General features: G+C 73.5%; 77 protein-coding genes and 1 pseudogene (1 of these 78 cut by a window edge). 31 read left to right on the forward strand and 47 right to left on the reverse strand.

All coding sequences use genetic code 11. The features are described from left to right. On the reverse strand, positions 1–1,715 hold the 5' portion of the coding sequence (locus tag ACIBIW_RS09675) for a PLP-dependent transferase (RefSeq protein WP_399333841.1). 91 nt of this gene lie to the left of the window's left edge; the window shows 1,715 of its 1,806 coding nt (coding positions 1–1,715); it begins with the start codon at positions 1,713–1,715; its stop codon lies beyond the left edge, outside the window. A 478-nt stretch (positions 1,716–2,193) separates the two neighbouring features. On the opposite strand from ACIBIW_RS09675, the gene ACIBIW_RS09680 reads away from it, so the two are divergent. Together ACIBIW_RS09680 and ACIBIW_RS09685 are read left to right on the forward strand one after the other, a co-directional pair. Beyond that, positions 2,194–5,043: an AfsR/SARP family transcriptional regulator gene (locus ACIBIW_RS09680; protein ID WP_399333843.1), complete on the forward strand. Its 2,850-nt coding sequence runs from the start codon at positions 2,194–2,196 to the stop codon at positions 5,041–5,043. 336 nt (positions 5,044–5,379) lie between these two features. Further along, the gene (locus ACIBIW_RS09685) at positions 5,380–6,111 is read left to right on the forward strand and encodes a LuxR C-terminal-related transcriptional regulator (protein ID WP_399333845.1); all 732 of its coding nucleotides are present in this window, start codon (positions 5,380–5,382) and stop codon (positions 6,109–6,111) included. 56 nt (positions 6,112–6,167) lie between these two features. Here the strand turns inward: ACIBIW_RS09685 and ACIBIW_RS09690 are convergent, their stop codons facing one another. From ACIBIW_RS09690 to mtnB, 7 genes are all read right to left on the reverse strand, one after another. Then, positions 6,168–7,421 (reverse strand): ATP-grasp domain-containing protein, encoded by a 1,254-nt coding sequence (locus ACIBIW_RS09690; RefSeq protein ID WP_399333847.1) that lies wholly within the window; start codon positions 7,419–7,421, stop codon positions 6,168–6,170. 102 nt (positions 7,422–7,523) lie between these two features. Continuing rightward, complete coding sequence (locus tag ACIBIW_RS09695) at positions 7,524–8,780, reverse strand: MFS transporter (protein WP_399333849.1); 1,257 nt, start codon at positions 8,778–8,780, stop codon at positions 7,524–7,526. A gap of 48 nt (positions 8,781–8,828) precedes the next feature. Beyond that, the gene (locus ACIBIW_RS09700) at positions 8,829–9,653 is read right to left on the reverse strand and encodes an S-methyl-5'-thioadenosine phosphorylase (protein ID WP_399333851.1); all 825 of its coding nucleotides are present in this window, start codon (positions 9,651–9,653) and stop codon (positions 8,829–8,831) included. Beyond that, the gene (gene mtnC / locus ACIBIW_RS09705) at positions 9,650–10,471 is read right to left on the reverse strand and encodes an acireductone synthase (RefSeq protein ID WP_399333853.1); all 822 of its coding nucleotides are present in this window, start codon (positions 10,469–10,471) and stop codon (positions 9,650–9,652) included. Before mtnC ends, ACIBIW_RS09700 begins: the two co-directional genes overlap by 4 nt. Further along, positions 10,468–12,030, reverse strand: coding sequence for an S-methyl-5-thioribose-1-phosphate isomerase (mtnA, locus tag ACIBIW_RS09710; RefSeq protein ID WP_399333855.1), 1,563 nt, complete (start codon positions 12,028–12,030; stop codon positions 10,468–10,470). The genes mtnC and mtnA overlap by 4 nt, the downstream gene beginning before the upstream one ends. Beyond that, on the reverse strand, positions 12,027–12,605 hold the full coding sequence (locus ACIBIW_RS09715; RefSeq protein ID WP_399333857.1) for a 1,2-dihydroxy-3-keto-5-methylthiopentene dioxygenase: 579 nt from the start codon (positions 12,603–12,605) through the stop codon (positions 12,027–12,029). Before ACIBIW_RS09715 ends, mtnA begins: the two co-directional genes overlap by 4 nt. Continuing rightward, on the reverse strand, positions 12,602–13,312 hold the full coding sequence (gene mtnB / locus ACIBIW_RS09720; RefSeq protein ID WP_399333859.1) for a methylthioribulose 1-phosphate dehydratase: 711 nt from the start codon (positions 13,310–13,312) through the stop codon (positions 12,602–12,604). Before mtnB ends, ACIBIW_RS09715 begins: the two co-directional genes overlap by 4 nt. Before the next feature lie 428 nt (positions 13,313–13,740). Here mtnB and ACIBIW_RS09725 point away from each other — a divergent pair, with 428 nt between their 5' ends. From ACIBIW_RS09725 to folE, 6 genes are all read left to right on the forward strand, one after another. Next, positions 13,741–14,436: a 7-cyano-7-deazaguanine synthase gene (locus tag ACIBIW_RS09725; RefSeq protein ID WP_399334020.1), complete on the forward strand. Its 696-nt coding sequence runs from the start codon at positions 13,741–13,743 to the stop codon at positions 14,434–14,436. Further along, a complete protein-coding gene (gene ectB, locus ACIBIW_RS09730) occupies positions 14,433–15,689 on the forward strand; it encodes a diaminobutyrate--2-oxoglutarate transaminase (protein ID WP_399333861.1) in 1,257 nt (418 codons plus the stop codon). Before ACIBIW_RS09725 ends, ectB begins: the two co-directional genes overlap by 4 nt. A 118-nt stretch (positions 15,690–15,807) precedes the next feature. Then, complete coding sequence (locus tag ACIBIW_RS09735; protein WP_399333863.1) at positions 15,808–16,824, forward strand: isopenicillin N synthase family dioxygenase; 1,017 nt, start codon at positions 15,808–15,810, stop codon at positions 16,822–16,824. Positions 16,825–16,877: 53 nt separating this feature from the next. Further along, positions 16,878–17,240, forward strand: coding sequence for a 6-pyruvoyl trahydropterin synthase family protein (locus ACIBIW_RS09740; RefSeq protein ID WP_399333865.1), 363 nt, complete (start codon positions 16,878–16,880; stop codon positions 17,238–17,240). 225 nt (positions 17,241–17,465) lie between these two features. Next, the gene (locus ACIBIW_RS09745) at positions 17,466–18,074 is read left to right on the forward strand and encodes a radical SAM protein (protein WP_399334022.1); all 609 of its coding nucleotides are present in this window, start codon (positions 17,466–17,468) and stop codon (positions 18,072–18,074) included. After that, positions 18,075–18,704 (forward strand): GTP cyclohydrolase I, encoded by a 630-nt coding sequence (gene folE / locus ACIBIW_RS09750; RefSeq protein WP_399333867.1) that lies wholly within the window; start codon positions 18,075–18,077, stop codon positions 18,702–18,704. It begins immediately after the preceding gene. Positions 18,705–18,837: 133 nt separating this feature from the next. On the opposite strand, the gene ACIBIW_RS09755 is transcribed toward folE, so the two are convergent. From ACIBIW_RS09755 to paaI, 7 genes and pseudogenes are all read right to left on the reverse strand, one after another. Then, positions 18,838–19,617 carry a class I SAM-dependent methyltransferase gene (locus ACIBIW_RS09755; RefSeq protein ID WP_399333869.1) on the reverse strand — a complete coding sequence of 260 codons (780 nt, stop codon included), beginning with the start codon at positions 19,615–19,617 and terminating at the stop codon, positions 18,838–18,840. A 192-nt stretch (positions 19,618–19,809) separates the two neighbouring features. Further along, on the reverse strand, positions 19,810–21,078 hold the full coding sequence (locus ACIBIW_RS09760) for a glycoside hydrolase family 71/99-like protein (protein ID WP_399333871.1): 1,269 nt from the start codon (positions 21,076–21,078) through the stop codon (positions 19,810–19,812). Between the two features lie 444 nt (positions 21,079–21,522). Beyond that, positions 21,523–22,554 (reverse strand): annotated as a pseudogene (locus ACIBIW_RS09765) (chitinase); the annotation flags it as partial. Next, complete coding sequence (locus ACIBIW_RS09770) at positions 22,532–24,103, reverse strand: glycoside hydrolase family 30 beta sandwich domain-containing protein (RefSeq protein WP_399333873.1); 1,572 nt, start codon at positions 24,101–24,103, stop codon at positions 22,532–22,534. The gene ACIBIW_RS09770 and the pseudogene ACIBIW_RS09765, both read right to left, overlap by 23 nt. A gap of 295 nt (positions 24,104–24,398) precedes the next feature. After that, positions 24,399–25,145 (reverse strand): FadR/GntR family transcriptional regulator, encoded by a 747-nt coding sequence (locus tag ACIBIW_RS09775; protein WP_399333875.1) that lies wholly within the window; start codon positions 25,143–25,145, stop codon positions 24,399–24,401. 82 nt (positions 25,146–25,227) lie between these two features. Continuing rightward, positions 25,228–26,001: an SDR family NAD(P)-dependent oxidoreductase gene (locus tag ACIBIW_RS09780; RefSeq protein ID WP_399333877.1), complete on the reverse strand. Its 774-nt coding sequence runs from the start codon at positions 25,999–26,001 to the stop codon at positions 25,228–25,230. A gap of 85 nt (positions 26,002–26,086) precedes the next feature. Then, the gene (paaI, locus tag ACIBIW_RS09785) at positions 26,087–26,518 is read right to left on the reverse strand and encodes a hydroxyphenylacetyl-CoA thioesterase PaaI (RefSeq protein WP_399333879.1); all 432 of its coding nucleotides are present in this window, start codon (positions 26,516–26,518) and stop codon (positions 26,087–26,089) included. 356 nt (positions 26,519–26,874) lie between these two features. On the opposite strand from paaI, the gene ACIBIW_RS09790 reads away from it, so the two are divergent. The 5 genes from ACIBIW_RS09790 to ACIBIW_RS09810 all read left to right on the forward strand — a co-directional run bounded on the left by ACIBIW_RS09790 (position 26,875) and on the right by ACIBIW_RS09810 (position 32,231). Continuing rightward, a complete protein-coding gene (locus ACIBIW_RS09790) occupies positions 26,875–28,392 on the forward strand; it encodes an MFS transporter (protein ID WP_399333881.1) in 1,518 nt (505 codons plus the stop codon). A gap of 27 nt (positions 28,393–28,419) precedes the next feature. Next, positions 28,420–30,009, forward strand: coding sequence for a thiamine pyrophosphate-binding protein (locus ACIBIW_RS09795; protein WP_399333883.1), 1,590 nt, complete (start codon positions 28,420–28,422; stop codon positions 30,007–30,009). A 156-nt stretch (positions 30,010–30,165) separates the two neighbouring features. Then, entirely contained in the window at positions 30,166–30,366 is a 201-nt protein-coding gene (locus tag ACIBIW_RS09800) for a hypothetical protein (protein WP_399333884.1), read from the forward strand. A gap of 150 nt (positions 30,367–30,516) precedes the next feature. Then, entirely contained in the window at positions 30,517–31,602 is a 1,086-nt protein-coding gene (locus ACIBIW_RS09805; protein WP_399333886.1) for an S-(hydroxymethyl)mycothiol dehydrogenase, read from the forward strand. Next, positions 31,602–32,231 (forward strand): MBL fold metallo-hydrolase, encoded by a 630-nt coding sequence (locus ACIBIW_RS09810; protein ID WP_399333888.1) that lies wholly within the window; start codon positions 31,602–31,604, stop codon positions 32,229–32,231. The genes ACIBIW_RS09805 and ACIBIW_RS09810 overlap by 1 nt, the downstream gene beginning before the upstream one ends. Positions 32,232–32,359: 128 nt before the next feature. Here ACIBIW_RS09810 and ACIBIW_RS09815 read toward each other — a convergent pair whose 3' ends face one another. From ACIBIW_RS09815 to ACIBIW_RS09830, 4 genes are read right to left on the reverse strand one after another with little or no spacing between them, the layout of a single operon-like run. Beyond that, the gene (locus ACIBIW_RS09815; RefSeq protein ID WP_399333890.1) at positions 32,360–33,733 is read right to left on the reverse strand and encodes a GH1 family beta-glucosidase; all 1,374 of its coding nucleotides are present in this window, start codon (positions 33,731–33,733) and stop codon (positions 32,360–32,362) included. 20 nt (positions 33,734–33,753) lie between these two features. Next, positions 33,754–34,677 carry a carbohydrate ABC transporter permease gene (locus tag ACIBIW_RS09820; protein ID WP_399333892.1) on the reverse strand — a complete coding sequence of 308 codons (924 nt, stop codon included), beginning with the start codon at positions 34,675–34,677 and terminating at the stop codon, positions 33,754–33,756. Continuing rightward, positions 34,670–35,689, reverse strand: a complete 1,020-nt coding sequence (locus ACIBIW_RS09825) for a carbohydrate ABC transporter permease (protein WP_399333894.1) — start codon at positions 35,687–35,689, stop codon at positions 34,670–34,672. Before ACIBIW_RS09825 ends, ACIBIW_RS09820 begins: the two co-directional genes overlap by 8 nt. Before the next feature lie 4 nt (positions 35,690–35,693). Next, positions 35,694–37,010 carry an ABC transporter substrate-binding protein gene (locus ACIBIW_RS09830; protein WP_399333897.1) on the reverse strand — a complete coding sequence of 439 codons (1,317 nt, stop codon included), beginning with the start codon at positions 37,008–37,010 and terminating at the stop codon, positions 35,694–35,696. 152 nt (positions 37,011–37,162) lie between these two features. Here ACIBIW_RS09830 and ACIBIW_RS09835 point away from each other — a divergent pair, with 152 nt between their 5' ends. Next, a complete protein-coding gene (locus tag ACIBIW_RS09835) occupies positions 37,163–38,485 on the forward strand; it encodes an ROK family protein (RefSeq protein ID WP_399333899.1) in 1,323 nt (440 codons plus the stop codon). Positions 38,486–38,618: 133 nt separating this feature from the next. On the opposite strand, the gene ACIBIW_RS09840 is transcribed toward ACIBIW_RS09835, so the two are convergent. The 7 genes from ACIBIW_RS09840 to ACIBIW_RS09870 form a co-directional block, all read right to left on the reverse strand. Further along, complete coding sequence (locus ACIBIW_RS09840) at positions 38,619–40,508, reverse strand: DUF2264 domain-containing protein (RefSeq protein WP_399333901.1); 1,890 nt, start codon at positions 40,506–40,508, stop codon at positions 38,619–38,621. After that, positions 40,505–41,524 carry a hydroxyacid dehydrogenase gene (locus ACIBIW_RS09845; RefSeq protein ID WP_399333903.1) on the reverse strand — a complete coding sequence of 340 codons (1,020 nt, stop codon included), beginning with the start codon at positions 41,522–41,524 and terminating at the stop codon, positions 40,505–40,507. Before ACIBIW_RS09845 ends, ACIBIW_RS09840 begins: the two co-directional genes overlap by 4 nt. A gap of 134 nt (positions 41,525–41,658) precedes the next feature. Further along, entirely contained in the window at positions 41,659–42,540 is an 882-nt protein-coding gene (locus ACIBIW_RS09850; RefSeq protein ID WP_399333905.1) for a carbohydrate ABC transporter permease, read from the reverse strand. Beyond that, positions 42,537–43,517, reverse strand: coding sequence for a carbohydrate ABC transporter permease (locus ACIBIW_RS09855; protein WP_399333907.1), 981 nt, complete (start codon positions 43,515–43,517; stop codon positions 42,537–42,539). The genes ACIBIW_RS09850 and ACIBIW_RS09855 overlap by 4 nt, the downstream gene beginning before the upstream one ends. A 148-nt stretch (positions 43,518–43,665) precedes the next feature. After that, on the reverse strand, positions 43,666–45,039 hold the full coding sequence (locus ACIBIW_RS09860) for an ABC transporter substrate-binding protein (RefSeq protein WP_399333909.1): 1,374 nt from the start codon (positions 45,037–45,039) through the stop codon (positions 43,666–43,668). Positions 45,040–45,244: 205 nt separating this feature from the next. Further along, positions 45,245–46,357, reverse strand: coding sequence for a substrate-binding domain-containing protein (locus tag ACIBIW_RS09865; RefSeq protein ID WP_399333911.1), 1,113 nt, complete (start codon positions 46,355–46,357; stop codon positions 45,245–45,247). A 110-nt stretch (positions 46,358–46,467) separates the two neighbouring features. Continuing rightward, positions 46,468–47,481, reverse strand: a complete 1,014-nt coding sequence (locus tag ACIBIW_RS09870; protein ID WP_399333913.1) for a LacI family DNA-binding transcriptional regulator — start codon at positions 47,479–47,481, stop codon at positions 46,468–46,470. A 965-nt stretch (positions 47,482–48,446) separates the two neighbouring features. Between ACIBIW_RS09870 and ACIBIW_RS09875 the strand changes: the two genes are divergently transcribed. Both ACIBIW_RS09875 and ACIBIW_RS09880 read left to right on the forward strand, forming a co-directional pair. Continuing rightward, positions 48,447–49,910, forward strand: a complete 1,464-nt coding sequence (locus tag ACIBIW_RS09875; protein WP_399333915.1) for a GH1 family beta-glucosidase — start codon at positions 48,447–48,449, stop codon at positions 49,908–49,910. A 130-nt stretch (positions 49,911–50,040) separates the two neighbouring features. Continuing rightward, positions 50,041–51,294 (forward strand): SLC13 family permease, encoded by a 1,254-nt coding sequence (locus ACIBIW_RS09880; RefSeq protein ID WP_399333917.1) that lies wholly within the window; start codon positions 50,041–50,043, stop codon positions 51,292–51,294. Positions 51,295–51,482: 188 nt separating this feature from the next. Here the strand turns inward: ACIBIW_RS09880 and ACIBIW_RS09885 are convergent, their stop codons facing one another. Beyond that, the gene (locus ACIBIW_RS09885; RefSeq protein ID WP_399333919.1) at positions 51,483–52,361 is read right to left on the reverse strand and encodes a family 16 glycosylhydrolase; all 879 of its coding nucleotides are present in this window, start codon (positions 52,359–52,361) and stop codon (positions 51,483–51,485) included. A gap of 612 nt (positions 52,362–52,973) precedes the next feature. On the opposite strand from ACIBIW_RS09885, the gene ACIBIW_RS09890 reads away from it, so the two are divergent. After that, positions 52,974–54,773, forward strand: a complete 1,800-nt coding sequence (locus ACIBIW_RS09890) for a coagulation factor 5/8 type domain-containing protein (RefSeq protein WP_399333921.1) — start codon at positions 52,974–52,976, stop codon at positions 54,771–54,773. A 130-nt stretch (positions 54,774–54,903) separates the two neighbouring features. Here ACIBIW_RS09890 and ACIBIW_RS09895 read toward each other — a convergent pair whose 3' ends face one another. Further along, positions 54,904–55,515, reverse strand: coding sequence for a VanZ family protein (locus ACIBIW_RS09895; RefSeq protein WP_399333923.1), 612 nt, complete (start codon positions 55,513–55,515; stop codon positions 54,904–54,906). A 292-nt stretch (positions 55,516–55,807) separates the two neighbouring features. Here ACIBIW_RS09895 and ACIBIW_RS09900 point away from each other — a divergent pair, with 292 nt between their 5' ends. Beyond that, positions 55,808–57,106, forward strand: a complete 1,299-nt coding sequence (locus ACIBIW_RS09900) for a hypothetical protein (protein ID WP_399333925.1) — start codon at positions 55,808–55,810, stop codon at positions 57,104–57,106. 102 nt (positions 57,107–57,208) lie between these two features. Here ACIBIW_RS09900 and ACIBIW_RS09905 read toward each other — a convergent pair whose 3' ends face one another. The 11 genes from ACIBIW_RS09905 to ACIBIW_RS09955 all read right to left on the reverse strand — a co-directional run bounded on the left by ACIBIW_RS09905 (position 57,209) and on the right by ACIBIW_RS09955 (position 68,357). Continuing rightward, positions 57,209–57,970, reverse strand: a complete 762-nt coding sequence (locus ACIBIW_RS09905) for a hypothetical protein (RefSeq protein WP_399333927.1) — start codon at positions 57,968–57,970, stop codon at positions 57,209–57,211. A gap of 282 nt (positions 57,971–58,252) precedes the next feature. Next, positions 58,253–60,160, reverse strand: coding sequence for a discoidin domain-containing protein (locus tag ACIBIW_RS09910; protein WP_399333929.1), 1,908 nt, complete (start codon positions 60,158–60,160; stop codon positions 58,253–58,255). A gap of 208 nt (positions 60,161–60,368) precedes the next feature. Then, on the reverse strand, positions 60,369–61,166 hold the full coding sequence (locus ACIBIW_RS09915) for an arylamine N-acetyltransferase (protein WP_399333931.1): 798 nt from the start codon (positions 61,164–61,166) through the stop codon (positions 60,369–60,371). A 371-nt stretch (positions 61,167–61,537) separates the two neighbouring features. Then, positions 61,538–61,906: a DUF4267 domain-containing protein gene (locus ACIBIW_RS09920; protein ID WP_399333932.1), complete on the reverse strand. Its 369-nt coding sequence runs from the start codon at positions 61,904–61,906 to the stop codon at positions 61,538–61,540. 245 nt (positions 61,907–62,151) lie between these two features. Continuing rightward, positions 62,152–62,871 (reverse strand): chitinase, encoded by a 720-nt coding sequence (locus ACIBIW_RS09925; RefSeq protein WP_399334024.1) that lies wholly within the window; start codon positions 62,869–62,871, stop codon positions 62,152–62,154. Positions 62,872–63,018: 147 nt separating this feature from the next. After that, positions 63,019–63,534 (reverse strand): lytic polysaccharide monooxygenase auxiliary activity family 9 protein, encoded by a 516-nt coding sequence (locus ACIBIW_RS09930; protein WP_399333934.1) that lies wholly within the window; start codon positions 63,532–63,534, stop codon positions 63,019–63,021. Between the two features lie 372 nt (positions 63,535–63,906). Continuing rightward, complete coding sequence (locus ACIBIW_RS09935; protein ID WP_399333936.1) at positions 63,907–65,277, reverse strand: cryptochrome/photolyase family protein; 1,371 nt, start codon at positions 65,275–65,277, stop codon at positions 63,907–63,909. Between the two features lie 216 nt (positions 65,278–65,493). Then, entirely contained in the window at positions 65,494–65,952 is a 459-nt protein-coding gene (locus tag ACIBIW_RS09940; protein ID WP_399333938.1) for an SPW repeat protein, read from the reverse strand. A 122-nt stretch (positions 65,953–66,074) separates the two neighbouring features. Then, on the reverse strand, positions 66,075–66,932 hold the full coding sequence (locus ACIBIW_RS09945) for an ABC transporter permease (protein WP_399333940.1): 858 nt from the start codon (positions 66,930–66,932) through the stop codon (positions 66,075–66,077). Further along, on the reverse strand, positions 66,892–67,905 hold the full coding sequence (locus ACIBIW_RS09950) for an ABC transporter ATP-binding protein (RefSeq protein ID WP_399333942.1): 1,014 nt from the start codon (positions 67,903–67,905) through the stop codon (positions 66,892–66,894). The genes ACIBIW_RS09945 and ACIBIW_RS09950 overlap by 41 nt, the downstream gene beginning before the upstream one ends. Beyond that, positions 67,902–68,357: a MarR family winged helix-turn-helix transcriptional regulator gene (locus tag ACIBIW_RS09955; RefSeq protein WP_399333944.1), complete on the reverse strand. Its 456-nt coding sequence runs from the start codon at positions 68,355–68,357 to the stop codon at positions 67,902–67,904. Before ACIBIW_RS09955 ends, ACIBIW_RS09950 begins: the two co-directional genes overlap by 4 nt. Positions 68,358–68,477: 120 nt before the next feature. Here ACIBIW_RS09955 and ACIBIW_RS09960 point away from each other — a divergent pair, with 120 nt between their 5' ends. The 4 genes from ACIBIW_RS09960 to ACIBIW_RS09975 all read left to right on the forward strand — a co-directional run bounded on the left by ACIBIW_RS09960 (position 68,478) and on the right by ACIBIW_RS09975 (position 70,657). After that, entirely contained in the window at positions 68,478–69,377 is a 900-nt protein-coding gene (locus ACIBIW_RS09960) for a helix-turn-helix domain-containing protein (RefSeq protein ID WP_399333946.1), read from the forward strand. Beyond that, positions 69,374–69,820, forward strand: a complete 447-nt coding sequence (locus tag ACIBIW_RS09965; RefSeq protein WP_399333948.1) for a VOC family protein — start codon at positions 69,374–69,376, stop codon at positions 69,818–69,820. The genes ACIBIW_RS09960 and ACIBIW_RS09965 overlap by 4 nt, the downstream gene beginning before the upstream one ends. Before the next feature lie 229 nt (positions 69,821–70,049). After that, positions 70,050–70,283, forward strand: coding sequence for a hypothetical protein (locus tag ACIBIW_RS09970; protein WP_399333950.1), 234 nt, complete (start codon positions 70,050–70,052; stop codon positions 70,281–70,283). Then, positions 70,283–70,657, forward strand: a complete 375-nt coding sequence (locus ACIBIW_RS09975; RefSeq protein WP_399333952.1) for a toxin Doc — start codon at positions 70,283–70,285, stop codon at positions 70,655–70,657. Before ACIBIW_RS09970 ends, ACIBIW_RS09975 begins: the two co-directional genes overlap by 1 nt. A gap of 28 nt (positions 70,658–70,685) precedes the next feature. Here ACIBIW_RS09975 and ACIBIW_RS09980 read toward each other — a convergent pair whose 3' ends face one another. From ACIBIW_RS09980 to ACIBIW_RS09995, 4 genes are all read right to left on the reverse strand, one after another. Further along, positions 70,686–71,264: a hypothetical protein gene (locus tag ACIBIW_RS09980; protein WP_399333954.1), complete on the reverse strand. Its 579-nt coding sequence runs from the start codon at positions 71,262–71,264 to the stop codon at positions 70,686–70,688. 6 nt (positions 71,265–71,270) lie between these two features. Continuing rightward, positions 71,271–72,179 (reverse strand): zinc metalloprotease HtpX, encoded by a 909-nt coding sequence (gene htpX, locus ACIBIW_RS09985; protein WP_399334026.1) that lies wholly within the window; start codon positions 72,177–72,179, stop codon positions 71,271–71,273. 256 nt (positions 72,180–72,435) lie between these two features. Continuing rightward, a complete protein-coding gene (locus tag ACIBIW_RS09990) occupies positions 72,436–72,600 on the reverse strand; it encodes a hypothetical protein (protein ID WP_399333956.1) in 165 nt (54 codons plus the stop codon). A gap of 261 nt (positions 72,601–72,861) precedes the next feature. Further along, positions 72,862–73,278 (reverse strand): hypothetical protein, encoded by a 417-nt coding sequence (locus tag ACIBIW_RS09995; protein WP_399333958.1) that lies wholly within the window; start codon positions 73,276–73,278, stop codon positions 72,862–72,864. A 503-nt stretch (positions 73,279–73,781) separates the two neighbouring features. On the opposite strand from ACIBIW_RS09995, the gene ACIBIW_RS10000 reads away from it, so the two are divergent. The 4 genes from ACIBIW_RS10000 (at position 73,782) to ACIBIW_RS10015 (ending at position 78,188) form a co-directional block, all read left to right on the forward strand. Beyond that, positions 73,782–74,276, forward strand: a complete 495-nt coding sequence (locus ACIBIW_RS10000) for a DUF5709 domain-containing protein (RefSeq protein ID WP_399333960.1) — start codon at positions 73,782–73,784, stop codon at positions 74,274–74,276. Between the two features lie 96 nt (positions 74,277–74,372). Continuing rightward, positions 74,373–75,047: a (2Fe-2S)-binding protein gene (locus ACIBIW_RS10005; protein ID WP_399333962.1), complete on the forward strand. Its 675-nt coding sequence runs from the start codon at positions 74,373–74,375 to the stop codon at positions 75,045–75,047. Beyond that, positions 75,044–76,042: an FAD binding domain-containing protein gene (locus tag ACIBIW_RS10010; protein WP_399333964.1), complete on the forward strand. Its 999-nt coding sequence runs from the start codon at positions 75,044–75,046 to the stop codon at positions 76,040–76,042. Before ACIBIW_RS10005 ends, ACIBIW_RS10010 begins: the two co-directional genes overlap by 4 nt. 16 nt (positions 76,043–76,058) lie before the next feature. Continuing rightward, the gene (locus ACIBIW_RS10015) at positions 76,059–78,188 is read left to right on the forward strand and encodes a xanthine dehydrogenase family protein molybdopterin-binding subunit (protein WP_399333966.1); all 2,130 of its coding nucleotides are present in this window, start codon (positions 76,059–76,061) and stop codon (positions 78,186–78,188) included. An 83-nt stretch (positions 78,189–78,271) separates the two neighbouring features. On the opposite strand, the gene ACIBIW_RS10020 is transcribed toward ACIBIW_RS10015, so the two are convergent. Both ACIBIW_RS10020 and ACIBIW_RS10025 read right to left on the reverse strand, forming a co-directional pair. Continuing rightward, positions 78,272–78,718: a nitroreductase family deazaflavin-dependent oxidoreductase gene (locus ACIBIW_RS10020; protein ID WP_399333968.1), complete on the reverse strand. Its 447-nt coding sequence runs from the start codon at positions 78,716–78,718 to the stop codon at positions 78,272–78,274. A gap of 68 nt (positions 78,719–78,786) precedes the next feature. Continuing rightward, a complete protein-coding gene (locus ACIBIW_RS10025) occupies positions 78,787–79,797 on the reverse strand; it encodes a cation diffusion facilitator family transporter (RefSeq protein ID WP_399333970.1) in 1,011 nt (336 codons plus the stop codon). Between the two features lie 145 nt (positions 79,798–79,942). On the opposite strand from ACIBIW_RS10025, the gene ACIBIW_RS10030 reads away from it, so the two are divergent. Next, positions 79,943–81,187, forward strand: a complete 1,245-nt coding sequence (locus ACIBIW_RS10030) for an MFS transporter (protein ID WP_399333972.1) — start codon at positions 79,943–79,945, stop codon at positions 81,185–81,187. Positions 81,188–81,262: 75 nt separating this feature from the next. Further along, positions 81,263–82,006, forward strand: a complete 744-nt coding sequence (locus tag ACIBIW_RS10035) for an IclR family transcriptional regulator (RefSeq protein WP_399333974.1) — start codon at positions 81,263–81,265, stop codon at positions 82,004–82,006. Between the two features lie 21 nt (positions 82,007–82,027). On the opposite strand, the gene ACIBIW_RS10040 is transcribed toward ACIBIW_RS10035, so the two are convergent. Both ACIBIW_RS10040 and ACIBIW_RS10045 read right to left on the reverse strand, forming a co-directional pair. Next, complete coding sequence (locus tag ACIBIW_RS10040; RefSeq protein ID WP_399333976.1) at positions 82,028–82,837, reverse strand: enoyl-CoA hydratase; 810 nt, start codon at positions 82,835–82,837, stop codon at positions 82,028–82,030. Continuing rightward, on the reverse strand, positions 82,834–84,051 hold the full coding sequence (locus tag ACIBIW_RS10045) for a CaiB/BaiF CoA transferase family protein (RefSeq protein WP_399333977.1): 1,218 nt from the start codon (positions 84,049–84,051) through the stop codon (positions 82,834–82,836). Before ACIBIW_RS10045 ends, ACIBIW_RS10040 begins: the two co-directional genes overlap by 4 nt. Positions 84,052–84,380: 329 nt before the next feature. Here ACIBIW_RS10045 and oxlT point away from each other — a divergent pair, with 329 nt between their 5' ends. The 3 genes from oxlT (at position 84,381) to ACIBIW_RS10060 (ending at position 89,397) form a co-directional block, all read left to right on the forward strand. Continuing rightward, positions 84,381–85,631, forward strand: a complete 1,251-nt coding sequence (oxlT, locus tag ACIBIW_RS10050) for an oxalate/formate MFS antiporter (RefSeq protein WP_399333979.1) — start codon at positions 84,381–84,383, stop codon at positions 85,629–85,631. Next, positions 85,618–86,463, forward strand: coding sequence for a DUF6282 family protein (locus ACIBIW_RS10055; protein ID WP_399333981.1), 846 nt, complete (start codon positions 85,618–85,620; stop codon positions 86,461–86,463). Before oxlT ends, ACIBIW_RS10055 begins: the two co-directional genes overlap by 14 nt. 87 nt (positions 86,464–86,550) lie before the next feature. Further along, on the forward strand, positions 86,551–89,397 hold the full coding sequence (locus ACIBIW_RS10060) for an FAD-binding and (Fe-S)-binding domain-containing protein (RefSeq protein WP_399333983.1): 2,847 nt from the start codon (positions 86,551–86,553) through the stop codon (positions 89,395–89,397). Positions 89,398–89,485 lie beyond the last annotated feature (88 nt).

Consider the following 89,485-nt stretch of genomic DNA (forward strand, 5'->3'; position numbering starts at 1 on the left):
ACGCCGACCCGCACCATGTCGTCGGGGAGCAGCGCCTCAGCGAAGGCCCTCGGCGGCAGCCCGCTCAGGTGCCGCGCGTTCGACGCGAAATGCTCGAACGTGGTCATACAGCTCCCGTACGTGCAGGCGAGATGGAGCCCCGAGCGGGAGCGCAGCGCGTTGTGGCCCACCAGCCGCTCGGCGACGTGCGCGACGTCGGACGAGGCGGTGTGCACCACGATCTGGCCGCCGGTGAAGCCGCCGCTGCGCGCGCCGTCGGCGATCCGTACCGCCCGGACGCTGGTCAGACCGGTGAGGTGGGCGGCGATCCGCTCCGTCTTCGCGGACACGCTCGCCATACGGTCGCGGAGCGAGACGGCCTGCGCCCAGATCGCCATGGCGTTGTCGCCGGACAGCATGACGGTGCGGTCGACGGCGGCGCGGTGGACGGCGGTGTGCACCATCTCCCGGTCGGTCAGCACCATCCCGCCGAGCGCCATCCCGAGGCTCGGATACTTGCTGAGGGACACGATGACCGCGTCCGCACCCCGGCCGAGCAGATCCTGGAGGGGCTGCACCGAGGAGTCCACGGCGAGCAGGGCGCCGACGCTCCCGCCGATGCGCGCCAGGCCCTCGATGTCCAGTGACTCAAGCCACCAGTTGCGCGGCGAGTCGCAGAAGAGGAGGTCCACGCCGTGTCCCCGGCGCGCGAGTTCCGCGCATGTCTCCTCGACCGCGCGCAGGTCGGTGAAGTCGGCCTCCGCCAGGTGCCAGCCGAACACGTCGGCCATCGCGATCAGCGAACGCTCTATCTCGTAGTAGCAGTAGCGGTCGTAGACGACGGTGCCGCCCGGGGGGACGAGCGCCTGGAAGGCCGCGAGGCAGGCGGCCGAGCCGCTGGACGTCGCGGTGGCGTACCGCGCGGGGCAGCACACCGTGCGCATGTAGTCGTTCAGCGCGGCCACGGTGGGGTTGCTGAAGCGGGAGTACAGATGCCCCGGTGCGGCGTTCATCAGCGCCGCCGCCCGCTTCGCGGGGTCGCTGAAGACCTGCGTCACACTCATGTAGCCGACCGGCTGCCGCAGCGGGAGGGTGAAGGCGGACGTCGCCGTGTCCGAGACCCGGGGCTCGTCCAGCATGTCGCGCAGCAGGGCGGGCTCCCCGGTGTGGGCGGCCCAGCGGTCGGTGCCCCACTCGAAGTGCCACCACTCCTTGTCGAGGACGACGAATCCGGCGTCCTCCATCGCGGCCCGCAGTATCTCGCGGTTCTCCGCCGCCTCCCTGTCCTCCGCGGCGACGGGCGGATGCTCGCGGTACCAGTCGGCGGCGGCGCGGTCGACGAACGCGTCGAAGTCCGTTCCCATGCACGCCGGTTGGCCGTCGAGGAGGAGGGTGACGTCGACGGCGCCGCCCGTACCGTGCGGGTGGTCGCCGTCGGGAGGCGTGATGAAGGACCTGGCCTTCGCATACGCCTCGTCGTACGGAATGGCCTCGCTGTCCGACAGTTCGCGCGCGTAGCGGCCGTAGATCGCGTGCTGTGTCGGACGCGTCCGGTACGCGTCCCAGATCAGCAACTCGGTCCGGGGGCCCTCCCGTCGCCGCAGTGAGCGCGCGGCCTCCTCCAGGTGCGGAAGCATCTCCGCGGCGACAAAGGGGTGCCGCATCGCCCCGGAGAGGTCTTCCAGGCTGTAGATGAGGGCGCTCTTGACGCCCTCGACAGGTACCAACTGTGTCATGTCATCTCCCCGTCATCCGGGTCGTCAAGGCCAGTCGGGTCGTCCGGTTTCCCCACCCGCGCACGCCCGCTGTTTCCGCTCCGCAATTCCGCTGCCCGACCGCCCGGAATTCCGTTTCGGGGGAGAGAGAAACGGACCGGGGAATACGTGACATCGGGCAGGCTGCGGTCCGCTGTCACTATGCCGATGCGTGCGGAGCGGAAGAACGTCCATCAGTACGGACCGCGCGGGCAGCAGCACGGCGTCCGCTGGGGGCGCAGAGCCGAGGGGGCCGCGGCCCGGCGGCGACCGGGACCCCTTCGGCCGCTGCCGGGCGGCGACCGAGGTGGGCATCCGCATCCGTCCGGCGCGCCACTGGTTCCCCGTACCCGCCCGTGGGCGGCCCCGCGGCCGTCAGCGGTGGCGGCCCGGCCGCGTGACGCGCCCCAAAAGCCAAGAGACTGTGCCCTCTTGGCCGGCACGGCTAAGCTTCCGGAACATGCAGTTCAGCGTATTGGGGCCGCTCAGGGCCTGGCGAAACGGGCGGGAAGTCGAACTCGGCCCACCCCAGCGGCGCGCGATTCTCGCCCTTCTCCTCGTCCGCGCCGGTGCTCCCGTCGACCGCACACAGATGGTGGACGTCCTGTGGCCGACACAGCCGCCGAAGAGCGCCTTCAATGTGATCCACCGTCATATGGGGGCGCTGAGAAGGCTCCTGGGCAGCCCGCCGCAGCAGTCAGGGGCCGAGGTGATCAGCAGCGGGGTCGGCTCCTACCGGCTCCCCCTCGACACCGACGCCCTGGACCTGCTGCGCTTCCGCACACTGACGGAGCAGGGGCAGCGCGCGTACGACAACGGCACCCACGAGGTCGCGGTGGACCTGCTCACCAGGGCGCTCGGCATGCGCCAGGGCGAGACCGCCGGAGGCATCGCCCTGGAGGCCCGGTCGCACCCCGCGTTCACGGCAGTTGAGCGGGAGTACATGGACGTGCTCAAGAAGACCGCGGACATCGCCCTGGCACACGGGGCAGCCGACCTGGTACTCGCGGCCCTCCGGGAGAGCGCGGAGACGAACCCCCTCGAAGAGGGCGTACAGGCGCGGCTGATCACCGCACTCGCCCAGACCGGACAGCGGGCGGAGGGCCTGAGGACCTACCGGGACGTGGAGCACCGCCTCGCCGAACAGATGGACGTGGAACCGGGCCCCGAACTGCTCGCCGCGCGGGAGGTCCTGCGGGCCCCGGCCACGGCGGGCCGACAGCGCCACGAGCCCGCCGAGGCGCCGCACCGGCGCTTACCGCCGGAACGCGGCGGCGCACCCGCCAACCCCGCCATCGGCGGCACCCGCCCCTCCCAACTCCCCTTCTCCTCCGGTATCTTCACCGGACGCACGGAGGAGATGGCCAGCCTCACCGGGCTGGTGCCTGGGCCCGACGACGCGGTGTCGGGCATCGTCGTCAGCGGCATGGCAGGAGTCGGCAAGACCACGCTCGCCCTGCGCCTCGCCCGGCAGGCGGCGGACCGCTTCCCCGACGGCCAGCTCTACACCGACCTGCGCGGCTTCAGCGCCGACGGCGAGGCGGTGAGCCCCACCGAGGTGCTGCGCATCTTCCTGCACGCGCTCGGCATACCCCCGCGGTACGTCCCCTCCGCCCACGAGGAACGCGCCGGGCTCTACCGGAGCCTGCTGGCCGGACGCCGCGTGCTCATCCTCCTCGACAACGCCAGGGACGCCCAGCAGGTGCGCCCGCTGCTCCCGGCCGCGACCGGAAGCATGGTGGTGATCACCAGCCGCAACCGGCTCGACGGCCTGGTGGCCGTGGAGGGGATGCACCACCTCTCGCTGGGACCGTTCAGCATCCCGGAGGCACGGGAGGCCGTCATCCAGCGGATCGGCGCCGCCCGCGCCGCCCGCGAGCCCGAGGCGCTGGACACCATCATCAGGGAGTGCGGCCAACTGCCCCTCGCGCTCTCGGTGGTGGCCGCGCGCATTCTCACCGGACGCGATCTGAAGCTCTCCGCGGTCGCGAAGGACCTGGCCGAGGGCCGCAGGCTCAACGCGTTCTCGCTGGGCGACCCCGCCACCGACCTGCGTACCGTCTTCTCCTGGTCGGTCGACGCCCTGAGCCCGGCGGCACGCGGCCTGTTCTTCCTGCTCGCCGACTTCGCCCACCCCCACGTCACCCCCGAGGCCGCGGCCAGTGCCATGGCGCTGCCCCTGCACGCGACCGAGGTCCTGCTGGACGAGCTGACCCGCGCCCACCTCGTGGTCAGGGAACGGCACCACCACATCGCCCTGCACGACCTGATGCACGCCCTCGCCGTCGAGTGCACGGACCGGCACGGCGACGAGGCCGCCCGGCACGCGGCCCGGCACCGCGTGGTCTACCACCAGCTCCACACCGCCCGACGGGCGGCCACCCAGCTCGCGCCGCACAGCGTCGAGTCCCTCGGCATCCCGGCGCCGCCCCCGGGCACCACCGTGCGGGACCTGCCCGACCGTTCGCAGGCAGCGGCCTGGCTCGACGACGAACTGCCGGTGCTGCTCGCCCTGGTGGAGAAGGCCGACACCTGGGGCCTGCCCGAGCTGGCATGGCGGCTCGGCCAGACCGTGGCGCACCATCTCGACAGGCGCGGCCAGTGGCGAACCCAACTCACCGTGCAGCGGGCCGCCCTGACCGCCGCGGGACATGCCGACAGCGCACTGGGGCGGGCCCACGCCCTGCGCGCCCTCGGCTTCGCGCACGGCAGGCTCGGCGAGTCCGCGGCGGCACACAGCCTCCTCGGCGAGGCACTGGCGCTGTTCGAGGAGCTGGGCCTGCCGGACAACCAGGCACGCACCCACCGCCTCCTCGCCTTCTGCGCCAACAACGAGGGCTACCACACACGTGCGTTGCGCCACTACGAGCGGGCGTTCGCGCTCTACCACGCCACCGGGACCGTCAGCGGCCAGGCCAGCGTGCTCAACGAGCAGGGCTGGACCGAGATCCTGCTCGGCCACCACCAACAAGCCCTGACCCTCTGCCGGGAGGCCATCGAGCTGCATGAGGGCATCCGGGACGCGAACGGGGCCGCGGCGGCCTGGGACAGCCTCGGCTGCGCCCAACACGGCCTCGGCCGCTACGCCGAGGCCGCCGAGAGCTTCGAACGGAGCCTGGCCCTCTACCGCGCCATCAGCGACCGGACGCTGGAGGCCGACACGCTGATCCACCTCGGTGACACCCACGCCGCCAGGGGCGCACGCACCGAGGCCGAGGCCGCCTGGCGGGAGGCACTGGCCCTGCTCTCCCGGCTGAACCACCCGGACGAGGAGGGCGTCCTGCGCCGCCTCGGAGAGGAGGCGGGCTAGGCCCTGTCTGGCAATTCCCGCCGGGGTCGCGACGCCTGGCACCGCACCTCGCCGCGTTGTCGGGCACGCCCACGTACGTCCAGTACGCGGACGACCCTCCGCCTTGCGATGCACGGCACCAGACGCCGCGACCTGATCCGACGCGAATTACCAGACAGGACCTAGGGGGGCGCCCCGGTGCTGCGCGGGTGCGCGGTTCTGCCGGTGGGACCGGATGTCACCCCGCGTCCCCCGTGTCCGCGGCAGTCACACTTTCGGCACCTGGTTGGTCACTACGGCCGACCTAGGCTCGCGAACCGTGTACGGGGGCAAGGCCGGAAGCAACGAGGAACGATCATGATTGTGCACGAGGTCACGCCGTGTGACGACGGACAACAGGGGCCCGAGGCGGCCGGGGAGGCGGCCCACGGACACCGCCTCACCGGACTGCCCGTCTCCAGGACGAGGATCGCGATACACGAGGGCGACCCGCTCACCCGGGCCGGGGTGGCCCACCACATCGCCCAGGAGCGCGACATGACGGCGGTGCGCCAGCCCGCCGGAGTCCCGGGCGCCTCGGCGGCGGCCACGGTGGCCGTCGTACTGTTGGACCGGCTCGACGCCGCCGCCGCGGTCCGCCTGCGGAAGCTGGCGGCGGAGTGCGACCGCAGAGTCGTCCTCGTGGTCGACGAACTCGACGAACGGCAGGTCGAGTTGGTGCTGGAGGCCGGTATCCACACCATCGTCTGGCGCCACCAGGCCACTGCGGCACACCTGGTCAAGGCGATCCGCGCGGCCAGGCGGGACGAGAGCGACATCCCGGCCGACCTGCTGCGGCGGCTGATGGCCCAGTTGGGGCGCCGGGCGCACGGCACGGAACTGAGCACCCTGGCCCCCGGCCGCCCCACGGCGCGCGAGCTGAGCGTCCTCGAATACGTGGCACACGGCCTCGGCACCAAGGAGATTGCCGCCCGCCTCAGCTACTCGGAGCGGACCGTCAAGGGCATCCTCCACGACGTCATGATGCGCCTCAACCTGCGCAACCGCGCCCACGCCGTGGCCTACGCCATCCGGGAGGGCTACATCTGATCTCCCGGAGGGCCCTATCCGATCGGGGCCCGCCGCGCCGGGCCGCCGGGGACGGGTCAGCTCCGTGCGGCGGCCCGGTCGGGTTCGATGTCGAGGGTCACCAACGACCGGACGGCGGCCAGGGTGGAGAGCACCGCGCCCTCGTCGGGGCCGCTGACGAACACGCTGACCGGGATGTGGAGGCTGTCCCGGGTGAGCGGCAGACGGTCCCCGGGGGCGCATTCCACCATGACGCGGTCGATGCCGGGCAGCCCGGCCAGCTCCGCCACCCCGTGCACCGCCTTCAGCGTGCCGGGCGCCTCGTCGTTGCGGATGGCCACGGAACCGAACCGGGCCCTGAACCCCAGCGGTTCGTCCATGAGGGCCGGTCTGCGTCCCAGGTAGCACTCGATGGAGTCGTGGTAGGGGCGGATGACGTCGCTGTGCCTGCCCCACATCTCCGTGGCCGGGCCGCCCGGAGTCCGCGCGCCGAGTTCGATGAGGTACACGCCCTCCTCGTCGTTGCACTTCACCTCGGTGTGGCTCGGGCCGCGCCGGATGCCGAAGGCGTCGAGCGCATGGCGGCCGAACCGCAGCAGCCGCTCGAACCGGGGGTGGGTGTCGTCGAGTTGGAGCGTGTCCCACACCGGAAAGTCGTAGTCCCTGCCGTCGGGCTGACGGTACTCCCAGATGTCGACCAGCCGGTGTTCCCCGTCGGCGCTGTAGAAGTTGAGGGCGTACTCCGTGCCCCGGACATACCGCTCGACCAGCCATTCGGTGACGGGGGCGCCGAACGCGTCATGGGTGACCAGGTCGTCGAGGACACCGAGGTCCCCGGCGTCCGACAGCACCACCACACCCTGGGAGCAGGCGCCCATGGTCGGTTTGACAATCGCGGGAAAACCGGTCGCCTCGACCGCCCGCCCGATGTCCTGCCTCCGGTGCACGACGCGGAACTCCGGGACGCGCACACCGGCGGCCGCCGCCCGCTCGCGCATGGCGGCCTTGTTGCGCCGCGCCCAGGCGAGCGAGTGTTCGTTGCCTGGCAGCTCCAAGCGGTCCGCGATGACGTCCGACAGATGGACACCGGCCTCCATCGCCGGGACGACCGCCCTGATGTCGAGCCCCCGCGCGGCGATCCGGCGCGCCACCTCGTCGGGGTCCGTGCCGTGGAGGGACACGTCGTCGCCCGCTTCCCCGGCGGCCGCGTCCGGGTAGTCGAGGGTGTAGAGCGAGACGACGGAGAACCCCAGCTCGCGGGCCGCCGGCTTGTACCTCGCACCGCTCTGCACGGGGTCGACCAGCAGGACCGCGGGCTGTCCTGTCTTCATCCGGGGATGTCCTTCCGCAGGGCGGCACCGGCCAGTTCGCGTGCAGGAGCGGACTGTTCGAGGCCGGTATCGGCGAGCACGAACCAAGCAGCACACCGACCACTATGCCGAGGGCGTCGGCGCGTCAGAACGTCCGTCGGGACGGACCGGGAGGGCAGCGCCCCCGCGGGCGCCGAGGGCGCACAGGGCCGCGGCGGCGCCCGCGACGGGGGAGAAGAACAGGAAGGCGGGGGCACCGTGGGCTCCGGCGAGCGCCGCGCCCGCCGAGGAGCCGACGGCGAAACCGACGGTGGCCATGCTCGCCGCCCAGCCCTGGGCCTCGTTCTCGTCCCCCGGCGGGGTGCACACGGCGATGACGGTGTAGAGGCGGGAGAACGTCGAGCCGACCGCAAGCCCCGTCACCGGGCACACGAGGAGCACGGCGAGCGGCGCCGCGCCCATGGCGAGCCCCAGCAGACAGGCGCCCGCGACAAACGTGCCGAGCAGCACCGGCAGTCCGCCCCTGTCCAGCGTCGGTGCGGCACCGAGCAGCAGGGCGCCCACGATGCTCCCGACCGAGAGCGCGGCGAGGAACCACCCGCTGTACCCGCCCGCGTGATGCTGCTGGGCGAAGACGGGCAGTGCCACCTCCACGCCGGACAGCGCGGCGCAGAAGAGCAGTTGCGCCCCGTACACCGCGGCCAGCGACCGGGACCGCAGCGGCACCGGCCGACCCCGGCCCCGGCCGCCGCCGCCCGCCCCCGTGCCGGACCCGCCCCGGACGGGGGCCTTCTGACGCGCCGTGAGTATGAGCGCGACGGCGGCCCCCATGCAGGCACCGATGACCGCGAACGGCAGGAGGGGCGTGGCGCCGGTGCTCAGCCAGGCCGCGAGCACGGGCCCCGCGATGAGGCTGACGTCCATCAGCGCCGCCTCAAGGGAGTTCGACGAGGAACGGCGGCGGGCCCCCGCCACCGCGGTCCAGGCGCCCCGCAGCAGCATGCTCACCGGAGGGAAGCACACCCCCGTCACGGCCGCCGACAACACGACGAGCACATACGGCAGGTGGGCCGCGGCGGACAACGCGAGACCCGCGAGCCCGGTCAGATAGCCGACGAGGCAGAACCGGAGCACCACGGAAACGGAGTACCGCGAAAGGAGGCGCGCCCGCAGCGGATTGCTCACCGCGGTCGCCACCAGCAGGGCGCTGACGGCGGCCCCCGCCGCCGCATAAGAGTAACGCGGGGACAGCAGCAGCACGGCGGTCACGGGGAACATGCTGACCGGGAACTTGGACACCAGGCTCGCCGCGGTGAGCCGCCGCGCTCCCGGCGCGGCCAGCAGCTCCCGGTAAGTGGTCAGTACGGGGGTGTCGGTCATGTGTCAGTCGGCCTCGGCACGCTTCTCGGGGCTCGGGGCTCGGGTACGTCAGGGGAGCGGGAAGGGCAGCGGCAGGCCGTCGAGGGCGGTGGCGCAGCCGCAGCTCCGCTTCTCCTTCTCCGGCAGGAGCGCCACGGTGCCCAGGACGAGGGCGCGCATCCGCTCCGTATTCCGCGCGAACACCTCGAACACCGCCTCCTGCTCGACGCTGTCCTCGGCGCCGACGCCCGCGTCCAGGTCGGTGACGAGGGCGAGGGACGTGTAGCACAGGGCGAGTTCCCTCGCGAGGACCGCCTCGGGGTGCCCCGTCATGTTCACCAGGGACCAGCCCGCGGCGGTGAACCACCGGGACTCGGCCCGCGTGGAGAAGCGGGGCCCCTCGACCACCACCATGGTGCCGCCGTCGTGTGCCGCCTCGCCCGCCTCTGCGGCCGCGCGCAGCGCCGCGGCACGGCCGTCGGCGCAGTACGGGTCGGCGAACGAGGCGTGCACGGCGCCCACGTCGTAGAACGTCTGGACGCGCCCGCTCGTGCGGTCCACCAACTGGTCGGGCACCACGATCGACCCGGGCCCCAGCTCGCCGCGCAGGGAGCCCACCGCGCAGGGCGCCAGGATCTGCCGCACCCCGAGGGAGCGCAGCGCCCAGAGGTTGGCACGGTAGTTGATCCTGTGGGGCGGCAGTGCGTGGTCGCTGCCGTGCCGGGGGATGAAGGCCACCCGGCGGCCGGCGACCGTGCCGAGCGACACCGCGCCCGACGGTGCTCCGAAGGGGGTCCCGACCTCTGCCGTGCGGTGGTCGTCGAGCAGCCGGTAGAAGCCACTGCCCCCGATGACGCCGATCTCCGCCCGGTCGCCGTCGTCCGTGTCGCTCACGTGTGCTCCGTTCCGTCGTGCCGGGCGGCCGGTACACGCGCCGGGGGTGTGCGCGGTGGCCGGGCGGGGGTCCGCGGCGGTGCGGCGGCCGTCAGCAGCACCTCGTCCAGGGTGCCCACGGTCGGATGCCCCGCGACGGTGGCTCCTCGCGGGTCACCGCCGCGGCGCACCCCGACGCCCTGCCAGCCGGCCAGCACCGCGGCGTCCAGCTCCGCGCCGACGTCGCTGAGGAAGACGATGTCCCCGGCCGGGACACCGAGGGTGTCCGCGATGCGCAGGTACGAGTCCTGCCGCCGCTTGTCACCGCCGTTCGTCAGGTCGAAGCAGCCGCTGAGCAGTCCGGTCAGATCGCCGCGACCGCTGTGCGCGAACCAGTCGTACTGTGCGGAGCGCGCCCCCGACGAGTAGACGTGGCAGGCGATCCCCGCCCGCCGCCAGCGCTCCAGCGCGCCGGGGACTTCGGGAAAGACATGGCCTTCGAGGGTGCCGTCGGCGTAGCCCTCGGCCCAGATCAGCGCCTGGAGCGCCTTCAGCGGCGGGGCCTTGACGTCGCCGTCCGACCAGGCGAGCAGCAGGGCGACGGCGCCCGTCTCGTCAAGGTCCGGCGCGTCGGCGAAGGCGCCCACGTCCCTCAGGAGCGCGGTGTGCGCGTCCGTGCCGCGCTGCCGGGCGACATGGCGGGCCAGACGCTCCCGGGCATAGGGGAAGAGCACGTCACGCACATGGGAAAGCGCCCCGACGGTCCCCTCGATGTCGAGGACGACCGCACGGGCCCGCCGCCGCACCCGGCCGGGCGCCGCGCCGCCCCCGCCCGTCATGCGGGCACCTCGCACAGGGTCAGCAGCCGGTGGGCCGCGAGCCGTTTCGCACCGCCGAGACCGGCGAGCGCCACCACCGCGGCCAGCCCGGCCACGCGTGCGCCGCTCGCGGCGACGAGCCGGGCCGCGGCGTCGAGGGTGCCGCCGGTCGCCAGGACGTCGTCGACGCACAGCACCCTCGCGCCGGGAGCGATCGCGCCCTCCCGCACCTCCAGCCGGTCGGCGCCGTACTCCAGCGTGTAGGAGGCCTCGTGCACACGGCCGGGGAGCCTGCCCGCCTTGCGGGCCAGGGTGAGCGGGAGCCCCGTCCGTGCGGCCAGGGCGGCGCCGATGACGAATCCGCGGGACTCCACCGCGAGGACCCGGTCGAACTCCCCGTGGAACGCGGCGGCCAGGTGGTCGGCCAGGCGGCCGAGCATGCCCGGCCGCGCGTAGAGGCGGCCCAGATCGCGGAAGACCACGCCGGGGGCCGGGAAGTCGGGGAACTCGTCCAGCAGCGCCAGTATCTCGGACGGCCGGGGAGCGGCGGGCCCCGCGGCAGCGCCGCGGGCCCGGCCGGTGCGCACGGTGGTGTCCTCCGAGACCAGGGCGGTGATCAGCTCGGCGGGGGTGACGTCGAAGGCCGGGTTGAGCGCGGGGGCGCCGGCCGGGGCGACCCGGGCGCCCGCGAAGGCGGTCACCTCGTCCGGGGAGCGGTCCTCGACGACGATCCCCGAACCGTCGGACAGCTCCCTGTCCCAGGTGGACTCGGGCGCCACGACGAGGAAGGGGACGCGGTGCCGGGCGGCGGCCACGGCGAGCCCATAGGTGCCGATCTTGTTGGCGGTGTCGCCGTTGGCCGCGATACGGTCCGCGCCCACCAGCACACAGTCCACCAGGCCGCGGCTCATCGAGGAGGCCGCCGCCGAGTCCACGCACAGCCGGTAGGGCACGTCCGCCTGCCCCAGCTCCCAGGCCGTCAGCCGGGCGCCCTGCAACAGCGGGCGCGTCTCGTCGACGAGTACTTCCTCGATCCTGCCGCGGGCGGCGAGTTCCAGGACGGCGCCGAGCGCGGTGCCGACGGCCGCGGTGGCAAGACGGCCGGTGTTGCAGTGCGTCAGCACGCGCAACCGCCCGTCGGGGAGCAGCGACTCCACCAGGTCCGCGGCGCGCCGTGCGGCCGCCCTGTTGGTCGCGGCGTCCTCGTGCAGCATGGCGAGCGCCTCGGCGAGTACGGCCTCGGGCCCCGCGTCGAGTCTGGCGAGCGCGCGCTCTACGCCCCACCGCAGATTGACCGCGGTGGGCCTGGCCCCGACGAGCCGTGCGGCGTCGGCCCGTACGGCCGCCGTGCCCGCGGGGGCGCCCCGGCCGTGGACGCGGGCGGAGAGTGCGACCCCGAGGGCCCCCGCGAGACCGAGGGCGGGAGCGCCGCGTATCGCGAGACCCCCGATGGCGTCGATGAGTTGGTCGACGTCGGACAGCCGCAGCAGACGGTGCTCGTGCGGCAGGGCGCGCTGGTCGACGGCGACGAGGACACCGTCCTCCCACCCCAGGGAGAACGGGCCGGAGGGCGGGTTCACGCCTCCGCCAGGATCTCGTCGAGTGTCGGGAAGCGGGAGGCGATCGACTCCGCGCAGAAGTCGCCCACCCAGCCGTCCTCCTTCTGGAAGAAGCGGACGGCGACGAAGTCGGGCTCGCTCCCCATGTCGAACCAGTGCACCGTCCCGGCGGGAACCGACAGCAGGTCGCCCGCCGTGCAGACCACGGCGTGGACGTGATCGCCGAGGTGCAGATAGAAGCAGCCGCGGCCGGTGAGGAAGAAGCGGACCTCGTCCTCGGCGTGCCGGTGCTCCTCAAGGAAGGTGGCGCGTGCGTCGGCCGCCTTCCCGCGCCACTCGGGGTCCTCGGGCCGCGGGCGCATGCGGACGACGTCGATGAAGCGGTAGTCGTGGGCGGCGCTGAGTGCGGTGACCTCGGCCCGGTACGCCGCCAGGATCTCGTCCTGCCCGGCGTCGTCCGCCACGGCGCGGTCGGTGTCCCAGCGGGTGAAGCCGATACCGAGCGCGGCCAGCCGCGCCGTGATCTCGGCGGTGTCCCGCGTGCGGGACAGGACGCCCGCGGGGTCCCCGGCCGACATGGTGCGCAGGAGCGTCATGATGTCCTTTCCTTTCCCGGGTCCTTCTCCGGGTCCTTCTCCGGTTCCGGGTCCTTCTCCGTGCGGGGCGCGGGGGAGTGGTGGAGCCCCGACAGGACGAGGAGCCGGCAGATGCCTTCGAGGCATTCGAGACGGTTGCGGGCCGCTTCGAGCGTGGGGCCCCAGACGGTCGCGCCGTGGTGGGCGATCAGCAGGAGGGGCGGGGCGCCGGGCGCGGAGCCGTAGTGGGCCTCGACGTCCGAGCCGATGCGCGCCACCTCACGCCAGTTGGGGAAGACCGGCACGGTGACAAAGGACGGGTCGTCGAGGCCGAACCCCTTGATGAGTTCGAAGTCGGCGAAGCGGACCGCGTCCTCACCGCGGTCGGCCGCGCGCGAGGCGACCGCCGTCGCATAGGGCGCGTGCGCGTGGATCACCGCCTCGCACCGCGGGGCCGAGCGGTACAGCGCCACATGGACGGCCGTCTCGGCGGAGGGCCGCGGACCCCCGGGGCGCAGTGGCCGCGCGGTCGACACCGCGACGGGCACGACGTCGCTCCCGGTCAGCTCCCCCTTGGACCGCCCGCTCGCGGTGACCAGGGCCGTACCGGGGGAGGCGGCGGGGCGGACGGAGAGGTTGCCCGACGTGCCGTCCAGCCAGCCGCGCCGGTAGAGCGCGCGTGACATCGACAGCAGGTCGGAGACGAGCGGGGCGTGGTCTTCTGTCATGGTGGTCCTCGTTCACACCTCTCCGGTGGGTGTTGCGCTGAGCGCGATGTGGACCCGCACGAGTCTGTCCGCCCGGTGTCCGCAGCGGACCGGCCGGACGGACCGAGCTTTCGTGCAGGGGGTGTCCGGCCCGACGGCCGCGCGGGCTCCCCGAGTCCGACTCCCGTCCCGTTCCCTGGTGCTCCGCCGGGCCCCCGGCGGCCCGGAAGGGGCCCGAACGTCCCGGTGGGTACCGTCCGTTCGGACACGGGGGCCCGGCCGCCCGGGCGCGGTGCGACCGGCGGGCCCCCGCGCACCGCCCTCCGGTCGGTCCCCACGGACGTTCTTCGCCCGCACCGCGCTGCCCCACGATGGGCGCAACGGGCGGCCGGCCGCGCCGCCCGTGCTCACAGGTCTCCCAACTCCCCAGGTGAAGAGGGCACGTGACGATGACTATTGCGGTGGTGTCGGGTGGCATCGACTCGGTGACCATGGCGTACCACCTGCGGGCCGAGGGGCACCGGCTGCACGTGGTGTCGGTCGACTACGGGCAGCGCCACCGCCGCGAGCTGGCGTGCGCCCGGCTCGCCGCCGAACGCCTCGGCGCCCCGTACGAGGAGGTGGACCTGAGCGCCGCCCGCGGGGTGCTGCGCGGGTCCTCGCTCACCGACACCTCCGTCGACGTGCCCGTCCCGGGGGCGGCGGAGCGTGGAGACGCGGACCGGCGGGCCAACATCGTCCCCAACCGCAACGCCCTGATCCTGTCCGTCGCCTACGCGCTCGCCGTGGTGGAGCGGGCGGACGCCGTGGCGTTCGGGGTCATGGCCGAGGACGTCGGCCCCTCCGACACCTCCCCCGCATTCCTGCGCGCCTTCCGCGACATGGAGCGCATCGCCACCCGCGGCGACGCCAAGCCGGGTCTCGACCTGCTCGCCCCCCTGATCGGCCTGCCCAAACGCGAGGTCATCGCGCTCGGGGCCCGGCTCGGCGTGCCGTTCGAGGACACCTGGACCTGCTTCAGGGGACAGGAACTGCACTGCGGCAACTGCGCCGCGTGCACCGAGCGGCGGGACGCGTTCGTCGACGCGGGTGTCCCCGACCCCACCCGCTACGCACACACCGCAGAGCTGGACGGCACACGATGAGCGTCTTCGAGGAGCTGGAGTCCGAGGTCCGCAGTTACAGCAGGAACTGGCCGGTGGTCTTCGACCGCGCCACCGGCAGCCGCCTCCACTCCGAGGACGGACGCGGCTACCTGGACTTCTTCACGGGCGCCGGGGCCCTGAACTACGGGCACAACCCGCCGGTGCTGAAGCGGGCGCTGCTCGACTACCTCGCACGCGACGGCGTCGCGCACTCCCTGGACATGCTCACCGTGGCCCGCCGCCAGTTCCTTGAGACCCTCCGCGACACCGTGCTGCGCCCCCGCGGCCTCGACCACCGGGTGGTCTTCCCGGGCCCCGGCGGCGCCAACGCGGTCGAGGCCGCCCTGAAGCTGGCCCGCCGGGTCACAGGACGTACGACCGTGGTCTCCTTCACCGGGTCCTTCCACGGCATGACCCTCGGCGCCCTCGCCGTCAGCGGCAACGCCGCCAAACGCGCCGCCGCCGGTGTCCCCCTCGGCCACGCCGTGCCGATGCCCTACGACGGCTGGGGCGGGGACCCGGGGCACTTCGGGAGGATGCTGGAGAACCCCGGCAGCGGCCTCGACCTGCCCGCCGCGGTCATCGTGGAGACGGTGCAGGGCGAGGGCGGCGTGCACACCGCGTCCCCGGAGTGGCTGCGGGCGCTCGCCGCGACCTGCCGCCGCCACGGGGTGCTGCTGATCGTGGACGACGTCCAGATGGGCTGCGGCCGCACCGGCCCCTTCTTCAGCTTCGAGGACGCCGGGATCGTCCCCGACATGGTCTGCCTCTCGAAGGCGATCAGCGGGTACGGGCTGCCGCTCGCCCTCACCCTGGTACGCCCCGAACTCGACGTGTGGCGCCCCGGCGACCACAACGGCACCTTCCGCGGCGTCGGCCCGGCGTTCGTCACCGGGGCCGCCGCCCTGCGCGCCTACTGGTCGGGCCCCGACCTGGAGAAGGCGGTACGCGGCGCCGGTGAGCGCCTTGCCGCGGGCCTCACGGAGCTGGTGCGCGCCCATGCCGACGCCGGGCTGCGCGCCAGGGGCCGCGGCCTCGCCGCCGGGCTCGACTTCGGGGCCCTGGGGAAGGGCGCGGGCGAGACCGCTTCCCGGGTCGCCGCCGGTGCCTTCCGGCGCGGCCTGCTCGTGGAGACCTCCGGCGCGGACGGCTCCGTCGTGAAACTGCTGCCGCCGCTCACCGTGACCGACGAGGAGCTGGAGGAGGGGCTCGCCGTCCTCGCCGCCGAGACCGCCCACGCACTCGCGCGCTGAACCGCGCCCCGCCACCGGCGGTACCGGCCACCCGTCGCCCCGCCCCTCCTGTCGTCCCCGCCCGCTGCCCACCCACACGCCACCCACTCGCCCCCTCCGCCCACCGACTGGAGCCCCAGTGAAAAGCGTCATTCCCACCGTCGACCTCGGCGCCTACCTGACCGCCTCGCCACTGCGGCGGCAGACCGTCGCGGCCGAACTGGACCGGGCGCTGCGCGAGACCGGCATGTTCCTGCTCAGCGGCCACGGTGTGCCGCGCCGGGTCGGCGACGAGTTCCGCGCCCGCGCCAGGGAGTTCTTCGCCCTGCCCCGGGAAGTGAAGCAGCCGTACGCGATCGAGGCGCCCTACGACAGCGGCTGGCTGGAGATGCACCCGGGAGGCGGCGTCGGGGTCACAAGGGCCGAGGGCGAACCACCCCCGCCCACCGCCCCCGACCTGCACGAGTCCTTCTACGCAGGACCCGCCCACCGCACGGGGCACGCCGCGCTCGACCGGTACTGCTACCCCGCCAACCGGTGGCCGGAGGAGCTTCCGGCGCTGCGCCGCGCCGTCGACGCCTACACCGCCCACATGGTGCGCATCGCCGGGCGGATCAACACCCTGCTCGCCGAAGTCCTCGGCCTGCCGGGGGACTTCTTCACCCGGCGCGCCACCCGCGCCACCTGGACCCAGAACGCCAGTTGGTACCCCTCGCTCAACACCGTGGGCGCCGTGCAGGGGGGCCAGCTCCGCAACGGCCCCCACACCGACCTGGGCACCTTCACCGTGCTCAGCAGGCAGCAGGGGGTCGGCGGCCTCCAGGCGTGGAACGAGGCCGACGGCTGGTTCGCGCCGCCCTTCGACCCCGACGCCCTCGTCGTCAACCTCGGCGACCTCATGGAGCGCTGGACCGACGGCCGCTGGCGCGCCCTGAAGCACCGCGTGCTGGCGCCCAGCCCCGACGCCCCCGACGAGGAACTGCTCTCCCTCGTCTTCTTCTACGAGTCCGACCCCGCGACCCTGATCGAGCCGCTGACCCCGCCTGCCGGGGGCGGGGCGGGCTTCGCGCCCGTCGTCTCCCGCCACGCGATCCTCACGAAACTCGGCGTCACCGAGGACGAGATGGCCGCGCTCGCCACCCCCGCCGCCCCCTGACCGCGACCGCACGCCCCGCGGTCCGGGCGCGTGCCGAAAGGACCCCTGCCGTCATGACCCTGCGCATCACCAAACGGTTCGAGTTCTCCGCGAGCCACCGGCTCTCCGGGCTCGCCCCTGAGCACCAGTGCGCGCGCCTGCACGGCCACAACTACGTGGTCGAACTGGAGCTGAGCGCCGACCGCACGGAGCTGACGCCCACCGGGTTCGTCCGCGACTACGGCGACCTGGCCGTCTTCAAGAGGTGGCTCGACGCGATCGTCGACCACCGCCACCTCAACGACCTGGTCGACACCAACCCCACCGCGGAGAACCTGGCCGTGTGGCTGTACACCCGGTGGTCCAAGGAGTTCCCCGAGCTGAGCGCGGTCCGGATCTCGGAGACACCCAAGACCTGGGCCGAGTACCGCCCTTGACCCCGGCGCGGCCGCCCGGCGCGCCGCCCGCCGCCGTCCCCGTCACGCCCGCGCGGGGCTCCCACGACAGCCCGCCCCCGCACCGGGGCCGTACGAAAGAGGAGGTGATGCCCGTGGAACCGGAACTCGTGGTGAGCGAGATCTTCGGCCCCACTTGAGGCCGTCCAGGGAGAAGGCCGCTCGCTCGGCCGCAGATGCGGCTTCCTGCGGCTCGGCGGCTGCAACCTGTCCTGCCGCTGGTGCGACACGCCCTACACCTGGGACTGGCGGGGTGTAGGCGACTCCGGGATCAAGTACGACCCCCGGGTGGAGCTGCACCGCCGCGACGTCGCGTCCGTCGCCCGCGAACTGCTCGCCCTCGACGTCGGCCTCGTGGTCGTCTCCGGCGGCGAACCCCTCAGCCAGCAGGCCCGCCTCGTCCCGCTCGTCGGCCTCCTGACCGAGGCCGGTGTCGAGATCGAGGTCGAGACCAACGGCACCCGGGTCCCCGACGGCCGTCTGGCCGACGCGGGGGTGAGGTTCAACGTCTCGCCCAAGCTGGCGCACTCCGGGGACCCGGCGAGCCGGCGGATCGTACCGGCGGCGCTGCGCCGGTTCGCGAGGACACCGGACACAGTGTTCAAGTTCGTCTGCCGCGACCTGGGCGACCTGGACGAAGTCGCCGCCCTCGCCGAGGAGTTCGCCCTGCCATCGGTATGGATCATGCCGGAGGGCCAGAACCGCGACGACATCGACAGGCACATGGAGTCCATCGTCACCTCGGTGATCGACCGAGGGTGGAACGTCACCACCAGGCTGCACACACTGGTCTGGGGCCACAAGAGAGGCGTCTGAATGCCCGTCAACCCATCCTCCGCACCGGCCGCGGCCCAGCCCCGCACCGCCCCCGCAGCAGCCGTGGCGTACACCGCACCCGAGGCGGGGGCGGCCGACCCGCTGGTCGACCTCGCCCAGCGGCTGCTCAAGGAGATCGGCGAGGACCCCGAGCGCGACGGCCTGCGGGACACCCCCGACCGGTTCGCCCGCTGGTGGCGGGAGTTCGTCGACTACGACCCCGGCACCACCGACACCCTCTTCGAGACGACGTCCACCAGCCAGATGGTCGTGGTCTCCGACATCAGGGTGTGGTCGCTGTGCGAGCACCACCTGCTGCCGTTCAACTGCTCCATCACCATCGCCTACCGACCCGACCGGGCACTGCTGGGCCTCTCCAAGTTCGCCCGTGTGGCACAGCGCCACGCCCACCGGCTCCAGGTGCAGGAACGCCTGGTGGCGGACATCGCGCGGGAGGTGTCGCAGATCACCGGCGCCCCGGACGTCGCCGTCATCGCCAAGGGCGAGCACCTGTGCATGACCATGCGCGGCGTCAAGGCCGGGGCGACGATGACGTCCACCGCGTTCCTCGGCGAGTTCGGCGCGGACAGCGGGCTGCGCGGCGAGCTGATGGCGCTGCTGCGGAGCTGACCCCGGCCGGTCACGGCCCGTCCGGGCCGGCTCCCCAGCCGGGAGCCGACCCGGACGTCTGTCGGCCGGCGCGTGTCACGAAGCCCCCGCGTGGTGCGCGCCGGTCACGGCCCCTACGGGCGGCGCACGACGGTCACCAGCCGTCCACGCGGGCGTGCAGGACGAACCAGTGGCGCGCCAGATGGACGCCCTCGTCCGTCGTCGCCAGCGCCAGATACCGCTCGAAGGCGTCCCGGTCGCCCTGCGGACTGTAGTCCTCGAAGATCGGCACCATCTGGAGGAAGGTGTCCAGGTCCCGCGGGGTGTGGAAGTACTCGTCGTAGGCGAAGTCCCGCTCGCGCACCACCGTGAAGCCCGCACGCTCCAGCCGCTTCCGCTCCTGCCGCGCCACCGGCACCCCGTCCCAGCGGCCGTAGAGCTGCCCGCGGCCGAACGTCTCCTTGAGGGCGCGCACGTCCTGTTCGCCGATCCCCAGGTACACGAGGGAGCCGCCGGGGCGCAGCACCCGGCGAAACTCCTCGGGGAACAGCGGGCCGCGGCGTGACGTCAGCACGTCGAAGGCGGCGTCGGGGAACCCGGTCGCGGACGCGTCGCCCGCGGCGAACACCACATGCGTCAGCCCCGAGGCCGCCAGGTGCCGCCGCGCCGAGGCCACCATCTCGGGGGCGAGGTCGAGGCCGTCCACCCGGGCGAAGTCCGGTGCGAGCGCCAGCAGGTTGCGGCCGTCCGCGCACCCCACGTCGAGCAGCCGCGCCCCAGGACCCGCCACGGTCCGTGCCACCGTGTCGAAGACCTCCTCCGGGTCGCCCTCGGGGAAGCGCGTGGTGCGGCGCGCGCCGCTGGAGTACCCGCCGAACTTCTCGGCCACCCTGGAGTAGAAGTCCGGCTGCCGTGTCCTGTGCCGTTGAGTCATGTCCCGCCTTCCGCGGACGCAGTGATCGGACAAGCCATCGTGTCCGCGCACCGCCCGCCCGCGGCAGGGCCGCCCGCCCGTCCCCCCCGCCCCCGTGCCGCCGGCCGTCCGGGACGGTGCGGCGTCCGCACGGGCAGCCGGGCCGCCCGTGCGGACGGTCCGGCCGCGGCACACGCCCCGCCCGCGCCGACGTCAGACCATCGGCTGGGTGGGGCGGCTCTCCGTCACGGGGATCTCCTGTTTCAGCATCCGGCCGCCGTCGCCCGTCAGACGGAGGTAGTAGTCCGCGGAGCACGCCGTGCCGTCCTCGTCGAGGGCGAGGATGCCGGAGCCCGCCGGGACGTCCGCCGCGGTCTGCGCGGTCTTGGCGATCTGGTTGCCCTCGTTGTACTCGTCGAACATCGAGATATAGATTCCGGCCACTCCGAGGCGGACCATGTTGTAGAACTGCCGCCACATGAAGTCGCCGTGCGCCCGGTCGCCGCCCTGGAGGTTGCCCGGCATCACACACGGCTGGTAGTCGATGCCGTGCGCGTCGCAGTCCGCCTTGTCGGGCGTGTTCACGTCCCGGTAGAACTGGTCGGCCTGTTCGACGGTGCCCATGCGGCCCACCATCCACGGCGAGATCATGTCGAACGCGTGGTACACGTCGAGAAAGCCGGGGCGGGAGTCGTCGCTGCTGGTGCGCCAGTGTGTGGGGACCCCGCCGATGACGTAACAGCCCTGGCCCTTGAACCAGTTGATGACGTCGATACACGGCTCGGGGGTGAACGGCCGCTTGTCGTCGCTGAATCCGAAGCCCCAGATGCACACCACCGGTCTGCCGTTCTGCGTCGCGTACGCGCCCGACGCGGTGTGCGCCTTCATCTTCGACGTCCAGTCGTCCTTGATCTGCGACTGCATCTCCAGCCAGTCCGTGACGTCGTACATGATGTAGAACTTCCGGCCGTGCGCCTCCGCCGCGGCCCGCACCTTGTCCGCCATCGCGTCCCGCGTCGGGCCCTCACCGCCCACCGGGTCGAACCGCTGGAGCGCGGCGGTGTCGCAGTTGTTCTCCGCCATCCAGCGGAAGTGCGTGTCCACCGTCTGCTCGTCCCAGGAGGAGAACAGCGCCGCGGGTCCTCCGCCGTTCAGATCCGGGTAGTCCGTCGGGTACGTGTGCGCGTACTCGGCCATGTCGGGCCAGGACACCAGGGTGGTGTTCGAGGGCGAAGGGGGCTGGCCCCCGTTGGCGCTCCAGTGCCACCAGGAGTCGATCGGGGCGCCGTCGCCCTTGCACGCGAACCAGCCCTGGTAGCCGACGGTGATCTTGCCGACCACGTCGCCTGCCGGGCTCGCGGCACCCGCCCCGGCGGCCTTCACGACGGGCGACGCGGTCGCCCGGGTACCGGCGAGCGCGCCCGCCGCGCCCGCGGAGACGGCCAGTGCGGAGGCGAGCAGAGTACGGCGGTTGACACTCACGGGAGAATTCCTCCAGGAACATAGGAAGGCCGCGCGGCCGATATCACGGGACCTGCGGGAAACGGTGCGGGTGCGCGGCCTCGGGGGTGGGGGGAACGCCGGTGGTCCGAAGCGGCTCGAACCGCCGTCGCGCACAGCGAAAATAGAGCCGGGGAAGCCCCGTGGGCAAGGGGCCGGAATGCGGAAAGAAAGTCGATTACCCGTCCCGTAAACGCGCCCGGGGAAAGGGCGGTGTCAGGCCCTTTTTCTTACACGCGCCGCTTTCCCGCGCCGACGTCGGAATTTCGGAAAGCGGCGCAAGCGCCACGCAAAACACGGCATCGGGACGGCACTACGGCACCAGGACGGCAGCGGGGCGGCGGCGCGGACACGTACGCCCGCACCACCGCCCCCGACGGTGCCGCCACGCCCCCGACACCCGGCCGTGACGGCGCCGCCCCGGCCTCAGCCCGTGAAGCCCGCCGCGATCTTCGAGAACTGCCACGCCTCCTGGTCCACGCCCGAGCACGTGTCGTCGTTCGGGTACTCGCCGGGGCACGGCCTGTCCCGGTTCGCCGACCAGAACGACAGCCGCGCCAGGTGGTGTTCGCCCGCCCAGTCGGTGATCGTCTGGAAGTTGTCGGTCGTCACCGTCTCGTCGTTGTCGGTGATGCCGTTCATCGACGAGAGGCCGCTGTGCCGGTACGCCTCGTCGTCGCCGTAGCCGTACGCCGACGCCACCGTGTCCTTCAGGCCCTCGGTGGCCTGAATGGTCAACTGCGCCATGTCCTGGCCCGCGCCGCCGAAGTCGAACGGCATGATGGTCCAGCCGTCCACCTCAAGACCCGAGTCGGCGGCCCGCTGGATCATGCTGTCGTCGGGCCCGCTCTGGTCGCTGGGGAAGGTGACATAGGTGACGAGACCCGGGTTGTCCGCCTTCACCTGCTTCAACGCGTCGACGGTCTTCTGCTGCACCGCACCGTCGTTGTACGCGTCGCCCTCGATGTCGATGTCGATCGCCTTGAGCCCGTACGCGTCGATCACCTTCTGGTAGGCGCCCGCGAGCGCCCCCGCGTCGGCGCAGGACTGCTCAAGCTTGGCGCCGCTCGCCCCGCCGAACGAGGGGACGACGTCGCCGCCCTTGGCGCGCACCGCGTCCACCGTGGCCTCGTCCTGACCGCCGTTCAGCGGCCGGGAACCGTCCCACTGCGGGTCGCAGCCGCCCGCGTCGAGGACGAACGCCAGCGTGAACCAGTTCACCCCGGTGGCGTCCATGACCTCGCCGGGGTCGGGCGGGTTGCCCCAGCCGTTGTACAGGTAGGGCGCCACCGCGGAGGGCGCCGCCTGCACCCCGGTGCCGGTGCCGTCGGCCCACGCGGCGGCGCTGGTGCCGGCCGCCGCCGCGGCCACCGCCGCGCCGAGTGCGATCCACCGGACGCGGCGGCTCTTTCCGTGCCGTGCTGTGCTCACTGGCTCAGCCTTCCTGTCGCTGGTAGGCGGCGCCCAGGGGGGCCGCCGCCGGGGAACCGCCGTCGTGGTGCTGCCGGGCGCCGCCCGAGACCGCCGAGCCGTCCCAGGTGAACGTGGCGGAGGCGTGCGCCGGCAGCTCGTAGGTGAAGTGCTCGCCGCCGACGCCCACATCGGCCGTGCGGGTGGCGTCGGTGTCGTTGTAGGCGATCAGCACGTCGCTGCCGTCCGGGTTCTGCCAGGCGACGTTCGGGACCGACGAGTCGGCCGTCGAGTCGATGCGGTGGGCGCCCTGCCGGACGAACTTGGTGAGGTGGCCCATCGTGTAGTACTCGACGGTGTAGTCGACCTGGCCGCTGCGGTCGTCGCCGTTGTGCACCGTGATCAGCCCGGTGCAGTTGTCGCAGCCGCCGTTGTGGGGGCCGTGGTCCTGGTCCACGGCGAGCGACCACTTCACCCAACTGCTGCCCCAGTTGCGGGTGTAGTCGATGAGGTTGTGCATGTCCTCCTGCTGCTGGTTGCCGATCCAGCCGCCGCCCGAGTGCTCGGTGTCGAACACCCCGAGGTCCGGGTACTGGTCGTGGACGCGGGACTGCTCCGTGACGTCGCCGACGTAGCCGTGCCAGGCCATGCCGCCGAAGTTGGGGTGGTCGCGCACCTCCGCGTCGTCCACCGTGGGGGAGGCGTACTCGCCGTACGAGTCCCAGTTCCAGTCGAGCGCCAGCACCTTGGTGTCGAGGCCCGCCGCCTGGAGCTTCGGCAGCAGCTCGCTCTTGGTGAAGTAGGCGAGTCCCGAGCCGTTCCACTGCATCGACGGATAGCCCGAGCAGCAGGTGGGCTCGTTCTGCACCGACACGTAGTCCACCGGCACACCGTTGTCCTGGTACGCCTGGAGGTACTTGACGAAGTAGTCCGCGTAGGCGCCGTAGTACTGCGACTCCAGCCAGCCCTGGTCGAGGCTGTCGTTGTCCTTCATCCAGGCGGGCGCCGTCCAGGGCGAACCCATCACCCTGAGGCCGGGGTTGAGCTGCCGCGCCTGCCTGGTCAGCGGCAGCACGTCCGCGAGGTCGTGGTCGAGGGAGAAGCTGTCGAGATCCGGGTCGGTCTGCCCGGCCGGCACGTCGTCGAACGTGTAGCCGGTCCTCGCCAGGTCGGAGCCGCCCATCGGATTCCGTAGGAAGCCGAGCCCGATGCCGTCGTCGGGGTCGAACAGCTTGCGCATCGTCTCGTCGCGGGTGTCCTGGCTCAGCGCGCCGCTGCTGTTCATCAGCCAGGCGGCGGTGTCCGTGAACGACGCGCCACCGCCCTCGAACACCTGGTACTGGGTGGCCGGGTCGACGGTGAGGGTCCCCGCGCCCGAGGTGAAGCTCACCGGGTCCTGCTGCTCAAGGCCCTTGACGACATGGCGGCCGCCCGCGTCGTCCGTGGTGGTGAGGTAGACCTGTACCGCCGCGCCCGCGGTGCCGTCCGCGCTGGCGAGGGCCGGATACAGGACCGAGGCGGCGATCGCGGAGAGCGCCGCCGTCCAGAGCACACCGCGGCGGTGTCCGCCGAGCGGGCCCGATCTGCGATTTCTCATCGTGGGGGGATGCCTTCCTGGTTCGCGGACGCACCGCGGCGCGGGACCCGCCGGAGGGCGCGCCACGAGCAGCCGCACATACGGCCCCGGCCGGAAGGTCACGGCCGGGTTCTCGGGCCACATGCTTCGGGAGTTGAAGGTGGTTCGTCAATAGGTATGCACCATTGACCGGGCGGTGGGGCGGGAGAATCGATCTGTGTTCAAAAGGTGAAGACGGTGAACGGTATCCCTCAACCCCACGTCAGGTAGTGGACGCACGAGTCCCGAGGGCATCGCGCCCCAGCCCGACGCTCCGTCAGTCGACGGCGCCGCGCGCCTGCCGCTCGCCGTGCTCCCCGTCCCTGGCCCGTGCCTGGTCCCGTACCGCCTTCTCCAGCAGGGCCCGCATCGCGCTCGCCGCGCCCTCCGCGTCGCCCGCGCGCACCGCGTCGAGCACCGCGCGGTGGCTCGGCACCGGGTCGTCCGCCTCGCCCGTGCCGTGCACAAGACGGTCCCGGTGGGCGAGGCCCGACTCGATCACCATCTCCATCCGCTGGAGCAGCTCGTTGTGGGTGGCGCCCAGCAGGGCGCGGTGGAACGCCAGGTCGGAGGCGACGGCGTGGGACGCGGCCGCGCTCGCCTCGCCCATGGCCGCGAGCGCCGCGTCGAGCGCCGCCAGGTCGTCGTCGGTGCGGCGGCGCGCCGCGAGCCCGGCCGCCGCGGGCTCCACGATCGCCCGCACCTCGTCGAGCTGGTGCAGCAGCGTCGTGTCGTCGTCGGGCGCACTGTGCGCCGCGAGCTGCCAGCGCAGCACGTCGGCGTCGAGGAGGTTCCAGTCGGAGCGGGCCCGTACGAAGGTGCCGCGCTTCTGCCGCGCGTCCACCATCCCCTTGGCCGCGAGCACCTTGAGCGACTCCCGCAGCGCGGTCAGACTCACGTCCAACTCGGCCTGGAGCGCCACCAGGTCGAGCGTCGTCCCCTCGGGGAACTCGCCGCTGAGCACCCGGCGTGCCAGCGTCTCCACGGTCTGCCCGTGCACCCCACGGCGTGCATACGATGACATGTCGACCCGTCCCCAATCTTGTCGTCCCGCCGCCCCGCCGCACGGCGCGTGCCTTCTCCTGGCCGTGCAGTGCGCCGCCCCCTCAGGACGACGCCTTGACGACGCTCCAGCCGCCGTCCACCAGCAGGCTGGCCCCCGTGACGTACGAGGCGTCGTCCGAGGCGAGGAACGCGATCGCGGCGGCCACCTCCGCGGGGTCGCCGAAGCGGCGCGCCGCCGTCTCCGCCACACTGCGCCGTCTGTCCTCCTCGCCGATCCCGTCCCACGCCGCCGTGAGGATCGGCCCGGGAAGCACCGTGTTCACCCGCACCTCGGGCCCGTACTCGACCGCGAGCTGGCCGCCGAGCGAGAGCAGCGCCCCCTTGGACGCCGCGTACGCGGGGCGGCCCGGCAGCCCGCGGTGCGCGTGCACGGACGACGTCAGCACCACCGCGCCGCGCCGCTCGCGCAGATCCGGCAGCACGGCCCGGAAGCCGAGGAAGGCGCCGGTGAGGTTCACCGAGATCTGGCGCTCCCAGGAGGCGAGCGTCATCTCGTGCGCGGGCCGCACGTCGACCGTGTAGGCGTTGGACACCAGCACGTCCACGGGGCCGAACCCGTGCGCGGCGTCGGCCACTCGCTGCCAGTCGTCGGGGTCGGCGGCGTCGGCCCTGACGAACACCGCGCGCCCGCCGTCCTCGCGCACCGTGCCCGCGGCCTTCTCCCCGGCCTCCTCGGCGACGTCCGCGAGGACGACCGCGGCGCCCTCCGCGGCGAGCCTGCGCGCCGTGGCGGCCCCGATGCCGGAGGCCGCGCCGGTGACCACGGCCACCCGGCCGCCGAAGCGCGCGCCGGGCTGCGGGATGAGCTGGTTCATGGGCGGTCCACTCCTCGGGGCCTCGGGAAACGGTGCGGCGGCCCCACACGGGCCGGGCGGGACACCGTAGCGCCTCCCATATTAATTATGAAGTTATGTCTGGTGTGGAGGTGGGGGGCCTCGGGGTCCTCGCACGCCCCCGGAACTCCGCCACCACCGTCGCGCCCCGCCGCACCCGCACGTCGTACAGGCCGCCGCGCCCCGCGCGGTGCCGCTCCTCGGCCTCGGCGACCAGTACGTCGCCCTCCCGGGCCGGGGCCAGGAACTCGATCGCGGCGCCCGCGGCCACCGTCAGCGGGCCGTGGCTGTTGCAGGCGCACGCGAACGCCGTGTCCGCGAGCAGGAAGAGATGGCCGCCGTGCGCGGTGCCATGGCCGTTGAGCATGGCCGCGGTCACCGCCATCCGCACCACCGCGCGCCCGGGGCCCGCCGACACCAGCTCCATCCCCAGCCCGCCCGCCACCCGGTCGCCCGCGAAGTACGCGCGCGCCGCGGCGCCCTCCCCAGCGTCACCCATGCCCCGCCCCGCCTCGTCGCCCGTACGCGCGCACCGCCCGCGCCCGCCGCGCGCCGCCCCGGGCGCGCCCGCGCCGGTACCGCTCCCGCGCGCCCCGGCATCCGGGAAACTCTAACGCGGCCCGTTCCGCCCGAAGGCCCCCGGCCTTACTCTGTGTGGCCACGCCGTGCCCCGCCGGAGCCTCCCCCGCGGCCCCCACCCACTCCCGCACGTGTCCCAGCACCCCCACCGAGCACCCCCACCGCGCGCCCCCGCACCGCGTTCCCCATTCCCCGCACACCCGCCCCCCGCTCCAACTCCGGTCGCACCGCCGCTCCCTCCCCGCCCGTCTGTGCGCCCCACCGCAAGGAGCCCCGATGACCTCCCTCCCGGGCCAGAATCCGGCGCCCTCCCCACGCCCCGCGCCCGCAGGACCCGACACCCCCGCGGCCGGCCGCACCGGCCGCAGGCTGAAGCCCTGGCACGGGCTGTGGCTGCTGCTGATGCTCGGCTGGACGGTCAGCGCCGCCGACCGCTCGGTGACGGGACCCGTCGTCACCTGGATGATCGACAACGGCGTCGGCTTCATGGCGCACGCCGACAACCCGCACGCGCTCGGCGGCCTCATCGGGGGCCTCTTCTTCGCCGGGTACATGCTCACCCAGTTCCCCGGCGGCTACCTCGGCGACCGCTACGGGCACCGCACCCTCATCGTGGTCAGCCTGCTGTGGGCCGGTGTCACCACCGTCCTCACCGGCTTCCTCGGCGGACTCGTCGCCTTCATCGTGGTGCGCGTCGTCACCGGGCTCGGCGAGGGCGCCTTCTACTCCAACGACCGCACCCTCATCACCCGGCTCACCCCCGAGCGCGACCGCAGCCTCGGCATGGGCGTCGTCATCACCGGGCTCGCCTTCGGCATCACCATCGCCACCGTCTTCACCCCCGACTTCATCGGCTTCGGCAGGGACTTCCTCGACGGCGACGAGGCATGGCGGATGGCCTTCTGGGTGCTCGGCGCCGCCACGCTCGTGGTCGCCACCGCCGCCACCTGGTACTTCCGCGCCCACCTCAGCGCCCGCACCGTCGGCCGCGCCGCCCTCCACCTCGGCGGCTACGCCGCGGTGTCGCTCACCCTGGTCATGGCCGTCTACTTCGTCGGCGACGCCACCGGGCTCTCCGACCTGTGGATCGCGGTCCTCGAAGTCGCCCTCGCCGTCGGCCTGGTGCTGTACGCGCTGCGCCGCAAGGGCGAGGAACTCGGCCCCGTGCTCAAGAACCGCGACCTCTTCCTCATCTACCTCGTCAACATCGCGATCCTCTGGAACCTCTGGTTCTTCAGCTTCTGGTCGGTCTCCATCGTCACCGGCGCCACCCACTCGTCCTTCACCAGCGGCGCCCTCACCGCGGGCTTCAACGCCGGTGCCGGGCTGCTCGGCTTCCCCGCGGGCGGCTGGCTCTCCGACCACGGGGTGCGGCGCGGCCTCGGCCGCAGGGAGATGATGCTGGCCTTCACCGCCGCGCAGGCCGTCCTCACCGTCGCCTTCGCCTGGTACCTCAGCGCCGCCGACCACCCCTCGCTGTGGACCATGGGCGTGCTGCTCTTCACCGCCAGCCTCTTCTTCAACGCGCTCCAGCCGGTCGGGCACGCCCTCACCGCCGACCTCGCCCGCCCCGACCTGCGCGGCTCCGCGTTCGGCATGGAGAACCTGATCGGGGAGACCGGCGCCGTGCTCTCCCCGGCGGTCGGGGGAGTGCTGCGGGACTCCACCGGCAGTTGGAACGCCGCCGTCTGGCTGGACGCGGCCGTCGTGGTCGCCGGGCTCGCCGTGCTCTCCTTCGTACGCGGCCCGCGCCCCGGCGCCGCCGTGCCCGCGCCCGCCGCGCCCGCCGACTGACCCGCCCCCGGAAGAGAGCACCCCCGTATGCGCACCGTCCGTGACGCCGCCCTCGACCAGCTCAGGCGGCTCGGCCTGACCACCCTCTTCGCCAACCCCGGCTCCACCGAGGTGCCGCTGCTCGCCGGGCTCCCCGACGACCTGCGCTTCGTCCTCGCGCTGCACGAGGGCTCCGTCGTCGGCGCCGCCACCGGGCACGCCCTCGCCACCGGGGAGCCCGCGCTCTGCCTGCTGCACACCACCGCGGGGCTCGGCAACGCCGCGGGCGCCCTCGCCACCGCGCGCACCGGCCGCGCCCCACTGGTGGTGCTCGTCGGGCAGCAGGACCGCCGCCACCTCGTGCAGGAGCCGTTCCTCACCGGAAGGCTCGCCACCCTCGCCGGTGACTACCCGGTCGCCGTGGAGACCCCGCCGCGCGCCCAGGACGTGCCGGGCGCCCTCGGCCGCGCCGCCGCCGCGGCCCGCACCCTGCGCGGCCCCGCCCTCGTCATCGTCCCCATGAACGACTGGGCGGAGCCCGCGGAGGACCTGCCGGAGCCCGCGCCCGCCACACTGCTGCACGCCGCGGCGGCCGACCGGGGCGCCGTCGAGGCCGCCGCGGAACTGTTCGCCGACGCCGCCGCGCCCGTCTTGGTGGCGGGCGCGGGCAACGACAGCGCCGAGGGCTGGCACGCCCTCACCGCCCTCGCGGAACGCCTCGACTGCCCCGTCTGGCAGGAGCCGTACGGGGCGCGCGCCGGGTTCCCCCAGGACCACCCGCGCTTCGCCGGGCACCTGCCCGCCGACCGCGCCTCGCTGCGGCGCGCGCTCGCCCCCCACGACCTGGTGTTCGCCGTCGGAGCGCCGCTGCTGCGCCAGTTCGGGTACGACACCGGGCCGCTGGCCGCCGAGGGCACCAGGCTCGCCCTCGTCACCGACGACCCCGCCGAGGCCCACAGGGCCCCCGCGGAACTCGCCGTCGTGGCGCCGCCCGCCGACTTCTGCGCCCGGCTCGCCGCCCTGCTGCCCGCCCGCCCCCGCACCCCCGCACCCCCGCGCCGAAGCCCCCGGCCGCGTGCGGCCCCTGGCCCGCTCACCCCCACGCGGGTGCTCGAAGCGCTTGCCGCCCGCCTGCCCCCGGACACCGTCGTCGTCGAGGAGACCCCGTCGAGCCGCCCGCTGCTGCACGCCCTGCTGCCCGCCCGCGCCCCGCTCGGCTTCGTCAGCGCCGCCATGGGCGGGCTCGGCTTCGCCCTGCCCGCCGCCGTCGGCATCCGCATGGCGCTGCCCAGGCGCCCCGTGGTCGCCGTCGTCGGCGACGGCTCCGCGCTCTACCAGATCCAGGCCCTGTGGACCGCCGCCCACTACCGCGTCGGCGCCGTCTTCGTGGTCCTCGGCAACGGCGGCTACGCCATCATGGACCGGCTCGCCGCCCGGCACGGCGCCCCGGGGCCCTGGCCCGGCTTCGAGGACGTACGGGTGCACCGCCTCGCGCTGGCGCTCGGCTGCCCCGCCGAGCACATCACCGACCACGCCGCGCTCACCGCCGCCCTCGACGGCCTCGTCCCCACCCTCGCCTCCCGGCGTACCCCGCTCCTCCTCGACGTGGCCCTCACCGGCGACGACGACACCGCCTGAGGCGAAAGCCCCGTACCAAGACTCTTCCACTGAATGGAAGCAGCCCTGTTCAAAGCACCCTCCGCCGGTGCAGTCTTGCCCCGGCCGCACCCTCGGGGGAACCCCACGCCCCCACCCGTCCGCGGCCGGCGGTACGGGGAGGCACTAGGAGGCACGATGAGCACCGCGACCCGACCCGCGACCCCGTCAGGTGTCTACCGCATCCGCTGGGTGCCGGGCACCGACCGGCTGCTCGGGGTCTGCTACTGCGGCGCCGAGCGGGAGTTCGAGGACCCGCTGGACGCCTGGGACTGGCTCCTCACCCACCCGGGGGCGCTGCACACCGCCGCCGACCGCCCCGCGCCGCACCACGGGTGAACGCCGCGCCAGGGCCGTGACCGCCTCCTGACGGCGGCGCCGCGGCGCGCGATGATGAGGGCCCCTCCGCACCGCGGGCAGGCACGCGGACGCGGCGGAGCGTGCCGCGGCCGGGTGGCCGCGGCCGGAACGACAGAGAGGCTTCAAGAGATGGCACAGCAGGTGCAGGGCGTGATCGCACGGGCGAAGGGCGAGCCGGTCTCCGTGGAGACCATCACGGTGCCAGAGCCCGGCCCGGGGGAGGCGGTGGTCAAGGTCCAGGCATGCGGGGTGTGCCACACCGATCTGCACTACCGGGAGGGCGGCATCAACGACGAGTTCCCGTTCCTGCTCGGGCACGAGGCGGCGGGCGTCGTCGAGTCCGTCGGCGACGGCGTCACCGAGGTCGCGCCCGGCGACTTCGTCATCCTCAACTGGCGCGCCGTGTGCGGCCAGTGCCGCGCCTGTCTGCGCGGGCGCCCCTGGTACTGCTTCGACACCCACAACGCCGGGCAGAAGATGACACTCGCCGACGGCACCGAGCTGAGCCCCGCCCTCGGCATCGGCGCCTTCGCCGAGAAGACCCTCGTCGCCGCCGGGCAGTGCACCAAGGTGGACCCCGAGGCGTCGCCCGCCGCCGCGGGGCTGCTCGGCTGCGGGGTGATGGCAGGGCTCGGCGCCGCGATCAACACCGGCAACGTCGGCCGCGGCGACTCCGTCGCCGTCATCGGCTGCGGCGGCGTCGGCAACGCGGCCATCGCCGGTGCCAGGCTCGCGGGCGCCGCGAAGATCATCGCCGTCGACATCGACGACAAGAAGCTCGCCAAGGCCAGGGAACTCGGCGCCACCCACACCCTCAACTCCGCCACCGCGGACGCCGTCGCGGGCGTCCAGGAGCTGACCGGGGGCTTCGGCGCCGACGTCGTCATCGAGGCCGTGGGCCGCCCGGAGACGTACAAGCAGGCGTTCTACGCGCGCGACCTGGCCGGCACGGTCGTCCTGGTGGGCGTGCCCACCCCCGAGATGAAGCTCGAACTGCCGCTGCTGGACGTCTTCGGGCGCGGCGGCTCCCTCAAGTCCTCCTGGTACGGGGACTGCCTGCCGTCGCGGGACTTCCCGATGCTGATCGACCTCTACCGGCAGGGCAGGCTCGACCTCGACGCCTTCGTCACCGAGACCATCCCCCTCGGCGACGTCGAGAAGGCGTTCGCGCGCATGCACCACGGCGACGTGCTGCGGTCCGTGGTGGTCCTGTGATGGCCGCCAGGATCGAGCACCTGGTCACCTCGGGCACCTTCTCCCTCGACGGCGGCACCTGGGACGTCGACAACAACGTCTGGATCGTCGGCGACGACACCGAGGCCGTCGTGATCGACGCCGCCCATGACGCCGCCGCGATCGAGGCGGCGCTCTCCGGCCGCCGGCTGACCGCCGTCGTGTGCACCCACGCCCACGACGACCACGTCGGCGCCGCCCCCGACCTCGCCGACCGCACCGGCGCGCCGATCCTGCTGCACCCGGACGACCTCACGCTCTGGAAGCAGACCCACCCCGAGCGGCTGCCCGACGGCGAACTCGCCGAAGGACAGGAGATCACCGTCGCGGGCACCGCGCTGCGGGTGCTGCACACCCCGGGCCACTGCCGGGGCGCCGTCAGCCTGCACGCCCCGGCGCTCGGCACCGTGTTCACCGGGGACACCCTGTTCGCGGGCGGGCCGGGCGCCACGGGACGCTCCTTCAGCGACTTCCCCACGATCATCGACTCGATCAGGGACCGGCTGCTGACCCTGCCGCCCGCCACCGTGGTCCGCACCGGGCACGGCGACTCGACGACCATCGGCGACGAGGCGCCGCACCTCGACGAGTGGATCGCCCGCGGGCACTGACCCGGGCCCCCGCGCACACCGACCCCGGGAGTGGAGCGCGCCCCGGCACCGAGACCTGCCAGGTGCCGGGGCGCGCGCCCGTGGGGGGCCAGGGGGCCAGGAGGAGGGGCCCGGCCGCGTGCCGCGCCTCAGGCGGCCCGCAGCGCGAGGTCCCGGTGCGCCCTGATGATCTCCGCGTACCGCCGCCCCGAGGTCTTCACGGTCCGCTTCTGCGTCTCGTAGTCGACGTGCACGAGGCCGAACCGCTTGTCGTACCCGTACGCCCACTCGAAGTTGTCCATCAGCGACCAGGCGTAGTAGCCGTGCAGCGGGGCGCCCCGCCGCACCGCACGCGCGCACGCCGCCAGGTGGTCCTGGAGGTAGCCGGCCCGCTCGGGGTCGTGCACGGTGCCGTCGGAGCGCACCACGTCGGGGAACGAGGAGCCGTTCTCCGTCACGAAGATGCTGCGCGCCCCGTACTCCTCGGTCAGCCGCATCAGCAGCGCCTCGATGCCGCCCGCGTCGACCTCCCAGTCCATGCCGGTGCGCGGCACCCCCGGCCTGCGCACCGCGCGGGCGTACGGCAGCGGGCCCTTGGGGTCGTCCACCACCACCGCGGGGAAGTAGTAGTTCAGGCCGAGGAAGTCCAGCGGCTGCGCGATCGTCGCGAGGTCGCCGGGGCGCTCCGGCAGGTCCACCCCGTACACCTCCCGCATGTCCGCCGGGAAGCCGCGCCCGTGGACCGGGTCGAGCCACCAGCGGTTGGTGTGCCCGTCGGCGCGGCGCGCGGCGGCCACATGGGCCTCGGAGGTCCCGCCGGGCTCCACCGTGGACAGGTTGTTCACGATGCCGACCGACGCGCCGGGAGCCGCCGCCCTGATCGCCTGCGCCGCGAGGCCGTGCCCGAGCAGCAGGTGGAACGACGCGGGAACGGCCGCCTCGATGGAGGCGAGGCCGGGCGCCATCCGCCCCTCCAAGTGCCCGATCCAGGCGGAGCACAGCGGCTCGTTGAGGGTCACCCACTGGGGCACCCGGTCGCCGAGGCGCCCGGCGACCACCGACGCGTAGTGCGCCAGGTGCTCGGCCGTGTCGCGGTTCGGCCAGCCGCCGCGGTCCTGGAGCACCTGCGGCAGGTCCCAGTGGTAGAGCGTGGCGCTCGGGGTGATCCCGGCCGCGAGCAGCGCGTCCACGAGCCGGTCGTAGAAGTCGAGGCCCGCCTGGTTCACCTCGCCGTCCCCGCCGGGCAGCACCCTCGGCCAGGCGATCGAGAAGCGGTACGCGCCCGCGCCCAGCTCCTTCATCAGGCCGAGGTCCTCGGGCCAGCGGTGGTAGTGGTCGCAGGCGACGTCGCCGTGGTCGTCCCCGTCGATCTTGCCCGGGGTGTGCGAGAACGTGTCCCAGATGGAGGGGGAGCGGCCGTCCTCGTCGACGGCCCCCTCGATCTGGTACGCCGAGGTGGCCACGCCCCACAGGAAGTCCTTGGGCAGGGCGGCGAGGTCGATGGGCTCGGGCGCTGAGGGCACGGGGGTCCTTTCCTGTGGTGTCACTTGACGGCTCCCGCCGTGAATCCCGCGACGAGATAGCGCTGGAGCAGCAGGAATCCGGCCACCACGGGCACGCTGACCACCAGCGAGGCGGCCATGATCTGGTTCCAGTACACGTCGTTCTGGGTGGAGTAGTCCTGGAGGCCGATGGCCAGGGTCCTCGTGGTGTCGTTGGTCAGCACCGACGCGAACAGCACCTCGCCCCACGCGGTCATGAAGGCGTAGATGGCGACGGCGACGATGCCGGGCACCGCCGCCGGGATGATGACCCGGATCAGCGCCTTGATGGGCCCGCAGCCGTCGACGAGCGCGGCCTCGTCCAGCGCCCTGGGCACCGAGTCGAAGTATCCGATCAGCATCCAGATCGAGAACGGGAGCGAGAAGGTCAGATACGTGAGGATCAGACCGCCGCGCGAGCCGAAGAGGGCGATCCCGGTCGCGTTGCCGATGTTGACGTAGATCAGGAACAGCGGCAGCAGGAACAGGATGCCGGGGAACATCTGGGTCGAGAGCACCGCGACCGTGAACGCCCGCTTGCCGCGGAAGCGGTAGCGGCTGACGGCGTACGCGGCGAACACCGCGACGGCCACCGAGCACACCGTCGCCGCGCCGGCCACGATCAGCGAGTTCACGAAGTACTTGGCGAGCGGGACGGTCTTCCAGATGTCGATGTACGGGCGGAACGTCAGATTGCTGGGCAGCCAGCGGAACTTGTGCGAGACGTCCCCGAGCGGCTTCAGCGAGCTGGACACCATCGCGTAGATCGGCACCAGCACGAAGACGCTCAGCACCGTCAGGAAGATCCGCCGTGACCAGAGGAAGGACCGGGGCGGCGCGGTGGGGGAGCGCCGCGCCGCGGTGCGCCGCGCCCCTTCGGCGCGTACCGGCCCGCCCTTGGCGACGGCGGGGGAGGCGCTAGACATCGGCGGTCTTCCTTCCCCTGGAGGTGAGCAGCAGGTAGACCGCGGTCACCAGCAGCAGGAACAGCAGCAGCAGGACCGACATCGCGGAGCCGGTACCGAAGTTCCAGGTGACGAACGACGCCTGGTAGATGTGGATGGACACCAGGTCGGCGGCCTCCGGGGCGGCCTTGCCGAACAGCACGAACGGCGTGTTGAAGTCGTTGAACGTCCACAGGAACAGCACCAGGACCAGTACCTGGTTGACCGGCCTGAGCGAGGGCAGGGTGATGCGGCGGATCTGCTGCCACACCCCGGCGCCGTCGATGGACGCGGCCTCGTACAGCTCCTGCGGGATGTTCTGGAGCCCGGCCATGATGATCAGGAAGGCGAACGGCCAGCCCTTCCACACCGACACGGCCAGCAGCGCGTAGAAGCTGTTGTCGCCGATCAGCCAGAACGCCGGCTTGTCGGTGAGCCCGAGCTGGTCGTGCAGCACGTGGTTCACCAGGCCGTTGTCCCGCTGGAGCATGAACACCCAGGTGATCACGGCCGCGTACACCGGCAGCGCGTACGGCGTCAGGAAGATCGCCCGCAGCAGGCCGCGGCCGCGGAAGTCGTCCTGCATGAAGACGGCCGCGGCGGTGCCGATCAGCCAGCACAGGCCGACCGAGAGCACCGTGAACAGGCACGTCACCCAGAACGAGTGCAGCAGGGCCTTGCCGACGGGGGCGTCGAAGTCCACCGAGAGGCGGAAGTTGTCGAGCCCCGTCCAGGGGGCGGCGCCCCAGTCCCGCAGGTAGAACTGGGTCAGCTCCTTGAAGCTCATGAAGATGCCGACGACCATCGGCACCAGGTGGACGAGGAGTTCGAGCAGCAGCGCGGGGAGCAGCAGCAGGTAGGGCAGGCTGACGCGGCGCAGCCGGTCGGGCAGCCGGAGCCTCGACCGGGGCTTCCCGCCGCCGCCGGGCGGCGGCGCGGGGACGCCGTCCGGCGGTGCCTGCTCGTGAGCGGCGACGGTGGAGGGGGGTGTCATCGGATCAGCTCTTCGGCATCTGCTGTTCGGCCTTGGCCAGCTTCTCCTTGACCGAGTCGGTCGTCACCGCACGGCCCGCCGCGACGTCCGCGAACAGGTCCTTCATGGCGGTGCCCACCGCGGTCTCGAACTGGCCCTCGTTCGGCACCTGCGGCAGCGCGGTGGCGCTGCTGGACAGCGCGTCCCTCAGCACCTGGGTCTCCGGCTTCGCGAACGCCGGGTCCTCCTGCGCCGCCTTCACCGGCGGCACCGAGCCGTACGCCTTGTTGAGGACCTTCTGCTCCGCGTCGCTCGTCATGAACTTCACGAACTGGGTGGCGCCGTCGATGTTCTTGGTGTTCTTGAAGACCGAGATGTTGATCCCGGCCACCATCGAGTTGGTCTGCTTCCCGGCGCCCGGCTGCCCCGAGGGGACGGGGACCGGCGCCACGCCCCAGTCCGAGTCCTTCATCCCGTGGGCCTTCAGCGAGGTCCCCGCGGCCTGCCACATCACCATGGCGGTCTTGTTCTGCGCGAAGTCCTGGAGGGACTGGTTCTGCGCGTACTCGGCGTTGCCGGGGGCGACGATCTTGTCCGCGCCCATGAAGTCGACGAACTGCTTCACCGCGGCCACCGCGCCGGGCGAGGTGAAGGTGGGCTTGCCCTGCGCGTCGAAGAAGTCGGCGCCGTGCTGCTTGCCGAGGACGAAGGCGTGGTGGATGTTCTCGACCAGGTTGGAGCCCTCGACGCCCAGGCCCCACTTGCTGTCCTTGGAGATCTTCTTGCCGTCCGCGACCAGCTCGTCCCAGGTGGTGGGCGGCTTGCTGAGGCCGGCGTCGGCGAACATCTTCTTGTTGTAGTAGAGGCCGTACGCGAGCGAGTACAGCGGCACCGCAGAGGGGTCCTGGCCCGCGGCGCCCGTGGAGGCGACCGCCGAGTCGACGAAGCGGTCCTTGCCGCCGATCTTCCCGTAGTTCTTGCTGTCCCACGGCAGCAGCGCGCCGGTCGCCTGGAGCGAGGCCGACCAGGTGTTGCCGATGTTGAGCACGTCGGGGCCCTGCCCCGAGGTGGTCGCCGCCAGGATGCGGTTGTAGAGGTCCGACCAGGGCACGACTTCCAGCTTGACCTTGATCCCCGTCTGCTTCTCGAACTTCTTCAGCTCGGGCGTGAGGATCTTCTTGTCCGCGGAGACGCTGGGCCCCTGGTTGGAGGCCCAGTAGGTGAGGCTCTTGGGGTTGTCGTTGCTGCCCCCGCCGCCGGAACTGCCGCCTCCGCAGGCGGCCATGGTCGCGGCCAGTGCGGTGACGGTGGTGAAGGCGGCCGCGGCTCGGAGTCTGCGCATGTCGGATACGCCCCTTTCCGGGGAGGTCCTGGAGACGGTGTGTTCACTTCTTGAAGTGCGCCAGGGCTTAATTTAGGACGTGAGTTAAATCCTGAGGGAAGGTCGCGTCAAGGGGTTGTGCAGGGGTATCTTGCGGACAGGGAAGGAGCCACATGGCGGAGCGGAACAGAAGAACCGTGCGTGACCTGCGCCGGGCCAACCGGGCGGCGGTATTGCAACGGTTGTATTTCGACGGGCCGATGAGCCGCCAGGCGCTGGGGCCCGCGACCGGCCTCAGTTCGGGTTCTGTCAGCAACGTGGTCTCCGAACTCACCGCGGACGGCCTGTTGGAGGACGCCGGGGTCGTCGACTCGGACGGCGGAAGACCCCGCACCCTGCTGCGGGTCGCCCCGTCGAGCGGCGGCCTCATCGGGGTGGACGTGGGCGAGACCCGCGTCAGGATCGAGGCGTTCGACGCCGCCCTCGTCGAACTGGCCCGCACCGAGCGTGCGTTGACCGACGACCGCTATGACGTCGACCTGATCGTCCGTCATATCGCCGAGGGCGTCGCGGAGGTGATGGGCGAGGCGGGCATCGACCCCGGTGTCCTCGTCGGCGTCGGCGTCGGCGTCCCCGGCATCGTGGACCGCGGCGGCGCCCGGGGCACCGTCGTCCACGGCCAGACCATCGGCTGGCGCGACGTACCGCTGGAGGAGCGCCTGCGCGCCGCCGTCGAACTCCCCGCGGAGATCCCCTACTTCATCGACAACGGCGCCCGCGCCCTCGGCCAGGCCGAGATGTGGTTCGGCGGCGGGCGCGGCGCGCGGGACGCCGCCATCGTGTTGTTCGGCTCCGGCGTCGGCGCCTGCATCGTCACCGACGGCACCATCCATGGCGGCCCCGGCGGCAGCCCCGCCGAGTGGGGCCACCTCACCGTCAGCGTCCGCGGCAGGCGCTGCCGCTGTGGCGCCCGCGGCTGCCTGGAGGCGTACGCGGGCTCCGAGGCGCTGTTGCAGCGCTGGAGCGAGGCGGGCGGCACCCTGCCCGAGGGCACCGACGAGGAGCACGGCGTCACCGCCCTGCTCGCCGCCGCACGACCGGCCGACGGCTCCGAGCCCGACCCGGTCGCGGTGCGCGTCCTCGACGAGACCGCCGAGTACCTGGGCGCCGGAATCTCCGACCTCGTCAACCTGTTCGGCCCCGAGCGCGTCCTCATCGGCGGCTGGGCCGGGCTCCAGTTGGGCCCCTACATGCTTCCCGCCGTCCGCCGTTACGCCGACGGCTACGCGCTGCGCCACCCCGGCGCCCGCGTCACCATCGAGCTGGGCAGGCTGGGCCCCGACGCCGTCACCGTCGGCGCCGCCACCCTCCCGCTCGCCGACTTCTTCGCCCGCGGCGGCCGCCGCGCCAGGACCGCCAGGACCGAGGGCGCGCCCGAGGCCCGCGCCGACTGGCGCGGCGTCCTGGAGGGACGGGTGCGGGGCGCGGCACACTGAGCCGCAGAACCGCCCGTACGGCCTCCACCCCCACGCGCGCCCAGGGAGCACCGGGCCACGGCTGCACGTACCGGAACACCGCGGCCCACGCCCGGACTTGACGTACCGTCAGCCACGTCGGCCAGCCCCGTCCTCAGCCGTGCTCCACCGACAGCGGCTCGAAGGCGACCGTGGTCCGCGGACCGGCCGACCACTCCACGGTCAGGGTGTCCGAGCCCTGGAGGACCCGGGCGACCGCCTCGGACAGCGGCGCGGGATCGGACTCCGCGGTGAGCGTGGCGAGCGACGCCAGCAGCACCGTGCGCGCGGGCCGCTCCGCGGTCAGCCTCGGCACCAGCGCCCAGCGGGTGAACGCCGTCCCCTCCGGGGCCCGCACCCGGTCCGACGCGTCCCACCCCACCAGCGGATGCAGCGCCGACACCAGCGCCTGCTGCTCGGGACCCGTGGCCCAGCCCGTCTGCCGCACCCTCGCACCGTCCGGCAGTCCCACGACCCGGTACACCCGCAGCTCATGGCGGCCGTGGACCACCGTCACCGCCGTCACCGCGAGCCCCGGCACCAGCGGCGCGCCCGCCGGGAACACCGGGCGGTGCGACGAGGCCGCCCAGCCCCAGCCCGCGCCGCCGCCCGCGCCCAGCGGGGTCAGCCGGCCGCGCCCGCTCGCCACCCCGGCCAGCTCCACCCACAGGTGATTGTCCGGGACGTTCAGCGCCGCGGTGGGGCCCGTGCGGGTCGAGTACGCCTGCCGGTCGTAGTGCGGCGCGGGGCCCGAACCGGCCTCGCCCTCGTGCGGGCGCACATGGTCGCTGCCGTGGTTGTGCAGCCGCACCACCCCGTCGGCGCCCGTCGAGTGCACCAGGAACCCGGGTCCTGGCAGCGCCAGCACCCGGTCGGGGCCCTCGCTCGGCGCGGGCTCCTCGCGCGCCGTCCACAGCGGGTGCTCCCCGGGCGCCAGCAGCGCCACGAACGCCTTGCTCGCCCAGTACGGCGACGCGGGGCCCGAGTAGCGCTGGAGCGTCCCCGGGTGCGGGCCGTGCCACCCCAGGCTCAGCAGCCCGTCGGAGCCGCCCGCGCCGCGGTCCATGAAGTACCGCAGCGTCCCGCTGATCAGCCGCCGCGACACCCCCGGCGCCAGCGGGGTGTGCCCGGTGACCGCGCCGAGCGCCACCGCAGCGGCGGTCGCGAAGCGGTAGGTCAGCGAGCGGCCGTAGTGCACCGGGGCGCCGTCGCCGCCGAAGAAGAGCCCGTAGCTCTCCAGGTGTGCGCGAAGGCGCGCCCCGTACCGCTCCAACAGGGCGGTGTCGCCGCCGAGATGGGCGTCCAGCACCGGATACAGGTGCAGCGCCCAGCCGTTGTAGTGGTCGAAGGCGCGGCCGTCGCCGTCCGAGTACCAGCCGTCGCCGAGGTACCAGCCGTCCAGCAGGCCGAGCGCCCGCTCGCGCGCCCGCGCGGTCTCCGCGTCGCCCAGCCCCACCGCGTCGAGGAACCCGGCCACCGTGAACGGGAACAGGTACCAGTTGTTCGGCGCCGGGACGTGCCGCAGCGCCCCGCGCAGCCACTCCGCGGCCCGCTCGCGCACCCCCTCGTCGAGCCGGTCCCACAGCCACGGCCGGGTCATCCGCAGGCCGAGCGCCACCGAGGCGGACTCCACCATCGGCTGCCCGGACACGGTGTGGTCGCGCACCGGCGGCCAGGACTCGGGACCGTCGTCGCCGGGGGACGCGGTGCCCGCCGCGAGCCCCGCCGCATACCGCTCAAGCAGCCCGTACGGGTCCTTGCCGCCGGCCCCGCGGACCCGGAAGGCGGCCGCGAGGAACGTGCGCGCGTACCCTTCGAGCCCGTCGGAGCGCACCCCGGAGACCGACGGCGGGCCCGGCAGGTCGAGCAGCGCGCTGCCCGGCGTCGCCCACCGCCACGCGGCCCGCAGCAGCCCGTCGGCCGCCGCCTCCCAGTGCACCCGCGAGTAGCCGGTGTGCGGACTGATGTCCCGTTCGTCGCCCGGGAGTTCGAGAGGGGAACTCATGCCAGGTACGCCAGCCTTTCGCGTCGTACGGGGTGGGCGAAGTCCTCGCCCGCCGCCCACCGTGCCAGCTCGCCGATCGCGGCGTCGGCGAGCCGCTGCCACTCGTTGCCCTGGGACCCGGCCAGATGCGGAGTGATCAGCGCGTCCTCACACTCCCACAGCGGATGCCCGGGCGGCAGCACCTCGGGCTCCGTCACGTCGAGTACGGCCCTGAGACGGCCCGCGCACACCAGCTCGGTCAGCGCGTCCTGGTCGACGACGGCGCCGCGCGCCGTGTTCAGCAGCAGCGCACCCGGCCGCATCGACTCCAGCAGCGCCCTGCTCACGAGGCCCCGGGTCGCGGGCAGCAGCGGGGCGTGCACGCTGACCGTGTCGCTCGCCGCGAACAGCTCCTCGATGCCCACCGCGCGCACCCCGAGACGCTCCGCCTCGCCCGCGGCGAGATACGGGTCGTACAGCAGCACCCGCAGGTCGTGGGGGCGCAGCAGCTCGATGACCCGGCGGCCCACCAGCGAGGCGGACAGGACGCCCACCGTGGCGCCGTAGTTGCCGAGGTCCCCGTGCGTGTCCAGGCGCCCGCCGCGGCGGCGCGTCGCCCGGTAGTCACGGGCGCGCTCCAGCACCCGCTTGCCGCCGAGCAGGATCATCGCCACCGCGTACTCGGCCACCGGCAGCGCGTTCGCCGCCGCGGCCGACGACACCTCGATGCCGCGTTCCCAGCAGGCGTCGGTGACATGGCCGCGTACCGTGCCCGCGGCGTGCACCACGGCCCGCAGCCGGGGCGCCGCGTCCAGCACGGACGCGTCGATGGGCGGGCAGCCCCAGCCGGTCAGCAGCACCTCCACCCCGGCGAGCACCTCGGCGGCACGCGGCGCCGCGAAGTCGTCGAGCACCGGCGGCGGCACCAGGTCGCACACCTCGGCCAGGGCGGTGAGGGAGGCGGGGGAGACGAGGGCCGCCGCCGCGTCCCGCTGCATGGCGAGCGCGGTGCGGGGGCGGCGGGGGACGTTGGGCATGGCGCTCCTGTACGGCGGTGCGGCGGACGGACGCGGGAGCCGCGGTGGCGGACCCCAGAAGAGTCTGGCTGCTGCGGGCGCGGGCAAACTCCGGTGCGACACGGCTCACGTGCCGCCCGGCCCGTCGCCGCGCCTCACTTCAGGGCCCCCGCGGTGAGCCCCGACCGCCAGAACCGCTGGAGCAGCGCGAACGCCACGATCAGCGGCAGCACCGCGAGCAGCGAGCCCGCGACGACGACCGGATAGTAGTCGGGCGTCACCGAGGCCGAGCTGTTCCAGGTGTACAGGCCGAGGCTGACCGGATAGAGCTTCTGGTCGGACAGCATCACCATCGGCAGGAAGAAGTTGTTCCAGATCGCCGTCAACTGGAAGAGGAACACCGTCACGAACCCGGGCGCCAGCATCCGCAGCGACACCCTGGCGTAGGTGGCGAGTTCGCCCGCGCCGTCCACCCGGGCCGCCTCCAGCACCTCGTCCGGCACATAGCCCTGGCTGAAGATCCGCCCCAGGTACACCCCGAACGGATTGAACAGCACCGGCACGAGCACCGCCGCGTACGTGTTCACCACCCCGGCCTCGGACGCCATCAGGTACAGCGGCAGCGCGAGCACCGTCTGCGGCACCATCACCGCCGCCAGCACCAGGCCGAACAGCTTCTCCTTGTGCCGGAACGCGTACTTGTCGAAGGCGTACCCGCACGCCACGCTCACCAGCGCTCCGACGGCGGCGCCGACGACCGCGTACAGCAGGCTGTTGGCGTACCAGCGGCCGTAGACGCCGTCGTCCATGGTGAACAGGGCCCGCAGATTGGCCAGGAGCGAGAAGTCGCCGAACGACAGCAGGTCGCTGCGGGACAGCGCGTCCCGGTCCTTCGCCGACGCCAGCACCAGCCACAGCACCGGCAGCAGCGTGTACAGCACCGAGAGGCCCACCACCACCCGTACGGCGGCCCTGCCCAGGGTGCGCGGACGGCGCCCCGGCACGGCGGCGGGGGCGTACGGCGCGGTCGCGGTCACCTGGCGGCCTCCTTCGGCAGGTCGGCGCGGCTGGTCCAGCGCGTCACCCCGTACGACAGCGCGATGGTGCAGACCAGCAGCACCACCGAGGCCGCCGCGGCGAGGCCGTAGTTGTTGCGCGTGAACGCGGCGTCGAAGATGTACATGCTCGGCGAGAACCTGGAGCTGATCATCGGCGTCGACTGGCTCAGCAGCATCGGCTCCGTGAACAGTTGCAGCGCCCAGATCAGCGTGAACATCGCCACCATCACCAGCGAGGGCCTGATCAGCGGCGTCTTCACCTGGAGCGCGGTGCGCACGGGACCTGCGCCGTCGACCACCGCCGCCTCCACCACCTCGCGCGGCACCGCCTGCAACGCCGCGTAGAAGACGACCATGTTGTAGCCGAGGTTGCTCCACAGCGCGATGTTCACGATCGACGGCACCACCGTGTGGATGCCGAGGAAGTCCACCGTGATGTCGGCCCGGTTCAGCAGGTCGATCACCGGGCTCAGCCCCGGCGTGTACAGGTAGAGCCAGATGATGGCCGCGATGATCCCGGGCACCGCGTGCGGCAGGAAGAGCCCGAACTGCGCCCAGGCGCGCAGCCGCACCACCCCCGAGTCCAGCAGCAGCGCCAGCGCAAGCGCGCCCGCCACCAGCAGCGGCAGATAGATCACGCAGTACAGCAGGACGATGCCGAGGCCGCCGAGGAAGGTGGGGTCGGTCAGCACCGCCGCGTAGCTGCGCAGACCGACGAACACCGTGTGCTCGGGGCCGAAGCCGAGCCCCGGCTCGTCGGCGCCGAAGAAGCTCAGCCACACGGCGGTGCCCACCGGGATCAGGAACACGGTCACCAGCAGGGCGAAGAACGGGGCCATCAGGACGCCGCAGGCGCCGAGGCGGCGCCGCCGCGCCGAGCGCACCGTGCCGCGCGGCCGACGTACGGCCGCCGGGGCGGTGGCACCCGACGCGGCGTGCGCGGTGGTCGTGGCCATGGAAGTCACCTGCCTCTCGGCTGTGGGGAATTGGGGGTCGCGGGGATACGGGGGACGCGCCGGATGCGCGGGGGTGGGGGTACGGGCGCTTCGGGGGAGTGGTGCGTGCGCCGGGGGCGGGGGGTGTCCTCGTGCCGCCGCCGTGCGTTCAGGTGCTGTGCTCCGTGGTGGCGAGGCCCAGCGCCCTGAGGTCCGGCATGGTGCCGCGCTGGGCCGCGCGCACCGAGTCGATGAGGGTGCCCTGGCCGCCGCTCACCCGGGCGAAGCCGTCCTGCATCACGGCCCCTGTCGAGAGCATCCGCGGCCCCCAGAGCCAGCCGTCCCTGATCCGGTGCGCCTGTTCGTCGTAGAGCCGGTAGATGTCCTGGCCGCCGTAGTAGGCGCGGTCGAACGCCGCTCGGTCCACCGGCACGAGCCCGGGCGCCGCCGGGTACTGGCTGCTGGCCCCGCTGGAGAGCCGGGCACGCGCCGCCGCCGGGTCGGCGACCTGCCAGGCGATGAACTCCATGGCCGCCTCGCGGTCCCGGCAGTCCTTGGTGACCGCGAAGGTGGAGCCGCCCTGGGTGGGCACCGCGGGCCTCGCCGGGTCCCACTGCGGCATCGGCGCGATCCGCCACCGCCCCGTGAGCCCCGGGCGGGCGCTCATCTGCGCCCCCGCGTCCCAGGCGCCGCTGAAGCGCGCCAGGATCAGGCCGCCCGCGATCTGGGCGTCGCTCTCCTTGCTGCTGCCCGGGTTCACGAAGACCAGGTCCTCGTCGATGAGCCGCTGCCAGTAGCGCGCGACCTCGCGGGTGGGGGAGTCGGCGAGCGACACGTTCCAGGCGCCGCCGCGGGTGTCGAACCACTGGGCGCCCGCCTGCCAGGCGTACGCGGCGAACGTCTCGGCGCCGTCCGTGGGGAAGATCGCGATCCGCCGCTCGCGGTCCCGGGCCCGCACGGTGCGCGCCGCCGCCTCGAACTCCTCCCAGGTGCGCGGCGGTCGCAGCCCGGCCTCCTCGAACAGGTCGCTGCGGTAGAACATCACCATCGGCTCCACGTCGAGCGGCACGCTGAACACCCGGCGGTCGAAGGTGGTGAGCCCGAGCGCCTGCGGAAGCAGCTTCGCCCGCAGCCCGTCGCCCACCAGGTCCGTGATGTCGGTCGCGACACCGTCGATGGCGAAGCCCGGCACCTGGGGGTACTCAAGCGTGGCCACGTCGGGCGCGTTCCCCGCCCTCGCGGCGTTGCTGAGCTTGGTGTAGCCGCCCTGGGGCCCCGCCGGTATCTGCTGGAAGTCCACCAGGATGCGGTCCTGGCCGCTGTTGAAGGCGTCCACCACCTCCTGGCTGCCGCGCAGCGCCGACCAGAAGGTGAGACGCCGCCGCCCGCCGGCCCCGCCGCCCGCGCCACCGCCCCCGCAGCCGCCGAGCGCCCCGGCGAGCGGCACGGCGGCGAGCGCGCCCAGGGCGCCGCGTCGGGTCGGGCGGACGGGGCGTGGGAAGGGTGACGCCTCGTGGGACGGCCCAGGAAGTCGGCCAGGCATGGAGGTCTCCCGCGGCTCAGACGGCTCCGGTTCGGGACACGGGAATACTGATCGGCCGACCGTATGGGGTCAAGACACCGATCAGAAGAACTGTGAATCGGTCAAACGATCGCCCGGAGTCCGCCGTTACGCCCCATTCCCGCACCCGGCCGCCGCCCCCGCCGTGGCCCGCCATCGCCCCTCCACCGCGTCGCCCTCGCCTCCGCTACCGCCCCGGCTCCCGCGTCGAGCCCCGCCGCTTCAGCTCGGGCAGCAGCTCGACACGGCGCACCGGGGCCGCCGGGCCGGCGCCCGCCGCGAGGCGGTGCAGCAGCAGTTCGGCCGCGGCACGGCCGATCTCCGTCTTGGGCGGTGCCACGGCCGTCAGCGGGGTGCTGCCGAGCGCCGCCACCCCGTCGTCGTACGCGACCACGGAGCAGTCCTCCGGCACCCGCACCCCGCCCGCGACGAGCCGCTGCACCAGGATCAGCGCGTCCACGTCACCGTGGAGCACCGCGGCCGTCGCCCCGCGCCCGCGCAGCAGCGCCGCGAGGTCGAGCGGCTCCCGGCCCACGTCCCCGGCGGCCGTCGCGTCCTCGGTGCCGGGCGCGGCCCCCGGCGACGACAGCGCCACCGACCAGTCCTCCACCTCCGCGCGCGCCGCCGCGATCTCGGCGAAGGCCGCCCTGACGGCCCGCGCGGTCGGGCTGTCGTCGCGCGCGGCCAGCACGATCCTGCGGTGCCCAAGACCCACCAGGTGCTCCACCGCGAGATGGATGCCGTACCAGTGGTCGGAGCAGACCGAGTCCAGCGCGTGCAGCGCGCTTCCGGCCCGCGGCCTGCGCTCCATCAGCACCGTCGGCACCCCCACCCCGGCGAGCCAGCCGTAGTCGGCGCGCTCCATCGCCGCGCTGCGCCACCGCGGCGCGATGATCAGCCCCCGCGCGCCGTCCGCCAGCGCCCTCTCCACCAGCGGCCGTTCCGCGCCCGCGGGCGGCGGCGCGATGTGCAGCGCGATACGCAGCCCCGCCGCCTCGCACACGGAACGGGCCCCGTGCAGCGCCTCGTAGAGGTACGAGTGCCGCTCGGGCACCACCACCGCGACGGCGCCGTCACCGCGCGCGGGCGCCCGGGGCGCCGGGACCTCGGCGGGCGCCAGGGACCGCGCGACGCCGTGCGCCCTGCGCAGCCTGCCCTCCCTGGCCAACTGCTCCACGTCGCGGCGGAGCGTCACCACCGACACCGCCAGCTCCGCGGCAAGCTCCGTGACCCGCACGGCCCCCCGTGAGTCCACCACGGAGAGAATCCTGCGGCGCCGCGCGTCCACCGGCTCCCGCACCCCGACCGCCCCCTCGCCACCCCGGATGTTCGTTTGAACGTTTGGGCCGCAGCATAACGATCGCCGGGCGGCCGCCTCCACCGGGCTGCGCCCCCGCGTCCCGGGGCGCCTCAGGACGAGGAGCGCACCACCAGCTCCGTGGGAAGCGTCAGTTGCCGCCTGGGCAGCGCGGGGTCCGCGATCTCGTCGAGCAGCACCCGGGTGATCGTCTCGCCGATCTCCTCGACCGGCTGGCGGACGCTGGTGAGCGGGGGATCGGTGTGCCGCGCCAGGATCGAGTCGTCGAACCCGACGACCGCCACGTCGTCGGGCACCCGCCTGCCCTGGCGGCGCAGTTCGAGCAGCGCGCCCGCCGCCATCACGTCGGAGGCGACGAGGACCGCGTCGAGGTCCCCCGCCCGCGCCAGCAGGGCGCGCATCGCCGCGCGCCCGCCGTCCTCGGTGAAGTCGGCCGCCGCCACGAGCCGTTCGGCGTCCCGCGGCCCGGCCGCGAGGGCGTCCCGCCAGCCACGCAGCCTGGCCCTGCCCACGTCCATGTCCTGGGGGCCGGCGACCGTCGCCACCGTGCGCCGCCCGCGCTCCAGCAGATGGCGCACCGCCGCCGCGGCGCCGCCCACGTTGTCCGAGTGCACATGGCTCAGCGTCTCGTGCGGGGAGCGGCGCCCCGCGAGCACCGTCGGCAGCCCGAGCCCTTCGAGCAGGCCGGGCAGCGGGTCGTCCTCGTGCACCGACACCAGCAGCACCCCGTCCACCCGGCGGGCCGCCACCGCCCTGGTGAGCTGGTCGAGTTCGCCCTTGTCGCGCACCAGCACCAACTGGAGCTGGGTGCGCGTCGCGGCGAGGCCACCGCTCACGCCCCTGATCACGGCCGAGAAGTACGGCTCGGAGCCGAGCCTGCTCTCCGACTCCGGGATGACGAGCGCGACCGCGTCCGTCCTGCTGGTGACGAGGCCGCGCGCCACCGAGTTGGGCACGTCGCCCAGCTCCGCGATCGCCGCGAGCACCGCCTCTCTGGCCCGGTCGCTCACCAGCTCCGAGCCGTTGACCACCCGTGACACGGTGGTGCGCCCGACCCCCGCGCGCGCCGCCACGGTCTTGATGGTCGGCCGCCGACCGCCTCCCATGGCCCCTCCCGGGCGGCCATGGCCCGCGCATGGCCCCTCGGCGGCGCATTCTGCCAGATCCCGGAAGCCCTGGTCCTGCCCCTTGGGAACGCTCCCACTCTCCCGTAAGGTGCAACAGTGGGAACGTTCCCAACCGCGGTTTCGCGCCACCTCGACGCGCGGCGGCCGATACCGGGGGGCGCCGCACGGGAGGGGAACGGCATGCGACGAGTCCGCGGGGCCCGGCGGACCGTGCGGTCCGGGTTCGTGGCGGCGCTCACCGTGCTCGCCATGGCGGCCGGACGCGGCCCCGGCCCGGCGGGGCGGGCCCGCAAAGGCCGCGGCGAGCCCCCGGCCGAGCGCTCGGCCGAGCCCCCGGTCGCCCCCTGCCACGCCCCGTGGACGCACCCGCACACGGTGCCCCGCGGCCCGGCCCGCCCCGTCGCCCGCTCCGCCCACACCACCCCGCGCACCACCCCGCACTCCGCCCGTCGCACCCCCGGTGCCCGCCACCGTACGGCCGCAGCCGGAGGCCGCGAGGAACCGGTCCGCGCGGTCCGCCGCGCCCGTCGCCCGTCGCCCGCGGCGGCGCCCAGGCCCGCCGCCGCGGGCCCGCACCCCGGGGCGCGGCGCCGCCACGCCACGGCGCCCCGCACCCACCGCCGCACCGGCGCCCCCGCACCCCGCGGGGGCCGGTACGCCCGGTTCCGCGCGGGCCTCGCCCGGCTGCTGGCGGCCCTGCGCCGCATCCCGCGTGAGCGGGCGCGCCGCCCGGCCCGTCCCCTTCGCCCCCATACGCCGGTGGCCGCCCACACCCGCGACGACGCGTCCCTCTTGGCGGGCGCCCGCGCTGGGCAGTACACCCATGGCCGCACCGCCGCCCGCCGCCCCCGGCAGCCGCAGGCGCCGGACCCGCGCCGCCGCGCGCCGGGCGGCAGGAGCCGACCCGTCCCGCCCGCCGACCCACCCACCGGAAGGACCCGTAGATGACCACCGTGACCCGGCCCCCAGGCACCGCACCGGCCCCCGCCAGCCCCGAGGCGCGCGTCTTCCCGCCCGGCTTCACCTGGGGCACCGCCACCGCCGCCTACCAGATCGAGGGCGCGGCCGCGGTCGACGGGCGCACCCCCTCCATCTGGGACACCTACAGCCGCACCCCGGGGCGGGTGCGCAACGGCGACACCGGCGACATCGCCACCGACCACTACCACCGGTGGCGCGAGGACGTCGCGCTGATGAAGGAACTCGGCGTCGGCGCCTACCGGTTCTCCGTCTCCTGGCCCCGGGTGCAGCCCACAGGACGCGGCCCCGCGATCCAGAAGGGCCTCGACTTCTACCGGCGGCTCACCGACGAGCTGCGGGCGAACGACATCAGGCCCGTGGCCACCCTCTACCACTGGGACCTGCCGCAGGAACTGGAGGACGCGGGCGGCTGGCCGGAGCGCGCCACCACCGACCGGTTCGCCGAGTACGCGGGCCTGGTCGCCGAAGCGCTCGGCGACCGGGTGGAGAGCTGGACCACCCTCAACGAGCCCTGGTGCAGCGCCTTCCTCGGCTACGCCTCGGGGGTGCACGCGCCGGGCCGCACCGACCAGGTCGCCGCCCTGCGTGCCGCCCACCACCTCAACCTCGCGCACGGCAAGGCCGCCCAGGCGGTGCGCGCCGCGCTCGCCCCCGACACCCCGGTCTCCATCACCCTCAACATCCACCACGTCAGGCCCCGCACCCAGGCCCCCGCCGACGTCGACGCCGCCCGCCGCATCGACGCCGTCGCCAACCGGGTCTTCCTCGGGCCCCTGCTCGACGGCGCCTACCCCGAGGACCTGCTCGCGGACACCGCCCGCCTCACCGACTGGTCCTTCGTCAGGGACGGCGACACCGCCACCGCCCGCCAGCCCCTCGACTTCCTCGGCGTCAACTACTACTCGCCCACCCTCGTCTCCGCCGCCGACGACACCGCGAGCCACACCGCCGACGGCCACGGCGCCAGCGCTCACAGCCCCTGGCCCGGCGCGGACCAGGTGGGCTTCCACCAGTCCCCCGGCAGCACCACCGCCATGGGCTGGTCCGTCGACCCCAGCGGCCTGTACGACCTGCTGCACAGGATCGGCGACGACGCCCCCGGGCTGCCGCTCGTCATCACCGAGAACGGCGCCGCGTACGACGACTACGCCGACCCCTCGGGCGAGGTGCGCGACCCCGAGCGCATCGCCTACCTCCACGGCCATCTGGAGGCGGTGCACCGCGCCATCGCGTCGGGCGTCGACGTCCGCGGCTACTTCCTCTGGTCGCTGCTGGACAACTTCGAGTGGTCCTACGGCTACAGCAAGCGGTTCGGCGCCGTCTACGTCGACTACCCCACCGGGCGGCGCACCCCCAAGTCGAGCGCCCGCTGGTACTCCCGGATCGCCCGCACCGGCACCCTGCCGGCCACCCCCGAGGACGAGTAGCCCCCCGCCCCGAGCGAGCGGCGAGACCACGCCCCGGCCCCCGCATACCGCGCGGGGGCCGGGGCGCGCGCGATGATGACCATAATGACCATGGGCTGGCCGATCATCACAACACGGGGAGCGGGCACGTTTGAACACCTTCTACGAGGCCCTCTCCGCGGTCCTGCTCGTCGCGGTCCTCGTGGCCGCGGTGGTACGCCCCTTCGGGCTGCCCGAGGCCGCCGTGGCCGTACCGGCCGCCGCGGTGGCCCTCGCCTCGGGCGCGATCGGCCTCGGCCACGCGCGTGAGGAGGCCGCCAGGCTCGGGCCCGTCGTGGGCTTCCTCGCCGCGGTGCTCGTACTCGCCCGACTCTGCGACGACGAGGGCCTGTTCCGGGCCTGCGGGGCGCTGATGGCACGGGCCGCGCGGGGCTCGCCGCACCGGCTGCTCGGCGCGGTGTTCGTGGTCGCCTCGCTGACCACCGCGGTGCTCAGCCTCGACGCCACCGTGGTGCTGCTGACCCCGGTGGTGTTCGCCACCGCGGCCCGGCTCGGCGCCAGGGCCGCCCCGCACAGCTACGCCTGCACCCACCTGTCCAATACGGCGTCCCTGCTGCTGCCGGTGTCCAACCTGACGAACCTGCTCGCCTTCGCCGCCAGCGGACTGAGCTTCACCCGCTTCGCCGTCCTGATGGCGCTGCCGTGGGCCGCCGCCATCGCCGTCGAGTACGTCGTGCTGCGCCGCTTCTTCGCCGCCGACCTGGCCGCGGAGCGGCTGCCGCCCGCCGTGGAGGAGCGGCCGCGCTTCCCGGTCTTCGCCCTCGTCACGGTGGCGCTCACCCTGGCCGGGTTCACGGTCGCCTCCGCTGTCGGCGTCGAGCCCGCCTGGGTCGCCGCCGCGGGCGCCGCGGTCCTCGCCGTACGGGCGCTGCTGCGCGGCCACATCACGGTACGGGGGCTGGTGAACGCGGCGGCGGTGCCGTTCCTCGCGTTCGTGCTGTCCCTGGGGATCGTGGTGCGCGCGGTGGTGGACCACGGCCTGGAGAGCGCCCTCGGGCACCTCGTGCCGGGCGGCAGCGGCCTCGTCGAGCTGTTCGCGGTCGCGGGGCTCGCCGCGCTGCTCGCGAACTGCATCAACAACCTGCCCGCGGTGCTCGTCCTGCTGCCGCTGACCGCGGACGCGGGCCCGGGCCCGGTGCTCGCGGTGCTGCTCGGCGTCAACATCGGGCCGAACCTGACCTACGCGGGCTCGCTCGCCACCCTGCTGTGGCGGCGCATCTCGCACCGGCACCACCACCCCGTCGGCATCCGCCGCTTCACCGTCCTCGGGGTCCTCACGGTGCCTGCCTCGCTCGCGGTGGCCGTCGTCGGGCTCTGGGCGTCGCTGCACACCCTCGGCACCTGAGACGCCGCAAGCGCGCAGGAGCCGCCCCGGCCCTCCCACGGGGCTGGGGCGGCAGTTCGACGGGCGCGGCGCGGGCTCGCCCGCACCACGCCCGTCAGCCACCCACCGGGCGCCGCCGTCCGGCGCGTACGGCACCCGGTGGGAGACACCTGGGGCCTCTCGTCCGAGCCCCGCTCCCTGATGCGGCGTCAGTGCTTGAGCGCCGCCGCGCTGTCCGCGGTCGTCACCGACACCTCGTCGACGACCAACTGCTGCGGGAAGGAGGTGCTGCCGTCCGGGTCGCCCGGCCAGTAGCCGCCCACCGCGAGGTTGAGGATGAGGAAGAACGAGTGGTTGAACACCCACTCGTTGCCGTTCACGTCGGCGGGCGTACGGGTCTGGTAGACGTTGCCGTCCACCGACCAGGTGATCGAGTCCGGCGCCCAGTCGATGGCGAAGGTGTGGAAGTCGTCCGCGAACGCCGCGCCGCCGGGCAGCGAGTAGCCGGCGCCGATGCCCGCGTCGCCCGAGTAGCCGGGGCCGTGGATGGTGCCGTGCACCGTGTTCGGCTCGAAGCCGACGTTCTCCATCACGTCGATCTCGCCCTGCTGGGGCCATCCGGCGCCGCCGTCGCCCAGCATCCAGAACGCGGGCCACATGCCCTGGCCCCGCGGCACCTTCATGCGCGCCTCGACGTGTCCGTACTGCGCGGAGAACTTGCCCGAGGTGTTCATCCGGGCCGAGGTGTACTGGCATGTGCCGTACCAGCACTGGTAGTTGTCCGGGTTCTCCTGCTTGGCGGTGATCACCAGGTGGCCGTCGCCGTCGAGCGCCGCGTTGTTGGTGCCCGAGGTGTAGTACTGCCGTTCGTGGTTGTTGACGTTGTCGCCGGTCTCCAACTGCCACTTCGAGCCGTCGACTCCGGAGCCCGCGGGCCCGTCGAAGGTGTCCCTGAAGACGTCGGCGCGCACCGCGGGCGCCGGGGAGTGGGAGCCGCTCGCCGTGGCCGGGACGGCGACGGCGGGGGCCGCGAGGAGTGCGGCGATGGCGGCGATCAGCAGCCGCCGCTTCGAGCGCGGGGAGTTCATGACTCTCCCTTCGGTGTGGGGGGTTCGCTGTTGCGTGGGGTGTGCCGTGGGGGGAGGTGCGGGTGTGCCGTGCGTGGTGCTGCCGGTTCTGGCCGGGCCGTACGCGTGGTGCGGTGGGGCACCGGGCTCCGCCCTCACCCGCCCGGCCGTACACACGCCGGACGCGGAAGGCGATCCGACGATCCGCGCGTGTTGCGGCGCGCGGCGCGGGTGCCCGGTTCGACTCTTGAGTTAAGAAGTGAAGTAAGGGAGTGTCAAGCCCCGCGACGGCACCGGGCCGTCCGTGCGGCACCGGCGCGGTACGAAGCCCGACGTCACGGCGGCACTCACGGGTTTCTTTCATGTCTTGATCACAGGAAGGCGGAGCGATGGCGATAACCGCAAGATCCTGAACTCGGGCAAAGCGGTGATAGCCGTCAAACACCGGTATTCGGCCCCGGAGTTGCCCGCCGATGCACCGAGGACCCCGCCCCTCGCCGACGCCAACGGCTGTTCCGTGCACAACTCTTGACGCGGCGCCCAAGGGGGTACAAGTATCCCACGGCAACGGAGAGCGCTCTCTCTCCGTGGGACACACGGCAAGACGCAGCCCTCTACACCAGGAGATCCCCCATGCCTTCTCCTCCCACGCGTCCGGCGCCCCCTCGCCGGGCGCGTCCGCCTGCGCGCGGGCGCAGATCCCTCGTCGCCGCGCTGGCGGCGGCCGCCTCGGCCGCGCTGCTGGCCCTGCTGCCCGGGCTGCCCGCGAACGCGGTCACCGCCGATGTCCCGGGCGGCGGCGACCTCGGTCCCAACGTCCTGGTCTTCGACCCGTCGACGCCCAACATCCAGGGACAGCTCGACGACATCTTCAGCAAGCAGGAGAAAGCCCAGTTCGGCGACGGCCGCTACGAGGTGATGTTCAAGCCCGGAACGTACAACGGGCTCAACGCACAGCTCGGCTTCTACACCTCGGTGGCGGGCCTCGGCCTCTCGCCCGACGACGTCCAGATCAACGGCGACGTCACCGTGGACGCCGGCTGGTTCGACGGCAACGCCACCCAGAACTTCTGGCGCAGCGCCGAGAACATGGCCCTCACCCCGGTCAGCGGCGAGGACCGCTGGGCGGTGGCGCAGGCCGCGCCGTTCCGCCGCATGCACGTCAAGGGCGGGCTCAACCTGGCGCCGAACGGCTACGGTTGGGCGAGCGGCGGCTATATCGCCGACAGCAAGATCGACGGCACCGTGGGCCCCTACTCGCAGCAGCAGTGGTACACCCGCGACAGCTCGGTCGGCGGCTGGCAGAACGCCGTGTGGAACATGGTGTTCTCCGGGGTGCAGGGTGCCCCCGGCACCTCGTTCCCCGACCCGCCGTACACCACGCTGGACAGCACCCCGGTCTCCCGGGAGAAGCCGTTCCTGTACCTGGACGGCGACACCTACAAGGTGTTCGTCCCGTCGAAGCGCACCAACTCCTCGGGCGTCACCTGGGACCACGGCGCGCCTGCCGGTGACTCCATCGACCTCGACCAGTTCTACGTGGTCAAGCCGGGAGCCACCGCGGAGACCATCAACCAGGCCCTGGACCAGGGCCTGAACCTGTTGTTCACGCCGGGTGTCTACCACCTGGACCAGACGATCGACGTGCAGCGCGCCAACACGGTGGTGCTGGGCCTCGGTTACGCCACCCTGGTGCCGGACAACGGCGTGGACGCGATGCACGTCGGCGATGTCGACGGTGTCAAGCTGGCCGGATTCCTGATCGACGCGGGTGCGACGAACTCGGACACGCTCCTTCAGGTGGGCCCCGAAGGGGCGTCCACGGACCACGCGGACAACCCGACCTCCGTGCAGGACGTCTTCGTCCGGATCGGCGGCGCGGGCCCCGGCAAGGCCACCAACAGCATGGTGATCAACAGCGATGACACCCTCATCGACCACACCTGGATCTGGCGCGCCGACCACGGCGACGGCGTCGGCTGGGAGACCAACCGCGCCGACAACGGGCTCATCGTCAACGGCGATGACGTCCTCGCCACCGGACTGTTCGTCGAGCACTTCAACAAGTACGACGTCCAGTGGAACGGCGAGAACGGCCGTACGATCTTCTTCCAGAACGAGAAGGCGTACGACGCGCCCGACCAGGGCTCCATCCAGGACGGTGACACGCGGGGCTACGCGGCCTACAAGGTCGCGGACTCCGTGAACAACCACGAGGCGTGGGGCATGGGCAGCTACTGCAACTACACCGCCGACCCCTCGATCATCCAGGACCACGGCTTCGCGGCGCCCGACAAGGCGAACGTGAAGTTCCACGACATCATGGTGATCTCGCTCGGCGGCATGGGGCAGTACGCGCACGTGATCAACGACACCGGCTCCGCGACCTCGGGCACGGACACCGTCCCGTCCGTGGTCACCTCCTACCCGTAGGACAGCGGCGCCGCGGCCCACCCCGACGGGCCATGGCGCCCCGGCCCTCCGGAGCGAGGAGCGGTCCCGCGCGTGGCGACGCCGCGCGCGGGACCGGGATGCACGAGGCACCACCCGGGCGGTCACCGGCTCATCCGGTGGCCGCCTTCCGGCGTTCCCGGCGCTGCCACCAGTGCCGCCGCGGCGGGTGCATCGCCCGCCCCATCCTGCGGCCGAGCAGCAGATAGCCGACGAGGGCGCCCGCGGTGTTCAGGATGACGTCGTCGATGTCGAAGGCGCGCCCGGTCAGCAGGGTGCCCTGCACCGCCTCGACCAGCAGCATCACGAGCGCCGTCACCAGCGGCACCCGCAGCAGCCCGCGCGCCTTGGGGAACAGCACCGGCAGCAGGAGGCCGAAGGGCACCCCGAGCAGGATGTTGCCGCCCACCTGCTTGACGGTGTCGCGCAGCGCGGGCTGGTCCACGTACGACCGCAGCGAGTTGCCCGGGTGCAGGTTGGTGTGCGTCAGCGACTCGGACCCGGGGGAGTCCGTCAGCGTGAGGCGGGCCAGCGCCACCGCGAAGGCGACCATGGCCGCGAACGCCACGAGCGACACCAGCGCCCGTACCGCTCGTGACAGCCGGGGCCTCGCGGGCACGTCCGTCGGCGGCCTCGGCTCGCGTTCCGCCGCGGCGGGGCGGCGCTCGGGCCGCCGCTCCCGTCGTCGCGGCGCCTTGAGGATGCGCGGCAGCGTGCGGTTCATGGGACCCCTCTCCGGAGCCGGCTCGGCCTGACAGTGCGCAGTTACCCTCGGTCCGCTCCGCGATGCCAGGCGTTCTCGGCCGGGCACGCGCCCTTCTGAGGCCGCCCGCGCCCCGGCCCGGCCCGGTTCGCGCGCCGTTTCCCACCCTCTCCGCCCTTGCCTCGTCTTTACCCGGCACGCCGGTCCGAATGTCATATTTATATGCTTATCGGACATATGGTGCGGTCGTATCGGGGGGACGGGTTGTCGGATCGACGCACGTGTCCGCGCAGGTCACGGGTTGGGATGGCGAGTGAGCGGGATCAGCCGGAGAAACGCAGTCGGACTCGGAATCGGCCTCGGTGCGGCGGCCGCGGGACTCGTGGCCTGCGGCTCGGAACGCGAGCCCGTGGGCAGGGCCAAGGACGCGGGCCGCAGCGCGGCCCCCGGAGCCGCCCCGGCGCACAAGAACGCGCCGCGCCTCATCGGGGACGGCTCCACCGCCTATACGGGCGGCCAGCCGCGGCAGCCGGCCCGGCCGGTGGCCCTGGAGCCGGGGGAGACGCCCCCGCAGTTCGTGGTCTTCTCGTGGGACGGCGCGGGCGAGGTGGGGAACGGGCTCTTCCCCCGCTTCCTCAAGCTCGCCAAGGACCACGACGCCCGGATGACGTTCTTCCTCTCCGGGCTCTACCTCCTCCCCGAGGGAAAGAAGCGCCTCTACCGCCCCCCGAACAACACCGTGGGCGCCTCCGACATCGGCTACCTCAGCGACGCCCACCTCAAGGAGACCCTGAAGAACGTGCGCCAGGCATGGCTCGACGGCCATGAGATCGGCACCCACTTCAACGGCCACTTCTGCGCGGGCTCCGGCTCCGTCGCCCGCTGGACACCGGCGCAGTGGCGCAGCGAGATCGAGCAGGCGCGCGGCTTCATCAAGACGTGGCGCACCAACACCGGCTGGCACGAGGACCAGCCACTGCCCTTCGACTACGACAGGGAACTTGTCGGCGGGCGCACCCCGTGCCTCCTCGGCCAGGACAACCTGCTGCCCGCCGCCCGCGAACTCGGCTGGCGCTACGACGCCTCGTCACCCGGCGGCGTACAGCGCTGGCCCGACAAGCGCCACGACCTGTGGGACCTGCCCTTGCAGGGCATCCCGTTCCCGGGACACACCTTCGAGGTGCTGTCGATGGACTACAACATCCTCGCCAACCAGTCCGTCAACTCCACCAACGCGCCCTCGTACAACTACCCGGCCTGGCGCACTCAGGCCACCGCCTCCTACCTGGCGGGCTTCGACCGCGCGTACCAGACCAACCGCGCCCCGATGTTCATCGGAAACCACTTCGAGGAGTGGAACGGCGGCATCTACATGGACGCCGTCGAGGAGGCGCTGAAGCGGATCGCGGACCGGGCGCACCACGGCGCGCGCGATGTGCGGCTGGTCTCCTTCCGCCAGTTCGTGGACTGGCTCGACGCCCAGGACCCCGCGGTGCTCGCCAAGCTGCGCAGCCTTGAGGTGGGCCAGAAACCGCCGGGCGGCTGGCGCGCCTTCATGGCGGACCGGGGACCGAGCCCCAGCCCGTCGGTGCCCACGAGGTCCGGCACGTAGCGGAGGGGCCTGGGGTGCGGTGGCGTCCGGTGGGGCGGTGCGGCCGGAGGGTGTACGTGCCCTCCTTCGGCCGCACCGCCCCACCGGCCCCGGGCCGAGAGGTCAGGAGGCGTCGGCCGCGCCCGCGTCCTCGCCCTTCGCCGCGGCGTCGTCCGAGCCGCCGACGGCCGAGTAGAACACCGACTTCTGCTGCTTGGAACGGTGCGCCCGCCCCTTCGCCACCAACGCCTCAAGGGTGTTGCGCACCACGGTGGCGCTCGCCTTGCGGTCCGGGTGGAGGGTGGCGAGGGCGCTGGTCACCTCGGCGGCGGAGCGCGGCTCGGCGGCCGAGGTGAGCTGCTCGCTGACCAGGTCACGCAGGGTGGGAGCGGCGGCAGCGGGCGCCGCCTTCTTCGCCGCGACCGGCTTCGGGGCGGCCTTCTTCGCGCCGCCCTTCGCGGACTTGGCGGGCGCCGCCTTGGCGTCCTTGGCGGGGCTCGCCTTCGCGGTGCCCGCGTCCTTGGCGGCCGGCTTGGCGGTGTCCTTGGCACCCTTCTCCGCCGCCTTGGACCGGGCGGCGGGCTTCGCCGTCGCGGACGCGGAGGAGGGCTTGCGCGCCTTCGGCAGCTTCGCCGAACGCGGGGCCGCGGTGGCCGCGGGCGCCGCCGCGGGGGTGGCGGCGGGTGCCGACGCGGTGTCACCCAGCGCGCTCTGCACCGTCTCCAGCAGGGAGTGGTCGCGCTCCAACTCCTGGAGCCTGCCCTGCAACGCGGTGATCTCCGAGCCGATACGTTCCTGCTCAGCGGTGTTGTTCTGGAGGTCGGCGGCGACCTGTGAGGAGTACTGGTTCTTGAGGCCGGTCTGTTCCGACACATCGTCAGACATCGCATCCCACTTTCCGAGTGGCAAAGGTGTGTTGGAGCGGGATGCTACCCACTTCGGCGGCGCAACACCGCACCAATGGGTGATCGGGGTGTCCACGGACACGCTTCGAGGGCCGTTCGACGCGGAAAGACACCCGTACGAGTGGTGTCACGCCCGCCTCCCGAGTGGTGTCCCACCCCCGCCCGGAGGAGGGACACCACCCGTACGGTTCCCTGCGCGAAGGGCGCGGCGTACGGCCGTTCGGCTCAACACTGGCGCGCCACCGGGCCGTTCGCGCCCGCCTCAGCCCTTCTGCTCGACCTTCACCCAGTCCACCTCCAACTGCACGCCCCCGGCGGCCACCTTGTCCACACTGGACTGCGGCAGGCCCCAGTAGGGGTCGGTCACCTGGTTCCACCCCGCCGGGTAGGCGCCGCCGAGGGCGAGGTTCAGGATGAGGTACTGGTCGTGGTCGAACACCCACTTGCCCCGGGTGGACTCGGCCTGCTGCCGCAGCACCTCCGTCACCAGCCGGTCGTCGACGAGGAAGCGGATGCCGGTGGGGGTCCACTCGGCGGTGTAGGTGTGCCAGCCCGACACGTCCTCGCCCGCGGGGAAGTCCTGGGTGGCGCCGATGTTGCCGTCTGCCGAGTAGCCGGGCCCGTGCAGCGCGGAACTCGTCCAGTCGGGATAGCCGATGTTCTCCATGATGTCGGTCTCACCGCTGGCGGGCCATGACACCGCGGGGTCGTCGACATCGCTGCCCAGCAGCCAGAACGCGGGCCAGAAGCCGTCGCCCACCGGCATCCTCAGCCGCGCGCTCACCCGGCCGTAGGTGAAGTCGAGCTTGGTGTGGGTGTCGACGCGCCCCGAGGAGAAGTCGAAGACCTGGCCCTTCGGGGTGGTGGTGCAGCCCTTGCAGTAGCCGCCCTTGAGCTTCAGCGTCCCGTCCCCGACGGCGATCGTGTCGGGCGAGTCCACGTACGCCTGCGACTCCCCGTTGACCGGGTCCATGGTGGCGCCGGTGGTGACGGCCCGCCACTTGCCGCGGTCGAGCGCGGCACCGTCGAAGTCGTCCTGGAAGACGGTGCGGTAGTCGCCGCCCTGGCCGGAGGGGAGCGCCGGGTAGGCCGCGCCGCCGTCGCCGCCAGTGCCCCAGACCTGGAACTCGTAGAGCGAGTAGCCAAATTGGGCGGTGGCGGGGGCCGGGTTGTAGAAGGACCTGCGCTCCACCCCGAGCATGCGCACATAGCGTCCCGTGGCGGGCGACGGCAGGTCGATGTGGTCGTGCAGGCCCGTCGCGTCACCCGGCGACTGCACGTTCGCACGGCGCTGCTCGACGTCGGTGGCCGACGGCTGCCACACCGTGGTCCAGTTCCGGTTGTCGTCGGAGACCTGGATGCGGTAGTCGACGGCGTAGGCCGCCTGCCAGTAGAGGTCGAGGTCGCTGATGGTGGAGGTGGCGCCGAGGTCGACCGAGATCCAGCGGTCGGCGCTCCAGTCGCTGGCCCAGCGGGAGGCGTCGGCGCGCAGGTCGTCCGGGTAGCCGCCGTCCGTGGCGCGTGCGGGGTTGGTGTTCGCGTCCTGGTAGACGTTGCTGAACGCGGGGTGGTTCAGGGCCAGGTCGGTGCGGGTGGTGGAGGCGGGCGCCGGGGTGCCGCCGAAGACCTGGAAGGACTTCAGGGCGTAGGTCCGGCCGTTGGTGGGCTCGATGCCGCGCAGCCGCACATAGCGGCCGACGACGTCCTGCGGGTAGGTGTGCACGGCGACGTCGCCGCCGGTCCCGGCGTTCTCGGTGTAGAAGGTCCGCCAGTCGTCGCCGTCGTCCGACACCTCCAGTACGTAGCGGGTGCCGAAGGCGGTGTCCCAGGAGAGGCCGGCGCCGGTGATGCGCAGCTCTTCGCCGAGGTCGATGGCGATCCAGGCGTCCGCGGCGGCCTCGCTGGTCCAGCGGGTGCCCGCGTCCCCGTCGAACGCGCCCGCGGCGGTGTCGCCGCCGGTGGCGCCCGAGGAGGTGGCGGCGCCGGGGTCGGCGGTGGCGGCGCCCGCGGCGAGGTCGGTGTCCCAGGCGGCCGCCGCCGCGCGCGGCGCGGCCTCGGCGACGGGGGTGAGGGTGGCGGCGCCGAGGGCCGCGGCCGCCACGGCGGCGGCAGCGGGCAGCAGCAGTCGGCTACGGGTTCTGAAGGCGGGGCGGGAGTGCGCGGTGGGCATGAGTGATCCACTCCGTCGGTGATTACGGCACGGCGGGAAGGAGAGCGCTCTCTCTGGGGGTGATGGTTCCCGCTGTGTTCGGGACACGTCAATACCTGGCACCGACTTTCTTCACGGCGTGAACTCTCCGCATGCCGCAGCCGGATGGGCCCCCGGAGGGTGCACCACCGGGTGCCTCGACCGGTGCGGCCCGCCCGGTCCCCGGTGATCAAGTTCTGAAGGCTTCCGCCACCTCGGGCACCCGGTCGAGTTCGATACCGAAATGGTCGCGGTAGGCGGCGAGCACGGCGGTGTCGTCGGCGAGCTCCTCGGATACGGAGGTGTCGGCGGTGGTCCGCTTGAGGGTCCTGCCGCCGAGGGTGATCCGGCCGTCGGGGGTGCGCAGCGAGCACACCAGGGAGCGGGTGAAGCCGGAGTCGGGGCAGGTGCGGTGGTACCAGGCCGCCGCGGTGAAGTCCCGTAGCCTGCGCGGGCGTTGTTCGAGCCGGTAGCGTGGCCTCTCGCCCGCGTACACGTCGAGGTCGTCGGTGCCGTCCCCGGCGGGCGCGACGGTGAAGGTGCCCGCGGGGTCGTGCTGCTCGCGCCCCGGGGTGTCCAGGGCCAGCGGGTGGTCGCTGAGGTCGCCGAAGCCCACGTCGGCCAGCAGGGCCCGCCCGTCCCCGGTGTCCACCCGCAGCGCCATGTGGTCGTACGGGATGCCGAGGCCGCCGTCCCGCCCGTACACCCGGGCCTGGAGCGGGGTGGCCCGGTAGCCGAGCGCCCCGAGCAGCGCGAGGAACGCACCGTTCAGCTCGTAACAGAAGCCGCCCCTGTGCCGGTCCACGACCTTGGCGACGAGCGCGTCCCCGGTGAGGGTGAGGGGTTCGCCGAGGTGGAGGGAGAGGTTCTCGAACGGGACCGTGCGCTGGTGCGCCAGGTGCAGTTCCCGCAGTGCCTGCGGCGTGGGTCCTTCCGGCCGCGGCACCCCGATGCGGCGCAGGTAGGCGTCGGTGTGTGTGGTGTCCATGGGGCCAGTCTGCGGTCGCCCCGCGGGCCGCACCACGGGCCGGGGGCGGAGGCGCGGTGCGGCTTGTGGCCTAGGGAGTGTCTTCAAGAGAGCGTCGTCCGCCTGGGGGCGGGGTCGGGGTGGTCCGGTGCTCCCCCACTGCCCGGAGGGCGTGGGAGGTGCCCCCATCGCAAGGCGGAGGGGGGAGTCGACGCGATGGGGGCACCTCCCGCGGGAGCGAAGCCGAGCGTGGGGGAGTCGGCGACCGACGACAACGCGGCGTGGGGGCACCTCCCGGCCGAAGGCTGGGGGAGTGCGTGCCGGGCCGCCCCGACCAGACGGGCTCTTGAAGACACGACCTAGGTGCCGCGGGGTCGCCCGCCGTAGGTGGCTCACGCCGCGAAGAGCAGGCACGCGCTGACGAGGACGGCCACCGCGGTGGCGAAGTGGATGCCGAAGGCGACCGCCTTCGAGCCGCCGTTGCGCAGCACGATGAGGGTGTCGCCGAGCGGGAGCAGCGCCACGACGAGCATGAACCACGCCTCGGCCGTCGCCCCGGCGAGCGCCAGCAGGACGAGGCCCAGCACCCCGTAGGTGCCGTCCCGCAGCCCCTTGACCGTCAGATAGGCGCGGTCGCCGCGCTTTTCGGCGGGCACCCCGTAGCCCGCGGCCGCGGGGACCGGCCGGAGCAGGAAGCGCGCCCCGATGAACACCACGAACAGATCGAGGACGACGGCGAGGGTGTACGCGGCCACGGTCATGGGAGGACTCCGTTTCTAGCGCTGCTAGCGAATACGTCGAAGCTAGCATGCCATCGGCAGGATTCCTAGCGGCGCTAGAATCGGGGCGTGCCCGCCTGCGCGCCGACACCGCCGCGCGCCGCGCCCGCTCGCCGACCGCTTCGTACCCTGCGAGAACCCGGCCCGGGGGCGGGAACGCGGAAAAGGGCCACCGGGCGGCTCGCGCGCGCCCGGTGGCCCCTGTGGGGGGTGTGCCGTGGTCCGTGTCAGCAGGTGAGGTTGCCGCCGGGGTCGACCCCGAGGACGCCCGCGAAGTTCTTGTACGCGTCCACGCGGCTCTGCACCTGGCCCGGGTTGCCGCCGTTGCACTCGATGCTGCCGTTGATGGAGCGGATCGTCTCACCGAAGCCGGCGCTGTTGACCATGGCGTCGTGCGGCGTCATGGTGCCGGGCCCGGTCTGGGTGTTCCAGTACCACAGGCCGGTCTTCCAGGCGACGGCGGAGTCGTTCTGCACCAGGTCGGGGTTGTTCAGCAGGTCGATGCCGAGGGCGTCGCCCGCCGCCTTGTAGTTGAAGTTCCAGCTGATCTGGATGGGGCCCCTGCCGTAGTACTTGTCGGTGCCCGCGGGACAGCCGTAGGGCTGCGACTGGTCGCAGTACGTGGGGTAGTTGGCGGTGTTCTGCTCGACCACGTACACGAGGCCGCCGGTCTCGTGGCTGACGTTGGCGAGGAACGCCGCCGCCTCCTGCTTGCGCACCGTGTCGCTGCCGGAGTTGGTGAACCCCGGATACGCGCTCAGCGCGTCCGTCAGGCCGCTGTACGTGTAGAAGGGGTTCCTGTTCGGGAACATGCTGTTGAACTGGGCCTCGCTGACGATGAAGTCGGCGTCCACGGACGCCTTCTGGGCCGAGGCGGTGGGGGCCAGGGTCAGCGCGGAGAGCACGGCGGCCGACGCCGCGGCGACGACCATGGCGGGGATGCGCATACGCACGGGGGTTCACTCCTCTGCCTGCCGCGCTCGGGCGGCGTACGGCGTGGTGGGGGGTGGGGAAGGAGGGGGCGAAGAGGCCGGGGCGCGCGGCGGGCCCGGGCACGGGTGCGCGCGGCGGCGCACCCGTGCGGGGCGGGGCGGTCAGCCGATGTTGACGTCGATGCAGGTGTAGAACGCGTTCGAGGTGTCCGCGATGTTCCACACCGCCAGCACCTTCTGCTGGCCACGGAAGTCGCCGAAGTTCACCGAGTGGGTGACGGTGGCACCGGGGATGGCGCCGCCGTCGTTGAACTCGGCGACCTTGGTGCCGCCGATGAAGTACTGCCAGGTGCTGGTGGAGTGACGGGCCGTCAGCGTCCACTGGAAGTCCGTGGTGGTGCCGACGCTCGTCACCTGCCAGCCCTTGGAGTCGTCGTCCAGCTCCGCGAACCTGGAGTTGCCGCCGCTACAGCTCGTGAGCCCCTTCGGGCCCTCCACGCTCTGCGGCTCGTACTTGATGTCGCCACAGCTCACCGTGCCCGCGGCGCACTGCGCCTGACGGCTCGGCGGGGTGGAGATGTAGCCGTGGGCGCTCGCGGAGCCCGCCGGAAGGCTGAGCGCGACCACGGGGGCGAGAATGGCGCCGATCGCGGCGGCCAGTTTTCTCTTGGAACGCATGCGTACTCCTCACGGAGGCGCGTCCCCGGTCGAGGCCGTGGGGGGCCGTGGGACCGACCAGACGTGCCTCTATCTGGTGTGGGGCCTGGAGGCGCGAAACGTACGGCGGCGCGCACCCGCCGCCCACCGCCGTGGGAGAGCGGTGCCCGAGCGGGGCTCGCTGCTTGGACTAGACCATACCGGCGGACGCGTACGCGTCAAGAGATGCGGGGGAGCGGGGACTTGGGATGGCCGAAGCGCCACCCCCGGGAAACGCCCCTGTCGTCACGGTTCGTACGGCATGGGCCAGGGCCCGTGCGAGCCGGCGCGCGCGGGGCGCGGGCGCCGGAGGTCTGGACCTCCGGCGGGACGTCGGCGCACGGTGGCGCCGGGTCAGTTGTCCCGGGCCCGCAGGAACCTGTCACGCCCCGCCTCCAGGTCCACCACGGGCGCCGGGTAGCCGAGGTCCGCGCGCTCCCGCTCGTCGAGGCGCCACGGCTGGTGCACCGCGGGCCGCCGGACGCCGCGCAGCTCCGGCACCCAGCGGTGCACATAGCGGCCCTCCGGGTCGAACCTGCGCGCCTGGGTGAGGGGGTTGAGCACCCGGTTCGGCCGGGTGTCGGTGCCGGTGCCCGCCGCCCACTGCCAGTTGAGCTGGTTGTTGGCGACGTCGCCGTCCACCAGCAGGTCCAGGAAGTGCCGCGCGCCCACCCGCCAGTCCACGTACAGCGTCTTGGTGAGGAAGCTCGCCACCAGCAGCCTGGCCCTGTTGTGCATCCACCCCTCGTGCCGTAGCTGCCGCATCGCGGCGTCCACCAGCGGGAAGCCGGTCGTCCCGGTGCGCCACGCCTCGGCCTGCTCGCGCGCGGAGGCGCCCGCCCGCCAGCGGTCGGCGTGGCCCCGGTAGTCCTCGTGGGACGCCTCCGGCCTGGCCGCCAGCACCTGGTGGTGGAAGTCCCGCCAGGCGAGCTGCCGTACGAACGCCTCGGGCCCCGGGCCCTCGCGGCGCCTGGCGCGGTGCAGCACCTCCACCGCGGACACCGTGCCGAAGTGCAGGTGCGGGGAGAGCCGGGAGGTGCCGTCCACCGCCAGGTCGTCGTGCAGGTCCGCGTACCGCTCGATGCCGTCCCTGCACCAGGCCGCGAGCCGGGCCCGCCCCGCGCGCTCGCCGCCGGTCTCCAGTCCGGGCGAGACACCGGCCACCCGGCGCCGCCGCGGCAGCGCGAGCGACCGCGGCCCCGACGGCACCCGCACGGACCGCGGCGCCCCGAGCACGTCCCGTGGCGTCAGCCCGGCCCAGCGGCGGAAGTACGGGGTGAACACCGCGAAGTGGTCGCGCCCCGAGGGCGTCACCTCGCCAGGGGGGACCACGGTCACCGACGCGTCGTGCACCCGCAGCGCCACCCCCGCCTCCCCGAGCGCGGCGCCCAGGCGCTCCTCGCGGCGGCGGGCGTAGCCGCTGACCCCCGCCGACATGTGCACCTCACGCGCCCCCGACTCGCGCGCGGCTCTGCACACCTCCTCGACGGCATGGCCGCGCCGCAGCACCAGCCGCCCGCCGCGCTCCCGCAGCGCGGCGTCCAGGTCGGCGAGGCAGTCGGCGAGGAAGGCCAGGCGGTTCGGGGCGGCGAACCCGGCCTCCCGCACGCCGTCGTCGTCGATGAAGAGCGGTACGACCTCGTCGGCCGACGAGACGGCGGCGCGCAGCGCGGGGTGGTCGTGCACCCGCAGGTCGGAGGTGAAGAGCACGAGTGAGACGGACATGGACGGCGCTGTCCTCCGCGTCGGGGCGATGGGCCCCGAGGGTATGCGCGGTGCCCGCCGCCCGGCGGTACCCGCCGCGGAGTGTCGCCCCCACCACCGCCGAAACCACCCCCGCCGCCCCACGGGGGAGGGCCCCGGCAGACGCGGGGCGCGCGACGGAAACCGGCCGGTCCGCCTCCCGCGGACCGGCCGGACGCCGACAGAGGGAGCGGGCGCCTACGTGCGGGCGCGCCGACTCTTGAGGGCGGCCCTTGCCGCCGCCGCGGTGCACACCAGCCCCAGCAACACCGTGAGACCACCGATGATGACGTTGGTGATGATCACACCGTTGTCCGGACTGCTGCCCACGACCCAGGGCGAGATGATCAACCAGACGCCCATGGCGCACATCGCCCAGCTCAGGCCGTACATCCTGCCCGGCATCACGGTGAAGCCCAGCGCCAGCAGGCCGAGCGCGATGCCCATGATCACGTTGTGGACCACGAGCGACGGCTGGCTTGAGGTGAAGTGCAGCACCCACGGCGAGATGGCGCAGAACAGGCCGACCAGGAACACCGGCCCGTCCACCAGCGCCACGTCGCGCCCGCCGAGGACGCGGTCGTACCGCGCCCGCATCTCCGGGACGTCCGGGTGTGTCGCCAGGTCTTCCTTATGGGAGTGAGACACATCGGCCATCGGAACCTCGACTCCTTCACTCTAGAGTCCGACCGAGTCATACGGCCTTGAGCCGTACACTCCCATTCTGCTCTTATAAATCCTTTATGTGTAGCGGATGACCGTTTTATCTGGAAAAGCGATCAGCGGGCCAACCGGGCCAGCAGCGACGAGGCGGCGACGATGCCGAGCGCCGCCGCCAGCACGAGCACCCCGTAGTCGAGCGCCAGGTGCGCGGGGGTGCCGAGCAGCAGCCCGCGCAACGCGTCCACCTGGTAGCTCAGCGGGTTCACATGGCTGACGACGCGGAGCCAGCCCGGCATCACCGCCACCGGGTAGAGCGCGTTGGAGCCGAAGAACAGCGGCATGGTGATGGCCTGCCCGATGCCCATCAGCCGGTCCCTGGTCAGCACGATGCCCGCGATCGTCATGGACAGGCACGAGAAGAACGCGGAGCCGAGGATCACCGCGGCGGCCACCCCGAGCAGCCGCAGCGGGTTCCAGGTGAGCGCCACACCCAGGAGTGCCGCGATCACGACGACCACGACCGCCTGGATCAGCGCCTTCAGGCCCGCCGCGAACGCCTTGCCCGTGATCAGCGCGGCCCGCGGCGTGGGCGTCACCAGCAGCTTGGTGAGGATGCCCGCGTCCCGCTCCCAGATGATCATGATCCCGTAGAAGATCGCGATGAACATCGCGGACTGGGCGATGATCCCGGGCGCCAGATAGTCCAGGTACGGGGTGCCGCCGGTCGGGATGGCCCTGATCCTGGTGAACGTCTCGCCGAAGATCAGCAGCCAGAGCGCCGGCTGGATGGCGCGGGTGTACAGCTCGGTCCTGTCGTGCCGCAGCTTCTGCAACTCGACGGCGCACAGCGCCCCGACCCGCGCCGTCAGCACCCGCCACGGCGGCCGTACCGGGGGCGGCACCAGGAGCAGGTCGAGCGCGCGTGCGGGGGCCTCAGCCGACCCGGGTCGCGGTGCGGCGGGTGCGTCGGACATCGCGGAAGTCTCCTGACTGGTCGTCGAGGCCGCTGCCCGCGATGTCCCGGAAGACATCCTCAAGCGTCGGCCCGCCGGGGTCCTCGCCCGCCGCCGCACGGCGTTCACGCAGCTCGGACCTGAGGGTCCCGGGGGTGCCGAGCGCGCGGACGCGCCCGCGGTGCATCAGCGCGACCCGGTCGCAGTACTGGTCGGCCTCGTCCATGTAGTGGGTGGTGACGAGCACGGTCATGCCGGTGGCGGTCCGCACCTCGTTGATCCGCTCCCAGACGCTGGTGCGGGCGATCGGGTCGAGGCCGATGGTCGGCTCGTCGAGGATCAGCAGCCGGGGCGCGCTCACCAGCGCCTGCGCCAGTTCGAGGCGGCGCACCATGCCGCCCGAGTAGGTCTTCGCGAGCCGGTCGGCGGCCTCCGTCAGGTCGACGGCGGCGAGCGCCTGCGCCACCCTGGCGGCCCGCTCCCGCCGCGGCACGTCGAAGACCCTGGCGAACAGCGACACGTTCTCCCGGCCGCTGAGCCCGGCGTCGGCGGAGAGCTGCTGCGGTACGTAGCCGAGCAGCCGCCGCACCGCCATGCGCTCGCGCGCCGGATCGTGCCCGAACACCCGCACCATGCCGGGCGGGACCGGAAGCAGCGTCGTCAGACAGCGGATCGCGGTGGTCTTGCCCGCGCCGTTCGGACCGAGCAGCCCGAAGACCTCGCCGGCGCCGACCGACAGGTCGAGCCCGTCCACCGCCCTCGTGGTGCCGAAGGCGTAGGTGAGCCCCTGGCAGCCGATGGCCTCGTCGCGGTCGTCGGGCGCCGCGGCCTCCGCCGCCGCGGGCGGGGCCGGGCCCTCCGGGCCCGTGGTGTCCCCGTCGAAGGCCGTGGCCCCCGCGGGCGCGGGTGCGGCAGGCTCGGGTCCGCGCCCCGCGTCCGTGTCCTCGGTGTCCCCGGTGTCCCCGGTGTCTCCGGTGTCCCCGGTGTCGGTCATACGCCCTCCACTTCCTCCCGCAAGCCGTCGGCCAGCCGCCGCAGCGCGGGCACCGCCGCCGCGAGCGCCGCCTGGTCCGCCTCGCTGAGCAGCGCCACCCGCTCACTCACCAGCGCGGCCCTGCGCGTCTCCCAGTCCCGCACCCGTGCCTCGGCTGCCGCGCTCGGCATCAGCCGGGCGGAGCGGCGGTCGTCGGGGTCGGTCTCCCGGGTCAGGAATCCGGCCCTGCCGAGCTGGTTGACGAGCGTGGAGACCGAGTTGCCCGCGAGGTACAGCTCCCTCGCGGCGTCGGAGACGCTGATGCCCGGCCGGTCCACGACCAGCCGCAGCAGCTCGATCTGCGCGCCGCGCGCCAACGGCCGCTCGTGGTTCGAGCGCAGCCGCCGCCGGATCAGCCGTTGCAGCCCGGCGAGCAGCGGTCCCAGCGAGTCGGGAAACCCCTCCGTCGTCATACGAAAAGCTTAGCTCTGACAACGAGGTATTCCCAGAGGCGCGCACCCGCCTCCCGCGAGCGCCCCCGGGGCGCCGTCTCCCGGGCGACCCGCGGCATGGAACGCGCCATACTGGGACGCATGGACGCCACCGACGACGGGGGAGCGGCCCCGGGTACGCAGACCTCGGTCTTCGTGCAGGGCTCGCCCGACCCCGGCGGCCTCGTGGTGTCCGCGGTGGGGTACCGCACGGTGGGCGCGACCCCCGGCGTGCACCGCGGCCTCCCGTCCCCGTACCTCACGCTGATCTTCTCGCTTGAGGGGCCCGTCGTCGGCAGCTTCTCGCGGGAGCAGGCGCTCGGGCCGGGCGCCGCAAGCCGGGACATCGTCCTCGGCGGGCTCCACCAGGCCCCCGCGTACGTACGCCAGCCCCCGGTGCAGTCCGGGCTGCAACTGGCCCTGCACCCGCTCGCCGCCCGCGCCCTGCTCGGGCCGCCCGCCGGTGCCCTGAGCACCGACATCGGCTCGGGCGCCGACGTCCTCGGCCCCGGCGCCGTCGAACTGCACGAGCGGCTGAGCGCGCAGCCCGACTGGGAAGCCCGCTTCGCCCTCCTCTCCGGCTACCTGCGCCGGCGCGTGGCCGACCGCCGCCGCGACCGGGTGCGCCCCGAGGTCGTCGAGGCGTGGGCCCACCTCACCCGCCGCCGCGGTCAGGTCACCCTGGAGGACCTGGCCCGGCACGTCGCGCTCGGCCCCCGGCGGCTCACCGGGCTCTTCCGCGCCGAGACCGGCGTCACCCCCAAGCAGGCCGCGCGGCTCATCAGGTTCCAGCACGCCCGCGACGCCGTGGTGCGCTCCGTCACCGCGGGCGCCCCGCCCGACCTCGCGCGCATCGCAGCGGACGCGGGCTACTACGACCACTCCCACATGGTCCGCGACTTCCGTCAGTACACCGGGCTCAGCCCCACCGCGTGGATCTCGGAGGAGTGCCAAAATATCCAAGCCGGTGGCCACCGCTACGGCGAAGAGTGGGACACATGAACACCACACACGACACAGCGACCACGACCACCCACACCCCGGCGACCGGTGAGCGCCCGCCCATGGTCTGGCCGAGCTTCAAGGCGAGGAACGCCCTCAAGCTGATCGACTTCCTCGTCGACACCCTGGGCTTCCAGCGCACCGCCGTCTACGCCGAGGGCGGCGTCGTCCTCCACGCCCAGCTCGACTGGCCCGAGGGCGGCGGTGTGATGCTGGGCGACGACCGCGAGGGCGCCCAGTGCCATCTGCCGCCCGGCAAGTTCAACGCCTACGTCGTCACCGACCGGGCGCGGGAACTCAGCGAGCGGCTGGCCGCCGCGGGTGTCGAGTTCAGCAGGGACTACCAGGAGATGGACTACGGCGGCGACGGGTTCAGCATCCTGGACCCGGAGGGCAACCAGTGGTCCTTCGGCAGCTACCGCGGCGAGTCCCCCAAGCCCTGAACACCGCGCACCCCCACCGGACACCGCACACCACCACACCCCCACCGGCCCCGCGACCCGGCGCCCCCCCGGGGCGCGCGCGAGGACCCTTCCCGGGCGCCCGGGGCGCACGGCACCGCGCACACCGCCGCCCCGCGCCCCGGTGGGCGGCAGCCGTGCGCAGCGGGCGCACCCTGATCCCCCGGGGCCCCGTACCGCCCCCGGGCACCTGGTTGGTACCGTGGACTCCATGCCATCCCTGAATGTGTCGTTCACCGACGAGGAACTCGAAGGAGTGCGCGCGGCGGCGGCCGCCGAGGGAAAGAGCCTCAAGCAGTATCTGCACGACCTGGGCGTACGGGAGCACCAGCGCAAGCAGTTCGTGGCCGGGGCCCTGACCTGGGGTGAGAAGCTGCGCGCCGAGTTCGACGAGGCGTTCCCCGACGAGCTGCCGCCCTCCCGCGGGGGAGCCGCGGCGGCCTGATGCCTCTCTACGTCGATGTCTCCTGGCTCCTCGACATCCAGGAGCGCGCCACCCCCGAGGACGTCACCGTCGGCGACTACTCGGCGCTCGTCGCCGCCGTCGCACGGCACAGGACCAAGATGCCCACACTCGCCGCCTCCGACCCGGACGCGGCCTGGCGGGCCGCCGCCCTGCTGCACACCATCGTCAGACTCGAACCGATGCCGCACCTCAACTCGCTCTACGCGGCCCTGGTCGCCGCCCAGTACATGGGCCAGTCGGGCGAGGGCATAGACCCGCCCTACGGTGCGCTCTCCGGGCTCGTACGCAAGGTCCGCGAGGGCTCTGCCGACGTCTTCACCGTCGCGGAACAGCTCAGGGCCTGGCGCATCTGACCCACCGCCCGGCGGGCCGCCGTACCGCTCACAGCCCCGGCGCGCCCCACACCGGGAACCACCGCGACAGGTCGCCCTCAAGCCGCAGGTCGTTGCCGAGCGCCGCCCTGGCCTCCAGCTCCAGCGCGTTGTCCCGCCGTTCCCCCGGCAGCGGCGCGAACGGGTAGAAGCTGCCGCGCTTGTACAGGTACACCAGCGCGAGCGACTGGCCCTCGGGCCCCGTGAACGCCGCGAGCGAGCACAGGAGCTGCGGGCCGAAGCCGGTGTCCTGGAGCGCCGAGTTCACCGCGTGCAGATCGCCGACCAGTCCCGGCAGGTCCTCGGGGGAGCGCCGCGACACCAGCCACGAGTACCCGTACGCGTCGCGCTCGCGCTCCACCGGCGGCCCGGTGCGCTCCCGGTCCGCGTCGAGCAGGTCACGCACCTCCTGGTGGACCCGGGCGAACTCGGCGCCCTCCACGCTGGAGAAGCACACGGAGCCCACGCCGGTCGGTACGAAGCCCGCGGCGGCGCGGAGTGTGACCGCCGCCGAGGGCAGTCCGAAGAGCTGGTCGAGATCGGGCTGCGCCGGCCTGCTGCGGCCGAACAGGGTGTCGAGGAAGCCCACGCGGCCTCAGCTCCTGACGTCCGGGGTCGGTCCGAGCTGCGCGGAGATCCGCGCCAGCCGCTCCAGGCGCTGGTCGAGCGGCGGATGGGTGGAGAACAGCCGGGCGCCCGGCATGGCGCCCATCGCCGGGGTGAACCAGAACGCGTTGAACGCCCGCGCGGTGCGCAGGTCCCTGCTGGGGATGCGGGCGATGTCGCCGCTCAGCTTGGTCAGCGCCGACGCCAGCGCCGACGGCCGCCCGGTCAGCAGCGCGCCCGCCCGGTCCGCCGCCAGCTCGCGGTACCGCGACAGCGCCCTGATCAGCACGAAGCTCAGCGCGTACACCACCACCGACACCCCGAGCACCGCGCCGAGCAGCGCCACCGTGTTCTGGTCCCTGCGGCCGCGGAAGAGCTGCGAGTAGATCGCGAACCGTACGAGCAGGCCCGCGATGACGCCCAGGAACGACGCGACGGTGATCACCGCCACGTCGCGGTGCGCCACATGGGACAGCTCGTGCGCCAGCACGCCCTCCAGCTCGTCCCGCTCAAGGCGGCGCATCAGCCCCCTGGTCACACAGATCACCGCGTGGTCCGCGTTGCGCCCGGTGGCGAAGGCGTTGGGCAGGTCCATGTCCGCCACCGCGACCTCGGGCTTCGGCATGTCGGCGGCGGCGCAGAGCCGGTCGATGATGCCGTGCAGCACCGGCTCCTCCTCGCGGGAGACGATCCGGCCGTGCATGGCGTACAGGGCGATGCGGTCGGAGAACCAGTACTGCGCCAGCAGCAGCCCCCCGGCGACGACGACGATCAGCACCCATGACTTGAGCAGTACGACGAGCGCGGCCACGAAGGCCACGTAGAGGAGTCCGAGCAGGAACAGCGTCACGCCCATGCGGGCGGTGAGCTGTCGGTCGGTCTTGAAGCGGCTGTGCATCGCCATCTCCCCGAATCGGACAGCGGGTGGTGGCCCGCCGCCGGGACGGCAGGAGGGCCGTTGCCTCCATGGTCCGTCATCGGGGGCTGAAGCGGACATAAAGCCGGTGGCCGATTCCGTACGGGCGCATGGCACACGGGACCCGAGCACACCGCGCATCACTCCCACCGAGTTCTACGCAGAGTGACCTTTTCCGATCAAGGCTTCCGGGGCCTCCGACGCCCCGACCGGCGGCGAATTCGCGGAAGGGAACACTTCACGCGGCCTCGGCCGGCTCCGGGGTCTGTGTCACGTTGTGCACATCGCGGACACAGAGGTTCAGCAGCGTGGTGACGAGAATCACAGCGGAGCACACCAGTATGACGGTGCGGTCCTCCCGGAGCCCCGCGGCCCAGCCCGCCGCCAGACAGCCCGCGGGCATCGCGAGGCGCTCCCCGGGTAGCCGAGCGCCGCGGCCACAGAAGCAGGCGGGGCAGCCCCAGCGGTCCTGAGCGTGCTTTCTGCGGGCGTGCAGCGGTCTTCATGGTCTCTCCCCCGCTCGACGGAGCGGGCAGCCGAGCCGGGGCGGGGCGCGCGGTGTCCTCCGCCCGTTGTGGAGGGGGGCGTTCGCGTGCGTCGGCGTGGTGTGGGCGTCGGTTGCTGCGAAGGCGCCTGCTGCGGAGGCGACCCTGGGGGAGGGCCGTCAGCCGCCGGGGGCGGAGCCCGCGAGGAAGGGCATCGCCCGGTGCATCCGCATGGCGTCCACCGACTCCGCCATGAACTCGTACTCCGTGGTGTCGTCACAGGTGGCGAAGCGCATCAGGTGCCCGGCCGCCAGCACCTCCGCCACCCGCTCCTGCCGCCCGGTGTCCGCGCACCAGCCCCGTAACTCCGCGGGGACGTCGGGTACGGTGTCCGCCACCGGGCACAGCGCCCCCGGGGGCCAGCGGGCGTCACCGGGATCGGGGTCGAGGCGCTCCGCGATCCAGGCCGCCCTGTCGCGCAGCCACCACAGGGCCAGCGGCAGCGTGGGGGCCCGGTAGGTGCCCAGCGGAACACCCACCCGCTGCCCGCCGCAGATGCCGTAGGCGGTCACATGGCACAGGATTTCGTCGTGCACAGCCCGCCCTCCACGGTGCCGTCCGCCGGATGAGCGGAGCGTCACCTTCGTTGATGCTCTCGTGATCGACGAATATCGATTTCGCCCGGATGTGTCACGACATGGTTCTGGCCAATGGGTGGTCCTGGACGATTCCCGGTCATTCCTGGCCGGAAGCGGGGCGCCGCCGACCGGTCCGCGTGGCGTCCGCGCAGGTGGGCGCCGTGGCCGGAGGCGGGCATCCGCGACACGGGGGAGCGAAGCGGCCGAAACGTGTCGGCGCGGGCGGCCGCGCGCCCGGCCGGGCGCACAGGGGCGCATCGGCCGCCCGCGACGCGCCCTCCGTGCGGTCACACTCCGTCACACCGGGGGCGCGTCGCGGCCCGCCCAGGGGACCGGGAGGTGTGGACGGCCGCGACATGGATACGCGGCCAGTGGCGGCCGCGGCCGTGACACCCGCCGGGGTCGCCGAGCCGACGAAGCCGATGAAAATGCAGCCGACGAGGCGGACGAAGGGGAGAGCGATGGCGAGCGACGACGTACCGGGCGACACGGCACGCGGCGACGACGTCTACCAGCCCGACGCGCCCGACGACGGCGAGGTGGCGACGTCCGAGGGCATCAGGGACCCCGAGGACACCCTCGTCGACCGCGGCGCCGACCCCTACGACGAGGGCGCCTCCCCGCCGGAGCGCCCCCTCGCCGTCGAGGACGAGGGCACCACGGGGGAGGAGGGCCGCGAGGGCGAGACCCTCGACCGGCGCCTCGGCGAGGAGGAGCCGGACCCCGCGCTCGCGCCCGCACCGCCCGACGACGGCATCGGCGACGCACCGGACACCGACGGCGAACCGCTCGACGACGAGGTCGGCGGCGGGCGCGCCGGACGCCTCGTGGCCCCCGACGAGGGCGCCCACGAGGACGCGGAGAAGGACCTGATCGCCGAGGACGTGGGCATCGACGGCGCCGCCGCCTCCGCGGAGGAGGCCGCCGTCCACGTCGTTCCCGAGGAGGAGCCCTAGGAGGGACCAGGGGGAGTGACGGCCGGGCCGCGCGGGACGCGAACGCCCGCGGGACACGGGCCCGGATGCCGGCCTACCGCGAAGGGACGCACCACGATGACACCGCCCCCGGGAGCCTCGCGCACCGCGCACCAGCACCGTGACCGCACCGCCCCGCACACCGGCACCGGCTCCACGGTGACCCTGCGGGTCAACGGCGCCCCGTACACCCTCGACCTCGACCACCGCACCACCCTCCTCGACGCGCTGCGCGAGCACATCGGCCTGACCGGCGCCAAGAAGGGCTGCGACCACGGCCAGTGCGGCGCCTGCACCGTCCTCGTCGAGGGCCGCCGCGTCAACAGTTGCCTGCTGTTCGCCGTCGCCCTCGACGACCACGCCGTCACCACCGTCGAGGGCGTCGCCACCCGGAAGGCCGGGACGGGGCCCGCCGACACGGCCGACACCACGAGCCCCGCCGACACCACGGGCACCGGCCACGCCCACGACACCGGCACCGACGGCGACGGCCTCCACCCGCTCCAGCGGGCCTTCGTCGAGCGGGACGCCTTCCAGTGCGGCTACTGCACCCCCGGCCAGATCTGCTCCGCGCTCGGCGCGCTCGCCGAGGCCGCCGCGGGACACCCCTCGTACGTCACCGACCCCGGCCACCCACCGGGACGCCCCGTCACACCGACCCCCGAGGAGATCAGCGAACGGCTCAGCGGCAACCTCTGCCGCTGCGGCGCCTACCCCCACATCCTGGCGGCCGTCGAGGACGTGATCGAATGAAACCGTTCGGCTATGTGCGCGCGGCCACCGTCGAGGAGGCCACCGACGCCTACGCCCACCACCCCGGGGCCCAGTACCTCGGCGGCGGCACCAACCTCGTCGACCTGATGAAGCTCGGCGTCGCCGCTCCCGACACCCTCGTCGACATCGCCGCGCTGCCCCTGGACACCGTCGAGGAGCGGCCCGACGGCGCGGTGTGGATCGGGGCCACCGTCCGGGGCAGCGACCTCGCCGCCCACCCTCTCGTCAGGGGCCGCTGGCCCGTGGTCTCCCAGGCGGTGCTCGCGGGCGCCTCGGGCCAACTGCGCAACGCGGCCACTACCGGCGGCAACCTGCTCCAGCGCACCCGCTGCCCCTACTTCCAGGACACCTCCAAACCCTGCAACAAGCGCACCCCGGGCAGCGGTTGCGCCGCGCTCGCCGCCTCCCACCGTGACCACGCCGTCCTCGGCCACTCCTCCCACTGCATCGCCACCCACCCCTCCGACCTCGCCGTCGCCCTCGCGGCCGTGGACGCCACCGTCGAACTCACCGGCACCGCGGGCAGCCGCTCCGTACCCGCCGCCGAGTTCCACCGGCTGCCGGGCGACCGGCCGGAACGCGACACCGTCATCGAGCCGGGCGAACTCGTCACCGGGGTGCTGCTGCCCCCGCACACCGCGGGACTGCTCTCCGTCTACCGCAAGGTGCGCGACCGCGCCTCGTACGCGTTCGCCCTCGCCTCCGTGGCCGCCGTCGCGGACGTACGGGACGGAACGCTGCGGCACGTCTCCCTCGCCTTCGGCGGCCTCGCCCACCGCCCCTGGCGCGCCCGCCGCGCCGAGGCCGCGCTGCGCGGTACCGCACCCACCGCGAGCGCCGTCGACCAGGCGCTCGACGCGGAACTCGCGCGGGCCAGGCCGCTCGGCGACAACGCCTACAAGGTGCCGCTCGCGCACGCCGTCGCCGCCGACGCGCTCGCCCGGCTCACCGCCGCCCCCGCCCGCGAGGACTGACAAGGAAGGACCGGCGATGTCCGACACCGTCACCCCGCACCGCGCCCTCGGCACCCCCGCACCGCGCAGGGAGGGCCACGCCAAGGTCACGGGCGCCGCCCACTACGCCGCGGAGCACACCCCACCCCGCTGCGCCTACGCATGGCCCGTCGGCGCCACCGTGGCGCGCGGCCGTGTACTCTCCGTCGACGACTCCGCGGCCCGCCTCCTGCCCGGCGTGCTCGCCGTCCTCACCCCCTTCGACGCGCCCCGGCTCGACACCGCCGCCGACCCCGACGTGCCGGTACTGAGCAACGCCGCCGCCGACCCCACCCTCCACGTCCTCCAGGACACCCGCGTCCCGCACCGCGGCTGGCCCGTCGCGCTGGCCGTCGCCGAGACGCCCGAGGCCGCCAGGGAGGCCGCCGAGGCCCTGCACATCCAGTACGCCGCCGAGCCCTTCGACGTCACCCTCACCCCGGGGCACTCCGACGCCCGCATCCCGCGGACCGCCAACGGCGGCCACCCGGGGGAGCGCACCCGAGGCGCCCCCGAGGACGCCTTCGCCGCCGCCCCGGTGCGCGTGGACACCGCCTACCGCACCCCGCCCCAGCACAACCACCCCATGGAGCCGCACGCGGCCGTCGCCGCATGGCACGGCGACCTGCTCACCGTCCACGACTCCAGCCAGGGCGCCACCGTCGTCGCCACCACCCTCGCCACCCTCTTCGCACTGCCCGAGAAGAACGTCACCGTGCACGCCGAGCACGTCGGCGGCGGCTTCGGCGGCAAGGGCACCCCACGGCCCCACACCGTCCTGGCCGCGATGGCCGCCCGGCACACCGGACGCCCCGTCAAACTCGCCCTCGCCCGCCGCGACCTGCCCGCCCTCACGGGCCACCGCTCGCCCGTCGCACACCGCGTCAGGCTCGCGGCCGAGCCCGACGGCACCCTGGTCTCCGTCCTCCACGAGGCCACCGCGCACACCTCCCGCATCAAGGAGTTCACCGAGCAGGCCGCGGTGCCCGCCCGGGTCATGTACGGCTCCCCGCACGCCCGCACCACCCATCGCGTCGTGCCCCTCGACGTGCCCAGCCCCTCCTGGATGCGCGCGCCCGGCGAGACACCCGGCATGTACGCGCTGGAGTCCGCCATGGACGAACTCGCCGAGGCCCTGGACATGGACCCGGTCGAGCTGCGGCTGCGCAACGACACCGCCCACGAGCCGGACAGCGGACGCCCCTTCAGCAGCCGCCGGCTCGCCGACTGCCTGCGCGAGGGCGCGGCCCGCTTCGGATGGGCGGGCCCGCGCGCCCGGCAGCGCGGCCCGGTGCGCACCGGCACCGGCGTGGCCGCCGCCACCTACCCCGTACTGGTGCAGCCCGCGAAGGCGACCGCCCGCGCCCTGCCGGACGGCCGCTATCGCGTGGCGGTCGACGCCACCGACATCGGCACCGGCGCCCGCACCGTGCTCGCACAGATCGCCGCCGACGCGCTCGGGGCGCCGCTCGACGCCGTCGACACCGAGATCGGCAGCTCCGCGCTGCCCCCCGCGCCCGTCGCGGGCGGCTCCTCGGGCACCGCGTCCTGGGGCTGGGCCGTCCACGAGGCGTGCACCGCCCTCGCCGACCGGCTGCACGGCCGGCAGGGGCCGCTGCCGCCCGGCGGCGTCGAGGCCGCCGCGGACACCACCGACACCGCGGACCGCCCCTCCCCGTACGCCCGGCACGCCTTCGGCGCGCACTTCGCCGAGGTCGCCGTGGACACCTCCACCGGCGAGGTACGGGTGCGCCGGCTGCTCGGGGTGTTCGCGGCCGGGCACATCCTCAACCCCCGCACCGCGCGCTCCCAGTTCATCGGCGGCATGACGATGGGCCTCGGGATGGCGCTGACCGAGGGCAGCACCATGGAACCCGCCTTCGGCGACTTCACCGAGAACGACCTCGCCTCCTACCACGTCCCCACGCACGCCGACGTCACCGGCATAGAGGCCCACTGGCTCGACGAGGACGACCCCGAGCTGAACCCGATGGGCAGCAAGGGCATCGGCGAGATCGGCATCGTCGGCACCGCCGCCGCCGTCGGCAACGCGGTCCACGACGCCACCGGCAGCCGCTACCGCGAACTGCCCCTCACCCCCGACCGGGTCCTCGCGGGCCTCACCTGACCCGCACACGCCGAAGTCCCCGGCACCGCCGGGGACTTCGAGGCGCTGCGGCGGACCGCCCGCCGCGCCGCGGGTGCGGCGGCTCAGTGCCCGCCGGGCGCCCGCTCCAGCACGAACACCGGGATCTGACGGTCCGTCTTCGTCTGGTAGTCGGCGTAGTCCGGATACGCCTCCACGGCCCGGGCCCACCACAGGTCCCGCTCCTCGCCCTGGACCTCACGCGCCGTCATGTCCTGGCGCACCGCGCCGTCCTGAAGCTCCACCCGGGGGTCGGCCGCCACGTTGTAGTACCAGACCGGGTGGCGGGGAGCACCGCCCTTGGACGCGACGACGGCGTACGCCCCCTCGTGCTCCACCCGCATCAGCGGCGTCTTGCGGATCTTGCCGCTCCTGGCGCCGCGGGTGGTGAGGACGATCACCGGCATGCCGCGCATGGTGTTCCCCTCCCTGCCGCCCGAACTCTCGAACAACTCCACCTGATCGCGGACCCACTGCTCGGGGCTCGGCTCGTACTCACCACTGAGGGGCATGGTGACCGCTTCCTCTCGTACGTTCGTATGGCGCCTTCACCCGGGCTCAACACGCCCGGACCGGCCGATCATCCCCGCGCGGCGGCGCCACGCCCGGTTTCCCCGCCCCGGCGCGCCCCGTCCCGCGCCCGCGGACCCCCGCGGCGCGGCCCGGGACGCTCGGGGCTGCCGTCGGGCGGCGCCTCCGTGATGTCGAGGAACACCTGGTCGGCGGCGGGCTCGGCGCGCGCCAGGGCGCGCTTGATACGCACCGACACCAGCTCCACCTGCTCGCTGTCCATCCCGGGCACCAGGTCGACGCGCGCCGCCACCAGCGTGGAGTCCATGCCGAGGCGCATGGTCAGCAGCGAGGCCACATTGTCGATCTCCGGCTCCGCGGCAAGCAGCTCCCTGATGCGCCGCTGCAACGCCGGGTCCGCGGCCTCCCCGATGAGCTGGTCCCTCGCCTCCCGGCCGAGCCGGTACGCCACGTACACCAGCAGCAGCCCGATCGCGAACGACGCGGACGCCTCCCACGCCACCTGCCCGGTCGTCATGTGCAGCGCCATCCCGATGATCGCCAGGGTGACACCGAGCACCGCCGTGCCGTCCTCCGCCACCACCGTGCGCAGCGCGGGGTCGCGCATGCCCTCGGCGTCGGGGTCGTTGCGCACCTGGTGCAGCGCCCGCAGCAGCGACGCGCCCTCGAACACGAGCGCGAGCGCGAGGACGACCAGCCCCACCACATAGCCGTCCGTGGACTCGTGGGCGCCGCTCGACAGCGCCTCGAAGCCCTGGAACACCGAGAAGCAGCCGCCCATCACAAAGATCCCCACGGCGGCGAGCAGCGACCAGAAGAACCGCTCCTTGCCGTAGCCGAAGGGGTGCCTGCGGTCGGGCGGCTTCTTGCTGCGGCGCAGCGCGGCCAGCAGGAACACCTCGTTGCAACTGTCGGCCACCGAGTGCGCCGCCTCCGAGAGCAGCGCGGGCGACCCCGCGAACAGGCCGCCCACCAGCTTCGCCACCGCGATCAGCAGGTTCGCCGTCAGCGCCACCAGCACCGTCAGCCGGGTCCTCCCGTCGGAGGAGTCCTGGTCCACGCCCGCCTCCCTCCCTGTCGTCCGGCCGCGGCGCCTGCCGACGGCCGTCCTCCCGGGTACCCCGCATCGGCCGCGCCACCGCGGCACCCCGGTGTGTGCGCCTGCCCGGCCCCGTGGTAACCGTCCTGGTGAGATGTGTGGCGGCATGACGGTGAGGTGGCGTGTGACAGCACAGAGCGGTACGGACCAGGCACAGGGGCGGGCGGGACGCGGCGTCGGCTCCCTGGGCGCCGCCACGGTGTTCGCGGTGGGCATGGCGGGCACCACCCTGCCCACCCCGCTCTACGGGCTCTACCGGGAGGAGATCGGCTTCTCCGAGCTGATCGTCACCGTGATCTTCGCCGTGTACGCGCTCGGTGTGATCGCCGTGCTGCTGCTCGCCGGTGACGTCTCCGACCGCACGGGGCGCCGCCCGGTGCTGCTCGCCGCGCTGGTGTTCTCCGCGGGCAGCGCGCTCTGCTTCCTCCTGGAGTCCGGCCTGCCGCTGATGTTCCTCGGCCGGGTGCTGTCCGGCTTCGCCGCCGGGCTGCTCAGCGGCGCGGGCACCGCCGCCGTCCTGGAGCTGGCCGGGCCGGGGCGCACGGCCAGGGCCGGGCTCGCCGCCACCGCGGCCAACATGGGCGGCCTGGGCAGCGGTCCCCTGCTGTCGGGGCTGCTCGCGCAGTACGCGCCCTGGCCGCTGCGGCTGCCCTACCTGGTGCACCTGGCACTGGTGTGCGCCGTCGCGCTGATCGTGTGGCGGCTGCCGGAGACGGTGCGCACCGAGCGCGGCGGGGCGCGGGCACTGCTGCGGCCGAGCGGGATGCGGGTGCCGCCCGAGGTGCGGGGGGTGTTCACGCCCGCGGCGTGCGCCGCCTTCGCGGGCTTCGCGCTGCTCGGCCTGTTCACCTCGGTCTCGTCCGGCTTCATCACCGGCACGCTCGGCGAGAGCAATCTGGCGGTGGCGGGCGCCGTGGTCTTCACGGTGTTCCTCGCGTCCACCGCGGGGCAGAGCCTGATGCCCAGGCTCGGTGTGGCCAGGGCGCTGCCCGCCGGGTGCCTGCTGCTGCTCGTGGGGCTGCTGCTCGCCGGTCTCTCGCTGCTGGTGAAGTCGCTGTGGCCGCTGGTGGCCTGCGCCCTCGTCGGCGGTGCGGGACAGGGCCTCGGCTTCCGGGCGGGGCTGACCGCCGTGAGCGGCGCCGCGCCCGCCAGACACCGCGCGGGAGCGATCTCGGCGTTCTTCGTCGTCGCCTACCTCGGCATCTCGGTGCCCTCCGTGGGCGTGGGCGCCATCAGCCTCGCGCTCGGGCTGCGGGAGGCGGGCATGGTCTTCACCGCGGTGGTGATGCTGCTGACCGCGGCGGTCGGCGCCTATGTGTGGCGCAGGCCGCTGACGCCCGCCCCCGCGTAGCGGCCCCGGGGCACCGCGCCCGGGAGGCGGCGTCGGGCGCGCCCCGCCCGCCGATAAGCTTCAGGGGTGGAGAGCGTGCGCAAGGCCTTGGTCGTCCTGGAAACGGTCGCCGACATGCAGCCGGTCGGTGTCGCCGAGGTCAGCCGGGCCCTGGGCCTGCCGAAGTCGAGCGTGCAGCGCTCCCTGCTGACCCTGAAGGACGCCGGGTGGATTCGCCCCGTCGGCAGCGAGGTCACCCGCTGGGAGATCACCTCGAAGGCGCTCCAGGTCGGCCAGTACTTCCGCGGCGCCGACGACCTGCGCCAGGTGGCGCTGCCGATCATGAACGAGGTGCGCGCGGAGACCGACGAGACGGTGCACCTCATGGTGCCCGACGGGCAGGCCATGGTCCTCGTGGAGCGCCTGATGACGCACCGTCCGATCCGGGTCGACATCCCCGTCGGCCGCTCGATACCGATGCACACGGTGTCCAACGGCAAGGCGTACCTGGCGCTGCTGGACGAGACGGCCGTCGAGTCGTACATCGCGCACGGTCTCGACCGCTCGACCACGCACACCATCACCGACCCCGAGACGCTGCGCGCCGAGCTGAAGGCCATCAGGGCGCGGGGCTACGCCGTCAACCACGGCGAGTGGCGCTCCGACGTGCGGGCCGTGGCCTCCGCGATCGAGGGTGGGACGGGCGGCCCCGTCGGCAGTATCAGCATCTCGACACCGCCCGACCGGATGCGGGCCGCGGAGGAGCGGCGCTACGCCGCGCTCGTGGTGGACGCCGCCCGCAGGATCGGCGCCAGCCTCACGGGCCCGGCGCGGCGGTGAGCCGATCCGGCGGGCGGGGGCTCAGCGGCCCTGCCAGACGGGCTTCTCGCCCGCGGCGAACGCCGCCACGGCGTTCCTGAAGTCCGCCGACCCGAAGCAGCGCAGCAGCACGTCCCGGTCGTCGGCGTCCGGGGTGCTCGCGCGCCGGATGCGGCGCAGGTTCTCCTTGGTGGCGGCCACCGTCAGCGGCGCCATCGACGCCAGCCGCTCCGCGAGCCGCGCAGCCGCGCCGTGCAGCGCCTCGTCCGACTCGGCGAGCTGGGACACCACGCCCCACCCGAGCATCTCGTCGGCCGGCAGCAGCCGCGCCGTCATGATCAGCTCGCGCACCCGCGCCTGGCCGAGCACGGTCACCAGACGCACGTAGTCGTCGGTGTTGAGGCAGTTGCCGAGGGTACGGGCGACCGGGACCCCGAAGCGCGCGGAGGGCGCGGCGATGCGCAGGTCGCACGTGGCGGCGAGGACCGCGCCGCCGCCCACGCAGGGGCCCGCGATCGCCGCGAGCGTGGGCTGCTCGGTCTCGTCGATCGCGGCGCCGACCCGCCGGTACAGCTCCTGGTAGCCGAGGATCGCCTCCTGTGTCGTGAGCGCGGCGAACTCGCCGATGTCGCCGCCCGCCGCGAAGGCCGGCCGCTCGCCGCCGCCCGCCCCGGTCAGCACGACGGCCCGTACGTCGCGCCTGCCCCGCAGCCGCTCGAACTCGACCGCCAGGCGGGTGAGCGAGTCCATGTCGAGCGCGTTGGCGACATGCGGCCGGTCGATGAGCACCCAGGCGACCTCGCCGCGCAGCTCCGTCCTGACCGGCGCGGGGGAGCCCCCGGTGCCGCTCACGCGGTCAGCCGCCCGTCCGCGACCGGGCCCCCCGTCGTGCCCCGCGCCGCGAAGGCGGCGATCCGCTCGGGACCGAAACCCAGGTCGCGCAGGATCTCGCCGGTGTGCTCGCCCAGCAGCGGGCCGCTGGCGCGGCGCTCCGTGCCGCCCGCGGAGAAGTGCATGGGCGAGCCGAGGTGGCGCACCGTGCCCATCACCGGGTGCTCGGCGTCCCAGAAGTAGTCGGCGGCGAGGAGCTGTTCGTCGTGGAAGACCTGCTCGTAGCGCTGGATCGGCGCACACGGCACCCCCGCGCCCGACAGCACCTCGATCCAGTGCTCCTGCGGCTGCCCCGCGGTGACCTCCTCGACGGCCGCCATGAGCGCGGCGCGGTGCCGGAACCGGCTGTCGACGTCCGCGTAGTCGGGGTGGTCCGCGAGGTGGCCGAGCCCGAGCGCGGCGCAGAAGGACGCCCAGGTGGGCGGGGTGGTCGCGCCGACCGCGAACCAGCCGTCGGCGCAGGCCACCGCCTGGTAGGGCGCGAGCGACTGGTGCGCGGAGCCCATCGGCCCCGCCACCTCCTCCCCGGCGAAGTACCGCCCGGCCTCCCAGATCGCGAGCGAGGCGCCCGCCTCGAAGAGCGACACCTCCACCCGCTGGCCCCGCCCGGTCCTCGCGCGCTCCTGGAGCGCGGAGACCGCGCCGAGCGCCCCGTACAGCGCGCAGACCATGTCGCAGATCGGCACGCCCACCTTGACCGGCTCCCCTTCGGGGGTGCCCGTGATGCTCATGATCCCCGAGCGGGCCTGCGCCATGACGTCCAGTCCTGGCTGCCGGGCGAGGGGGCCGCGCGAGCCCCAGCCCGAGGCGCTGACGTAGACGAGCCGCGGGTTGAGCGCGGAGGTCTCCTCCCAGCCGTAGCCCAGCTTGTCCATGGTCCCCGGGCGCAGGTTCTCGATCAGCACGTCGGCGGTGGAGATGAGCCGGGTCAGGACCTCGCGGCCGTCCTGGGATTTCATGTCGAGCGCCAGCGAGCGCTTGTTGCGGTTGAGCCGGGCGAACGGCGAACTCTCCCCCCGGACGAAGGGGCCGCTGCTGCGCACGTAGTCACCGGTCCTCGGGTTCTCGACCTTGACGACGTCCGCCCCGAGATCCGCGAGCTGCGCCCCGGCGAAGGGGGCCGCCAGGTAGTTGCCGATCTCGATGACCCGAGTCCCCTTGAGGGGCGCTGACATGGGGGTACCTCCATGGCGTCGGTGCCGGGGGAGCGGACGCCCGCCCGGCCTGTGGGAAACCCCTGCTCAAGAGCGTTCCACGATGCGGCACATGTGCTGTAATGCGGCACAGTCTTGACGGGGGGCGGGCGGCGTGTCAAGCATTCGTGCGCGAAGCGTCCGCCTCCCTTGACAGCGCCTCGGAGGGCGTGACACCTTGCGGCGACCTGCTCAAGGCATCGCGTTCCCACACGTTCGGCGCACCGACGCGCGGAGGAACGATGGTGGGGAAGTTGGCCGGGGCCGAGGTGAAGCCGCCCCGCGGCGCCGCTCGGCGGCGCTGGACACAAGTGACTCTGATCGCTGTGGCGACCGTGGCCGCAGCCAATCTCCAGTACTGCTGGACGCTGTTCTCCGACCCCCTGGCGGACGGCTACGACGTCTCGCTGGCACACGTCCAGATCGCGTTCTCGCTGTTCATCATCGCCCAGACCTGGCTGCTCCCGGTCGAGGGATGGCTCGTCGACCGCTACGGCCCCCGGCTGACCTTCCTCGCCGCCGGCGCCCTCGTGGGCCTGAGCTGGATCGGCACCGCGGACTTCGCGCCCTCCATCGAGGCCGTCTGGGCGTGGTACCTCGTCGGCGGCGCCGGCGTCGGCATCATCTACGGCGGCGGCCTCGGCGTCGTCGTCAAGTGGTTCCCCGACCGCCGCGGCCTGGTCGCCGGCATCTCCGCCGCCTGCTACGGCTCGGGCACCCTCCTGACGATCACCCCGATCTCCCACATGATCGACTCCACCGGCTACCGGCACACCCTGCTGGTCTGGGGCATCGTCCTCGGCGCCGTGTGCTGCGCGTGCGCGGTGTTCCTGCGGGCACCTGACCCGGCCGCCACCGGCGCCGAGCCCGGCGCGGCCGTCCGCGCCGCCCAGACCCGCCGCAACCTCGGCCCGGCGAAGGTGCTGCGCACCCCCACCTTCTGGGCGCTCTACCTCGCGACCACCCTGATGTCCTTCACCGGCCTCGTCATCACGGCCCAGATCGGCCCCATCGCCAAGGACTACGGCGCCGACGAGACCACCGTCGCCTTCGGCCTCACGGGACTGACCCTCGCCATCCAGCTCGACCGCGTGCTCAACGGCATCTCACGGCCGATCTGGGGATGGGTGTCGGACCGCATCGGCCGCTACACCGCCATGACGATCGCCTTCACCTTCCAGGCGGCCGGCATCGTCATCTGGATGGCCTTCGTCGACTACCCCGTCTTCTTCATCATCTGCTCCGGGTTCGTCTACATCGGCTGGAGCGAGATCTACTCCATGGGCGCCGCGATGGTCGCCGACCTCTACGGCCCCCGCTTCGCGGCCACCAACTACGGCGTCCTGTTCACCGGGAAGGGCTTCGCCTCCATCCTCGCGGGCCCCGTGACCGCGTGGCTCGTCGAGGGCAACGGCGGCAACTGGATTCCAGTGTTCGCGACGATGGCGGCCTGCGCCGCGGCGGCCGCCGCCCTCGTCTTCTTCTGGCTGCGGCCCGCCGCGGCCAGACTGCACCGCGAGGAGGACCGGGTCGTGGACCAGGTGGCGCATGTCTCCGCCTGAGGGCCTGTTCGACGTCCACGTCCACAGCGGCCCCGACATCCAGCCGCGCTGGGGCACCGACGCGGACGTCGCCGCGGCCTACGAGGCGGCGGGAGGCCGCGGCGTGGTGCTGAAGAACCACTACGAGTCCACCGTCGGCAGGGCGCTGGCCGCGGGCACCGGACGGCGCCTCGCCGTGTACGGGGGGATCGTCCTCAACGCGCACACCGGCGGGTTCAACCCGGCCGCGGCCGCCGCCGCCCTGCTGGCCGGGGCACGGGTGGTGTGGATGCCCACGCAGGACGCCCACACCCAGCACGGCACCGGCCTGCCCGCGCTGCGCACCCGCTGCCCCGCGCTGCCCGCCGTCGGCTACGCCGCCCCGCCGGTCGACCCGACGACGGCGGACGCCCTCAGGACCATCCTGCGGCTCGTCGCCGAGCACGACGCCGTCCTCGCCACCGGCCACCTCGGCCCGAGCGAGTGCGCCTGGCTCGTCGACGAGGCACACACCGCCGGGGTGCGCCGGGTCCTGGTGACCCACGCGGGGTGGGTCGTGCCCCGCCTCGACACCGTGCTCGCCCGCCGCCTCGCCTCCCGCGGAGCGCTGCTGGAGATCACGGCCCACCAGCTCACCGGCTCCCACCCCATGCGGGCCGAGGACGTCGCCCGCTTCGCACGCGCCGTCGGGCTCGACCACGTCGTCCTCTCCTCGGACGCGGGCCAGCAGGACGCGCCGCCCCCGCCCGAAGCCCTCGGCCGCCTCGTCGGCGCACTCGCGCGCACGGGACTGCCCGAGGCCGCGCTGCTGCGCTCCGCGTCCACCCTCCCCAGGGACCTCGTCACCCCGTGACCCCGCCCCGTCGGCGCCCCGACCGGCCGTACGCCGGGCGCCGACCGGACCCGTGAACCCACCGACAAGAGAAGACCCTCCCGCCCCATGACACACACCACAGGCCGCACGGCCGACTCCGACCTCGCCCACGAGCTGCGGGCACGCGGCGTCGCCCACGTCGACGGCTCCGACCTCGCCCGCGCCCTCCACAGCTCCGACGCGAGCCTCTACCGGGTGGTACCGCAGGCGGTCGTGCGGCCCCGGCACATCGAAGAACTGCTCGCCGTCCACGAGGCCGCACGCGACCTCGGGGCACCCGTGACGATGCGGGGCGCGGGCACCAGCATCGCGGGCAACGCCGTGGGCCCCGGCATCGTCGTCGACACCCGCGCCCTGAACCGGATACGCGACGTGGACCCCGGGGCGCGCACCGCACGGGTCGAGCCCGGCGTGGTCCACGCCGACCTCCAGCGCGCCGCCGCCCCGCACGGACTGCGCTTCGGACCCGACCCCTCCACCCACACCCGCTGCACCATCGGCGGGATGATCGGCAACAACGCGTGCGGCTCACGCGCCCTCGGCTACGGCCGCACCGTCGACAACGTCGTGGCCCTCGACGTCCTCCACGGCAACGGCGAGCGCGCCCTGCTCACCGAAGACGCCGCCCCCGGCCCCACCGCGGCCGCGCTCCTCGCCCTGGCCCGCGCCGACCTCGCCCACATCAGGACCGCCTTCGGCCGCTTCGGACGCCAGGTGAGCGGCTACGCCGTGGAGCATCTGCTGCCGGAGCGCGGCGGCCGCGTCGACCGCTTCCTCACCGGCACCGAGGGCACCCTCGCGACCGTGCTCGGCGCGACCGTCAGGCTCGTCGCCGACGAGCCGGGACGCAGGCTGCTGGTGCTCGGATACGGGTCCATGGCCGAGGCCGCCGACGCCGTGCCCGCCCTGCTCGCCGCCGCCGGGGGCCGCCTCGTCGCCTGCGAGGGCATGGACGCCCGCATCGTGGACCTGGTACGCGGCGGCGGCAGGCCGGTGCCTGAGCTGCCGGCCGGCGCCGGATGGCTCTTCGCCGAGGCCGCGGGCGACGGCGCCGCCGACGTCCTTCGCCGCCTCACGGCCGCCTCGGGCGCGACCGGCTCCCGGCTGGTCGCCGACCCGCGGGAGGCCGCCGCACTCTGGCGCATCAGGGAGGACGGCGCGGGGCTCGCCGGGGTCAGCCTGCCCACGCCCGCCTACTCGGGGTGGGAGGACTGCGCCGTACCGCCCGAGCACTTGGGCGCCTGGCTGCGCGACTTCGAGGGCCTGCTCGACGCCCACGGCCTGCACGGCTACCCGTACGGGCACTTCGGGGACGGCTGCGTCCACTGCCGTATCGACTTCCCCTTCCACCCCGGCGACCCCGCCTCCGCCCGGGTCTTCGGGGACTTCATGGCGGCGTGCGCCGAGCGGGTCGCCGTCTACGGCGGCACCCTCTCGGGCGAGCACGGCGACGGCAGGGCCCGCTCCCCGCTCCTGCCCGCCATGTACGACGACACGTCGCTGCGGCTGTTCGCCGAGGCCAAGCGGATCTGCGACCCGCGGGGGCTGCTCAACCCCGGCGTCATCGTCGACCCCGCACCCCTCACCACCGACCTACGCCCCGTCCGCCCCCGTACCGCGCCCGCCGCACCCGGGCTGCGGCTGCTGGACGACGGCGGCGACCTCGGCGCGGCCGTGCACCGCTGCACCGGCGTCGGCACATGCGTCGCCCCCCGCACCACGGGCGTCATGTGCCCCTCCTACCTGGCCACCCGCGACGAGAAGGACTCCACCCGCGGACGGGCCCGGGTGCTCCAGGAGGCCCTGGACGGCGGGCTGCTCAGGGGCGGCCTCGCCGACGGCGCCGTCACCGACGCCCTCGACCTCTGCCTGGCCTGCAAGGGCTGCGCGTCCGACTGCCCCTCGGGCGTCGACATGGCCGCGTACAAGTCCGAGGCGCTGCACCAGATCCACGAGGGCCCCGGCGCACGGCGCAGACCGCGCACCCACTACACCCTGGGGCGGCTGCCCCGCTGGGCACGCCTCGCCGCCCCCGTGGCGCCGCTCGTCAACAGGGCGGCGCGCTGGCGGCCCGCGGCCGCGCTCGCGCGGTGGGCCGCGGGCATCGACAGGCGGCGCGCGCTGCCCGCGTTCGCCCCCCGCACCCTGCGCCGCTCGGCGCCCGCGGCGGCACTCGGCAGCGCGCGCCCCGACGTGTGGCTGTGGGCCGACTCCTTCACCGACCACTTCCTGCCCGGCTCGGGACGCGCCGCGGTCCGCTTCCTCGCATCCCAGGGCCTCGCGGTACGCGTCATCGAGGAGGACGCCTGCTGCGCCCTGACCTGGATCACCACGGGCCAGCTCGACCGGGCCCGCATCCTCGTCGAGCGGACCGTGCGCACCCTGGCGCCCTACGTCGACTCCGGGACACCGGTGATCGCCATGGAGCCCTCCTGCCTCGCCGCGCTGCGCGGCGACGCCACCGGGCTGACCGACGCGCCCGAGGCGGCCGCCGTGGCCGCCGGCCTGCGCACCTTCGCCGAACTGGTGGCCGACCTGGCCGCCGCGGGCCGGGTGACGCTGCCCGACCTCTCCGGGACCGAGATCGTCGCGCAGCCGCACTGCCACCACCGTGCGGTACTCGGCTGGGACACCGACAGGGAACTCCTGCGTGCCGCGGGCGCGCGTGTCACCGAGGTCCCGGGGTGCTGCGGGCTCGCCGGCAACTTCGGCGTGGAGAAGGGGCACTACGAGGTGTCCGTCGCGGTCGCCGAGACCCATCTGCTGCCCGCCGTGCGCGCCCACCCCGGCGCGGTCCTGCTCGCCGACGGCATGTCCTGCCGCGTCCAGCTCGACGACCTCGCCGGAGCACCCGCCCTGCACCTCGCAGAACTGCTCGCCGCCCGCACCGCGCCCCGGCGGGACGCGACCTAGGTGTATTGACCCGCAGGGTTGTTCACGCGGGTGATCGGTGGGTGGCCGCCGAGTGCGGTGTGGCAGCGGTGGTGGTTGTAGGTGTGCA

This window comes from Streptomyces sp. NPDC050560 (assembly GCF_044457285.1).
Classification (GTDB): Bacteria; Actinomycetota; Actinomycetes; order Streptomycetales; family Streptomycetaceae; genus Streptomyces.

What these genes read in the sequence shown, in the direction of transcription:
- ACIBIW_RS09680 (WP_399333843.1), top strand. Translation starts at nt 2,194, where the DNA reads ATGCAGTTCAGCGTATTGGGGCCGCTCAGGGCCTGGCGAAACGGGCGG.
- ACIBIW_RS09685 (WP_399333845.1), top strand. Translation starts at nt 5,380, where the DNA reads ATGATTGTGCACGAGGTCACGCCGTGTGACGACGGACAACAGGGGCCC.
- ACIBIW_RS09690 (WP_399333847.1), bottom strand. Translation starts at nt 7,421, where the DNA reads ATGAAGACAGGACAGCCCGCGGTCCTGCTGGTCGACCCCGTGCAGAGC.
- ACIBIW_RS09695 (WP_399333849.1), bottom strand. Translation starts at nt 8,780, where the DNA reads ATGACCGACACCCCCGTACTGACCACTTACCGGGAGCTGCTGGCCGCG.
- mtnC (WP_399333853.1), bottom strand. Translation starts at nt 10,471, where the DNA reads ATGACGGGCGGGGGCGGCGCGGCGCCCGGCCGGGTGCGGCGGCGGGCC.
- ACIBIW_RS09715 (WP_399333857.1), bottom strand. Translation starts at nt 12,605, where the DNA reads ATGACGCTCCTGCGCACCATGTCGGCCGGGGACCCCGCGGGCGTCCTG.
- mtnB (WP_399333859.1), bottom strand. Translation starts at nt 13,312, where the DNA reads ATGACAGAAGACCACGCCCCGCTCGTCTCCGACCTGCTGTCGATGTCA.
- ACIBIW_RS09725 (WP_399334020.1), top strand. Translation starts at nt 13,741, where the DNA reads ATGACTATTGCGGTGGTGTCGGGTGGCATCGACTCGGTGACCATGGCG.
- ectB (WP_399333861.1), top strand. Translation starts at nt 14,433, where the DNA reads ATGAGCGTCTTCGAGGAGCTGGAGTCCGAGGTCCGCAGTTACAGCAGG.
- ACIBIW_RS09740 (WP_399333865.1), top strand. Translation starts at nt 16,878, where the DNA reads ATGACCCTGCGCATCACCAAACGGTTCGAGTTCTCCGCGAGCCACCGG.
- folE (WP_399333867.1), top strand. Translation starts at nt 18,075, where the DNA reads ATGCCCGTCAACCCATCCTCCGCACCGGCCGCGGCCCAGCCCCGCACC.
- ACIBIW_RS09755 (WP_399333869.1), bottom strand. Translation starts at nt 19,617, where the DNA reads ATGACTCAACGGCACAGGACACGGCAGCCGGACTTCTACTCCAGGGTG.
- ACIBIW_RS09770 (WP_399333873.1), bottom strand. Translation starts at nt 24,103, where the DNA reads ATGAGAAATCGCAGATCGGGCCCGCTCGGCGGACACCGCCGCGGTGTG.
- ACIBIW_RS09775 (WP_399333875.1), bottom strand. Translation starts at nt 25,145, where the DNA reads ATGTCATCGTATGCACGCCGTGGGGTGCACGGGCAGACCGTGGAGACG.
- ACIBIW_RS09780 (WP_399333877.1), bottom strand. Translation starts at nt 26,001, where the DNA reads ATGAACCAGCTCATCCCGCAGCCCGGCGCGCGCTTCGGCGGCCGGGTG.
- paaI (WP_399333879.1), bottom strand. Translation starts at nt 26,518, where the DNA reads ATGGGTGACGCTGGGGAGGGCGCCGCGGCGCGCGCGTACTTCGCGGGC.
- ACIBIW_RS09790 (WP_399333881.1), top strand. Translation starts at nt 26,875, where the DNA reads ATGACCTCCCTCCCGGGCCAGAATCCGGCGCCCTCCCCACGCCCCGCG.
- ACIBIW_RS09795 (WP_399333883.1), top strand. Translation starts at nt 28,420, where the DNA reads ATGCGCACCGTCCGTGACGCCGCCCTCGACCAGCTCAGGCGGCTCGGC.
- ACIBIW_RS09800 (WP_399333884.1), top strand. Translation starts at nt 30,166, where the DNA reads ATGAGCACCGCGACCCGACCCGCGACCCCGTCAGGTGTCTACCGCATC.
- ACIBIW_RS09805 (WP_399333886.1), top strand. Translation starts at nt 30,517, where the DNA reads ATGGCACAGCAGGTGCAGGGCGTGATCGCACGGGCGAAGGGCGAGCCG.
- ACIBIW_RS09810 (WP_399333888.1), top strand. Translation starts at nt 31,602, where the DNA reads ATGGCCGCCAGGATCGAGCACCTGGTCACCTCGGGCACCTTCTCCCTC.
- ACIBIW_RS09820 (WP_399333892.1), bottom strand. Translation starts at nt 34,677, where the DNA reads ATGTCTAGCGCCTCCCCCGCCGTCGCCAAGGGCGGGCCGGTACGCGCC.
- ACIBIW_RS09825 (WP_399333894.1), bottom strand. Translation starts at nt 35,689, where the DNA reads ATGACACCCCCCTCCACCGTCGCCGCTCACGAGCAGGCACCGCCGGAC.
- ACIBIW_RS09830 (WP_399333897.1), bottom strand. Translation starts at nt 37,010, where the DNA reads ATGCGCAGACTCCGAGCCGCGGCCGCCTTCACCACCGTCACCGCACTG.
- ACIBIW_RS09835 (WP_399333899.1), top strand. Translation starts at nt 37,163, where the DNA reads ATGGCGGAGCGGAACAGAAGAACCGTGCGTGACCTGCGCCGGGCCAAC.
- ACIBIW_RS09840 (WP_399333901.1), bottom strand. Translation starts at nt 40,508, where the DNA reads ATGAGTTCCCCTCTCGAACTCCCGGGCGACGAACGGGACATCAGTCCG.
- ACIBIW_RS09845 (WP_399333903.1), bottom strand. Translation starts at nt 41,524, where the DNA reads ATGCCCAACGTCCCCCGCCGCCCCCGCACCGCGCTCGCCATGCAGCGG.
- ACIBIW_RS09855 (WP_399333907.1), bottom strand. Translation starts at nt 43,517, where the DNA reads ATGGCCACGACCACCGCGCACGCCGCGTCGGGTGCCACCGCCCCGGCG.
- ACIBIW_RS09860 (WP_399333909.1), bottom strand. Translation starts at nt 45,039, where the DNA reads ATGCCTGGCCGACTTCCTGGGCCGTCCCACGAGGCGTCACCCTTCCCA.
- ACIBIW_RS09870 (WP_399333913.1), bottom strand. Translation starts at nt 47,481, where the DNA reads ATGGGAGGCGGTCGGCGGCCGACCATCAAGACCGTGGCGGCGCGCGCG.
- ACIBIW_RS09875 (WP_399333915.1), top strand. Translation starts at nt 48,447, where the DNA reads ATGACCACCGTGACCCGGCCCCCAGGCACCGCACCGGCCCCCGCCAGC.
- ACIBIW_RS09885 (WP_399333919.1), bottom strand. Translation starts at nt 52,361, where the DNA reads ATGAACTCCCCGCGCTCGAAGCGGCGGCTGCTGATCGCCGCCATCGCC.
- ACIBIW_RS09890 (WP_399333921.1), top strand. Translation starts at nt 52,974, where the DNA reads ATGCCTTCTCCTCCCACGCGTCCGGCGCCCCCTCGCCGGGCGCGTCCG.
- ACIBIW_RS09895 (WP_399333923.1), bottom strand. Translation starts at nt 55,515, where the DNA reads ATGAACCGCACGCTGCCGCGCATCCTCAAGGCGCCGCGACGACGGGAG.
- ACIBIW_RS09905 (WP_399333927.1), bottom strand. Translation starts at nt 57,970, where the DNA reads ATGTCTGACGATGTGTCGGAACAGACCGGCCTCAAGAACCAGTACTCC.
- ACIBIW_RS09910 (WP_399333929.1), bottom strand. Translation starts at nt 60,160, where the DNA reads ATGCCCACCGCGCACTCCCGCCCCGCCTTCAGAACCCGTAGCCGACTG.
- ACIBIW_RS09915 (WP_399333931.1), bottom strand. Translation starts at nt 61,166, where the DNA reads ATGGACACCACACACACCGACGCCTACCTGCGCCGCATCGGGGTGCCG.
- ACIBIW_RS09920 (WP_399333932.1), bottom strand. Translation starts at nt 61,906, where the DNA reads ATGACCGTGGCCGCGTACACCCTCGCCGTCGTCCTCGATCTGTTCGTG.
- ACIBIW_RS09925 (WP_399334024.1), bottom strand. Translation starts at nt 62,871, where the DNA reads ATGCGCATCCCCGCCATGGTCGTCGCCGCGGCGTCGGCCGCCGTGCTC.
- ACIBIW_RS09930 (WP_399333934.1), bottom strand. Translation starts at nt 63,534, where the DNA reads ATGCGTTCCAAGAGAAAACTGGCCGCCGCGATCGGCGCCATTCTCGCC.
- ACIBIW_RS09935 (WP_399333936.1), bottom strand. Translation starts at nt 65,277, where the DNA reads ATGTCCGTCTCACTCGTGCTCTTCACCTCCGACCTGCGGGTGCACGAC.
- ACIBIW_RS09940 (WP_399333938.1), bottom strand. Translation starts at nt 65,952, where the DNA reads ATGGCCGATGTGTCTCACTCCCATAAGGAAGACCTGGCGACACACCCG.
- ACIBIW_RS09945 (WP_399333940.1), bottom strand. Translation starts at nt 66,932, where the DNA reads ATGTCCGACGCACCCGCCGCACCGCGACCCGGGTCGGCTGAGGCCCCC.
- ACIBIW_RS09950 (WP_399333942.1), bottom strand. Translation starts at nt 67,905, where the DNA reads ATGACCGACACCGGGGACACCGGAGACACCGGGGACACCGGGGACACC.
- ACIBIW_RS09955 (WP_399333944.1), bottom strand. Translation starts at nt 68,357, where the DNA reads ATGACGACGGAGGGGTTTCCCGACTCGCTGGGACCGCTGCTCGCCGGG.
- ACIBIW_RS09960 (WP_399333946.1), top strand. Translation starts at nt 68,478, where the DNA reads ATGGACGCCACCGACGACGGGGGAGCGGCCCCGGGTACGCAGACCTCG.
- ACIBIW_RS09965 (WP_399333948.1), top strand. Translation starts at nt 69,374, where the DNA reads ATGAACACCACACACGACACAGCGACCACGACCACCCACACCCCGGCG.
- ACIBIW_RS09970 (WP_399333950.1), top strand. Translation starts at nt 70,050, where the DNA reads ATGCCATCCCTGAATGTGTCGTTCACCGACGAGGAACTCGAAGGAGTG.
- ACIBIW_RS09975 (WP_399333952.1), top strand. Translation starts at nt 70,283, where the DNA reads ATGCCTCTCTACGTCGATGTCTCCTGGCTCCTCGACATCCAGGAGCGC.
- htpX (WP_399334026.1), bottom strand. Translation starts at nt 72,179, where the DNA reads ATGCACAGCCGCTTCAAGACCGACCGACAGCTCACCGCCCGCATGGGC.
- ACIBIW_RS09990 (WP_399333956.1), bottom strand. Translation starts at nt 72,600, where the DNA reads ATGCCCGCGGGCTGTCTGGCGGCGGGCTGGGCCGCGGGGCTCCGGGAG.
- ACIBIW_RS10000 (WP_399333960.1), top strand. Translation starts at nt 73,782, where the DNA reads ATGGCGAGCGACGACGTACCGGGCGACACGGCACGCGGCGACGACGTC.
- ACIBIW_RS10005 (WP_399333962.1), top strand. Translation starts at nt 74,373, where the DNA reads ATGACACCGCCCCCGGGAGCCTCGCGCACCGCGCACCAGCACCGTGAC.
- ACIBIW_RS10010 (WP_399333964.1), top strand. Translation starts at nt 75,044, where the DNA reads ATGAAACCGTTCGGCTATGTGCGCGCGGCCACCGTCGAGGAGGCCACC.
- ACIBIW_RS10015 (WP_399333966.1), top strand. Translation starts at nt 76,059, where the DNA reads ATGTCCGACACCGTCACCCCGCACCGCGCCCTCGGCACCCCCGCACCG.
- ACIBIW_RS10020 (WP_399333968.1), bottom strand. Translation starts at nt 78,718, where the DNA reads ATGCCCCTCAGTGGTGAGTACGAGCCGAGCCCCGAGCAGTGGGTCCGC.
- ACIBIW_RS10030 (WP_399333972.1), top strand. Translation starts at nt 79,943, where the DNA reads ATGACGGTGAGGTGGCGTGTGACAGCACAGAGCGGTACGGACCAGGCA.
- ACIBIW_RS10045 (WP_399333977.1), bottom strand. Translation starts at nt 84,051, where the DNA reads ATGTCAGCGCCCCTCAAGGGGACTCGGGTCATCGAGATCGGCAACTAC.
- ACIBIW_RS10055 (WP_399333981.1), top strand. Translation starts at nt 85,618, where the DNA reads ATGTCTCCGCCTGAGGGCCTGTTCGACGTCCACGTCCACAGCGGCCCC.
- ACIBIW_RS10060 (WP_399333983.1), top strand. Translation starts at nt 86,551, where the DNA reads ATGACACACACCACAGGCCGCACGGCCGACTCCGACCTCGCCCACGAG.